The sequence below is a fragment of the Janthinobacterium sp. GW821-FHT03A03 genome (assembly GCF_059421435.1).
Genome location: NZ_JBWKUZ010000006.1, coordinates 65714 through 176793 on the forward strand (window position 1 = coordinate 65714; position 111080 = coordinate 176793).

Annotated in this window: 107 protein-coding genes and 1 pseudogene (2 of these 108 running past the window's edge); 50 read left to right on the forward strand and 58 right to left on the reverse strand. The window is 64.7% G+C overall.

Features of this window, described 5'->3' with window-relative positions; translation table 11 throughout:
- Together AC07VI_RS14085 and hemC are read right to left on the reverse strand one after the other, a co-directional pair.
- On the reverse strand, positions 1–64 hold the beginning of the coding sequence (locus tag AC07VI_RS14085) for a uroporphyrinogen-III synthase (RefSeq protein ID WP_086147589.1). It extends 719 nt beyond the left edge of the window; only the first 64 of its 783 coding nucleotides appear in the window; its start codon is at positions 62–64; its stop codon lies beyond the left edge, outside the window.
- Complete coding sequence (gene hemC / locus AC07VI_RS14090) at positions 57–1052, reverse strand: hydroxymethylbilane synthase (protein WP_413465903.1); 996 nt, start codon at positions 1050–1052, stop codon at positions 57–59. Before hemC ends, AC07VI_RS14085 begins: the two co-directional genes overlap by 8 nt.
- A gap of 251 nt (positions 1053–1303) precedes the next feature.
- On the opposite strand from hemC, the gene ppc reads away from it, so the two are divergent.
- From ppc to AC07VI_RS14105, 3 genes are all read left to right on the forward strand, one after another.
- Positions 1304–4144, forward strand: a complete 2841-nt coding sequence (gene ppc, locus AC07VI_RS14095) for a phosphoenolpyruvate carboxylase (protein WP_086147557.1) — start codon at positions 1304–1306, stop codon at positions 4142–4144.
- 178 nt (positions 4145–4322) lie between these two features.
- Positions 4323–6083: a PAS domain-containing sensor histidine kinase gene (locus tag AC07VI_RS14100; RefSeq protein WP_193068920.1), complete on the forward strand. Its 1761-nt coding sequence runs from the start codon at positions 4323–4325 to the stop codon at positions 6081–6083.
- Between the two features lie 92 nt (positions 6084–6175).
- The gene (locus tag AC07VI_RS14105; RefSeq protein ID WP_157792497.1) at positions 6176–7315 is read left to right on the forward strand and encodes an HAF repeat-containing protein; all 1140 of its coding nucleotides are present in this window, start codon (positions 6176–6178) and stop codon (positions 7313–7315) included.
- 63 nt (positions 7316–7378) lie between these two features.
- Here the strand turns inward: AC07VI_RS14105 and rpoD are convergent, their stop codons facing one another.
- Complete coding sequence (gene rpoD / locus AC07VI_RS14110) at positions 7379–9931, reverse strand: RNA polymerase sigma factor RpoD (RefSeq protein ID WP_086147554.1); 2553 nt, start codon at positions 9929–9931, stop codon at positions 7379–7381.
- A gap of 579 nt (positions 9932–10510) precedes the next feature.
- Between rpoD and AC07VI_RS14115 the strand changes: the two genes are divergently transcribed.
- The 3 genes from AC07VI_RS14115 to AC07VI_RS14125 are packed head-to-tail and all read left to right on the forward strand — an operon-like array spanning position 10511 to position 12104.
- Positions 10511–11017, forward strand: coding sequence for a ProQ/FINO family protein (locus AC07VI_RS14115; RefSeq protein ID WP_086147553.1), 507 nt, complete (start codon positions 10511–10513; stop codon positions 11015–11017).
- A gap of 9 nt (positions 11018–11026) precedes the next feature.
- Entirely contained in the window at positions 11027–11668 is a 642-nt protein-coding gene (locus tag AC07VI_RS14120) for a 3'-5' exonuclease (protein ID WP_086147552.1), read from the forward strand.
- A 13-nt stretch (positions 11669–11681) separates the two neighbouring features.
- Positions 11682–12104 (forward strand): SMI1/KNR4 family protein, encoded by a 423-nt coding sequence (locus tag AC07VI_RS14125; protein ID WP_086147551.1) that lies wholly within the window; start codon positions 11682–11684, stop codon positions 12102–12104.
- Here AC07VI_RS14125 and AC07VI_RS14130 read toward each other — a convergent pair.
- Complete coding sequence (locus AC07VI_RS14130; RefSeq protein ID WP_099420881.1) at positions 12101–13534, reverse strand: aminotransferase-like domain-containing protein; 1434 nt, start codon at positions 13532–13534, stop codon at positions 12101–12103. The genes AC07VI_RS14125 and AC07VI_RS14130 overlap by 4 nt on opposite strands.
- Before the next feature lie 152 nt (positions 13535–13686).
- Here AC07VI_RS14130 and AC07VI_RS14135 point away from each other — a divergent pair, with 152 nt between their 5' ends.
- Together AC07VI_RS14135 and AC07VI_RS14140 are read left to right on the forward strand one after the other, a co-directional pair.
- Positions 13687–14412: a c-type cytochrome gene (locus AC07VI_RS14135; protein WP_099375134.1), complete on the forward strand. Its 726-nt coding sequence runs from the start codon at positions 13687–13689 to the stop codon at positions 14410–14412.
- A complete protein-coding gene (locus tag AC07VI_RS14140; protein WP_492993271.1) occupies positions 14409–15683 on the forward strand; it encodes a c-type cytochrome in 1275 nt (424 codons plus the stop codon). Before AC07VI_RS14135 ends, AC07VI_RS14140 begins: the two co-directional genes overlap by 4 nt.
- Positions 15684–15837: 154 nt before the next feature.
- Here the strand turns inward: AC07VI_RS14140 and AC07VI_RS14145 are convergent, their stop codons facing one another.
- Positions 15838–16473, reverse strand: a complete 636-nt coding sequence (locus AC07VI_RS14145) for a class I SAM-dependent rRNA methyltransferase (RefSeq protein ID WP_086147547.1) — start codon at positions 16471–16473, stop codon at positions 15838–15840.
- Positions 16474–16661: 188 nt separating this feature from the next.
- Here AC07VI_RS14145 and AC07VI_RS14150 point away from each other — a divergent pair, with 188 nt between their 5' ends.
- On the forward strand, positions 16662–17450 hold the full coding sequence (locus AC07VI_RS14150; RefSeq protein ID WP_086147546.1) for a head GIN domain-containing protein: 789 nt from the start codon (positions 16662–16664) through the stop codon (positions 17448–17450).
- Here the strand turns inward: AC07VI_RS14150 and AC07VI_RS14155 are convergent.
- Together AC07VI_RS14155 and AC07VI_RS14160 are read right to left on the reverse strand one after the other, a co-directional pair.
- Positions 17447–18331: a dihydrodipicolinate synthase family protein gene (locus tag AC07VI_RS14155; RefSeq protein WP_086147545.1), complete on the reverse strand. Its 885-nt coding sequence runs from the start codon at positions 18329–18331 to the stop codon at positions 17447–17449. The two genes, AC07VI_RS14150 and AC07VI_RS14155, sit on opposite strands and share 4 nt — an antisense overlap.
- A gap of 35 nt (positions 18332–18366) precedes the next feature.
- Entirely contained in the window at positions 18367–19182 is an 816-nt protein-coding gene (locus AC07VI_RS14160) for an aldolase (protein WP_086147544.1), read from the reverse strand.
- Between the two features lie 141 nt (positions 19183–19323).
- Here AC07VI_RS14160 and AC07VI_RS14165 point away from each other — a divergent pair, with 141 nt between their 5' ends.
- Positions 19324–19872 carry a helix-turn-helix domain-containing protein gene (locus AC07VI_RS14165; RefSeq protein ID WP_086147543.1) on the forward strand — a complete coding sequence of 183 codons (549 nt, stop codon included), beginning with the start codon at positions 19324–19326 and terminating at the stop codon, positions 19870–19872.
- Between the two features lie 63 nt (positions 19873–19935).
- On the opposite strand, the gene AC07VI_RS14170 is transcribed toward AC07VI_RS14165, so the two are convergent.
- Together AC07VI_RS14170 and purU are read right to left on the reverse strand one after the other, a co-directional pair.
- The gene (locus AC07VI_RS14170; RefSeq protein ID WP_076570317.1) at positions 19936–20478 is read right to left on the reverse strand and encodes a YaeQ family protein; all 543 of its coding nucleotides are present in this window, start codon (positions 20476–20478) and stop codon (positions 19936–19938) included.
- Between the two features lie 50 nt (positions 20479–20528).
- Entirely contained in the window at positions 20529–21410 is an 882-nt protein-coding gene (gene purU / locus AC07VI_RS14175; protein WP_086147587.1) for a formyltetrahydrofolate deformylase, read from the reverse strand.
- Positions 21411–21754: 344 nt separating this feature from the next.
- Between purU and AC07VI_RS14180 the strand changes: the two genes are divergently transcribed.
- From AC07VI_RS14180 to AC07VI_RS14190, 3 genes are all read left to right on the forward strand, one after another.
- Complete coding sequence (locus AC07VI_RS14180; RefSeq protein ID WP_086147542.1) at positions 21755–22255, forward strand: phasin family protein; 501 nt, start codon at positions 21755–21757, stop codon at positions 22253–22255.
- A gap of 48 nt (positions 22256–22303) precedes the next feature.
- The gene (locus AC07VI_RS14185) at positions 22304–22696 is read left to right on the forward strand and encodes a KGG domain-containing protein (RefSeq protein WP_099375138.1); all 393 of its coding nucleotides are present in this window, start codon (positions 22304–22306) and stop codon (positions 22694–22696) included.
- 232 nt (positions 22697–22928) lie between these two features.
- Positions 22929–23441: a YgjP-like metallopeptidase domain-containing protein gene (locus AC07VI_RS14190; RefSeq protein ID WP_086147540.1), complete on the forward strand. Its 513-nt coding sequence runs from the start codon at positions 22929–22931 to the stop codon at positions 23439–23441.
- A 102-nt stretch (positions 23442–23543) separates the two neighbouring features.
- Here AC07VI_RS14190 and AC07VI_RS14195 read toward each other — a convergent pair whose 3' ends face one another.
- From AC07VI_RS14195 to AC07VI_RS14250, 12 genes are all read right to left on the reverse strand, one after another.
- Positions 23544–24140, reverse strand: coding sequence for a PEP-CTERM sorting domain-containing protein (locus tag AC07VI_RS14195; RefSeq protein ID WP_086147539.1), 597 nt, complete (start codon positions 24138–24140; stop codon positions 23544–23546).
- 308 nt (positions 24141–24448) lie between these two features.
- Positions 24449–24994 (reverse strand): LOG family protein, encoded by a 546-nt coding sequence (locus AC07VI_RS14200; RefSeq protein ID WP_172404858.1) that lies wholly within the window; start codon positions 24992–24994, stop codon positions 24449–24451.
- Positions 24995–25005: 11 nt separating this feature from the next.
- On the reverse strand, positions 25006–25779 hold the full coding sequence (locus AC07VI_RS14205) for a tetratricopeptide repeat protein (RefSeq protein ID WP_086147537.1): 774 nt from the start codon (positions 25777–25779) through the stop codon (positions 25006–25008).
- A gap of 65 nt (positions 25780–25844) precedes the next feature.
- Positions 25845–26516 (reverse strand): TetR/AcrR family transcriptional regulator, encoded by a 672-nt coding sequence (locus AC07VI_RS14210; protein ID WP_086147536.1) that lies wholly within the window; start codon positions 26514–26516, stop codon positions 25845–25847.
- A 139-nt stretch (positions 26517–26655) separates the two neighbouring features.
- Positions 26656–27237, reverse strand: a complete 582-nt coding sequence (locus AC07VI_RS14215; RefSeq protein ID WP_086147586.1) for a phasin family protein — start codon at positions 27235–27237, stop codon at positions 26656–26658.
- A 128-nt stretch (positions 27238–27365) separates the two neighbouring features.
- Positions 27366–30995 (reverse strand): EAL domain-containing protein, encoded by a 3630-nt coding sequence (locus tag AC07VI_RS14220; RefSeq protein WP_086147535.1) that lies wholly within the window; start codon positions 30993–30995, stop codon positions 27366–27368.
- 301 nt (positions 30996–31296) lie between these two features.
- Positions 31297–32256, reverse strand: coding sequence for an alpha/beta fold hydrolase (locus AC07VI_RS14225; RefSeq protein WP_086147534.1), 960 nt, complete (start codon positions 32254–32256; stop codon positions 31297–31299).
- Complete coding sequence (locus AC07VI_RS14230) at positions 32253–33890, reverse strand: GMC family oxidoreductase (protein WP_492993264.1); 1638 nt, start codon at positions 33888–33890, stop codon at positions 32253–32255. Before AC07VI_RS14230 ends, AC07VI_RS14225 begins: the two co-directional genes overlap by 4 nt.
- A 7-nt stretch (positions 33891–33897) precedes the next feature.
- On the reverse strand, positions 33898–34425 hold the full coding sequence (locus AC07VI_RS14235; RefSeq protein WP_193068919.1) for a hypothetical protein: 528 nt from the start codon (positions 34423–34425) through the stop codon (positions 33898–33900).
- A gap of 71 nt (positions 34426–34496) precedes the next feature.
- Positions 34497–35702, reverse strand: a complete 1206-nt coding sequence (locus tag AC07VI_RS14240) for an MFS transporter (RefSeq protein WP_226936210.1) — start codon at positions 35700–35702, stop codon at positions 34497–34499.
- Between the two features lie 91 nt (positions 35703–35793).
- Positions 35794–36696, reverse strand: a complete 903-nt coding sequence (locus AC07VI_RS14245; RefSeq protein WP_086148481.1) for a LysR substrate-binding domain-containing protein — start codon at positions 36694–36696, stop codon at positions 35794–35796.
- Complete coding sequence (locus AC07VI_RS14250) at positions 36693–37466, reverse strand: RNA methyltransferase (protein ID WP_492993259.1); 774 nt, start codon at positions 37464–37466, stop codon at positions 36693–36695. The genes AC07VI_RS14245 and AC07VI_RS14250 overlap by 4 nt, the downstream gene beginning before the upstream one ends.
- 195 nt (positions 37467–37661) lie before the next feature.
- Between AC07VI_RS14250 and AC07VI_RS14255 the strand changes: the two genes are divergently transcribed.
- Positions 37662–38444, forward strand: a complete 783-nt coding sequence (locus AC07VI_RS14255; RefSeq protein WP_086148483.1) for an inositol monophosphatase family protein — start codon at positions 37662–37664, stop codon at positions 38442–38444.
- Positions 38445–38496: 52 nt separating this feature from the next.
- On the opposite strand, the gene AC07VI_RS14260 is transcribed toward AC07VI_RS14255, so the two are convergent.
- From AC07VI_RS14260 to AC07VI_RS14275, 4 genes and pseudogenes are all read right to left on the reverse strand, one after another.
- The gene (locus tag AC07VI_RS14260; protein ID WP_086148484.1) at positions 38497–38655 is read right to left on the reverse strand and encodes a XapX domain-containing protein; all 159 of its coding nucleotides are present in this window, start codon (positions 38653–38655) and stop codon (positions 38497–38499) included.
- A complete protein-coding gene (locus AC07VI_RS14265; protein WP_086148485.1) occupies positions 38652–38846 on the reverse strand; it encodes a DUF1427 family protein in 195 nt (64 codons plus the stop codon). Before AC07VI_RS14265 ends, AC07VI_RS14260 begins: the two co-directional genes overlap by 4 nt.
- A 14-nt stretch (positions 38847–38860) precedes the next feature.
- Positions 38861–40711, reverse strand: a complete 1851-nt coding sequence (locus AC07VI_RS14270; protein ID WP_492993257.1) for an amidohydrolase — start codon at positions 40709–40711, stop codon at positions 38861–38863.
- A 70-nt stretch (positions 40712–40781) separates the two neighbouring features.
- Positions 40782–41434 (reverse strand): annotated as a pseudogene (locus AC07VI_RS14275) (hydrolase).
- A 216-nt stretch (positions 41435–41650) separates the two neighbouring features.
- Here AC07VI_RS14275 and AC07VI_RS14280 point away from each other — a divergent pair.
- Complete coding sequence (locus AC07VI_RS14280; protein ID WP_492993255.1) at positions 41651–41899, forward strand: hypothetical protein; 249 nt, start codon at positions 41651–41653, stop codon at positions 41897–41899.
- A gap of 85 nt (positions 41900–41984) precedes the next feature.
- Here AC07VI_RS14280 and AC07VI_RS14285 read toward each other — a convergent pair whose 3' ends face one another.
- Complete coding sequence (locus AC07VI_RS14285) at positions 41985–43703, reverse strand: methyl-accepting chemotaxis protein (protein ID WP_492993253.1); 1719 nt, start codon at positions 43701–43703, stop codon at positions 41985–41987.
- A 288-nt stretch (positions 43704–43991) separates the two neighbouring features.
- On the opposite strand from AC07VI_RS14285, the gene AC07VI_RS14290 reads away from it, so the two are divergent.
- From AC07VI_RS14290 to AC07VI_RS14315, 6 genes are all read left to right on the forward strand, one after another.
- Entirely contained in the window at positions 43992–45362 is a 1371-nt protein-coding gene (locus AC07VI_RS14290; protein WP_099375144.1) for a DEAD/DEAH box helicase, read from the forward strand.
- A gap of 238 nt (positions 45363–45600) precedes the next feature.
- Positions 45601–46383, forward strand: coding sequence for a 2-oxo-tetronate isomerase (otnI, locus tag AC07VI_RS14295; protein WP_086147686.1), 783 nt, complete (start codon positions 45601–45603; stop codon positions 46381–46383).
- A gap of 111 nt (positions 46384–46494) precedes the next feature.
- Complete coding sequence (locus AC07VI_RS14300) at positions 46495–47316, forward strand: hypothetical protein (protein ID WP_086147685.1); 822 nt, start codon at positions 46495–46497, stop codon at positions 47314–47316.
- On the forward strand, positions 47274–47735 hold the full coding sequence (locus tag AC07VI_RS14305; protein ID WP_086147684.1) for a hypothetical protein: 462 nt from the start codon (positions 47274–47276) through the stop codon (positions 47733–47735). The genes AC07VI_RS14300 and AC07VI_RS14305 overlap by 43 nt, the downstream gene beginning before the upstream one ends.
- 80 nt (positions 47736–47815) lie before the next feature.
- A complete protein-coding gene (locus AC07VI_RS14310) occupies positions 47816–48235 on the forward strand; it encodes a VOC family protein (RefSeq protein WP_086147683.1) in 420 nt (139 codons plus the stop codon).
- Positions 48236–48343: 108 nt separating this feature from the next.
- Entirely contained in the window at positions 48344–48715 is a 372-nt protein-coding gene (locus AC07VI_RS14315) for a TraR/DksA family transcriptional regulator (protein WP_086147682.1), read from the forward strand.
- A gap of 201 nt (positions 48716–48916) precedes the next feature.
- Here the strand turns inward: AC07VI_RS14315 and phbB are convergent, their stop codons facing one another.
- On the reverse strand, positions 48917–49663 hold the full coding sequence (phbB, locus tag AC07VI_RS14320; RefSeq protein ID WP_099420732.1) for an acetoacetyl-CoA reductase: 747 nt from the start codon (positions 49661–49663) through the stop codon (positions 48917–48919).
- A 229-nt stretch (positions 49664–49892) separates the two neighbouring features.
- Between phbB and AC07VI_RS14325 the strand changes: the two genes are divergently transcribed.
- Positions 49893–50210, forward strand: coding sequence for a hypothetical protein (locus AC07VI_RS14325; RefSeq protein ID WP_086147680.1), 318 nt, complete (start codon positions 49893–49895; stop codon positions 50208–50210).
- An 86-nt stretch (positions 50211–50296) separates the two neighbouring features.
- The gene (locus AC07VI_RS14330) at positions 50297–51163 is read left to right on the forward strand and encodes a universal stress protein (protein ID WP_086147679.1); all 867 of its coding nucleotides are present in this window, start codon (positions 50297–50299) and stop codon (positions 51161–51163) included.
- 21 nt (positions 51164–51184) lie between these two features.
- On the opposite strand, the gene AC07VI_RS14335 is transcribed toward AC07VI_RS14330, so the two are convergent.
- From AC07VI_RS14335 to AC07VI_RS14370, 8 genes are all read right to left on the reverse strand, one after another.
- Positions 51185–51544 carry a hypothetical protein gene (locus tag AC07VI_RS14335; RefSeq protein ID WP_086147678.1) on the reverse strand — a complete coding sequence of 120 codons (360 nt, stop codon included), beginning with the start codon at positions 51542–51544 and terminating at the stop codon, positions 51185–51187.
- Positions 51545–51741: 197 nt separating this feature from the next.
- Positions 51742–52308, reverse strand: a complete 567-nt coding sequence (locus tag AC07VI_RS14340) for a glycine zipper domain-containing protein (protein ID WP_086147677.1) — start codon at positions 52306–52308, stop codon at positions 51742–51744.
- Positions 52309–52417: 109 nt separating this feature from the next.
- Positions 52418–53161 (reverse strand): amino acid ABC transporter ATP-binding protein, encoded by a 744-nt coding sequence (locus AC07VI_RS14345; RefSeq protein WP_086147676.1) that lies wholly within the window; start codon positions 53159–53161, stop codon positions 52418–52420.
- Positions 53158–53850, reverse strand: coding sequence for an amino acid ABC transporter permease (locus AC07VI_RS14350; protein ID WP_099375147.1), 693 nt, complete (start codon positions 53848–53850; stop codon positions 53158–53160). Before AC07VI_RS14350 ends, AC07VI_RS14345 begins: the two co-directional genes overlap by 4 nt.
- The gene (locus AC07VI_RS14355; RefSeq protein ID WP_492993247.1) at positions 53850–54527 is read right to left on the reverse strand and encodes an amino acid ABC transporter permease; all 678 of its coding nucleotides are present in this window, start codon (positions 54525–54527) and stop codon (positions 53850–53852) included. The genes AC07VI_RS14350 and AC07VI_RS14355 overlap by 1 nt, the downstream gene beginning before the upstream one ends.
- A gap of 20 nt (positions 54528–54547) precedes the next feature.
- The gene (locus AC07VI_RS14360; RefSeq protein WP_099420731.1) at positions 54548–55378 is read right to left on the reverse strand and encodes a transporter substrate-binding domain-containing protein; all 831 of its coding nucleotides are present in this window, start codon (positions 55376–55378) and stop codon (positions 54548–54550) included.
- 107 nt (positions 55379–55485) lie between these two features.
- Entirely contained in the window at positions 55486–56358 is an 873-nt protein-coding gene (locus AC07VI_RS14365; RefSeq protein ID WP_099420730.1) for a M90 family metallopeptidase, read from the reverse strand.
- A 327-nt stretch (positions 56359–56685) separates the two neighbouring features.
- Positions 56686–57186, reverse strand: coding sequence for a winged helix-turn-helix domain-containing protein (locus AC07VI_RS14370; protein WP_223278908.1), 501 nt, complete (start codon positions 57184–57186; stop codon positions 56686–56688).
- A 452-nt stretch (positions 57187–57638) separates the two neighbouring features.
- Between AC07VI_RS14370 and AC07VI_RS14375 the strand changes: the two genes are divergently transcribed.
- From AC07VI_RS14375 to AC07VI_RS14410, 8 genes are all read left to right on the forward strand, one after another.
- A complete protein-coding gene (locus tag AC07VI_RS14375) occupies positions 57639–57866 on the forward strand; it encodes a hypothetical protein (protein WP_086147670.1) in 228 nt (75 codons plus the stop codon).
- Between the two features lie 415 nt (positions 57867–58281).
- Positions 58282–59283 carry an ABC transporter substrate-binding protein gene (locus tag AC07VI_RS14380; RefSeq protein ID WP_492993244.1) on the forward strand — a complete coding sequence of 334 codons (1002 nt, stop codon included), beginning with the start codon at positions 58282–58284 and terminating at the stop codon, positions 59281–59283.
- A gap of 15 nt (positions 59284–59298) precedes the next feature.
- Positions 59299–60120 carry an ABC transporter permease gene (locus AC07VI_RS14385; RefSeq protein ID WP_086147668.1) on the forward strand — a complete coding sequence of 274 codons (822 nt, stop codon included), beginning with the start codon at positions 59299–59301 and terminating at the stop codon, positions 60118–60120.
- 11 nt (positions 60121–60131) lie between these two features.
- The gene (locus tag AC07VI_RS14390) at positions 60132–60923 is read left to right on the forward strand and encodes an ABC transporter ATP-binding protein (protein WP_076570415.1); all 792 of its coding nucleotides are present in this window, start codon (positions 60132–60134) and stop codon (positions 60921–60923) included.
- 214 nt (positions 60924–61137) lie between these two features.
- Positions 61138–63033 carry a sensor histidine kinase gene (locus tag AC07VI_RS14395; RefSeq protein ID WP_492993241.1) on the forward strand — a complete coding sequence of 632 codons (1896 nt, stop codon included), beginning with the start codon at positions 61138–61140 and terminating at the stop codon, positions 63031–63033.
- Positions 63033–64379: a sigma-54-dependent transcriptional regulator gene (locus AC07VI_RS14400; RefSeq protein ID WP_034758888.1), complete on the forward strand. Its 1347-nt coding sequence runs from the start codon at positions 63033–63035 to the stop codon at positions 64377–64379. Before AC07VI_RS14395 ends, AC07VI_RS14400 begins: the two co-directional genes overlap by 1 nt.
- Before the next feature lie 105 nt (positions 64380–64484).
- A complete protein-coding gene (locus AC07VI_RS14405; protein ID WP_099420728.1) occupies positions 64485–64775 on the forward strand; it encodes a hypothetical protein in 291 nt (96 codons plus the stop codon).
- 63 nt (positions 64776–64838) lie between these two features.
- On the forward strand, positions 64839–65525 hold the full coding sequence (locus tag AC07VI_RS14410; protein WP_143450697.1) for a hypothetical protein: 687 nt from the start codon (positions 64839–64841) through the stop codon (positions 65523–65525).
- Positions 65526–65572: 47 nt separating this feature from the next.
- Here AC07VI_RS14410 and pbpC read toward each other — a convergent pair whose 3' ends face one another.
- Together pbpC and AC07VI_RS14420 are read right to left on the reverse strand one after the other, a co-directional pair.
- Positions 65573–67657: a penicillin-binding protein 1C gene (gene pbpC, locus AC07VI_RS14415; RefSeq protein ID WP_099375208.1), complete on the reverse strand. Its 2085-nt coding sequence runs from the start codon at positions 67655–67657 to the stop codon at positions 65573–65575.
- Positions 67658–67674: 17 nt separating this feature from the next.
- Positions 67675–73419, reverse strand: coding sequence for an alpha-2-macroglobulin family protein (locus tag AC07VI_RS14420; protein ID WP_492993238.1), 5745 nt, complete (start codon positions 73417–73419; stop codon positions 67675–67677).
- 471 nt (positions 73420–73890) lie between these two features.
- On the opposite strand from AC07VI_RS14420, the gene AC07VI_RS14425 reads away from it, so the two are divergent.
- Positions 73891–74919, forward strand: a complete 1029-nt coding sequence (locus AC07VI_RS14425; RefSeq protein WP_086147663.1) for an OmpA family protein — start codon at positions 73891–73893, stop codon at positions 74917–74919.
- A gap of 70 nt (positions 74920–74989) precedes the next feature.
- A complete protein-coding gene (locus AC07VI_RS14430) occupies positions 74990–75937 on the forward strand; it encodes a YihY/virulence factor BrkB family protein (protein ID WP_086147662.1) in 948 nt (315 codons plus the stop codon).
- 61 nt (positions 75938–75998) lie between these two features.
- On the opposite strand, the gene AC07VI_RS14435 is transcribed toward AC07VI_RS14430, so the two are convergent.
- The 3 genes from AC07VI_RS14435 to AC07VI_RS14445 form a co-directional block, all read right to left on the reverse strand.
- Positions 75999–77192 carry an AI-2E family transporter gene (locus AC07VI_RS14435; protein ID WP_492993235.1) on the reverse strand — a complete coding sequence of 398 codons (1194 nt, stop codon included), beginning with the start codon at positions 77190–77192 and terminating at the stop codon, positions 75999–76001.
- A gap of 72 nt (positions 77193–77264) precedes the next feature.
- Complete coding sequence (locus AC07VI_RS14440) at positions 77265–77576, reverse strand: BON domain-containing protein (RefSeq protein WP_046682432.1); 312 nt, start codon at positions 77574–77576, stop codon at positions 77265–77267.
- Between the two features lie 81 nt (positions 77577–77657).
- A complete protein-coding gene (locus AC07VI_RS14445) occupies positions 77658–78212 on the reverse strand; it encodes a hypothetical protein (RefSeq protein ID WP_086147661.1) in 555 nt (184 codons plus the stop codon).
- Between the two features lie 265 nt (positions 78213–78477).
- Here AC07VI_RS14445 and AC07VI_RS14450 point away from each other — a divergent pair, with 265 nt between their 5' ends.
- The 3 genes from AC07VI_RS14450 to AC07VI_RS14460 are packed head-to-tail and all read left to right on the forward strand — an operon-like array spanning position 78478 to position 79483.
- Complete coding sequence (locus AC07VI_RS14450; protein ID WP_086147660.1) at positions 78478–78924, forward strand: outer membrane lipoprotein; 447 nt, start codon at positions 78478–78480, stop codon at positions 78922–78924.
- Positions 78925–78983: 59 nt separating this feature from the next.
- The gene (locus tag AC07VI_RS14455) at positions 78984–79136 is read left to right on the forward strand and encodes a DUF3309 family protein (RefSeq protein WP_010396415.1); all 153 of its coding nucleotides are present in this window, start codon (positions 78984–78986) and stop codon (positions 79134–79136) included.
- A 44-nt stretch (positions 79137–79180) separates the two neighbouring features.
- The gene (locus AC07VI_RS14460) at positions 79181–79483 is read left to right on the forward strand and encodes a hypothetical protein (protein ID WP_492993232.1); all 303 of its coding nucleotides are present in this window, start codon (positions 79181–79183) and stop codon (positions 79481–79483) included.
- A gap of 168 nt (positions 79484–79651) precedes the next feature.
- Here AC07VI_RS14460 and AC07VI_RS14465 read toward each other — a convergent pair whose 3' ends face one another.
- The 7 genes from AC07VI_RS14465 to AC07VI_RS14495 all read right to left on the reverse strand — a co-directional run bounded on the left by AC07VI_RS14465 (position 79652) and on the right by AC07VI_RS14495 (position 84073).
- The gene (locus AC07VI_RS14465) at positions 79652–80806 is read right to left on the reverse strand and encodes a patatin-like phospholipase family protein (RefSeq protein ID WP_086147659.1); all 1155 of its coding nucleotides are present in this window, start codon (positions 80804–80806) and stop codon (positions 79652–79654) included.
- Between the two features lie 141 nt (positions 80807–80947).
- The gene (locus AC07VI_RS14470; RefSeq protein ID WP_086147658.1) at positions 80948–81286 is read right to left on the reverse strand and encodes a hypothetical protein; all 339 of its coding nucleotides are present in this window, start codon (positions 81284–81286) and stop codon (positions 80948–80950) included.
- Between the two features lie 74 nt (positions 81287–81360).
- Complete coding sequence (locus AC07VI_RS14475; RefSeq protein ID WP_099375153.1) at positions 81361–81747, reverse strand: phage holin family protein; 387 nt, start codon at positions 81745–81747, stop codon at positions 81361–81363.
- Positions 81748–81764: 17 nt separating this feature from the next.
- Positions 81765–82067, reverse strand: a complete 303-nt coding sequence (locus AC07VI_RS14480; protein ID WP_070224914.1) for an ElaB/YgaM/YqjD family protein — start codon at positions 82065–82067, stop codon at positions 81765–81767.
- 60 nt (positions 82068–82127) lie between these two features.
- Complete coding sequence (locus AC07VI_RS14485; protein WP_492993230.1) at positions 82128–82664, reverse strand: ferritin-like domain-containing protein; 537 nt, start codon at positions 82662–82664, stop codon at positions 82128–82130.
- Between the two features lie 107 nt (positions 82665–82771).
- Positions 82772–83671: an OmpA family protein gene (locus AC07VI_RS14490; protein WP_086147656.1), complete on the reverse strand. Its 900-nt coding sequence runs from the start codon at positions 83669–83671 to the stop codon at positions 82772–82774.
- A gap of 27 nt (positions 83672–83698) precedes the next feature.
- Entirely contained in the window at positions 83699–84073 is a 375-nt protein-coding gene (locus tag AC07VI_RS14495; RefSeq protein ID WP_413465904.1) for a DUF4398 domain-containing protein, read from the reverse strand.
- Positions 84074–84355: 282 nt separating this feature from the next.
- Here AC07VI_RS14495 and AC07VI_RS14500 point away from each other — a divergent pair, with 282 nt between their 5' ends.
- Positions 84356–86395: an AsmA family protein gene (locus AC07VI_RS14500; protein WP_099375154.1), complete on the forward strand. Its 2040-nt coding sequence runs from the start codon at positions 84356–84358 to the stop codon at positions 86393–86395.
- A gap of 183 nt (positions 86396–86578) precedes the next feature.
- Positions 86579–86797, forward strand: a complete 219-nt coding sequence (locus AC07VI_RS14505; protein WP_086145783.1) for an osmotically-inducible lipoprotein OsmB — start codon at positions 86579–86581, stop codon at positions 86795–86797.
- A gap of 96 nt (positions 86798–86893) precedes the next feature.
- Here the strand turns inward: AC07VI_RS14505 and AC07VI_RS14510 are convergent, their stop codons facing one another.
- Positions 86894–87658: a Crp/Fnr family transcriptional regulator gene (locus AC07VI_RS14510; protein ID WP_086145784.1), complete on the reverse strand. Its 765-nt coding sequence runs from the start codon at positions 87656–87658 to the stop codon at positions 86894–86896.
- A gap of 200 nt (positions 87659–87858) precedes the next feature.
- Here AC07VI_RS14510 and AC07VI_RS14515 point away from each other — a divergent pair, with 200 nt between their 5' ends.
- From AC07VI_RS14515 to AC07VI_RS14530, 4 genes are all read left to right on the forward strand, one after another.
- On the forward strand, positions 87859–88539 hold the full coding sequence (locus tag AC07VI_RS14515) for an outer membrane lipoprotein (protein ID WP_099420438.1): 681 nt from the start codon (positions 87859–87861) through the stop codon (positions 88537–88539).
- Positions 88540–88706: 167 nt separating this feature from the next.
- Complete coding sequence (locus AC07VI_RS14520) at positions 88707–88979, forward strand: hypothetical protein (protein WP_086145786.1); 273 nt, start codon at positions 88707–88709, stop codon at positions 88977–88979.
- 187 nt (positions 88980–89166) lie between these two features.
- The gene (locus tag AC07VI_RS14525) at positions 89167–89313 is read left to right on the forward strand and encodes a lmo0937 family membrane protein (RefSeq protein ID WP_121670992.1); all 147 of its coding nucleotides are present in this window, start codon (positions 89167–89169) and stop codon (positions 89311–89313) included.
- Positions 89314–89455: 142 nt separating this feature from the next.
- Positions 89456–90136, forward strand: a complete 681-nt coding sequence (locus tag AC07VI_RS14530; RefSeq protein ID WP_086145787.1) for a YiaD family glycine zipper/OmpA-like lipoprotein — start codon at positions 89456–89458, stop codon at positions 90134–90136.
- Positions 90137–90302: 166 nt separating this feature from the next.
- Here AC07VI_RS14530 and AC07VI_RS14535 read toward each other — a convergent pair whose 3' ends face one another.
- Positions 90303–90845 (reverse strand): GNAT family N-acetyltransferase, encoded by a 543-nt coding sequence (locus AC07VI_RS14535; protein ID WP_494808804.1) that lies wholly within the window; start codon positions 90843–90845, stop codon positions 90303–90305.
- A gap of 385 nt (positions 90846–91230) precedes the next feature.
- Entirely contained in the window at positions 91231–94059 is a 2829-nt protein-coding gene (locus tag AC07VI_RS14540; protein ID WP_086145789.1) for a M16 family metallopeptidase, read from the reverse strand.
- A 277-nt stretch (positions 94060–94336) separates the two neighbouring features.
- Here AC07VI_RS14540 and AC07VI_RS14545 point away from each other — a divergent pair, with 277 nt between their 5' ends.
- From AC07VI_RS14545 to AC07VI_RS14555, 3 genes are all read left to right on the forward strand, one after another.
- Positions 94337–94615, forward strand: coding sequence for a hypothetical protein (locus AC07VI_RS14545; RefSeq protein WP_086145790.1), 279 nt, complete (start codon positions 94337–94339; stop codon positions 94613–94615).
- A gap of 82 nt (positions 94616–94697) precedes the next feature.
- Positions 94698–96245, forward strand: a complete 1548-nt coding sequence (locus tag AC07VI_RS14550) for a TerC family protein (RefSeq protein ID WP_086145791.1) — start codon at positions 94698–94700, stop codon at positions 96243–96245.
- Positions 96246–96312: 67 nt separating this feature from the next.
- A complete protein-coding gene (locus AC07VI_RS14555; protein ID WP_492993223.1) occupies positions 96313–96891 on the forward strand; it encodes a DUF3617 domain-containing protein in 579 nt (192 codons plus the stop codon).
- On the opposite strand, the gene AC07VI_RS14560 is transcribed toward AC07VI_RS14555, so the two are convergent.
- Positions 96879–97952, reverse strand: a complete 1074-nt coding sequence (locus AC07VI_RS14560) for a porin (protein WP_319017216.1) — start codon at positions 97950–97952, stop codon at positions 96879–96881. The two genes, AC07VI_RS14555 and AC07VI_RS14560, sit on opposite strands and share 13 nt — an antisense overlap.
- 355 nt (positions 97953–98307) lie before the next feature.
- Between AC07VI_RS14560 and AC07VI_RS14565 the strand changes: the two genes are divergently transcribed.
- The 3 genes from AC07VI_RS14565 to AC07VI_RS14575 are packed head-to-tail and all read left to right on the forward strand — an operon-like array spanning position 98308 to position 102250.
- Positions 98308–100419: a site-specific recombinase gene (locus AC07VI_RS14565; RefSeq protein WP_086145850.1), complete on the forward strand. Its 2112-nt coding sequence runs from the start codon at positions 98308–98310 to the stop codon at positions 100417–100419.
- Positions 100416–101807, forward strand: a complete 1392-nt coding sequence (gene cls / locus AC07VI_RS14570) for a cardiolipin synthase (RefSeq protein WP_086145793.1) — start codon at positions 100416–100418, stop codon at positions 101805–101807. The genes AC07VI_RS14565 and cls overlap by 4 nt, the downstream gene beginning before the upstream one ends.
- Positions 101808–101821: 14 nt before the next feature.
- Entirely contained in the window at positions 101822–102250 is a 429-nt protein-coding gene (locus tag AC07VI_RS14575; RefSeq protein ID WP_086145794.1) for a hypothetical protein, read from the forward strand.
- 1 nt (position 102251) lies between these two features.
- On the opposite strand, the gene AC07VI_RS14580 is transcribed toward AC07VI_RS14575, so the two are convergent.
- The 3 genes from AC07VI_RS14580 to AC07VI_RS14590 are packed head-to-tail and all read right to left on the reverse strand — an operon-like array spanning position 102252 to position 104728.
- On the reverse strand, positions 102252–103070 hold the full coding sequence (locus AC07VI_RS14580; protein ID WP_099420434.1) for a metallophosphoesterase family protein: 819 nt from the start codon (positions 103068–103070) through the stop codon (positions 102252–102254).
- Between the two features lie 3 nt (positions 103071–103073).
- Entirely contained in the window at positions 103074–103982 is a 909-nt protein-coding gene (locus tag AC07VI_RS14585; protein WP_099375210.1) for a diacylglycerol/lipid kinase family protein, read from the reverse strand.
- 11 nt (positions 103983–103993) lie between these two features.
- Positions 103994–104728 carry a phosphatase PAP2 family protein gene (locus AC07VI_RS14590; RefSeq protein ID WP_086145852.1) on the reverse strand — a complete coding sequence of 245 codons (735 nt, stop codon included), beginning with the start codon at positions 104726–104728 and terminating at the stop codon, positions 103994–103996.
- A 164-nt stretch (positions 104729–104892) separates the two neighbouring features.
- Here AC07VI_RS14590 and AC07VI_RS14595 point away from each other — a divergent pair, with 164 nt between their 5' ends.
- Positions 104893–105117 carry a hypothetical protein gene (locus AC07VI_RS14595; RefSeq protein WP_010396348.1) on the forward strand — a complete coding sequence of 75 codons (225 nt, stop codon included), beginning with the start codon at positions 104893–104895 and terminating at the stop codon, positions 105115–105117.
- 107 nt (positions 105118–105224) lie between these two features.
- Here the strand turns inward: AC07VI_RS14595 and AC07VI_RS14600 are convergent, their stop codons facing one another.
- The 4 genes from AC07VI_RS14600 to AC07VI_RS14615 form a co-directional block, all read right to left on the reverse strand.
- On the reverse strand, positions 105225–106313 hold the full coding sequence (locus AC07VI_RS14600; RefSeq protein ID WP_086145796.1) for an AI-2E family transporter: 1089 nt from the start codon (positions 106311–106313) through the stop codon (positions 105225–105227).
- An 89-nt stretch (positions 106314–106402) separates the two neighbouring features.
- Positions 106403–107593, reverse strand: coding sequence for a DUF1501 domain-containing protein (locus AC07VI_RS14605; protein ID WP_099375159.1), 1191 nt, complete (start codon positions 107591–107593; stop codon positions 106403–106405).
- Positions 107594–107613: 20 nt separating this feature from the next.
- Positions 107614–109158: a DUF1800 domain-containing protein gene (locus tag AC07VI_RS14610; RefSeq protein ID WP_086145798.1), complete on the reverse strand. Its 1545-nt coding sequence runs from the start codon at positions 109156–109158 to the stop codon at positions 107614–107616.
- Positions 109159–109257: 99 nt separating this feature from the next.
- A complete protein-coding gene (locus tag AC07VI_RS14615) occupies positions 109258–110160 on the reverse strand; it encodes a LysR family transcriptional regulator (RefSeq protein ID WP_086145799.1) in 903 nt (300 codons plus the stop codon).
- Positions 110161–110255: 95 nt separating this feature from the next.
- Here AC07VI_RS14615 and AC07VI_RS14620 point away from each other — a divergent pair, with 95 nt between their 5' ends.
- Positions 110256–111080 carry the 5' portion of a zinc-binding alcohol dehydrogenase family protein gene (locus AC07VI_RS14620; RefSeq protein ID WP_492993218.1) on the forward strand. 192 nt of this gene lie beyond the right edge of the window, so the window shows 825 of its 1017 coding nt (coding positions 1–825); its start codon is at positions 110256–110258; its stop codon lies off the right edge, out of view.

The window sequence follows — 111080 nt, forward strand, 5'->3', positions numbered from 1 at the left end:
CGATCCGGGCGGCCAGCGGCCCCGCTTGCGCCGCGGGCCGCGTGATCACCACGCTGTCAGGCATGCGGCGCCAGGCCTTCATGGTTGTCGGGGGTAACGGCGCAGGAGGCGAGGATGCCGGCAGCGTCCTGTCCGCGCAGCAACTCGGCCACCTGCTCGCCCAGCAGTTCCGGCGCAGCGGCGGGGCCACTGACATCGGCGCTGGCCATGCGCGCGCCGTCCGGCGTGGCGACCATGGCGCGCAAGCGCATGCTGTCGCCCTCGACCGTGGCAAACGCGGCCAGCGGAATCTGGCAGCTGCCGCCGAAAATCTTCGATACCTTGCGCTCGGCCGTGACGGCTTGCGCCGTGGCCAGGTGGTTCAGCGGCGCCAGCACGGCCTCCAGGTCGACGCCGTCCGCGCGCGCGGCGCGGATCTCGATGGCCATGGCGCCCTGGCCGGCGGCCGGCAGGCTGTCTTCCGGCGCCAGCACGGCGCGGATGCGCGACGCCAGACCCAGGCGCTTCAGGCCGGCGGCGGCCAGGATGATGGCCGCGTAGTCGCCACGGTCGAGCTTGCCCAAGCGCGTGTCGAGGTTGCCGCGCAGGGGCAAAATCGTCAGGTGCGGATAGCGCGCGGCGATCAGCGACTGGCGGCGCAGGCTGCTCGTGCCGACGACGGCGCCGTGCGGCAGCTCGGCCAGGCTGGCGTAATCGTTCGAGACAAACGCGTCGCGCGGGTCTTCGCGTTCGAGGATGGCGGCCAGGGTAAAGCCCTGCGGCAACTCCATCGGCACGTCCTTGAGCGAATGCACGGCCAGGTCGGCGCGGCCTTCGTCCATCGCCACTTCCAGCTCCTTGACGAACAGGCCCTTGCCGCCTACCTTGGACAGGGCGCGGTCGAGAATCTGGTCGCCGCGTGTGGTCATGCCGAGAATTTCAACGCTACACTGCGGATAGAGTGCCGCCAGGCGCGCGCGCACATGTTCAGCTTGCCACATGGCAAGACGGCTCTCGCGCGTGGCGATCACCAGCCGGGAAGGAATATTCTGGGTCAATTCGGATGCTTTCAAAACAAGGCTCTTTCGCTATCGTAGTCGTTATCGTTAACCGTTATCGTTGCCATTTCGCCGACGCGATATCTAAATGTATCGAAATGACGCCCATCGTCGCTATAATCGTTATCCCTTTGCCTATACGGCCAAGTCAGGCTAGCGTCCATGTTGAAGACCACAAATTTTATCATGCGCCCCCTCCCCTCTGCGGCTAAAAGCCCGGTGCGATCCTCTTTCCCTTGCTTTTACACCTACTTTGGTTCTTTATTATGCTCAATGACGCAGTAGCACCAGAAACAGCCTCCCCGGCCAGCCCCGACAAGGACGCGCCGCTGAAAGAAGACATCCGCCTGCTGGGCCGCCTGCTGGGCGACGTGCTGCGCGAACAGGAAGGCGATGCCGTCTTTCATGTGGTGGAAACCATACGCCAGACTTCCGTGCGCTTCCGCCGCGAAGCGGACGCGGACGCGGCGCTGGAACTGGACGCCATGCTGAAGGACCTGAGCCGCGAACAGACGATCTCCGTCGTGCGCGCCTTTTCCTATTTTTCGCACCTGGCCAATATTGCGGAAGATCAACACCACATCCGCCGCCGCCGCGCCCACCTGCTGGCCGGTTCCCCGGCGCAAAAGGGCAGCGTCAGCTTCGCCCTGAAAAAGCTGCGCGCCGCCGGCGTGCCGCGCGCCACCGTCGACACCTTCTTCCGGGACGCGCTGATCGCGCCCGTGCTGACGGCCCACCCGACGGAAGTGCAGCGCAAGAGCATCCTCGACGCCGAGCACGACATCGCCCGCCTGCTGGCCGAGCGCGACCTGCCCCTGACGCCGAAGGAACGCCTGGCCAACATGCAGCTGCTGCGCTCGCGCGTCGCCACCCTGTGGCAGACGCGCATGCTGCGCTACTCGAAGCTGACGGTGGCCGACGAAATCGAAAACGCCCTGTCCTATTACCGCATCACCTTCCTGCGCGAACTGCCGGGCCTGTATGACGACATCGAGGACGACATCGCCGCCGAATACCCGAACGGCGACGGCACGATCGAGCCCATCCACGCCGCCTACGTGCAGATGGGCAGCTGGATCGGCGGCGACCGCGACGGCAACCCCAACGTCAACGCGGGCACCATGCAGCACGCGCTGGCGCGCCACGCCACCACCATCCTCGACTTTTACCTCGACGAAGTGCACGCGCTGGGCGCGGAACTGTCCGTCTCGACCCTGATGGTGGGCGTGAGCGCGGAACTGCAGGCGCTGGCCGACCAGTCGCCGGACGCCTCGCCGCACCGCAGCGACGAACCGTACCGCCGCGCCCTGATCGGCATCTATGCGCGCCTGGCCGCCACGGCCCGCGCCCTGGGCGCCACGAATATCCTGCGCAAGGAAGTGGGCGCGGCCGCCGCCTATCCGGACGCGGCCGCGTTTGTCGCCGACCTGCGCACCATCGTCGCCTCGCTCGAAGCGCACCACGGCGCCGCCCTCGCGCGCCCGCGCCTGGCCACCCTGGCGCGGGCGGCCGACATCTTCGGCTTCCACCTGGCCTCGCTCGACATGCGCCAGACTTCCGACGTGCACGAGCGCGTGCTGGCCGACCTGTTCGCCCAAAGCGGCGTGGCCGCCGATTACGCGGCCCTGTCCGAGGAAGACAAGCAGGCGCTGCTGCTGAGCGAACTGGCCCAGCCGCGCTTGCTGTACTCGCCCTACATCAGCTACGCCGCGGAAACGGATTCCGAACTGGCGATTTTGCGCGCGGCGCGCGACATCCGCCAGCGCTACGGCGCGCGCGCGATCCGCAACTACATCATCTCGCACACGGAAACCGTGTCCGACCTGCTGGAAGTGTTGCTGCTGCAAAAGGAAACAGGCTTGCTGCGCACCGACTGGCAAGCTGGCGACAGCAGCTGCGAGCTGATGGTCATTCCCCTGTTCGAGACGATACCCGACCTACAGCGCGCGGCCGGCATCATGAGCCAGCTCATGGCCTTGCCTTTGGTCAAACAATTGATCGCCAAGCAGGGACAGTTGCAGGAAGTCATGCTCGGCTATTCCGATTCGAACAAGGATGGCGGCTTCCTCACCTCGAACTGGGAACTGTACAAGGCGGAACTGGCGCTGGTGTCCGACTTCCGGAAAGCCGGCGTCAAGCTGCGCCTGTTCCACGGCCGCGGCGGCACGGTGGGCCGTGGCGGCGGCCCCAGCTACGAAGCCATCCTGGCCCAGCCGCCGGGCACCGTCAACGGCCAGATCCGCCTGACGGAACAGGGCGAAATCATCGCCTCGAAGTTTTCCAACGCGGAAATCGGCCGGCGCAACCTGGAATTGCTGGTGGCCGCCACCCTGGAAGCGAGCCTGGCGCCGCAGGAAGCGAACCCGGCCCGCAACAGCCAGCTGGCGCAGTTCGAAGCGGTGATGGCGCAACTGTCGGACCTGGCCTACCGCTCCTACCGCCACCTCGTGTATGAAACGCCGGGTTTTACCGAGTACTTCTTCTCGGCCACGCCGATTGCGGAAATCGCCGAGCTGAACCTCGGTTCGCGGCCCGCCTCGCGCAAGGCCAACCAGCGCATCGAAGACTTGCGCGCCATCCCCTGGGGCTTTTCCTGGGGCCAGTGCCGCTTGCTGCTGCCGGGCTGGTTCGGCTTCGGCAGCGCCATCGACGCCTGGATCAACGATGGCGAGCCCGCGTCGAAAGATGACAGGATCGCCACCCTGCGCGCCATGCATGCCGAATGGCCGTTCTTCGCCACCCTGCTGTCGAACATGGACATGGTGCTGGCCAAGACGGACCTGGCCATCGCCTCGCGCTACGCGGAACTGGTGGCGGACCACGATTTGCGCGAACGCATCTACAAGCGCATCACGGAAGAGCATGGCAACACCCTGCGCTGCCTGGAATTGATCACCGGCAACACGGAACGCCTGGCCGGCAACCCGCTGCTGGCCCGCTCTATCCAGAACCGCTTCGCCTACCTCGATCCGCTGAACCACTTGCAGGTGGAGTTAATCAAGCGCAACCGCGCCCTGTCGGCGGCAAGCCGGATCGACGAGCGCGTCCACCGCGGCATCCAGCTGTCGATCAACGGCGTGGCGGCCGGCCTGCGCAACACGGGCTGATCGCGCGACGCCGCCATGGGCAGGCAGGGGCCGGCGCCGCGAGGGCCGGCCCTTTTTGCTTTCCAAATGGAAAAATATTCTCAATAAAGCAACATTTGGTATTACACTAGCGTCGGATACTTTCCCCACTCCGGCGCCACGCGCACCGCAGCGGTCCACCATGACGCGAGGGGCGCGGATGAGTAAATGGTCGATTGAAACCTTGAGTGCGGCATGCGCCTGCCTCGTCCTCGTCATGCTGGGCTGGCTGGCAGGCGTGGCCTGGAAGGAACTCGACTTCTGGGAGCATGTCTGGCTGACGCTGCTGCTGGCGGCGTCCGCCGGCACGGCCATGTGGCTGATGCACAAGCTGCGCGCCCACTTCGCCAGCACGCGCAAGCAGCTCGACGCCAGCACCATGCGCTACCGCGACCTGAGCGAGGCGGCGCAGGACGGCATGTGGCAAACGGATGCGCAAGGCACGATATTGCATCTGAACCAGCGCCTGTGCGACATGCTGGGCACGCGGGCGGAAGACCTGCTGGGCCACAAGATGAGCGAATTCTACGACGAGGCGACCTTGCGGCGCCTGTGCCCGCTGATGCGCGCGCAGGAACGCAGCTGCATGGGTGAACTGCAGTATTGGCACAGCGACGGCACGGAGCGCTGGGCCATGATCAGCGGACGCTGCCTGTACGACCAGCAGGGCATGCTGACGGGCGCCCTCGTGCTGGCCAGCGACATCACCGAACAGAAACGGGCCGAACACGCGCTGAGCATCGCCCATGCGGAGCTGGAAAGCCGCGTGGCCCTGCGCACGGCCCAGTTGCTCGATGTCAATCTCCAGCTGTCCGCCGAAATCGCCATGCGCGCGCAAACGGAAGCGGCCCTGGCGCGCAGCGAAGAGCGGCTGCAGGACATCATTTCCATGATGCCCCTGTCGCTGTTCCTGAAAGATGCCGATTCGCACATGCTGCTGATGAACCAGGCCTGCGAGCAGCAATGGGGCGTACGGTTCCAGGATATCGCCGAGGGACGCGACGTGCAGCACTTTCCCCCGGACCAGACCCAGGGATTCCACGCGGCGGACCAGGAAGCGTTTGCCAGCCGCCAGGTGGTGATCCGCGAGGAATTGGTGTGGAATGCGCAGCTGCAGGAAAACCGCCTGCTGCAGACGCATAAAAAACCCATCTTCGACGCGCAAGGCCTGCCGCAGATGATCATCGCCATGGGCATCGACATCACGGAAAGCAAGCGCAACGAAGAAAACCTGGAGCGCACCCTGGCCCAGCTGCGCGAACTGAGCGACCACCAGCAGACCATCAAGGAAGAAGAACGCCGGCGCATCGCGCTCGACATCCATGACGACCTGGGCCAGAACCTGATGGTGCTGCGCATCGATGTGTCGCTGCTGCACGCGCGCACGGCCGCCTCCCACCCGCGCCTGCACCGCCACGCCGCGCGCGTGCTCGAGACCATCGACGCCACCATCCGCTCCGTGCGCGCCATCATCAATGACTTGCATCCGAGCACACTGGAACTGGGCCTGGGACCGGCCGCCGAATGGCTGATACGGCAAATGGAAAGCCGCGGCAGCATCCGCTACCGGCTCAAGATCAGCAGCGAGGCGCCCGACCTGGGCCTGGACCAGCGCCAGACGTCGGCCATCTTCCGCGTGCTGCAGGAATCGCTGTCGAACATCGTGCGCCACGCCCAGGCCAGCGAAGTGGACGTGGCGCTGGCGCAGGATGCGCAAGCCATCGAGCTGCGCATCAGCGACAACGGCATCGGCATGCAGCCGGGCGACGACGGCAAGCAGGCCGCTTTCGGCCTGAAGAGCATACGCGAGCGCGTCCACGCGCTGGGCGGCGAACTGCGCATCGACAGCCAGGCGGGCCGGGGCACGGCGCTGGCCATCCATTTGCCGCAGGCCAGGGAAAGCGTGGCGGAACGATCATGATGAAACACAAATATTACTAAAAATAGTAGTAATTTATGTATGCATGGGCGGGAGAAAAAAGTATAGTGAGTTTTTTCTTTGAGGAAACTATCATGCCGCCACGGTTTTGCTGCGTCTCCGCCCCACTGCTCGGCCTGCTCCTGCTGGCCGCCATCCCCAGCGCCAGCGCCGCCATCCATGCCGAACACGGCTTCGGCGAAAAGGATGGCAATGGCAGCATCGCTTCGGACCTGAACCCGGCCGGACTGGTGGCCGGCATCATCCTCGAGGAAGAGGGTCGGCGCCGCGCCGTGACCTACCAGCACGGCCGCATCCGCGAGCTGGGCACCCTGGGCGGCGATGAAGGTTTCACCAAGGCCATCAATATGCATGGCGTGGTAGTGGGTTCGGCGCAGACGGCCAGCGGCGCCTGGCACGCCTTCCGCTACGACGCGGCGGGCGGCATGCGCGACCTGGGCACCCTGGGCGGCAGCAGCAGCTACGCCACGGCCATCACGCGCGGCGGCCAGGTGGCCGGCTATGCCGACACCAGCGGCGGCGATTTCCACGCCTTTGTGACGAAAGCCGACCACAGCCTGCAGGACCTGGGCACCCTGGGCGGCGCCAGCAGCTATGCCAGCGGCTTGAACAGCCATGGCGTGGCGGTGGGTACGGCCCAGCGCGGCGATGGCTACCGCCGCGCCTTCGTCTACCGTCCCGGCACGGGCATGCAGGAAATCGGCACCCTGCCAGGCGGACGCATCAGCTCGGCCACCGCCATCAACGACGCGGGCCTGGTCGTGGGCGCCTCGGAAACGGAGAAGCGCCGCTGGCACGCGTTTGCCTGGGACGGCAAGCGCATGCTCGACCTGGGCGCCATGATCGGCCAGGGCGACAGCTACGCCACGGCCGTCAACGCGGCCGGCCACGTCGTCGGCAGCGTCAGCATCAACGGCTTTGAACCGATGACCTTTGTCTACAAGGACGGCGTGATGACGGTGCGCCGCCGCGACGACGGCCTGTACCTGACCAACAAGATCACGGATGCCGGCCTGGTGGTGGGCGCCGTCTACACGGGGCATAAATTCCAGGCCTTCGCCGTGCCGTCGCAGGCGTCGCCGGCGCCGCCGCGCCGCAACCCGCTGGACTGGCTGCTCCTGAGCGTCATCGCCGCCGCCTGCGGCGCGGCCCTGTTCCGCGCGCGCCGCCAGCTGAGCGCCGGCCTGCTGGGCCAGCGCCGGCATTTGCTGTAAATCAACACCGGCAGGGACGAAAAAAAAGAGGCTTGCGCCTCTTTTTTGTTTCTTGCCGTACGCTTAGTTTTGCGTGAGGAAAGTTTTGAGTTTGTCCGAACGCGAAGGCTGGCGCAGCTTGCTCATGGCTTTCGCCTCGATCTGGCGGATGCGCTCGCGCGTCACGTCGAACTGCTTGCCCACTTCTTCCAGGGTGTGGTCGTTCGACATTTCCACGCCATAACGCATGCGCAGCACTTTTGCTTCGCGCGGCGTCAGGGAATCGAGCACTTCCTTGATCACGTTGCGCATCGACGCGTGCAGCGCGGCGTCCAGCGGCGCCAGCGTCGTGTTGTCCTCGATGAAGTCGCCCAGCTGTGAATCGCCGTCCTCGCCCATCGGCGTTTCCATGGAAATCGGCTCTTTCGCGATCTTCATGATCTCGCGCACCTTGTTCTCCGGCATTTCCATCTTGACGGCCAGGGTCGCCAGGTCCGGCTCGCTACCCGTTTCCTGCATGATCTGGCGCGAGATACGGTTCATCTTGTTGATCGTTTCGATCATGTGCACCGGCACGCGGATGGTGCGCGCCATGTCGGCGATGGAACGCGTGATGGCCTGGCGTATCCACCAGGTGGCGTAGGTCGAGAACTTGTAGCCGCGGCGGTATTCGAATTTATCGACGGCCTTCAGCAGGCCAATGTTGCCCTCCTGGATCAGGTCGAGGAATTGCAGGCCGCGGTTGATGTATTTCTTGGCGATCGAAATGACCAGGCGCAAGTTGGCCACCGTCATTTCGCGTTTCGCGTGACGCGCGCGCTTTTCGCCGGCCGCCATCTGCTTGTTGATCTTGCGCAAGTCCGCCAGCGGCAAGGCCACGCGCGCCTGCAGGTCGATCATCTTCTTTTGCAGTTCCTTGACGGCAGGCACGTTGCGGCTGAGGATGGCGCTGTACGGATACTTGCAATCGACTTCGCGGTCGACCCATTCCAGGTCGCATTCATTGCCCGGGAACACCTTGATGAAGTGGGCGCGCGGCATGCCGCATTTGTTCACGCACAGTTCCAGCACGGCGCGCTCGATGTGGCGCACTTCTTCCATCTGGCCGCGCAGGGTGTCGCACAGCTTTTCCACAACCTTGGCCGTGAAGCGGATGCCCAGCAATTCCTGCGAAATGGCTTCCTGCGCCTTGATGTAGGCTTTCGAGTTGTAGCCGTCTGGCGCCTTGCGCATCTTGTCGTACTGCGTGGAAATGACGTTGAATTTCTCCAACGCATTCTTTTTCAGCTGGGCCAATTGTTCGCTGGAGAAACCGGCCGCGCCGCCATTGGCGTCGCCGTCTTCTTCCTCGGCTTCTTCTTCCTCTTCCTCGTCGTCACCGCTGGCGGCGGCGGGCGCGGCGGCAGCGGCAGGCGCCGGGGCATTGCTTTCGTTCAAGTCGACAAAGCCGTCGACCACTTCATCGACCTTGATTTCGTCGCGCGCGATCTTTTGCGACAGCGCAACGATTTCGCCGATGGTGGTGGGGCAGGCGGAAATGGCCTGGATCATGTCCTTCAGGCCGCCTTCGATGCGCTTGGCGATCTCGATCTCGCCTTCGCGCGTCAGCAGCGCCACGGCGCCCATTTCACGCATGTACATGCGCACGGGGTCGGTGGTGCGGCCGAAGTCGGAGTCGACCGTCGACAGGGCGGTGGCGGCAGCCGCTTCCACTTCGTCGTCGCTGGTGACGGTGGCGACATTGTCCGTCAGCAACAGGCTTTCCGCGTCAGGGGCGCGCTCGTAGACGGCGATGCCCATGTCGTTGAAGGTGGCGATGATGCCTTCGATGGCTTCCGGATCGATGATGTTTTCCGGCAATTGGTCATTGATCTCGGCATAGGTGAGGAAACCGCGTTCCTTGCCCATGTTGATCAGGCCCGTGATCTGCTTGCGGCGGCGTTCCAGGTCCGCTGCCGATGCTTCCGGATCGCCCAGCGCGTCCGCCAGGCCGCCCTTGGCCTTGCGGTCGCGCGCTTTCGACACGGCCTTCAGTTCGGCCCGTTCGACGGCGTTCAACGCTGCCACTTCATCGTTTTCCGGCGTGAATTCGCTCGGCTTGCGGCCGCGGCGGCCAGGCACCTTGACGGTCGGCAAGAAGTAATTCGACGTGTCGATGGCGGCCAGGGCGTCCGCGTCCGTGGTCTTGCTGACCACCTGCGCACCGGAAATAATGGTCACGGGCGCCGCTTCGGGCTTGGCGCGCACGACTTTCGAGCGGGCTGCCGTCACCACCTTGTTCGTGGCGGCGCTTTCGCTGACCTTGCGCGGCGCGGCCGCGGCCTTGGTGCCAGGGGCGACCTTCACGCTTGGCGTCTTGGCCGGTGCAGCGTCGGCCACCTCGGCTACTTCGGCAACGGCGTCGACAGCCGCCACTGGCGCTTCGACAGCCGTCTCGGCCGGCGGCACGGCCGCCAGGCGCGAACGGCTTTTCTTCACCACGGTGACGACGGTGGGCGCCGTCGTGACGGTGGCTTCCGGATTCGCTTGCGCATTATCGATGAAGTAAGATAAAGTCGTTTTGGGTACGGCAAGGGGTGCCGCGGCTGGGCGTGGCGCCTTGGCGGACAACGTTAAAGTTTTTGGCGTATTCTTCATGAGATATCTCTTAATGCGAGACCAGATGGTGTCGGCGCGAAGTGAATGATTCCACCTAAGCCTGCGAAACCGGACTCGATGGAGCGTATTGTTGCGGCTGCCGTCAAGGGCAGCGGCGCCTGTCTATCGGGACGTTCATAGCCCGCGCATCCGGCAACAGGAGCGCGGGGCCGAACGGCGCGGCCGAAACCGGATCAGATAAATAAGCGATGTACATTGCGGAATGAAAAAAAGCCCGTACCAGAACGGGCTTGAATCTATTGTTGTTCAGTGAAGACACAGCGGAGAGCAAGATTATGCACGAAGGCCAGTTATCTGGATAATTGATAAACGGAATATCCGGTATCAAAGATATCAATAATCAGGGCCCTGCACCGCACTGCTCCTATCCCCTGCACACCTGAGCCAGACCATCAAACCTGGGGTCCAGTCATCAGCGCAAGCCGACATTATACACATTTCCCGCATTTCGCGCTGTGTCCGCTGTAGCGCGGGCCCGCCCATCTCCGCTCAAGTTGCCAAAAAAGACAATGCACTTGCCTGTGGCGCGTGCTATGCTCCCCTTTTATAGCCCAACCAATGATGTCGATGACCAGCTCCACGCCAGACCAGCAAGCCACCACTCCTGACACGCCAGTCGATGCAGCCCCAGCGGCGGCACCTGCCGCAGCCGCACCGGCGCCCGCCGGCCTGACCGCGCGCGCCCTGCTGAAGCAGTTCCAGGAGCAATTCCCGCCATTCCGCGATTGCCTGCCCTTGTCCATCGGTATCGACAAGCAGATCCTGGCCCGCCTGCCGGACCTGGACCGCAAGCTGATGCGCACGGCGCTGGGCATCCACACGGGTTCGCTGCGCTACCTGCGCGTGATGGAAAAAGCCAAGGTACGCTACGACCTCGACGGCACAGCCGGCGCGGAAGTGACGCAAACCCACCGCGACCACGCCACGCAAGTGCTGCAGCAGCGCTTCAAGAAGGAAGCCGAGCGCAAGAAGGCCGAGCGCGACGCGGCCGCCGCCGAAGAAGCGAACCGTTTGCGCCTGGAAAAACTGAATCAGCTGACCGCGAAATTCTCGCGCAAGGGCTGATCCGGTTTCATGGATACTGCTGCCGCGCCGCCACTGCCGCCCTACCAGGGCATCGCCCTCGACCACGTCAGGCTGGTGCGCACCAGTGACGAAGCCAGGGCGGCCATGGCCGCCCTGCTGGCGGCCGACGCCATCGGCTTCGACACGGAATCGAAGCCGACGTTCGTCAAGGGCGAATCGTCCACGGGTCCGCATCTGATCCAGCTGGCCACCGACGACATCGCCTACCTGTTCCAGGTGGGCGCCACGCCGCCCCTGGCCGAACTCAAAGCCATCCTCGAATCGACCACCACCCTGAAGGTGGGCTTCGGCCTGTCCGACGACGTCAAGCGCCTGCGCAACAAGCTGGGCATTGCTCCAGCGCAAGTGCTGGACCTGTCCGTCGCCCTGCGCGGCGGCCAGCGCAACGACCTGGGCGCCAAGACGGCCGTGGCCAAGTTCTTCGGCCTGCACCTGCAGAAGTCGAAAAAGATCTCCACCACCAACTGGGCCACCTCGCGCCTGACGGAAAAGCAGATCCTGTACGCGGCCGACGATGCGCAAGTGGCCCTGCGCGTGTACCGCCGCTGGATCGCCGACGGCGGCAAGGTGGCGCCGCAAAAAGCCCCACGGGCCAGCACGCCGCCGGCCACGCCGCCCGCACCCGCCTGAGCCGTCCCGCAGCATGAGCAAGAGCAAGTCCATCGGCACCACGCCCGACGCGATCGCCGCCGCCGAACAGGCGCTGGGGCGAGCGCTGCCCGCTTCCTACGTGCAATGGTTATTGGTGAACAATGGCCGCGCGCTGGGCGCCTTGTGCGTGTTTCCCGTCTACGACGCGGCCAATGCGCGCAAGACGTGGGAATCGATAGAACGCCATTACCGCACAGACTGGCAAGAGTGGCTGGAGAATATGGATGGCGGCGATGCCGCCGCCCTGCTGCCGTTTGCCCAGTTCGGCACGGGCGACTACTATTGTTTTGATTATGCGCAAACGGGAGCGGCCGGTGAAGCGGTGGTCGTGCTGTGGTCGCACGAAACAGGCGCCACCACGGCAGTGGCGCCCGACTTTGCCGCCTTTCTCGCCCTGCCCGGCCGTCCCGGCTAGCCTTCCTCCCCCTGCAGCGCCAGTTGCTGCGCCGCCAGCCGCCCCAGCGCGGCGATGGCCGCTTCCAGCTGCGCGCTCCACGGGTGGCCGTAATTGAGGCGGATGCAGTGGCGAAACGCGCGCGTGGCGGAAAAGATGGGCCCGGGCGCGATGCTGATGCCGGCCGCCAGCGCGCTGCGGTGCAAGGCCAGCGCATCGACGCCCACGGGCATCTCGACCCAGACGAAATAGCCGCCCTGCGGCCGCGTCACCCGCGTGCCGGGCGGAAAATGCACGGCGATCGCCTGCAGCATGGTGTTTTGCTGCGCCGCCAGGGTCAGCCGAAGCTGGCGCAAATGGCGGTCATAGCCGCCGTGCGCCAGGTAATCGGCCAGCGCCATCTGCAGCGGTATCGGCGCCGACAGGCTGGTGGTCAGTTTCAAACGCTCGACCTGGCGCGCATGGCGGCCCGCCACGGCCCAGCCCAGGCGGAAACCGGGCGCCAGGGTCTTCGAGAACGAGCTGCAATGCATGACGAGACCGGCGCTGTCATGGCTTTTCGTCAAGCCGGGGCGCTGCTTGCCAAAGTACAGCTCGCCATACACGTCATCCTCGATCAGGGGCACGTCATGGCGCGCCAGCAAGTCGACCAGGGCGCGCTTCTTTTCCGGCGACATCAGGCTGCCCAGCGGGTTCTGGAAATTCGTCATCAGCCAGCAGGCTCTGGGCCGGTGGCGTTGCAGCAACTCTTCCAGCGCCGCCAGGTCGACGCCGTCACGGGGGCTGGTGGCGATCTCGACGGCCTTGAGTTCCAGCCGCTCCAGCGCCTGCAGGCAGGCATAGAAGCTGGGCGACTCGATCAGCACCGTGTCGCCGGGCCGCGTGACGGCTTGCAGGCACAGGTTCAGCGCTTCCAGCGCGCCATTCGTGATGACGATGTCCTCGCTGGAGACAAGCACGCCGTCGAGCTGGTAACGCAGCGCGATCTGGCGGCGCAATTCCGCGTTGCCCAGGGATAAATCGGTGACCGTGCTCCACGGGTCGAGACGGCGCATGCTGGCCGACACGGCCCGCGCCAGCTTTTCCATCGGAAACAGGTGCGGGCTGGGAAAGGCCGAGCCGAAGGGCACGATGTCGCGCGCGCCGACAGCGCCCAGCACCTCGAACACCAGGTCGCTGACGTCGACGGTGGTGCTGGCGTCGAGCGGGCGCGAGCTGTCCGGCTCGGGCGCCAGCGCGGCCCGCTGCGGCGCCACGTAATAGCCGGAGCGGGGGCGCGAGACGATCATGCCGCGCGCTTCGAGCAGGTAATACGCCTGGAACACGGTCGACGGGCTCACGCCGCGCCGCGCATGCTGCTGGCGCACGGAGGGCAACTTATCACCAGGCAACAACAGCTGCGTGCTGATCATGGCGGCGACTTCTTCCGCCAATTCCTCATATCGTTTCAACCTTGCTCCTCAAACTGATCCGTAGTTTTATTGCAAAACTGATCCTGTCACAGTGACAGCACGCAGTATATGCTAGGGTAACAACATCCGGGCAGCAACACCGGGACATCATATCGACCGACGAGACAGGTTATTTTCCCATGCAACTTTCCATGTTACTGCATTCCCCTCCCGTGCTGCTGGCCCTGGCTTTCGCCTGGCCCGGCATGGCGCTGGCCGCGCCGGCCACGCTGCCAGCCGGCCACGACAGCCTGGAACAGCGCATCAAGGCATGCACGGCCTGCCATGCGCAAAAGGAACGCCACGACGCCTTCTTCCCCCGCATCGCCGGCAAACCTTCGGGCTACCTGTACAACCAGCTGCTGAACTTTCGCGAGGGACGGCGCCAGTATCCGATGATGAACTACATGGTCGAACACTTGCCGGACGATTATCTGCGCGAAATTGCCGAGTATTTTGCGGCGCAGCACCCTGCCCCGCCGCCGGCCCAGCCCAGCGGCGCCGGCGCGACGGCCCTGGCGCGCGGCAGGCAGCTGGTGCTGCAGGGCGATGGCGCGAAAAAAATCCCCGCCTGCATCGCCTGCCATGGCCAGCAGCTGGGCGGCGTGGCGCCCGCCATCCCCGGCTTGCTGGGCTTGCCGCGCGACTACATCAACGCCCAGCTGGGCGCCTGGAAGAACGGCATCCGCCGCGCCCACGCCCCCGACTGCATGGCGCAAGTGGCGCAGCGCCTGTCCGACGCGGACGTGGGCGCCGTCTCGGCCTGGCTGGGCACGCAGGTGGCCGGCGCCGACGCGCGCCCCGCCAGCGGCATCACCGCGCCCTTGCCGCTGCACTGCGGCGGCGTGCCGGGCTCTGCCGCGCAGGTGGCGCCATGAAAAAATGGATGATCGCGGCCGGCCTCGTGCTGATCGCCGGCGGCAGCGCCAAGCTCCTGCTGTGGCCCGATGACGACATCGGCCCGCCCCCGGCCGCCAGCGCCCTGAGCCAGGAACAGCTGGTGGCGCGCGGCGCCTACCTGGCCAAGGCGGGCGACTGCATGGCCTGCCACACGACACGGGGCGGCGTGCCCTACGCGGGCGGACGGGCCTTGCAGACGCCGTTCGGCAAGGTGCTCTCGCCCAACATCACGGCCGACAGGGAAACGGGCATCGGCAGCTGGACGGCCGACGATTTCTGGCGCGCCATCCACAACGGCAAGTCGAAGGACGGCCGCCTGCTGTATCCGGCCTTTCCGTACACCAATTACACCAAGGTGCAGCGCGAGGACAGCGACGCCCTGTACGCGTATTTCCAGCGCGTGCCGCCGCACCGGCAGGCGAACGCGCCGCACGCGCTGCGCTTTCCCTACAACCAGCAGATCGCCCTGGCTGCCTGGCGCGCCCTGTATTTCAAGCCGGGCGTATACCAGCCCCTGACGACGCAAAGCATGGAATGGAACCGCGGCGCCTACCTGGTGCAGGGCCTGGGCCATTGCAGCGCCTGCCATAGCAGCCGCAGCACCCTGGGCGGCAGCGACGACGGCCTGTCGGGCGGCCTGATCCCCGTGCTGGGCTGGTACGCGCCGTCGCTGACGTCGGACGCGGAAGCGGGCCTGGGCGACTGGGACACGGCGCATATCGTGGAATTGCTGCAAACGGGCGTCTCGCCGCGCGCCACCGTCTTCGGCCCCATGGCCGAGGTGGTGCGGCAAAGCCTGCAGCACATGGACAGCGGCGACGTGCGGGCCATGGCCGTCTACCTGAAAAGCCTGCCCGCCCCGGCCCGGGCCGCGCCGCGCGCGCCGCGCGACACGTCGGAGCAAGCCAGGCAGCACCTGGCGCTGGGCGCGAAACTGTACGAGGCGCACTGCGCAAGCTGCCACCGCGACGACGGCAAGGGCGTGCCGCCCGGCTACCCGCCGCTGGCCGGCAACCGCGCGCTGACGACGGACTCGGCCGTGAACGCCATCCGCCTCGTGCTCAACGGCGGCTTTGCGCCGGGAACACAAGGCAACCCGCGCCCCTACGGCATGCCGCCGTTCGGCCCCGTGATGGACGACCGCGAAGTGGCGGCCGTGGTGACGTATCTGCGGGCTTCGTGGGGCAATGATGCGCCGGCCGTGTCGGCGCTGGAGGTAAACAAGTACCGCAGCGTGCCGCTGGAGTAGCGCGCCTGAAAAACGTCCATGGCGGCGTTGCATCTCCTTGCCGTACTATTCGTACTGTCTGCGTCGATGCGCCTAGCCCTGAACGTTTTGCAGACGTGCATATGAAATAAAAAAAGCCGGCTCGCGCCGGCTTTTTCATAAATCACAGCAATTCTCAGCGAAACTTGCTCTTGTGCCCCGTTTTGAGGTCCAGCGCATAGCGCACGCCGTTGTCCGTCAGCATGACTTCATCGGGCGGTTCCTCGCCGGCCAGGGCGCCGTCGATCAGGGGCAAGCCTTCGCCCTTGCGCATCAGCTCGTCGCAGCGCTCGTAGACGTTGACGCAGCCCGTGGACGCCATCAGCGATTGCACGATGGCCACTTTCCACGCGTCGACGCCGCCGGCGTTGAATTCGCAGATCAGATAGCCATGCACGCCGCCAAACAGCTGCACCACCAGGCCCGGCAAGCCCTCGTCCTCGCCCTTGATCAGGGTCAACAGCTGGTTCTCGCCCGCTTTCTTGATGGCCGGCAGTTTTTTCTCGATGGCGGCCTTGACGCGGCGCTTGATCAGCGCGTGGTCGACCGGTTCGTCTTCCTTGAAGCTCCAGATGCGCGCGCGGATCTGCGACTTCGAATTGTAGGCGGCGCGGGCGATGAATTGCTTCGACGAACTCTGCACGATGGCCGTCGAGCCGGGCTTCATTTTTTCCTGCGGCTTGCCTTCGACTTTTTCAATCGCGGACGCGTAAATCCACGATTGGCCCAGCAAGCTCTTTTCCTTGCCCTGTTTGATGGTGATGATCAGCATGTAAGTCCAGTAGTGTGAGCGGCGCATGCCGCTCGTCGTATATCCAATACCCGCATGATACCTCATGCCATCCTGTCGCATCCTCCTGCATTCTATGCCGCTGCCGGCGCAGTCTGTCGCAGCGCGGTACGCAGGCGCGGCCCGCTGGCATACCATGCCAGCATACTAATTCCACACAGGGAGCAAGAATGACACACGCCTTTTTCCATCCCCGCCAACGCCGCCACGCCGGCGCCGCCCTGCTGCTGGCCGCCTGCGCCCTGGCCATGCCCGCCGCGCCGGCCCTGGCTTCGCCGCTCGACTGGATTGCCGGCAACAGCATCCAGGGCAGCGGCAAGCTGCAGAAGCAGACGCGCGAGGTGGGCAGCTTCCATGGCGTGGCACTGAACGTGCCGGGCACGGTCGAATTGCGTATCGGCAACACGGACAGCGTCACCATCGAGGCTGACGACAACATCCTGCCGCTGATCGACACGGCCGTGGAAAACGGCACCCTGCGCATCCGCCCCGCCAGGCGCAACACGAATTTCCGCCAGAGCAGCCTGACCATCGTCATCCAGGCGCGCCAGGTGGAACGCGTCAGCGTGGGCGGCTCGGGCAACATCACGGCGACGGGCTTGCGCGCGGAAAAGCTGCGTTTCGACGTGGGCGGTTCCGGCTCCATCGATGCGCGCGACCTCGACAGCCGCGCGGTGGCCGTGGCCATCGGCGGCAGCGGCAACTTCAAGGCCAGCGGCAAGACGGAACAGCTGACGGCCTCGATCGGCGGCTCGGGCAATATCCAGGCCGGCCGCCTGGCCGCGCGCGAGGTGCAGGTCAGCATAGGCGGCTCGGGCGAGGCGCAGGTATGGGCCAAGGATAACCTCAACATCAGCATCGGCGGCTCGGGCGAAGTGAGCTACTACGGCGACCCGCGCGTCAGCCGCAGCATGCAGCGCTCAAGCAGCATCCGCCGCCTGGGCGCCGCGCCAAATTAAGCAGCCAGGCCGGCCAGCACGGCGGCCAGTTCCCGCGTGGCCGCCTCGCCCAGCGGCTGCAGCGGCGCGCGCGGCGTGCCCGCGTCAAAACCCTGCAGCGCCAGGCCCGCCTTGACGGTGGGCGGCAAGCCCCCTTTCATCAGGCATTGCAGCAACGGCAATTGCTGGAAGAACAGTTCGCGCGCCCGCGCCAGGTCGCCCGCCTGCACAGCCGCGTACAGGGCCAGCGGCAAGCCCGCATGCAGATTCGGCGCGGCCGTGCACCAGCCGCGGGCGCCGGCCGCCAGCGCGGCGAAGGCCAGGGTATTGCTGCCGTTGTAGAACGGCAATTCTCCGCCGCTCAGCTGGGCCAGCCGGTGCATGCGCTGGATGTCGCCCGTGCTTTCCTTGACCATCGTCACGTTCGGCACCTCGCGCCAGATGCGCACGATCAGCTCGGGCGACATATCGATGCCGCTGGTGGCCGGGTTGTTGTAGAGCATGACGGGGATGCCGACGGCGTCGCCGATGCGCGCCACGTGGCGCGCGATCTCTTCCTCGCTCAATTTCCAGTACGACACGGGCAAGACCATCACCGCGTCGGCGCCCTCCTTTTCCGCGTGGCGGGCGCGGCGCATGGCGCCGGCCGTCGTCAGGTCGGAAATGCCCACCACCGTGGGCACGCGCCTGGCCACGGCGGCCAGCGAGGCAGACGCGACGGCGTCCCATTCCCCGTCCTGCAGATAGGCGCTCTCGCCCGTGCTGCCCAGCGGGGCAATGCTGTGCACGCCGCCGGCGATGAGGCGGTCGATCAGCTGCCGCAGGCGCGGCAGGTCGACGCCGCCATCGGCCGCGAAGGGGGTGACGGGGTAGGCAATGATGCCGTGAAATGGTGTCTGCATGATGTTGTTTCCCTTATTTAATGAATGTGTGCGGTTCAGGCCAGGCAGTCGGCGTGCCGGCGCAGCGCGCGCCGGGCGTAGTAGGCGAAGGTCACCGTGTCGCGCCGGGCCGTGGAAATCCAGTCGTGCGCCTCGCGCGCCAGCGCCGGCGGCAAGGGCTGGATCTTGCCGGCCGCCATGGCCAGCAATTGCAGGCGGGCGGCCCGCTCGATCAGCAGCGCCAGCATGCACGCCTCTTCCACCGTGCGCCCCACCACCAGCTGGCCATGGTGGGCCAGCAGGATGGCGCGCTTGTCGCCCAGGGCGGCAGCGATGATCTCGCCCTCTTCGTTGCCTACCGGCACGCCCGGCCACGACGGCAGGAAGGCGCAGTCGTCGAACAGGGGGCAGGTATCCATGTGCGACACCAGCAGCGGCTGCTCCAGCATCGACAGCGCGGCCACGTGCGTGGGATGCGTGTGGATGATGCAGGCCACGTCGGGACGCTGGCGGTAGATCCAGCTGTGGAAACGGTTGGCCGGGTTGGGTATGCCCTCGCCGTGCAGCACGCGCAGGTCGTGGTCGACCTCGAGCAGGTTGCCGGCCGTGATCTCGTCGAAGCCCAGGCCCAGCCGCTGCGTGTAAAACGTGTTGTCCTGCGCGCCGCGGCAGCTGATCTGCCCGGCCAGGCCCGCATCGTGGCCGCCGTCGAACAGGATGCGGCAGGACAGGGCCAGGGTTTGCAGCGCCGACCACGGGCTGTCCTGCGTGACGCTGGCCAGGCGCCGCTCGGCGATGGCCACCAGTTCGTCTTTCGACAAGGCCAGGCTGGCGCCCGGCGCTGCCGCTTCATAGGGAGTATTGTGCTGCATCGTCTTTCCTTCACTCATGCTTGCCACGCTTCCCGGCATGCACGGCAGTGGCCGTGCAACCCAATCCGAGGAAACTGAGTGTATTTTAGGACACTTTGTGTCATGAGGTACAATAGTTTTTTTAAATCGAACGATGCAACCATGGCCATGCGTCTGAAACTGCTGAGAAAACACAAGGGCTGGACCCTGGAACAGCTGGCGGAAAAGAGCGGCTTGACGAAGAGTTACCTGTCCAAGGTGGAGCGGGGCCTGAGCGTGCCCTCGATCGCCGTGGCGCTGAAACTGTCGCACGCCATGCAGGTGGACGTGGAGCAGCTGTTCAGCGACAGCCACCGGCAGGCGGCCGTGACCATCACGCGCGCGGGCGATCCGGGCGGCGCGGGCGCGATGCCGCCGCTGCCGCATTTCGCCAGCATCGCGGCCGGCGTGGCGCCGAAGAAAATGCTGCCCTTCATGGTGTATCCGGCGCCCGATTTCGCCGCCTCCGCCTTCAAGGAACATGCGGGCGAGGAATTCCTGTTCGTGCACCAGGGCACGGTGGAAATCGAATTCCCCCAGGAAACCGTGCAGCTGCACGCGGGCGACTCCGTGTATTTCAACGCCCTGATTCCGCACCGCACGCGCAGCATCGGCGCGCAGCAGGCGCAGCTGCTGGTGATCGTCAGCAACGACGAGGACGCGGCCCGATAAAGCGGCGCCGCAATGCAAAAAGCCCGGAGCGATCCGGGCTTTTTGCGTTTCAGACAGTCAGGATCAGCGCGCCGGCTTCACCGGTTCGCGGTCGATCAGCACCGTGTTGACGCTGTCCGTCAGCCAGATCTGGCCATCCTGGATCGTGCATTGCAGCTGCATGGTGCGCTGCGCCAGCTTGCTCATCTCTTGCGCCGCGTCGGACGGCAGATTGATGACGGTCAAGTTCTTCGCCCGTTCCAGCTTGTTGGCGATCTGCTTCCACCAGATGTGGCTGGTCGCGCCATAGCTGTAGACGATCACCTGCTCCGAACGGCCGCACGCCTTCAGGATGCGTTTTTCGTCGGGCTGGCCCACTTCGATCCACAGCTCGATGGCGCCCGTCAGGTCTTTCTGCCACAGGTCGGGCTCTTCCGTGTCGAACAGGCCCTTGGTGAAGGTCAGCGCCTCGTTGGCATGGATGGCGAACGCCAGCAGGCGCACCATCATGCGCTCATCCGTTTCGGACGGGTGGCGCGCCAGGGTCAGCGCGTGATCCTGGTAGTAATTGCGGTCCATGTCGGCGATCTGCAGATCGGCTTTGAAAATTGTTGCTTTAAGGGCCATCGTATTTCTGTCTCGGTAATCAATCAGGTAAGTAAATGCTGCCCGCCAATTTAGCGGAAGACGACGGTCTTGTCGCCATTTTTCAGGATGCGGCGCTCGACGAACCATTTCACGGCCCGCGCCAGCACCACGCATTCGACGTCGCGGCCGATGGCCGTCAGGGTCTCGGCGTCCATCGCATGGTCGACGCGCTCGACATCCTGCTCGATGATCGGGCCTTCGTCCAGGTCGCCCGTGACGAAATGGGCCGTCGCGCCGATCAGCTTGACGCCGCGGTGGTGCGCCTGCGCATACGGTTTGGCGCCCTTGAAGCTGGGCAGGAAGGAATGGTGGATATTGATGGCGCGGCCGTCGAGCGCCTGGCACAGGCCCGGCGACAGGATCTGCATGTAGCGCGCCAGCACGACGAGGTCGATCTTGTGCGTGTCCATCAGCTCGATGATCTTCGCTTCCTGCGCCAGCTTGGCCGCTTCCGGCGCGCCGGTGGCCAGCGGCAGGTGGTGGAAGGGAATATTGTAGCTGGCCGCCAGCTGGTAGAACTCCATGTGGTTCGACACGATGGCGGGAATTTCCACGTTCAGCAAGCCGCTCTTGTAGCGGAACAGCAAATCGTTGAGGCAATGGCCGATCTTCGACACCATCAGCATGACGCGCGGCTTGACGCGCGCATCGTGCAGCTGGCCATGGAAGGGGCCATTCAACTGCATGCCTTGCGACAGGTCGGCGAAGTCGGCGCGCAGCTGGGCGTCGCTGACGGCGCCGTCTTCCAGCGCGAAGTGCACGCGCATGAAGAAGAGCTGGGATTCCTGGTCGCCGAACTGGGCCGAATCGAGGATGTTGCAGCCATGGTCGGCCAGGAAGCCGGAAACACGGTGCACGATGCCGCGCTGGTCCAGGCAGGACAGGGTCAGGATGTATTCGGGATGCGTCATGGTCGCGAAATAAGACAAAAAAGTGGGCTATGCTCGGCTCAGCCACGCGCGCCGGCCATCGGCTGCGCTGCCGCGAGCCGGCTATTGTCGCACGCCGGGGCCCGTCAACCCGCATTTTCCACGCCAGGGCCCCGGCCGCCGCTGGCGGCGGGCTACATGAAGGTTTCTTGATCTGCCGCAAAGGCATCACGTTTTGCGGGCCTCCACCGGCCATTCCCCCCCTAAACCGGCATCGGGCGCGGAACCTGGCGCGCCGTCCGGCGTCTATCTCTTTGCTTGTTTCAGCACACGCCGCATCCGGTGCACCGGATGTTTCCCGGACCAGATTTTCATTGAGGTAGAACATGTTCACAAATAGCATCAGCCCCGCCCTGAAGTCCCACCTGGAAGCCCAGCTCAATTTCGCCACCGAACTATCGCGCAAGATGTTCGATACGGCGCAGAAAATGAGCGAGCTCCATCTGCAGCTGGCGCAAGACCTGTTCCAGGAATGGAGCAATGCCGGCCAACAACTGCTGTGCGCGCGCGACACGGGCGAGTTCATGTCGACGGCGGCGGCCCAGCTGCAGCCGGGCGGCGAGAAGCTGCGCCAGTACCAGCAGCAGCTCGGCAATCTCGTCGCGCATGCCAATGTCGAGATGAACCGCACTGCCGAGACGCACATCCCCGAAGCGAGCCGCACGGCCGTGGCCTTTGCCGACGAAGTGGTGCGCAAGACGGCCGAGGAAACGGAAAAAGCCACGCAGCGCCAGCGCGAAATGATCGAAAAAATGCATGCCGCCGGCCACCGCGACGGCGCTGGCGGCAGCCGCGATACCGGCAGGCAATCCGAGCAGGCGCATTGAGCACCGGCATTGACCACTTGACCCCCACTCGACCGCAAGGAGAACGACATGGCTAGCAATCAAGGTAACGAACAAGGCAAGGGCGCTGGCAGCAGCCAGAAAGCAGCCGAGTCCGGCAGCACGAAAGGCACGAGCAAGCGCGGTTTCGCCGCCATGAACGAGGAACAGCAGCGCGAGATCGCCAGCAAGGGCGGTCAGGCCGCCCATCAAAAGGGCACGGCGCATGAATTCGACTCGGAAGAAGCCCGGCGCGCCGGACAAAAAGGGGGCGAAGCCGTCAGCCGCAACCGTGAACACATGGCTGAAATCGGCCGCAAGGGCGGCGAAAGCCGGCAATCGGCCCAGCGCGCCAATGAAAACCGCAGCAGCACGGCGGCGCGCGGCAGCGAGCAGTCCAAGACGAGCCGGCAAGGCGGCAAGGGCGAGGATGACAAGGGCTGAGTGCGGCTCGCGCGGGTCCGCCAGGCTGGACTGAGCCTGGCCTGGCGGGCGGCGGCCGGCACTGGCGCGGTGCGCGCCTGCCGCGCACGGAAGGACGGCTGCAACACGGCTGCAGCACGATGGCAACGGCGCAGCGCGGCGTCATGTACTGGCCTCGGATCGCGGCATGGCGCCACGCGGGGCGCGGCGGTATGGTACATTCTCGCCTCGACCGATTCCCCGCCCCTCCCGCATGCAGCCATCCCTGAAATACCTGAGCGCCTATTCCGAACAAACCCAGGCGCAAGTGCGGCAGCTGATCGCGCAGGACAAGCTGGCGGAAGTGTTGCAGAAACGCTATCCGGTCGCGCATGAGGTGCGCAACGACAAGGCGCTGTACCAGTACGTGCAAGAACTGAAGAACGAATTCCTGCGCAATGCCGAGCCCATCAACAAGGTGGCGTTCGACAGCAAGATCCACGTGATCCAGCATGCGCTGGGCTTGCACACGTCGATTTCACGCGTGCAGGGCGGCAAGCTCAAGGCCAAGCACGAGATCCGCGTGGCCACCATGTTCAAGGAAGTGCCGCTGGAATTCCTGCGCATGATCGCCGTGCATGAACTGGCGCACGTGAAGGAAAAACAGCATGACAAGGCTTTCTACAAGCTGTGCACCTACATGGAGCCGCAGTACCACCAGTACGAATTCGACGTGCGGCTCTACCTGACCCAGCTTGACCTGTCGGGCCGGCGCCTGTGGTCGTAAGGGCCGGCGCCGGCACGCAGCAAAAAGCCGCCTGCTGAAACAGGCGGCTTTTGCTTTTTGACGACGCCTGGCGCGCCGGCGTGGCCGGCGACTGGCTCAGGCTCAGGCGGCGTTCTTGCGGCGCAGCATGAAGCCCATCAGGCCCAAACCGCCCAGCAGCATGCCATAAGTGGCCGGTTCCGGCACGGCGCTCACGCTGGCGGCGATATTATCGACCTGGAAAGTATGGAAGGCGCCCTCTTTCCACGAGGCCGACAGCAGGTTATCGAAGCCCGTGAACGTGTAATTGCTGAAAGTATGGCTGCCGTTGAGGCTGAAGGTCTGCGTCACCGTGCCGCCGCCCACCTGGTGGCCGACGAAGGTCACGTCGTAGGAGCCGGGAAAGCTGACGAAATCGGCCAGGCTGATGGTGCTCAGCGAAAATGCCGCGCCGTCCGTGCGCTTCAGGGTCGTCGTCGTCAGGGCCGCCGCGCCCAGTCCAGCCGAGCCGGCGTAGGCAAAACTGCCTTGATGGGCAGAGCTCAGCAGCCCCAGGAAGCTGCTGTTGAAGTCGTAGCCGCTTTCCGAGTACGACGTAAACACGGAGCCGAAGATGCCCGGCTGTTCCAGCGCATCGAAGCTGATGGTGGTGCTTTGTGCCTGGGCGCCACCGGCGGCGGCAAGAATGGCGGCAACAGCGGTCGCGCGCAAGAGGGTCATAGATTTCAAAATAGCATCCTTTCAAGATGATGAAGTAGCGAGGTCGTGGCAACTTGAGACATGCCGGCATCGCGGGGGGCGGCGCCATGCGCCCAGCGGCGATCCGACATGCCTGTCTTGTGAACCAGGCAAGTAGACCACAGACTTACATAAAAAGCATCGTCATTTTCAAAAGAACATGCATCGAAGGAAATATTATGGACATATTTTTATTAATCAATTTATTGAGATTGATCAATTTTCCCGTACGGAAATAAAAAAGCCATGCACCGCCGTGCATGGCTCCCGATGAGGTTCCATACGGAAATTTATGGCATGCATTCCTTCAGGCGCTGCACCAGCGCGGCAGGGTCGGCATCGGCATTCAGGTAAGCCGCGTGTTGCGGCCGGATGAAACCCTGCTCCTTGCCATTTTGCACAAATTCCAGCAAGCCATCATAGAAGCGGTCGACATTGAGCAGGCCGATGGGCTTGGCATGCAGGCCCAGCTGGGCCCAGGTCAGCATTTCGAACAGCTCTTCCAGGGTGCCGTAGCCGCCGGGCATGGCGATGAAGGCGTCGGACAGGCTGGCCATCATGGCCTTGCGCTCGTGCATGTCCTTGACGATGAACTGGCGCGTCAAGCCCATGTGTCCCACTTCGCGCTCGACCAGCTGGGTCGGAATCACGCCCGTCACCTCGCCGCCCAGGCGCAGCACTTCATCGGCGATGACGCCCATCAGGCCGACCTTGCCGCCGCCGTACACCAACGAAATATTTTCTGATACCAATACGCGCGCCAGCGCGCGCGCCGCCTCCGCATAGTCGGCAGAGACGCCCGCATTGGCGCCGCAGTACACACATAAAGCCTTGATCACGGTGTTCCTTACTCTTTCAGTTCATCAATCGCCGCCTCGACCTCGAGGCGCTCCTTGGCGTCCAACGCCACGCACTGGGCCGCCTTTTCATACAGGGCCAGCGCTTCCGCCAGCTTTTTCTTTCCATCAAGCATGTTCAACGCGCGCGCATATTCGCTGTGGGCCAGGGCCGAATACGGCGTCAGCGCCAGCGCCGTCTTGAAATGCTGGTAGCCGTCGTCCTTGTTGGCGCCGTAGCTAAGGCTGCCGATCATGGCGCCCACCTTGTCGATAATTTCCGTATGATAAATCCCAAACGCGATATGCGCTTCCGCATGCATGGGCGCCAGGGTCATCGTACGGTCCAGGCTGTTGCGCACGCGCGCGCCCATGCCCTGGGCCAGCGCCTTGACGACGGAGGTGCCCAGGGCATAGCGGCCCAGGCTGTAAGCATGCCAGTAATAGCCGGCCGGGTTGTCCGGCTGTTCGCTCTGCTGGCGTTCGCAGCGCTCGGCCACTTCCTCGTACATGTCGAGCTTCTGGCTGTCATTGACTTCCAGGTGCGTGGCGTAGATGCAGGTGGCCTTGTGCGCCACCGCATAGCCGGGCACGCCGATGGCCAGGCCCAGCTTCACGGCCCGCTCGAAGTCCCCGGCGTGAAAGGCCAGCCAGGCCTGCACCAGCGCCGCTTGCCGGGGAAACGCTTCGACGTCGCCCGCATGCAGGCGCGGCCAGGCCGCTTCCAGGCTTTGCGGGGTGTGGACATAGGCGTCGTCCGGATAGGGAAATTGTTTCCAGGCCATACCATGTCTCCTGTTTTAAGGTCATGCCCACGCACCCGGCGGCGCTGCCGCGCCGGGCACGGCCGTCAGTCGCTCTTGAGTTTAGTCACATACTCTTCCGACAACTTACGAAATAACAAATGCGTTTCATTGCGCAGATACGGCCCGATCAGCGACAGCACCTGGTAGCAGCCGCGCGCCAGCGCATCAGCCATCGATTGCTGCTCGCTGTACTTGCGCGGATTGCGCACATATTCGTACGACAGCCAGTAGGTGGCGACCACCACCATGTTCGTCGCCATGGCGCCGATTTCCATGTCCGACGCCTCCAAAGACTGTTCGCTGCGCAAGTCTTCGCACAGCTGCGTGGCCACCTTGATCTTGTGCGCCAGGATCAGCTTGAAGTGCAGTTCCAGCTTGCGGTTGCGCGACAGCAAATCGTTGAGGTCGCGGTAAAAGAAGCGGTAGCGCCAGATCAGCTCGAACATCAGGTGCAGGTACAGCCAGACGTCCTCGATATTCGAGCGGCGCCCGTCCGGCACGGTCAGGATGCGTTCGATTTCCGCCTCGAACTGGACGAAGATCGAGTTGACGATATCGTCCTTGTTGCGAAAGTGGTAGTACAGGTTCCCCGGCGAGATATTCATCTCTTCCGCGATCACGGTGGTCGTGATATTCGGCTCACCAAACTCGTTGAACAGGCGCAGCGACAATTCCAGGATGCGTTCGCGGGTACGGCGTGGTGCTTTTTGTAGCATGGCGGGCAATCTCTCTTTGTTCTGCCTCAAGCATACCACCTAAGATAGCTGCAATGAAACACTGCGCCCCGGGGCGCCGGCGAAAAGGGCGGGCAAAAAAAAGCCTGCGCAAGCAGGCTGGGGGAGCGCTGGGGCCGGCTCAGGCCGGCGGTGCTTTTTTCTTCGCCGCCGGCCTGGCGGCAGGCTTGGCCGCCCGCTTGGCCGGCGCCCTGGCGCCAGCCGTTTTCGGCGCCGCGGCCGGTGCCGCTTTTGGCGCCGCCTTCACGGCGGGCCTGGCCGCGGCCTTCGGCCTGGCTGCCGGTTTGGCTGCCGGCTTGGCCGCTGGCGCCGTCTTGCCGGACAAGGCCGCCACTTGCAGGCTCAAGGCGTCGATCTTGGCGTGCAGCGCGGCGATGTCGTTCTGCATGGGCACGCCGATGGTGGCCAGCGCGCGCGAGACGCGCTCTTCAAACACCTGCTCCAGCCGGTCCCAGGATCCGCTGGCCTGCTTGCCGACGCCGTCGGCCAGCTTGCTGACGCTGTCGCTGACGCCCGACACCTTGTCTTCGGCGCGTTTCTGGAATTCCGTGCCTTCCTTCACCAGCTTCGAGAAGACGCGGCCGCCCTCTTCCTGCGCCTTGGCGAACGCGCCCAGGCCAGCCTGCCAGATCTGCTGCGCGGACGAGCGCACGGCGCTCGCCAGCTCCTTGTCGTCCGCCAGTTCCTTCAGTTTCTTGACCATCGTCAACTCCCTTCATGTGCAAGGCCATGTCTGTCATGGATGCCTTTTATTCTAGTGAGCAAAACTAGAGACGGGCGTCTAATCCGACAGGAATCCCGCATGCACGGTGCGCCAGCGCACACGGCGGCCTAGGCGGCCGCCTTGACGGGGCCGTGCAGCAAGCCATGCAGGCGGAAGCCTTCGCGGATGTTCTCGCGCAGCACGGCGCCCTTCCACGGCTTGGTGTAGAAGCGGTCGACGGCGCCGCGGTTGATGGCCGCCATGATGGGCGTCAGGTCGGCAAAGGCCGACAGCATGATGCGGAAGGTGTCGGGGCACAGGTGCTTGACGCGCTCCATGAATTCCGTCCCGCTCATGAGCGGCATGCACTGGTCGCACAGGATCACCTGCACCTTGTGCCGCGCCAGGATGTCGAAACCCTCGGCGGCCGTCTGCGCCGTCAGGATGCGGTAGCCGTCCTGCGCTAGGAAGTCGCTGAGCACGTCGAGCATGAAGACATCGTCGTCGACGATCAGCAGGGTTTGCTGCTCTTCGCTGCCCGCGTCCTGCGGCGCCTGCAGCAGCTTGCCGCCCATCAACATCTGCTCGAACTCTTCCTGCGGCACGGGGCGGCTGAAATAATAGCCCTGCATCTCGTCGCAGCCGTGGCGGCGCAGGTAGGCCAGCTGCGCGTCTTTTTCCACGCCCTCGGCGATCACCTGCAGCTTCATGCTGTGCGCCATGCTGATGATGGCCAGCACGATGGCCGCGTCATCGGGATTGCTCGTCACTTCGCGCACGAAGGCGATGTCGATCTTCAGCTTGTCGATGGGGAAGCGCTTCAGGTAAGCCAGGCTGGAATAGCCGGTGCCGAAATCGTCGATGGAAATCTGGATGCCCAGCGCCTTGAGATTGCGCAATACGGAAATGGTTTCCTCGGCATTCGACATCAGCGAGCTTTCCGTCAGCTCCAGTTCCAGCAGGTCGGGCGCGATGTCGTACTTGCGGATGGCCTTGAGCACTTCCTCTTCCAGGCCGCCGACAAAGAACTGGATGCCCGACACGTTGACGGACAGGTGCACGGGACCGATGCTGCTGGCGCCCCACTCGCTGATCTTCTTGCACGCCTCGTCGAGCACCCAGTTGCCGACCCGCACGATCAGGCCCGTTTCTTCCAGCAGGGGGATGAACAGGGCCGGCGACACCATGCCGTGGCCGGGGCGGCGCCAGCGTATCAGCGCCTCGGCGCCGCTGATGCGGCCCGAGATGATATTCACCTTGGGCTGGAAGAACAGCACGAATTCCTCGTTCTCGATGGCGCGCCGCAGGGCGTTTTCCATGTCCAGGCGGGCCATCGACTGCGCATTCATCTCCGCCGTGAAAAAGCGGAAGGCGTCGCGCCCCGCTTCCTTGGCGCGGTACATGGCCGTGTCGGCGTACTGGATCAGGGTGTCGGCGTCGACGCCGTCGTCGGGATACACGGAAATGCCGATGCTGACCGTCACCGTCACCTCGTGGCCCTGCAGGTCGAAGGGCTTGCGCATCGCTTCGCGGATCTTGTCGACCACGCCCACGGAGTGCTGGGCGCCTTCGGGCAGCACCAGGATGGCGGCGAATTCGTCGCCGCCGAAGCGGCCGATGGTGTCGCGCACGCGCAGGCAGTCGACGAGGCGGCTGGAAAACTGGCGCAGCAGGTCGTCGCCGATGGTGTGGCCCAGGGTGTCATTGACGTTCTTGAAACGGTCCAGGTCCATGAACAGCACGGCCACGGCCCACTGGTGTTCGGCCGCCTGGGCCAGCGAATGGGTCAGCGAGGCATAGAACTGGCTGCGGTTCGGCAAGCCAGTCAGGGTGTCGAAATGGGCCAGCTTCATCAGGCGCTGCTCGGCATCCTTGCGCTCGGTGATGTCGCGCGCCACGGCCACCAGGATCCAGCTCTGGCCCGAGCGCAGGGTGCGCCGCTGCACTTCCACCGACAGCGGCGAGCCATCCTTGCGCTGCAGCTGCAATTCCGTCATCGGCCCGCCCTGGTCGCCGGCCAGCAGCTTGTTGTACAGCGCTTCCAGCTGGGTCTCGCCCTCGTGCGCGCGGCCCGGCCCCACGCGCAGGAAATCCTCGCGCTCAAAGCCCAGCATGCGGCAAGCCGTCTGGTTGACGTCGACAAAGCACATGCCGGCGCGGTCGACGAGGAAAATCGCATCGGCCGTGGCGTCCATCGCCAGGCGGAAGCGGCGCAAGTCTTCATCGAGGCGGATGCGCGCCGCCATGTCCAGGGTCAGCTGCTCGTGATGGCGCTTGATTTCATCGTACAGCAGCAGGTTGTCGTAGGCGACGGCGATCTGCGCGGCCACCGTGGCGGCGACGCGCTCGTCGACTTCGGAAAACTCGTTCGCGCCCAGCTTGTCGACCAGGTACAGCCAGCCGTGGCTGCGCTCGCGCGAGGCGATGGCCACGCCGAGGAAGGAATGGACGGGCGGGTGCGTGTCGGGCAGGCCCAGCGCGGCCGGATCGCCCTTCAGTCCATTCACGCGGTAGGGCTGGCGCTGCTCCAGCAAGCGGTTCAGGATGCCCGTGCGCGGCGCGCTGGCGATGCGTTCCAGGTTGCTCTCGGCGCCGCACGAGGAAAAATAGCTGAGTTTGTCGGCGTCCGGCTCCAGCACGCCGATGCACGCGTATTTCGACACGCAGATATTCTGCGCCACCTTGCAGCCCGCCTCGATCAGCGCGCGCGGGTCGCGCTCGGCGCCCAGTTCGATGCCCAGTTCGATCAGGGCCGTCAGGCGCAGGCTGACCGCCTGCAGGCTGGCCAGCGAGCGGGACAGGCGCTCCGTCATGATGGCCAGGTCTTCCGGCACGGCCGCCTGGCCGTCGCCCTGCCCGGCCAGCTGCGAAATCTTCTGGCTCGACGACTCCAGTTCATCGAGGTAGCCGCTGACCTGGTGGTCGATGCCCGTCAGCTTGCTGCCAGCCTGTCCGGGAACGCCGTCCGGCCGGCCGGGCACCCTGGCCACGGGCGGCATCAGCCCCAGCGCCTCGTTGACCGTGCGCACGATGACGTCGGGGTCGGACGGCTTGGGCAGCACCCAGCGCACGCCGCACGCCTGCGCCAGCAGGATCGCTTCCTGTTCGCGGTAGGTGGCCGTATAAAAAATGATGGGCACGTCGGCCAGCGCGGGGTCCTCGTGCACGCGCGTGACGAATTCATAGCCGTCCATGTTCGGCATGAGGATGTCGGAAATGATCAGGTCCGGGCGCTCCGTGCGCATCAGTTCCAGCGCATCGGCGCCGTTCGCCGCCTCCATCAGGCGGTGGCCGCCGTAGCCCAGCAAGGCGGTGAGGAATTCGCGGTTCAGTACATGGTCATCGACGATGAGTATGCTGGCTATGTCGTTTTTAACTGGCGTCGACGGCGCCCCGGGTAAAAAAGACTCCAGCTCCGCGACAAACAGGTCGGGCTCGATCGGTTTGCCGATATAGCCATTGAAACCGGCTTCGAGCAGGCGTTCGCGGTCGCCCACCATGGCCAGCGCCGTCACGGCCAGGGCCGGGATCTTGCGCAGCAGCGGATCCTTTTTCAGTTCGGCCACCACGCCATAGCCATCGAGCTTGGGCAAGTGCACATCGCAGATGATCAGGTCGGGCACCTCGCTGCGCGCCATGCGCACGCCCTCTTCGCCGTCATAGGCGGCCAGCGGCGTATAGCCGAAGGCACGTAGCAGATACACCATCAATTCCATATTGGTGGCGTTATCTTCGATAATCAGGATTCGTGCGGACAATTAGCACCCCCAATAAAAACTGCATTGACCCATTTTCCGCCTGCGCTCATCTTCCGCTTGCGCGTGTAACATAATAATCCTACAACATTCTGCCATACATCCCGGTAAATATCTCGCCGGCGCCTGTCGGCGGCATGGCCAGACGGGCTCAGGAATGGGTTTCCCGCTGCCGCCTGCCTGACGTTAGCTTAATACAGTACGCCCATGGAAAACAGCATTTTCTACCCCTGGCATTGTTAAAAGGAGGCAACAGCAGAGTTAAAACAGACAGTCTTGCCATGCAGATAAAACACAACAGGATTCAGACAAAGGGAGGTGCAAACGCAGGCCGGGCGACTTCGCTCTTGATAGTGATTTCTTCCAGCACCAGGCGCAGCACGCGCGCATCGCTGGCCAGCGCCACATGGCCGATGCCACCGAAGGCGAGATTGCGCGCCCCTGGCAGCTGCGCGGACGCTTGCGGCGCGACGATATTGTCGTGATGCGAATAGATCGAGGTGATCAGGGCGCGCGCTGCCGGCGTCTCGCTGGCGGCCAGCTGCGCCAGCCAGCCGCTGGGCGCATCGTCGATGCGGCGCATCTGCCGCGCATTCGCGCCCGCCGCCAGCTTGGCCAGCGCCGTGCCGTGGTGCGGCGTGCCGATGGTGATGATGCGCGCCACGCGGGCCGCGCCGTAGTGGCGCAGCCAGGCGCGCGCCACCAGGCCGCCCATGCTGTGGGCGACAAGAATCACGCGGTCGCTGCCCGCGCGGGCGCACAGCCGGGCGACGGCTTGCTCGACCTGCGGCACGAACTCTTCGATGTCGGCGCCTATCGGTTCCAGGTCGATGCCGTCGTGCGCGATGCCGGCCCGCGCCAGCATCCGGCTCAGCTTTGTCCAGTAGCCGCGGTTGCACACATAGCCATGCACCAGCAGCACGGGCAGGCCCCGCCCTGGCACGGCTGCGCCACTCTCCGCCAGGCGCGGACGCAGCATGCCCCACGACGACGTCCACAGGGTGGCGCGCAGCTCGCCCAGGAACAGGCGCGCGGCGCCGATGGCGCCCAGCTGGTGCTCCGGCGGCACGGGGCTGCCCAGGCGCCGGCTCTGCCAGAAATTGCGCGCCACGATCAGCGCGCGCACGGCCAGCAGCATGGCCGCTCCCAGCAGCAGGGCCATGGCGGGCGAGTCCACGCCCCACGCCTGCCTGGCCAGGTACGCCAGCCCCAGCACGGCCAGCACCTGCAGCAGCATCAGCCACTTGAGGATGCGCGCGATCATGCGGCGGCGGCAGGCTCGGGCACGGGCGCAGGCTTGCCCGTCAGCTGCCGCGCCAGGCCGCTGGCCAGGCGCGCCGCCAGCGCGTAAATGCTCAACTGCGGATTGGCGCCGATCGAGGTGGGGAACAGCGAGCCGTCGTGCACGGACAGGTTGCGCACGCCGTGGTAGCGGCCGTCGGCCCCCGTCACGCCCAGGCGCGCATCGTCCGACATGGCGCAGCCGCCCATCACGTGGGCCGAGACCACGCGCGCCCGCAGCGCCTGCATCGGCAGCGCGCCGATGGCCTGCTTCGCCTGCGTCCAGCCCGTGTAGTGGCTGGCCAGCTCGTGCACGGGATACACGCTGCGCGCGCCGGCGGCGAACTGGATTTCCGCCATCGACAGCAGCGCGCGCCGCACGCCATCCCAGATGAACGGCGTGAGCGGATAGTCGAGCACGGGCGCGCCGAAGCTGTCGATGGAGACCGTGCCGCCGGCCGCCTCGTGGTGGAAGCCGTCGCGCAGCAGCGCCAGCAGGGCGTGCGCATGGGGGAAGTCGCGCATGGTGCGCGCGTGCTCGTCGCCGAAGCCGCCCATGGTGGTGGCCATCAGCAGCGGGTGCAGGGGCGGCGCTTCGAGCTTGTAGCCGATGGGGCCGTCGATGGGCGCCACGTGCAGGAAATGGTCGGAATAAATCGTCTGCGGCGCACCCGCGTAGGCGTCGACGCGCTGTTCGAACAGGCCCGCCGACACCACCGTCGGATGCAAAAAGGTGCGCCGCCCCAGCAAGCCGTGCGGATCGGGCGCCTGCGAGCGCAGCAGCAGCGCCGGCGAGTTGATGGCGCCGCCGGCCAGCACAAAATGTTTCGCGCGCAGCGTCAGGCGCACGCCCGTGGGCGCCTGCCCGGCAGCGTCCAGCGCAGTGACCTGCAGGCTGTCGATGCGCTCGCCCTTGATAGTAAAGCGCTCGGCGCGCGCATGCGTAAGCAAGCCCGCCCCCAGCGCCAGCGCCGACGGGATCGTCGTCACCAGCATCGACTGCTTGGCGTTCGTCGGGCAGCCCATGCCGCAGTAGCCGAGGTTCCAGCAGCCGTTCACGTTGCGCCGGATGGCGGCCGTGGGGATGCCCAGCGCCGTGGCGCCACGGCGCAATAAATCGTTGTTTTCATTGGGCGGCGCGGCCCAGTCGCTCACGTGCAGGCGATGCTCCATCATGGCGAACCACGGCGCCATGGCGTCCACCGAATAGCCGGACAAGCCAAAATGCCCGCGCCAGTATTCCAGGGTGCCGGGCGGCGTGCGGAAGCTCGAGGTCCAGTTGACGGTGGTCGAGCCGCCCACGGTGCGCCCCTGCAGGATGTTGATGGCCTTGTCGCGCGTCTTGCGCGCGGCCGATTCCTGGTACAGCGCGGGATAGGCCTGCGCCTCGCGCATCTTGAAGTCCTTCGAGGACTTCAGGCCACCCTCCTCGACGAGCAGCACTTTCAGGCCTGCCAGTGCGAGGATTTCCGCCGTCACGCCGCCGCCGGCGCCGCTGCCGATGACGACCACGTCCGCCTCCAGGGTGCGGCCGGCGGCCAGGGTGCTGGCGTCGGTGACGTTCCAGCCGGCGGCAAGGCCCGCGGCGATGGGATCAGGAATCGGAGATGTGCTCATGGTGGCCTTATGCGCTCAGTTCGGGCAGCGGCCCCGGATAGCCGATGGCGGCCCAGTGGGCGGCATCGGCGTACCAGGCGCCGAGAATCAAATCGTGCAGGGCCAGGTAGGCCGTCTGCAGGGTGGCCAGGCGGTGCGTGCGCCAGGATTGCAGGAAAGCGGCCACCTGGGCCGGATCGGCTTCGGGCCAGCCATCTTTTACGCCGGCGACGAAACGCCGCGCGGGTGCCAGCGCCAGCAAGCCAAACAGATCCTGCACCTCCTGCTGCGCCGCCAGGGGCAAGCCGTGGATGGCCGTGTCCACGCCGGCGATGGCGCCGTCGAGGGCCGCCGCCCGCGCGCCCGCTTCCTGCGGCAGCGCGCTGCCCAGCATGGCCGGCACGATGGCCGCCAGCGCCGCGCGCGCCTCGCCATCGAGCGCGAAGCGGCCAGGCGGCGCCGGTCCCCGCACGGCGCGGTAGGCGGCGCCGCCGGCCGCCAGCGCACAGGCGCCGATGAGTCCCAGTGTCAGAAACGATCTGCGTCGCATTCCCATGTCTCCCCTTGTCTTGTACCGCCTTTGCAAGCCAGTGTACGCCAAAGGCGCTGCGCTTCCGCGCGCAAAAACTAGAGCGGGCCGTCTAGTTTGCGCGACTGTAACCACAGCGCCGGCATGGCCAGCAGCGCCGCCAGCGCGCCGCCGATGGCGATGCCGGGCAGGCCAAACGCGACGATCAGCATGCCGCCCAGCGCCCCGCCGGCCGCCGTGCCCGCATTGAAGGCGGCAATATTCAAGCCCGCCGCCACGGCGTCGCTGCCCGGGCAATGCCGTTGCGCCAGGGCGAGCTGCCGCACGGTCGACAGCGTCACGAGGGCAAAGAACAGCAAGCCCAGGCTGCCGCACAGGGCCAGCAGGGCCAGGGGCTGCGCGCGCAGCAGATAAAACCCCAGCAGGTTGAGCGCCAGCGCGGCCAGCGCCAGCATGGTGAAACGCAGGGCGTGGGGGCGGTCCGCGCACCAGCCGCCCAGCAGGTTGCCGCCGATGGCGCACGCGCCAAAGCACAGCATGGCGGCACTGAGCCAGTCCGCATCGAGCCCGCCCAGCTGCAGCAGGAAGGGCGAGACATACGTGAAAAAGCTGAAGGTGGCCACGCTGACCAGCGCCGCCACGCCGGCCGCCAGCAGCAAGGCGGGCTGCAGGATGGCGCGCAGGCTGGCCAGGGCCGACGCGGCGGGCGCAGAGGGGCGCGCGCGCGGCATGGCGGACAGCAGGCCGGCGCCGCCGCACACGCCCAGCGCGCCGATGGCGGCAAACACCCAGCGCCACGACGACACGGCGCCCAGCCACGTCCCCAGCGGCACGCCGCCGGCCAGCGCCAGGGTCAGGCCCAGCCAGACGATGGAGAGCGCCCTGCCAGCGCGCGACGGGTCGACGAGGCCGCTGGCCGCGTGCGAGGCGACGGCCATGAACACGCCGTGCGCGAGGCCGACGGCGAAGCGCGCGCCCAGCAAGGCGCCCAGCGTCGGCGCGACGGCCATGGCCATGCTGCCGGCCGCCAGCACGAACATCGTGGCGGCCAGCAGCCGGCGCGGCGACTGGCGCGCCAGCAGGGCCGTCAGCACGGGCGCGCCGATGGCCGCCCCCAGCGCATACGCGGCGATGGCGCCGCCGGCCGCCGCCACGCTGGCGTGCAGCTCGCGCGCCATGGGAGTCAGCAGGCCGGCGGCGATGAATTCGCACAAGCCGAAGGCAAAGCTGCACAGGGAGAGCAGGTAAATGGAGGATGGCAGCGCGGCGGACGGCAGCACTGTGCGCGAGGACATGGTGGACATGGCAGTTCCTGACAATCAAAAACGCCATGCTGCCCCCCGGGCCACCATCTGTAAAATATCTTATTTATATTGAAACAAGACTTTCAAAGTCTCATTCGGCGACGGACAGGCGCAACTGCGCCAGCAGCCGCTCGCGCACGGGAGACGCGCGCTGCGGGTCCCATGCCATGTACAGGTCGAGCTGGCGCAGCGCCTCGGGTGCGCCGCTAGCCAGCGGCAGCATGACGACGCCGGGGGGCAGGCACGCGGCCAGGCTGGCCGGCAGCAGGGCCACGCCGAAGCCGGCCGCCACCAGGCCCAGCACCGTTTGCAATCGGCGCGCCTGCTGCGCCACGTGCGGCACGAAGCCCGCATGCAGGCACAGGCTGGCCAGCTGGTCGTGGAAACCCTGGCCCAGCTCGCGCGGCGAGGCGACGAAATCGTCACCGGCCAGCTCAAGCAGGTCCACCCGCGCCAGCCCCGCGCAGCGGTGGTCCGACGGCAGCGCAATCACGATGTCTTCGCCCGACAGGCGCTCGAGGCGCAGGCCCGGCGTGCTGCGCCCCGGCGCGCGCAGCAGGGCGATATCGACCTGCCCCGCTTCCAGCCACTCGACCTGCTGCTGCGTCGACGCCTCGCGCAAGGTAAATTGCACGGCCGGCGAGGCGGCGCGGAAGGCGCGCAAGGCGTTCAATACGTGGGCATACGGCGTGACGTGGATGAAACTGAGACGCAGATGGCCTTCGATGCCCTGCGCCACGCGGCGCGTGGCGGCCACGCCCTCTTCCAGGCTGGCCAGCACCTGGCGCGCCGTGGCGAGGAAAGCATCGCCCGCAGGCGTCAGGCTGACCTTGCGGTTCGTGCGCTCGAATACGGGATAGCCGAGCGCTTCTTCCAGCCGCAGGATCGCCTGCGACAGCGGCGGCTGCGCCATGTGCAGCCGTTCGGCCGCGCGCCGGAAGTTCAGTTCCTCGGCGACGGCGATGAACTGGCGCAGCAGCCGCGTCTCGATCATGGGCCTTTTTTGGCGACCGCCAGGATATGCCGCGCGATGCCGCGCAGGATGTTGACTTCTTCCGTTTCCAGCCCCGTGCGCGAAAACAGGCGCTTTAAACGGGGCATCAGCTTTTTCGGATTGTCGGCGTCGAGGAAGTCGATGGCCACCAGCGCCTGTTCCAGGTGCGCATACATGCCGTCGACCTGCGCCAGGCTGGCCGCGTCGCCATGGAAACCGACGGGGCTGGCCGCCCGGGCCTCGTCCGACGCATCGAGGGCCGCCACGCGGCACTCATAGGCGACCACCTGCGCCGCCTGCGACAGGTTCAGCGAGGAATACGCGGGATTGGCGGGGATATTGATCAGCACATTGCACTGCTCGACGATCTCGTTGGGCAAGCCGAAGCGCTCGTTGCCGAAGATGACGGCCGCGTGCAGGTCCGTGCCGGCGGCCAGCTGGCCGGCGATGGCGCGCGGGGCGGTGACGGGCGGCGAGAATTCGCGCAGCCGGGCCGACACGGCCGCCGCGTAGTTGCAGCCTTCGAGCGCCTCGGCAATGGAGCCGACGATGCGCGCGCCGAACAAAATATCCTGCGCGCCGCTGGCAAAGGCCACCGCTTCCGCATCCGTCAGGGCATCGGGAAAACGGGGGTTGACCAGCACCAGATCGGAAAAACCCATCGTTTTCATGGCGCGCGCGACAGCGCCAATGTTGCCAGAGCGACTAGTTTCGACAAGAATAAATCGCAGGCGTGTGAAAAGAGACGTGTTGATTTCGGGCAGATTCATTTAAAATAGCGCTATTGCGCGGTATCGATACAGGAAATTTCGGGAAACGGAGCCACAAAACGCTGACTCCAGGCCGGGATTTTAACCACTTCGGCACCGCTCCGCTCTTTAATTCATTCTTGCACTCCATCGTACCGGCGCCGAAAGGCGACGCTGGGCGGTCGCGTGCTTTTAACGGAAGCTCACATGCACCCAATGCTCAATACGGCGATCAAAGCCGCCCGCCGCGGCGCCGCCGTCATCAATCGCGCCTCTTTCGACCTCGACCGCGTCGTCGTCACGGAAAAACAACACAACGATTTCGTCACCGACGTCGACCAGGCGGCCGAACAAGCCATCATCGAGGTGCTGTCCAAAGCCTACCCGGACCATGCGTTCCTGGCCGAGGAATCGGGAGCTTCCGCCAACTCGCACGACGAGAATGAATATCAGTGGATCATCGACCCGATCGATGGCACCACCAACTTTATCCACGGTTTCCCCCAATACTGCATCTCGATCGCCCTCGCGCATCGCGGCGTCGTCACGCAAGCCGTCATCTACGATCCGGTCCGCAACGACCTGTTCACGGCCACCAAGGGCGCCGGCGCCTACCTGAACGAAAAACGCATCCGCGTCACCAAGCTCGATCGCATCGCGAACGCCCTGCTGGGCACGGGCTACGTGGCCGGCAGCGCCCGCGCGCTGGACGAATACCTGAAGATGTACGCGATCATGGGCGAACGCAGCCAGGGCGTGCGCCGCGCCGGTTCGGCCGCGCTGGACCTGGCCTACGTCGCTTGCGGCCGTCTGGACGGCTTCTACGAAAAAGGCCTGAAACCCTGGGATATCGCCGCCGGCGCCCTGATGATCACGGAATCGGGCGGCATCGTCGGTGAATTCAACGGCGAATCGGAGTATCTGTACAAGGGCGACGTCATCGCCGCCAGCCCGAAGATCTTTGGCCAGATGATTACCCTGCTCACGCCATTCGCTTGATGTAGCGCAAGCAGTACCCACGAAAAACCGGCCCTGGCCGGTTTTTTCGCATTCAGGAGCCCAGCTTCCCCGCCACGACGAAACCCAGGGTCATGGCCACCACCATCGCCGCGCCCGTGGGCGTGGGCGGCGTGGGCGACGGCAGGTCGAACCAGCGGCACACCGCCCCCACCAGCAATCCCAGCACGGCGCCGGCCAGCATGACGTTCATGGCGCCTCCCCGTGCCGCCGCGCGCGGCGCTCAAGGTACAGTCCCGTGAGCCAGTAGCCGCAACTGGTCAAAAATACCAGCAGCGCGGCGCCGAGCACGGGCGGCGCCGGCACGGGAATGCGCGCCAGCTGGCACACGAAGCCCACGACAAAGGCCAGCAGCAGGCCCAGGATGACTTTCTTGCAGCGCATGATCCTCTCCTCTTTCAGAAAGCGAAACAGCTGCAACCGAGCGTGCCCCAGAAACCGGAAAAGTCACTGATCGGCACGGCCGACTTGCGCGCCCGGTCGTGCGCATGCGCATGCACGCCGCAGGCGCCCGCGCACTGGTGCGGCAGCATGGCTTGCGCCGGTCTGGCTGCCGGCCGGTAATGGCCGGGCACCGTGCGCATGGGCGACCACTCGGGCAGCACGGGAATCGGTGGCGGCGCCAGCGCCGTGAATTCCCCCTGGCCGTAGACGATTTTTCCACCCACCATGGTCAGCACGGACTCGATGGACTTGATCGCCTCTTCCGGCACGGCAAAGTAATCGGCCGACAGCACGCTCAAATCGGCCAGCATGCCCTCGCGGATGCGCCCCTTCTTGCCCTGCTCGCTGGAGAACCAGGCGGTGCCGGCCGTCCACAGTTCCAGCGCCGTGTCGCGCGACAATCTGCCTGCCGCATCCGTCAGGGCCAGGCCGCCCACGGTGCGCCCGGAAACGAGCCAGTACAGCGCCGTCCACGGGTTGTAGCTGGCGACCCTGGTGGCGTCCGTGCCGCCGCCCACGGGCACGCCCGCGTCGAGCATGCGCTGCACGGGCGGCGTGGCCTTGGCCGCCTGCGCGCCGTAGCGCTCGACAAAGTATTCGCCCTGGAACGCCATGCGGTGCTGGATGGCCAGGCCGCCGCCCAGCGCTTTCACGCGGTCGATATTTTTCGGGCTGATGGTTTCCGCGTGGTCGAACAGCCAGTGCAGGCCGCCGAACGGCGTGTCGCGGTTGACCTTTTCAAACACGTCGAGCATGCGGCCGATCGATTCGTCATAGGTGGCGTGCAGGCGGAACGGCCAGCGCTGCTCGACCAGGTGGCGCACGACCTTTTCCAGCTCGTCTTCCATGCCGGCCGCCAGCTCGGGGCGCGGTTCGAGGAAATCCTCGAAGTCGGCGGCGGAAAACACCAGCATTTCGCCGGCGCCGTTGTGGCGGTAAAAATCGGTGCCGTCACCCGGTTGCAGCATGCCCGTCCACTTCTGGAAGTCCTGCAGTTCCGCGCCCTTGTTTTGCGTGAACAGGTTGTAGGCGATGCGTATCGTCAACTGCTCCTGTTGCGCCAGCTCATCGACGACGGCGTAATCCTCGGGATAATTCTGGAAGCCGCCGCCCGCGTCGATGGCGCTGGTGACGCCAAGCCGGTTCAGTTCGCGCATGAACTGGCGCGTGGAGTTCACTTGCAGTTCCAGCGGCAGCTTCGGGCCTTTCGCCAGCGTGGCATACAGGATCATGGCGTTCGGCCGGGCGATCAGCAAACCGGTCGGGTTGCCGGCCGCGTCGCGCACGATCTCGCCGCCCGGCGGGTTCGGCGTGTTCTTGTCGTAGCCGACGGCGCGCAGGGCGGCGCGGTTCAGCAGGGCGCGGTCGTACAGGTGCAGGATGAAGACGGGGGTGTCGGGCGCGGCCGCGTTGATTTCATCGAGGGTCGGCATGCGCTTTTCCGCGAACTGGAATTCCGTCCAGCCGCCGACGACGCGCACCCATTGCGGGTTCGGCGTGCGCAGGGCCTGCTCCTTGAGCATGCGCAAGGCGTCGGCCAGCGAGGGCACGCCTTCCCAGCGCAGCTCCAGGTTGTAGTTCAAGCCGCCCCGGATCAGGTGCAGGTGCGAGTCGTTCAGGCCGGGAATCACCGTGCGGCCGGCCAGGTCGATCAGCTGCGTGGCGGGGCCGCGATGGCGCATCACGTCTTCCATGTCGCCGACGGCGAGGAACTTGCCATCGGCGATGGCGACGGCGGACGCCAGCGGCTGCGTCCTGTCGACCGTGTGGAAACGGCCATTGAGTAAAATCGTGCTTGCGTGCATGGGAACTCCCGGTTCAGGTGAAGGGTACGGCCCCGCCGGCGGGCGGCGGTGGCGCAATATCAATGCAAAATCAATGGCCTTCGCTGGCGTTGAACATGGATTTGGCGTAGACCAAGCCCAGGCCATAGCCGCCGCCGTGCGCCACGGCCGTCGCCACCGTTTCTTGTAGGTCTCGCCGCGGGCCCAGTCGCGCTGCAGCTCCAGCAGGTACTGCACGGAGGTCATCGGCTGCGCGCCCGCCTGTATCATGCGCTGCATGGCCATTGCATGGGCTTCGTCCGAGACGTCGCCGCTGGCGTCGGCGATCACGTACACCTCGAAGCCCTGCGCCAGCGCCGACAGGGCCGGCCCGACGATGCAGACGGAGGTCCACAGGCCGGCCAGCACGATCTTGCCCTTGCCGTAACCATTGACCTTGTCGGCGATGCGCGCGTCTTCCCAGGTGTTCATGGTCGTGCGGTCGATCGGCGCCTGGTCCGGAAAGACGGACTGGATTTCGTCGAAGATGGGGCCGGAGAAGGACTTGGCCGCCACCGTCGTCAAAATCGTCGGCACCTTGAATTGCGCCGCCGCCTTGGCCACCAGCGCCGCGTTGTTGCGCAGCAGGGCCAGGTCGATGGAGCGGGTGGCGAACGCCATCTGCGACTGGTGGTCGATCATGATCAGGGTATGATCGTCAGGGGTCAGCAGTTTTTGGGCGGCGTGGGCGGTGGCGATAGGCATGATGTTTTCCTTAGTGAAAATAATTGAATATGAAAAAAGCGTTCTCTGTACGGCGATCCTGCTCCTGCCCTTGCGTCACGCAGTGCGTGCCGGGCCAGTGCTGTGCAGTATGGAGGAGCCGCCCTGAAAAGAAAAACGGAAAGAATAGCAAGCTATATTCGATTTTTTCGATAATCAACATGGCGCGCGCAGGCGCGGCCGACACAAGGAGAAAACATGGGATATGAATTCAGGATCACGGCCAGCCTGACGCCAGGCCAGCGCCAGCACGTCACGCAGCTGCTCGAAGCACGGGCGGCGCGCGCGCCCGGCGCCGCCATGCCGGAGACGGATATCCGGCTGACGGAGGCCGGCCTGTATATCTGCCAGAACCTGCGCCCGGACCCGTGGCACGGACTGGCGCCGCTGCGCGCCTACCTGGACGCCGAGGGCGTGAGCTGGGCCGTCGACGAGGTCGACGACTAGGCCAGGCTGGCGGGGCGAGGCAGCCGGGGCGGCAAGTTGTGGCCCGCGAACCAGCGTCGCGGCCGCCAGGCAAGGCCGGCGCGGGCTAGAACTCTTCCCATTCGTCCTTCCTGGCGTGGCGCTGGCTGTCGCCTGCCTGCGCGGCGCGCGGCGCCGTCACCCTGGCAGGCGCCGCCTTGGCCGCGGGGCGGGCGGCCAGGCGCGTGACGGGGCGCGCTTGCTTGCGGCGCGGTGCCGGCGGCGCGGCGTCCACCTGCGCCGTCCTGAACACGGCCACCGCATCGGCCAGGCGCGCGGCCTGCTCCTGCATGGATTCCGCCGCCGCGGCCGCCTCTTCCACCAGCGCCGCGTTTTGCTGGGTCACCTGGTCCATTTCGGTGATCGCCTGGTTGACTTGCTCGATGCCGGCCCGCTGCTCGTCGCTGGCCGACGAGATCTGCCCGACGATGCTGCTGACCTTGTGCACGCTGTCGACGATTTCGCGCATGGTGTGGCCCGCCTCGTCGACCAGGCGCGCGCCGCTCTCCACCTGCGCCACCGAGTCGTTGATGAGGGCCTTGATTTCCTTCGCTGCGCCAGCCGAACGTTGCGCCAGGTTGCGCACTTCCGTGGCGACGACGGCAAAGCCGCGCCCCTGTTCGCCCGCCCGGGCCGCTTCCACGGCCGCATTCAGGGCCAGGATATTCGTCTGGAAGGCGATGCCGTCGATCACGCCGATGATGTCGACGATCTTGCGCGACGAGTCGTTGATCGAGCCCATGGTGTCGACCACCTGCGCCACCACCGCGCCGCCCTTGCCCGCCACGGCGGAGGCCGAGGCGGCCAGGCCGTTGGCTTCATGGGCATTCTGCGCGTTCTGCTGTACCGTGCTGGTCAGCTCCTCCATCGACGAAGCCGTCTCTTCCAGCGAACTGGCCTGCTGCTCCGTGCGCGCCGACAGGTCGATATTGCCCGAGGCGATCTGGCGCGACGCCGTGGCGATGGCTTGCGTGCCGCCGCGCACTTCCGTGACGATGCGCAGCAGGCTGGCCGTCATGTCCTTCAATGCCTGCATCAGCTCGCCCGTCTCATCCTTCGAACGCACTTCCACCTGCACCGTCAGGTCGCCCTGCGCCACCTGCCTGGCCACGCCGATGGCCGAGCGCAGCGGCACGCTGATGTTGCGCGCCAGCCACCAGGCGATGCTGGCGGCCAGGAGCAGCGCCACCGCGCCGCCGCCCAGCAAGGTCCAGTGCGTGCGCGCCTGCAGGGCCGCCGCTTCCGAGCGCTGCGCCAGCAACACCGTTTCCGCCTGGCCGATCTCGCCCAGCAGGGCCCGCATGGCATCCATGCCCTGCTTGCCCCTGCCCTCTTTTTCCAGCGCCAGCACGGGTTCGATGGCCGCCGTGCCCTGCGCCACGGCGCGCCGCAGGGCGATCACGGGTTCGAGCGCGCCGGCCAGCCAGGCTTGCTTGGCGGCATCGAGCTTCGCCAGGCGCTCCTGCTGGGCCGGGTTGTCGCTGGTCAGGGCGCGCGCCTTCTCCAGGTGCGCGCCGAACGCGGCCTGGCCCGCCTTGTACGGTTCCAGCGACGTCTCCGCGCCCGTGATCACATAGCCGCGCTGGCCCGTTTCCATATTGATCAGGCTTTCCAGCATGGCGCTGTTTTCGGCCAGTACCTGGTAGGTGTGGGTGTTGATGGCGTTGGCATCGGCCAGCCGCGACACATTCAGCGTGGCGACGGTGACCAGGGCGGCCAGCAACAGGACGATGGTGGCAAAACCGCCATACAGGCGGGTGGCGATGCGAAGATCGGCAATACGCATGATAGTCCTCCGGGGGTGAACACCCCGGCGCCGCGGCGAGTCCCGCGGATGGAGTGCTACAGGGAATCATAATGAATAACGCCATGAAATGGCGCGCCCCAGCCATATTTCTTTTACCTGTGGCATTGCATACTTTAAACAAACTCGGCGGTTTTTTGCCATGCTGTTATACTTCGCGTGTGCGGCACATATGACCAGTCCCCTTGCCGCTGTCTTTCGACCCCTAATCTGATTGCCTGCGACTGGCGCCCCACGATGGCGACAGGCCGATCTCACAATAAAGTTACCATGTCCTTTTCCTCCCTCGGATTGTCCGACGCTATCGTACGTGCCGTTACCGAACACGGCTACACCGTGCCGACCCCGATCCAGTCACAGGCGATTCCCGCCGTGCTCGCTGGCGGCGACTTGCTGGCCGGCGCACAAACCGGTACCGGCAAGACGGCCGGCTTTACCCTGCCCGTGCTGCACCGCCTGTCCACGGACGCGAATGGCGCTGCCATCACCAGCAACACCTCGACGCGCCCCATCCGCGCCCTGATCCTGGCGCCGACGCGCGAACTCGCCGCCCAGGTCGAGGAAAGCGTGCGCGCCTACAGCAAGTACACCAAGCTGAACTCGGCCGTGATCTTCGGCGGCGTCGGCATCAACCCGCAAATCAAGCAGCTCAAGCACGGCGTCGACATCCTCGTCGCCACGCCGGGCCGTTTGCTCGACCACATGGGCCAGGGCACCGTCGACCTGTCGAAGGTGGAAATCCTGATCCTCGACGAAGCCGACCGCATGCTCGACATGGGTTTCATCCGCGACATCAAGAAAGTGCTGGCCGTGCTGCCGCCGAAACGCCAGAACCTGCTGTTCTCGGCCACGTTCTCGGAAGAGATCAAGGCCCTGGCCGACGGCTTGCTGAACAAGCCGGCCATGATCGAAGTGGCGCGCCGCAATTCGACCGTGGAAGTGATCAAGCAAAAGATCCATCCCGTCGACCGCGACAAGAAGCATCCGATGCTGTCCTACCTGATCAAGTCGAACAACTGGACGCAAGTGCTGGTGTTTACGCGCACCAAGCATGGCGCCAATAAACTGGTCGAGCAGCTGGGGGCGGACGGCATCGGCGCCCTGGCCATCCACGGCAACAAGAGCCAGTCGGCGCGCACGCGCGCGCTGTCGGAATTTAAGGACGGCACCCTGCAAGTGCTGGTCGCCACCGACATCGCCGCGCGCGGCATCGACATCGACCAGTTGCCGCACGTCGTCAACTACGACTTGCCGAACATTCCGGAAGACTATGTGCACCGTATCGGCCGCACGGGCCGCGCCGGCGCCAAGGGCGAAGCCGTGTCGCTGGTCTGCGTGGATGAGCACGAAATGTTGAAAGACATCGAAAAACTGATCAAGCAAACCCTGCCGCGCGAAGTCATCGCCGGCTTCGAACCGGACCTGAACGCCCGCGCCCAGCCTGTGCAATTGCGCAGCGGCACCGGCGGCCACCGCAACAACAGCCGCGCGCCAGCCGGCGCCGTGGTGCGCGTGAAAACGGGCGGCGGCGGCGCCAAGCCACGCAGCGCCGGCCCGTCGGGCGGCGGTGGCGGCGGCAACCGTTCCGGCAATGCGCCGCGTTCGGCGGCCAACCACCGCTCCGGCGGCCGCGGCCGCTAATACACGGCTGCAAACCTACTGCGCGGGGCGCTATCGATTCTCCGTTGCGCGCCGTACTTTAGTACGGCTGTGCTACTCGAACCGATATCACTCCCGCTCGCTACGGTTTTCAGCCATGTATTGAAAGTGTCACGACAAAACCGTTCCAGGACTTGCTTCTGGAACGGTTTTTTCATGCACGCCACTGATTGGCAATTTGGGCTAGGATAGTGTCCATCTTCCTCACCTGCGTGCCGCCATGCCGAACTTCGCTGCCAACCTCAGCATGATGTTTACCGAACTGCCCTTCCTGGACCGCTTTGCCGCCGCCAGGGAGGCCGGTTTCGATGCCGTCGAGTTCCTGTTTCCGTATGCCGTCGAGGCGCGGCAGATCGCCATGCGGCTGGAACGCCACCATCTGCAGCTGGCCGTGTTCAACCTGCCGCCCGGCGACTGGGAGCACGGCGAGCGGGGCATCGCCTGCGATCCGCGCCGGGGCGAGGAATTCCGCGCCAGCGTGCAGCTGGCGCTCAACTACGCGCTGGCGCTGGGCGCGAAGCAGCTGCACTGCATGTCGGGCATCGTGCCGGCCGGCATGAGCCTGGAGCGGGCGCGGCAAAGCCTGATCGGCAACCTGCAATATGCGGCCGACGCCTGCCGTCCGCACGGCATCAACGTGCTGATCGAGCCGATCAACCGCTACGACATGCCCGGTTACTTTCTGAACCATAGCCAGCAGGCGGCCGATATCATCGCCGATTGCCAGCGCGGCAATGTCTTCCTGCAATATGATATTTATCATATGCAGCGCATGGAAGGTGAACTGAGCAACACCATCCGCACCCTGCTGTCCCTGATCCGCCATATCCAGATCGCCGACACGCCGGGCCGCCATGAACCGGGCACGGGCGAGATCAACTACCGCCACCTGTTCAGGCTGCTGGACCAGGTCGGCTACGCGGGCTGGGTCGGCTGCGAATACCGGCCCGGCAGCGACACCGTCGCGGGACTGGGCTGGCGCGAGCAGTTGACGACGGGCTAGACGCCGCATTTTTACGGCCCTGATCGCCGCCCGCTTGCGCCCGCACAAGGCGGGCCGCGCCGGCCGGCAGCACAATACCTTTCCATACAGAATTTCCTGTCGAGAGGTGCCGTGTCCGCCCTGCCCGCCCGCCATCGCCGTGCCCTGTGCCTCTGCCTGGCCGTGCTGCTGTGCGCCTGCGCCAGCCCGCGCACGGACCTGGCGCAAGTGCGCGCCCTGGCCGCCGGCGGCACGGCCCTGAACGCCTTCAGCGAGCTGTCGCAGCGCCACGTGGACAGCTACCAGCGCACGCGTCCCTACCTGTCGCCCGCCGAAGATGCGCGCGAGCGCGCGCTCGATGCGCAGCGGCGCGCCGCCCAGGCCGACGTGGCCCGCGTGGCGCAGGCCGTGCGCCTGTACCTGCAGGCGCTGGGACGCCTGGCGCAGGCCGAGGCCTACGACGTGCAGCCCGAACTGGCCGGCGCCGGCGCGGCCATCCGCGCCTGGCCCGGCAGCGGCATCGACGACCGCCATGTCAGCGCCTACACCGTGCTGCTGCAGCAGCTGGCCCGGCTGGCCGGGGCGGCCAGCCAGCAGGCGCAGCTGGCGCAGGTGCTGCACGACGGCGACGCGCCCCTGCAAACCCTGCTGGCCGCGCTCGACAGCCTGCTGGCGCTGTACGACAAGAGCGGCGACAACGAACGCGACGTGGTGCTCGGCCTGCTCGAGGTGGAAATTGCATATGCGGACACGCCGCAGCAGCGCCTGCTGGCCGTGCTGGCGAAAAGCATGCAGCAAAGCAAGAGTGAAGAATACCGGCTGGCCGGCCTGCGCCATACCTTGACGCGCCAGCACCTGGCGGACCTGGCGCGCGAGCATGCGCGCCTGGCCGCCGCAGCCACGGAGGCAAGATGGACGGATCACCAGGCAGCGAACGCCGCGAAGCGGCCCTGAGCAGCGCCATGCGCGTGGAGCAACTGGCCGACAGCCTGTCGCAGGCGGCCGTCACCCTGCATGGCGCCGTCATGCGCGCCATCCGCAAGCGCGCCAGCCAGGGAGAAAACGGCATCAGCCTGAGCCAGGCGCACGCCGTCTTCGCGCTGGAAGTGGCCCTGCGCCAGCAAGCCAACCAGCTGTATGCCGATGCCGCCGGGCATACGGTAGTGGGCCTGGACACGGCGCAGCGCCAGCTCAGCGGCCTGCTCGACACGGTGCGCCTAAGCATCGCCCGCAACGACGACGTGCGCCAGTGGATCAGCCTGGCCACGAGTTTATTGCACCTGGGCAGCTCCGTGCTGGCAGGCAGCCCCGAGCGTATCCTCGCCAGCGTGGGCAAGGTGCGTGAGCGGCTGCAAGAGATGGCGCAGGACTGATTGAAATCGGCCGGCGAGCGCCTATACTGGGACGTCCCCGCATGGCAATCACGCCTGCGGGACGACCAGAGGAGGCCAATATGCGTATCGAACCGTATTTGCAATTCAATGGCAATTGCGCGCAAGCGATGGAATACTACCGCCAGCACCTGCATGGCACGGACCTGTGCCTGATGCCGTACCGGGGCTCGCCAGGCCAGGAGCAAGTCAAGGAAGACTGGTACGACAAGATCATGCACGGTTCCGTGCAACTGGGTCCCACCATGCTGATGGGCTCGGACGGCGGCTGCAGCGAGGATGGCGCCAGGGGCATGAGCGGCTGCTCGGTCTGCCTGACCGTGGATACGCCGGAAGAGGCGGAACGGGCGTTCGACGCGCTGGCGCGTGACGGCAACATCCAGATGCCGCTGGCCGAAACGTTCTGGGCCAAGCGCTTCGGCATGCTGAAAGACCAGTTCGGCGTTGCCTGGATGGTCAACTGCCTGAAAGAACCAGCATAGAACGGCCCTTGCCTGCCTGCGCCGCGTCAAACGCGGCGCAGGCAGTAGCGCAAGCAGAACCGCCCATACTGGACTACCATAGAGGGGAGACGCCTATCGGGGACAGCCATGAACGGATTGCCGCAAGACCAGCTGCAGCGCCTGCGCGGCGAGCTGGAGCAGCGCAAGCAGGCGCTGCAGGAACAGATCGACAGCGAAGCGGCCGAAGCGGATGCGCGCGCCTCGCTGCTCAATGAAATCGAAGCCTCGCCGGCCGACAACGCCAGCGTGCGCACCTTGAACGCCCTCGTCAGCGAAGCGGCCGAGCACAACCTGGCGCAGCTGGCCATCATCAAGCATGCGCTGGCCAAGTTTGCCGACGGCAGCTACGGCCTGTGCGACAACTGCGGCGAAGCCATCGGCCTGTCGCGCCTGAACGCCCGCCCCGAAGCGCGGCTGTGCATCGATTGCCAGACGCGGCTGGAAAAGGCGCAGCGCTAGGCCGGCAAGCGGCGCGGCCACGCAGCCGTCCGCGCCGTCACGCCATGACAAAGGGCAAGGCATCGCTGCCCTGCCCCCTGCTTTCCAGCCTTGCTGCCTGTTATCGTCCCCCGCCAGCATCGTGCGCGCCGGCTGGGTGGACGGGTCTCCTCTACTGCCATTGCCCTGCCGCAAGCTGCGCGCTTGCCTGACTCAGCTTGCTTAACTCATGTGCTGGCCGCCATTGATGGCAATGTTCGCACCCGTCACGAACGCCGCCTCGTCGGACGCCAGGTAAGCCACCAGCGCCGCCACCTCGTCCGGCTCGCCCAGGCGGCCCAGGGGGATTTGCGGCAGGATCTTCGTTTCCAGGATATCGGCCGGCACGGCCGTCACCATCTGCGTGCGCAGGTAGCCGGGCGAGACCGTGTTGACGGTGATGCCGTGGCGCGCCACTTCCAGCGCCAGCGCCTTGCTGAAGCCATGCACGCCCGCCTTGGCGGCCGCGTAGTTGCACTGGCCAAACGCACCCTTCTGGCCGTTCACGGACGAGATATTGATGATGCGGCCCCAGCGCTGTTGCAGCATCGGTTCGAGCACCTGCTTGCTCATGTTGAACAGGCTGTCGAGATTGGTGCGCATGACCTCGGACCAGTGCGGCAGCTCCATCTTGCGCATGCTCTGGTCGCGCGTGATGCCGGCGTTGTTGACCAGCACGTCGACGTGACCGAACTGCGCCAGCACCTTGCCGACGGCCTCGCTGCACGCGGCGAAATCGGCCACGTCGACGGCCAGCGCCTGGAAATGGTAATGCTGCTCGCGCTGCCCGTCGAGCCACTGCTGCACGCGCGGATTGCCCGGCGTATGCGCGGCCACGACGATCAGCCCCGCATCGTGCAAACGCCGGCACAGGGCCGTGCCCAGCCCGCCCATGCCGCCCGTCACCAGCGCCACCTTCTGTTCCTTCATTGCCGTCTCCCCTCTTGTTGTGGTTGTTCTGCGTGGGATCAAGTGTAGGTGGCGCTTTTAGCGACGGCATTGCGCCAGATCAAAGGCTGAGCCTGCATATGCACGCGTTCGTCTGCGCTGTGTCCATACGATAAAAATTATCAAAATCATACTTTTCAAGGAGGTGATGGCAGCTCGGCGGGCAAGGCAGCTAATCCTTACCTGATGGCATGATTCAAAGGAGAACGCGATGGAAATCCAGGACGATACGGAAGCATTGAGGGACTTGTTCAACGAGATCAATCCCGGCATGAGCGACGTGGAATCGCTGCATCAGGCGGAACTCGATCCACAGCATGCGCTGGCCCTGATGGCCAACCCGAAAGCGGCGCTGAAAGCCATGGGCATCCCCGTCAGCGATGCCTCGCAAGTGCAGGTGACCATGAAGAACCGCGCCGACCGCGCCATGCTGGAGGTGGCGCAAAGGGCGGCGCAATTGCGGCGCATCATCGTCATCGTGATTCATTACCGCAACTGTGACGCCGACATCATCATCGCCATGAACTGACGCAGCAGGCGCCGGCCGCAGTCGTGCGCGGCCGGCGCCCCGGACTGTGCCAGAATGGGTCTTACTGCATAGCGAGAGGCCAGGCCATGACGTATAAAACCGTATTGCTCCACATCGACGACAGCGCGGGACGCGCCGCCCGCATCGAAGCGGCCGCCAGCATCGCCCAGGCTTGCGGCGGCCACCTGACGGGCGTGGCCCTGACGGGCGTGTCGCGGCTGCTGTACCAGAACCAGCCCGACCTCGATGCCGATCCGAACCTGGCGCTGCACCTCAATTTCCTGCGCGAACGGGCCACGCGCTCCCTCGCCGGTTTCGAGCAACAGGTGCGCGCGGCCGGCGTCGCCTCGTTCGAGCAGCGCGTCGTCGACGACGAGGCGGCGGGCGGCATCAGCGTGCTGGCCCGCTATGCGGACCTGGTGGTCATCAGCCAATACAATGCCAAGGATAAATCGCCGTCCGTGATGCGCGATTTTCCCGCCTATGTGCTGCTGCACTCGGGCCGCCCCGTGCTGATCGTGCCGTATGCGCCGCCGCTGCCCCTGCTGGCGCCGCCGGCGGCCGCGCGCAATGTGCTCATTTCATGGAATGCCAGCAAGGAAGCGAGCCGCGCCGTGAGCGCCGCCCTGCCGCTGCTGCAGCGCGCCGGGCAAGTCCACGTCGCCATCTTTGACGCCCAGGTGCATGCGGCCGAGCACGGTGAACAGCCGGGCGCGGAACTGCTGCACTACCTGGCGCGCCACGGCGTGGCGGCGCGCGTGCACCTGCTCGATGGCGGCGGCGTGCGGCGCGGCGACATCGGCGAAGCGCTGCTGTCGCAGGCGGCCGACCTGTCGGCCGATTTGCTGGTGATGGGGGCGTATGGCCATTCGCGCCTGCGCGAAACCATCCTGGGCGGCGTCACGCGCACGATTCTGCAGAGCATGACGATTCCCGTGCTGATGGCGCACTAGGCAGTGGGAAAGACGGCAAGGCTAGCCGCCCTGCCAGGGCTGGCTGCGGATCTTCGCCACCTGGCGCTGCGCCAGCCACTGCCACAGCTGCAGCGCGGCGTCCTGTGGCAGGGCGGACATGTGGCGCGGGCTGGCCAGGGCGATTTCGCAATCGCGGTCCGACCATTCCTCGAAAGTGACTTCGCCTCCGCTAGCGACCTCGACCTGATACATCAGGCCGTCATCGTAACCAAAACGCAACACGACGGCGGCCGGACCGCCGTCCGGCGTGACGACGGGGCTGCGGTACACCTCAGCCAGCGCATCGGCCAGCTGTGCCGGCGAGGGCGCGCAGATGTCGCGCCCGTCGGCCCGTGTCAGAATGAACCATGCCTGTGTCATGACGCGCCCTCCTATCCATACTCGTTAGCATGCGAGGCAAGTACTGCGGGCAGTCACCTGGGTCCATCTCACTGCGGGCGCACGGAAACTATCCCTGTCGGCATTGTTTTAGCAATCACTACCAATACTAACAAGAATAATACCTAAATTTCGTGCTGCGCGGCATTTATGCCAAGGCTGACGATATCGCCGCCACATCAGGCCACCAGCACGGGGATGCTGAGCGGGTCGAAATCATGCCAGTCGCCATTGACGATCGTGCCTTCCGCTTCCTCGATATGCTCGGCGCCCAGCCGGTGCAGCGCCTCGAGCGCCCGTTCGCGCTCGTCGAGGCCGCCCAGCGCCACGGCGATCAGCATGCCCGGATGCCGGGGCTGGCGGCGGTTTTCGCCATTCCCGTCGCCATGGCCTTCCGGCTCGCCCGCTTCCTTCATCTTGTTGAAACTGTAGAGCGAGCCCACATGCGCGCCCACCAGCGCGCCGACGACGGGACCGAGCGGCCCCGTGGCCAGCGCGGTGGCCGCGCCGATGCCCGCGCCGACGGCGGCCCCGACCGCCACGCCCTCCACCACGCCCACGGGCGTCTCCCTGGCGCCGGGCGACACGTCGCGGTCGCCGCCGAGCGCATGCAGATCGTGCTGGCCCGGCTGGTTGACAAAGAAGGCGCTGATGCGGCTATCGGGAAAGCCCGCCTGGTTCAGGGCGGCGCGCGCGGCGTCGACCTGTTCCTGCAACTGAAAATGACCTGCAATGATGCGTGACATGATGCTGTCCTCCTGGTCGGCTGCTGGCGCACCGCGCGCCACTTGTCACGATAGCGTGCGCCGGACGCCGGCGAAATACCGTTCGCTTGCGCACACAGCCGCGCAATCGTCAGGCGGGAAGGCCCAGCGGGCTGCGGATATCGGCCAGGAATTGCCGCGCGCGCGCATGTTGCGGACGCGCAAAAAACTCGTCCGGCGTGGCCCGCTCCAGCACTTGCCCGTGGTCCATGAACCAGACGCGGTCCGCCACCTCGCGCGCAAAACCCATCTCGTGCGTCACGCACACCATGGTCATGCCGTCACGCGCCAGGTCGCGCATCACTTGCAGCACCTCGCCCACCATTTCCGGGTCCAGCGCGCTCGTCGGTTCATCGAACAGCATCAGCGGCGGCTGCATGGCCAGCGCGCGGGCAATCGCCACGCGCTGCTGCTGGCCGCCGGACAGGTCCGCCGGCCTGGCGCCGGCCTTGTGCGCCAGGCCCACCCTTTCCAGCAGAACCAGTGCGCGCGCCTCGGCTTCCTTGCGGCCCAGGCCGCGCAAGCGCTGCGGCGCCAGCGTGCAATTAGCCAGCACGGACAAATGGGGAAACAGGTTGAATTGCTGGAAGACAAAGCCGATATGCGAGCGCAAGGCATTCACGTCCAGACCCGGCGCGTGGATATCCTGGCCGGCCACCGCGATGCGGCCTGAAGCGATCGGCTCCAGGCGGTTGATGGTGCGGATCAGGGTCGACTTGCCGGAGCCGGACGGGCCGCACACGACCAGCACCTCGCCCCTGGCCACGTGTTCATTGATCTCGCGCAAGGCGTGATACTCGCCATAGTATTTGTTGACGTTGTCAAAGGTAATCATGCTGCCGCTTTCAGGAGACGCGCCTGGCGCCGCTCGAGCCAGAAGGCGGCGCGCGACAGGCTGAAACATAAAACAAAATACGTCATGCCCAGCAGGAAATACACTTGCACGGGCTTGGTCAGCACGAGGCCGTTCACTTGCGAAGCGATGAACGACACTTCGGCCAGGCCGATGATGGTGCCGAGCGAGGTTTCCTTGATGGTCGAGACGAACTGGTTCACCAGCGAGGGCAGCATGTGGCGCAGCGCCTGCGGCAGCACCACCGCGCGCAGGCTGTCCAGGTAAGTGAGGCCCAGCGAGCGGGCCGCCTCCACCTGTCCCTTGGGCACGGCTTGCACGCCGGCGCGCACGATTTCCGCCAGATACATGCCGTCGAAGAGGACGAGGGCGGCCAGCATGGTGCCGAACTGCCCGCTTTCATGCCCGGTGATGCTGGGCAGGAAGAAATACGCCCAGAAGATGACGAGCAACAAAGGAATGCCGCGCACCACATGGATCAGCACCGTCACGGGCCAGCGCAGGGCGCGCCACGGGCTGATGCGGGCCAGGCCCAGCAGCAGACCCACGGGCAGGCTCAGCACCAGCGCCAGGCTGGCCAGCACGAGCGTCAGCGCCAGGCCGCCCAGCGGCCCCTCGGGATAGCGTCCGACGAGGAAATACAGCCAGTAGTCGTGGATCAGTTCCAGCATCAGGCCACCTTCCTTTGCAGCGAGGCCGCCAGGCCGGACAGCATCAGCGAGACGGCCAGGTAGGCCGCGCTGGCGAAGACGAAGGCCTCCACGCTGCGGAACGAGGCCGCTTCCACGCGCTGCGTCTGGTACATCAGCTCGGCCACGCCGATGACGGTGGCGATGCTGGTGTTTTGCCACAGGGTCAGGGTTTGCGACAGCAGCGGCGGCGCCGCCAGCCGCAGCGCCTGCGGCACGATGCACAGGCGCATGGTGGCGAGAAAACTCAGGCCCAGCGCCCGGCCCGCCTCGAATTGCTGGGCGGGAATGGCGCGGATGCCGCTGCGGATGTCTTCGGCCATGTAGGCGGCCGTGTACAGGGTCAGGGCCGTGACGGCGCTGACGGCTTCGATATTGCCGGCGTACAAGCGCTCCTTCCACGCATCGGGCAGCAGTTCGGGCGCGCCGAAATACCAGAACAGGAAGTGCGCCAGCAACGGTACGTTGCGGATCTGCTCGACATACGCCATGCCCAGCCCATTGAGCAGGCGCGACGGGGCCAGCCGCAGCATGGCCACGCCGCAGGCCAGCGGCAGGGACAGGAGCAAGGTGATGCCCATCAGTTGCAAGGACAGCAGCAGGCCGGCGGCGAGCCAGTCGCGGTAATCGCCGGACAGCAAAAAGTGCAGATCAAACATGCGGAAGCGTCAGGCAAGGTTCAGGCGTCGATCTTGTCCGATTCAATCTTGAAGTTCCGTTTTTGAAATTTCACGTTGCTCGTCGGGCCATACCATTTGAAGAACAGTTTTTCCGCTTCGCCCGATTTTTCCAGCCCGCGCAGCACCTGGTCGACGGCCGTTTTCACGCCCTTCTCGCCCTTGCGGATGCCGAAGGCAAACACTTCCTGGCTGATGTTTTGCGGCAGCACAATATAGTCTTTTTGCGCGGCGCCCAGCTTGGCGTAGTTGTTGAGCAGGGACACTTCATCGTCGACATAGCCGACCCCCTTGCCCTGCTGCAAGCCCAAATACGCCTGGCCCGCCGTCTCGAACGTCACCACGTCCACGCCGGGCACGGCCTTGCGGAGATTCGGTTCCTGCGTGCCGCCCTTGACGGTCAACACTTTTTTGCCGGCCAGTCCCGCAATGCTGGTGATGTTGCTGCTTTTCTTGACCAGCACGCGCTGGCCCGTGTAAAACGTGGACAGCGAGAAGTCGACGAGCGCCTCGCGTTCCTTGTTGTGCGTCAAGGACGCCGTCAGGATGTCGACGCGGCCCTGCTGCAATTCGGGAATGCGGGCGGCCACGGCCAGCTGCCTGATCACCGGCTTGACGCCCAGGCCCTGGGCGATGGCGCGGCACAGGTCCACTTCATAGCCGACCAGCTGGCGCGACCGGGCGTCGATGAAACTGTTCGGCTCGTCCGTGCCCAGGGTGCCGCAGACCAGCTCGCCCTTCGCCTTGACGGCGGCCAGCTGGTCCGCTTGCGCTACCTGGGTGAAGGCGATGGAAGTGAAAAGAAGCGCGGCGAAATGAAGACGGGTCTGCATGGGATTCCTCTGGTGGATTACGAATGCCGCCATTAGACCGCAGCGTCCTTATTTCCAAAAAGGAATCTTTTCAGCCTTGCTTATGAGTAAATCATGTAAGTCCCCGCCTAGCAGTGCGGCGCGTAGCTGGGAAACGGCGAGACCATGTGCTCCGGCTCCACGGGCGGCGCCATCCAGTCGCGCGGGTCGACCTTGTAGTACTTGAGAAACTCCTCGTACAGTTCCGCGTGGTGCTCGGCCATCTGGTACGGCTTTTCAAAGAAGGTTTCCGTGGCCACGGCGAAGAATTCGGCGGGATTGGTGGCGCCGTAGTGGTCCATCACGCTTTGCTGCCGGTACATGGCGTCGTGGCGCAGGTTGTCGAAGTCGCGCGACAGCACGGTAGCCCAGCTGCGGTAGCTCGACACCGTGGGCAGGTAGGGCGCGCCATTCGCGGCGCCCGATTCGCTGTCGAGCTGGTGGGCGAATTCATGCAGCACCACATTGTGGCCGTCGCTCCAGTCGGCCGCGCCGCGCTGCACGTGGTCCCAGGCCAGCACGACGCGGCCATCGCCCCAGGATTCGCCCAATAAACCGTTGGCCGATGGCGTGACGACGCCGCCCGGCCCCACTTCATCGCGCGTGACAATGAATTCCGTGGGATACACGAGGATGGTGTCGAGCTCGGGATACACCTGGGTCTGGCGATTGAGCAGCAGCAAACACGCCTGGCCGGCGATGGTGTAGCGCATCTCGTCCGTGATCTCCAGGCCGCCGCAGCCGACGAATTTCTTCTGGTACAGGAATTGCACGACGAGACGGCGCAATTGCTCCTGCAGGGGCGCCGGCATGTGGCGGTAGACGGGAATATTCTGTTCCAGCACGGCCAGCCCTGCGGGCGGCAAGGGCCTGGCCAGCGCCCGCTTCAAGCGCCAGCGGGGCAGCCACAGTGACAGGGCGATGGCGGCCGTGACGAGGGCGATCCACAGCAGCGGGTTCATGCGGCGGCCCGATGCAGGATAACGTAGCAGGAAAATAATACGGCGGCGTAGGCAGGCAAGGACAAGCTCCTTCAGGTGAAGCCGCGCGTCGCGCGGCGGCAGTCCAGCCCACATGGGGTTGATTAACATCTTTTCAATCCGCCAAGATCAAAGGGCTGGCTCGAACGCCAAAAGCCGGGTCGCAACCCGGCTTTCATTCTTTCATTACAACGTTACAACGCCTGTCAAAACCGTAGCGAGCGGCGATGAGTTGTGGCCAAGAAGCGCAACCGTACTCCAGTACGGTGAGCATCGCAGGCCGCACGCCGCGCGAGGTTTGGTCAGGCGTTATTCTGCAGATTTTTGCTGCGGCGCACCGAACAGGGCGGCCACCAGCGGATCGCGCGTCACGGGACCGCGGTTGACGCGGATGGCGTAATGCGTGTCGTCGGCCAGGATGTGGAAGTGGCGGCCGCTGCCTGCCATGCTTTGCTCGCGCAGGCCGGGACGGTCCTTGCGCGGCGGCGCGCCTTCGCGTTTCGGCTGGACGATGGCGGCCAGGAAGGCGCGCACGCGCTCAGGGTCCGGCGTCAGCTGGTACACTGCCTTGCCCAGATAGGTGGCCGTGCCTTCGATATAGCGTGCCAGTTCGATCACGCCCGCTTCGCGCAGGTCGCGGATGTATTTGCGGGCGCCCGACGGCGAAAACTTGAGGAACCAGGCGATTTCATCAGCCAGCATCTCGTGCAGCGACAGTTCGCCGATCAGCTTTTGCATGTTTTCGATGCGGCGCAGGGTGGCCGACGTCGAACGCACGCGCTCGATCGGGGCCATGGAAATGGGATTCATGCGTTCCGGGGGAATGGGTGCTACTCGTTCGACCATTTGCGAGCCTTTTTCGGGGCTACGAAGTTCCTGGTGCGCTGCCTTTAATTCGCTCTTCACGTGAGACTGAGTCATTGCATGCATTTGAATACTCCTTTTTAACGATTGCCGGTAGCCCGGATTGTTAAGTTCTTGGCAATTTTTATGCCAGAAAGCCACAAATCCTGGGCGTCTGACCACAGAATGCCATCGTGTGCCCCCTCAGTCTGTGCGTTAACGAACATTAGGAACAAGAAAGTGAAAAATATTTCCTTGGTGAATTATTTCTCTGGTACATGTAAATCTGTCCCCAAGGTGAAGTGGCGAACAGAAGCGCCAGCATTCTTGCAATAAATTTAAGCTTCGCGCATGGCGCAAGCGCATCCGCCGGCGCCGCCCGCATCGTGATAATCTTGATACTCTGCAAAGGAACCGTCATGAACCTGCCTTCCCTGCTGGCCGCCGCGGCCCTGCTCACCTTGTCCGCCTGTAAAAAACCCGCCGAACCGCCGCTGCCTGAAACGGCGCCCAATCCCGCGTCCGCCCCGCAAGTCATGCCCGCCCCGGCCATGCCGGAAGCCGGTCCTGGCCACGTGACGCCGCCCGCGCCGCTGACGGACCCGGCCACCGCGCCGGCGTTGCCGCCGGCCACGGCGCCGAAATAAGGCCGCCGGTCGGCCATTGATCAGGCGCCCGCGCGGCGCCGTCCCTACTCCACGGGGGAGTTACGCGTTGCCAGTCGGTTTGCAACGCGTTTTTTTACGATTGGAGTCGGCCGCGCCATTTAGGTTCATCCGCGCGCGCCAAAACTGCCTGCCCGCGCCGCCAGCACCGGCCCCTCCCGCCCCGGCGCCAGTGCGGTAATCCGCACGCCATTTACCGCCGGCGTGCGGAAAAGCGGAATGTCAGTATTTCCGCTTTTCAATAGATTCAAATTAAACCTTTATAAACAATCACTTGCCATAAACGATAAAATGCGCTCCACTGGCACGGAAGATGCTTTTATATTTTCATAGCCGCCGCCAGAGCGGCAGCCTGACCCACCATATAAAACCATCTACCTTTTTTGGAGACAACAGCATGGCAAGCACCTTCCGCATCGCGTCCTTCCTCAACACCAAGGCCCTGGCCGTCGCCGTCGCGCTGGCCGCGCAATTCCCGCTGGCCGTCCACGCGGCCGATACCGTTCGCCTGGGCAACCTGAAATTCGCCCATTACGGCGCCGTCGCCTACATGAAGGAAATCGCGCCGAAATACGACCTGAAGATCGAAGAGCGCATCTTCGCCAAGGGCCTCGACATCGTGCCGGCCATGATCGCCGGCGAAGTCGACGTGTCGGCCAGCGCGCTGGAAGCGGCCATCACCGGCCGCGCCACGGGCTTGCCCGTCTACCTGGTGGGCGGTTTCGCCAAGGGCGGCGTGCAGATCGTCGGCCGTGCCGACCTGAACATCAAGGGCATCGCCGACCTGAAAGGCAAGAAGGTCGGCGTCACACGCGGCGGTCCGCAGGAAATCCTGCTGTTTGCCGAATTGTCGAAGGCCAAGCTGACCTGGTCGGACAAGCCGGGCAAGGACGTGCAGATCCTGTACATGGGCTACCCGGACCTGAACCAGGCGCTCTTGACCCGCGACATCGACGCCATGAGCCAGTCCGAGCCGTACTCGACCCAGGCGATCCACAAGAAATACGGTTCGGCCATCCTCAAGCCCTATGACACACCGCTGGGCGAGCCCGTGCGCGCCCTCGTGATGACGGAAAAGATGTACAAGGAAAAGCCGGCCGTGGCCCAGCGCTTCATGGATTGCTTCGTCGCCGCCACCCGCGCCTTCCTGGCCGACCCGAAACTGGCGGAAAAATACGTGCGCGAATCGATGTTCAAGAACCAGATCACGAGCGAGGATTACCGCGACGCCATCGACAACGCCATCTTCACGGAAGACATCACCCAGAACCACGTGCAGCTGACCACCGACTACATGGTGAAGTTCGGCGTGGGCCGCATGGCCAAACCGCCTGCCGCCAAGGACTGGGTCAAGCTGGACCTGCTGGAAAAAGCCAAGAAGTCCTACGCACCTCGCTAATCTGAAAGTATTACGATGAATATACAAATGATGAAACGCTTCGCGCACGGCGCCGCCGTGCCCGCAGCCGCATTGCTTCTTTGGCAAGCGCTGTCCACGTTTGGCTGGATCAATCCGCAAATCCTGCCTTCGCCCGTGGCCGTGCTGGTGAAATGGTATGAATACCTGATCCCCATGCAAGCCTACACGCCCGAAGCGGGCAACTACCTGGTGTGGATGTTCTCCGGCGAGCTGCCGCACGACGCCTGGGCCAGCCTGTCGCGCGTGCTGGGCGGCTTTGCCATCGGCGCCGGCCTGGCCTTGCCGCTGGGCTTGCTGATGGGCACCAACAAGACCGTCTATAAACTGTTCGACCCGCTGGTGCAGGTGCTGCGCCCGATTCCGCCCATCGCCTACATTCCGCTGGCCATCCTGTGGTTCGGCCTGGGCAACCCGCCCGCCTTCTTCCTGATCAGCATCGGTTCCTTCTTCCCCGTACTGATGAATACCATCGCCGGCGTGCGCCAGGTCGACGGCATTTATATCCGCGCCGCGCGCAACCTGGGCGCCAGCCAGATGACCATGTTCCGCCGCGTCATCCTGCCGGCCGCCACGCCCTACATCCTGGCCGGCGCGCGCATCGGCATGGGCACGGCCTTCATCGTCGTGATCGTGGCGGAGATGATTGCCGTCAACAGCGGCCTCGGTTTCCGCATCCTCGAAGCGCGCGAGTATTTTTGGTCTGACAAGATTATCGCCGGCATGTTTACCATCGGCCTGTTCGGCCTGGCCATCGATATCGCCATGAATGCCCTGAATAATCATCTGCTGCAGTGGCACCGCGGCCTGGAACACTGAGAGGAACGGCCATGACCACCATCAGCATCAAAGCAGTCAATAAAATCTTCACCACGGGCGGCGCCGACGTCATCGCCCTGAAGGACATCAACCTGGAAATCGCCAGCGGCGAGTTCATCTGCCTGCTGGGGCCGTCCGGCTGCGGCAAGTCGACCCTGCTCAACGCCATCGCCGGCTTTTCGCAGCCGACGTCGGGCCAGATCCTGGCCGGCGGCAAGCTGATCACCGACCCCGGTCCGGACCGCGGCATGGTGTTCCAGGAATACGCGCTATTCCCCTGGATGACCATCGAGAGCAATATCGCTTTCGGCCTGGAAATCGCCGGCAAGACGCCGGCCGAAATCAAGGAAAGGGTCGACATGCTGCTGAGCATGCTGGGCTTGACGGAATTCCGTACCCGCTACCCGAAAGACTTGTCCGGCGGCATGCGCCAGCGCGTGGCGATCGCCCGCGTGCTGGCCCTCGATTCACCGATCATGCTGATGGACGAGCCATTCGGCGCGCTGGACGCCTTGACGCGGCGCAACTTGCAGGATGAATTGCTGAAAATCTGGAAAGTCTTCGGCACCACCATCGTGTTCGTCACGCACTCGATCGAAGAATCGATCTACCTGGCCGACCGCACCATCGTCATGACCTACCGTCCCGGCACCATCAAGCGCGACGTGGCCATCGAACTGCCCCGCCCGCGCGACCCGAGCGACCCCGAGTTCAACCGCCTCAAGCGCATGCTGGGCGAGATGGTGATGGAAGAGCAGCAGCGTCATCACAATGCCGAGACCATGGCAAGTACGGCAGATTAGTCGTCGTGCGGCCAAACCAGAAAGCAAGTGCCGGGGTCGGGCCTTAAGGTCCGACCCCAGTCCTCGACTTGCGGGTTTCAGCTTCGGTTTTGTCAGACACTGCAACTTTGCATGTCAGTCGTAAATCAGGATTCGCCCATTCGGGTGAATCCCACCGTACACTACAATTCCTTCTTTGCGGCACACGCAAGCTTAACCAAATAGACGGAGCACCATGGCATTCGGCAAATGGCCCCTGAGACAGCTGCTTGCCCCCCTGCTGGCCGTGGGCTCGCTGGTCGTGCTGACGTGGGCCTCGTATGCCTGGGTCAAGCAGCGCCAGCTCGATGAATTGCACCGCACCCTCGATTCGCGCGCGGAACTGTACGCGGCGTCCATCGGCGGCGCCCTGAACAAATACGAATTCCTGCCCCTGGCCGTGGCCCAGAGCGATGCCGTGGCGCAACTGCTGGAGCAGCCCAGCGCCGGCAGGGTGACGCAGATCAATGCCTACCTGGTCGACATGAACCGCCGCGCGGGCGCCTTTGCCGTCTACGTGCTCGACGACAAGGGCACGACCCTGGCGTCGAGCAACTGGCAGGACCGCAGCTCCTACGTGGGCGTCAACTACGGCTTCCGCCCGTATTTCAAGAATTCCATCGCGGGCGGCATCGGCCGCTTCTACGGCATCGGCTTTTCCACCTTCGAGGCCGGCTATTTCATTTCCCAGCCCGTGCAGCGCGATGGCCGCATCCTCGGCGTCGTCGCCGCCAAGGTCAACCTGGACTGGATCGAGCAATCGTGGCGCACGCCGGGCGCGGGCGAGCAGATCTGGGTCAAGGATGCGAATGGCGTGATCATCCTGGCCACCACGCCCGCCTTCAAGTTCAAGACCCTGGCCCCGCTGTCGGCGGAAGCGAAGAGCGACATCAGCGCACAACGCCAGTTCCTGCAGGAAAATCTGCCCATCCTGCCGCACAAGGTGCGGCGCCAGTTCGCCGACGGCGCCAGCCTGATGACCCTGGAGCGCCCGCAGGCTGGCGATGCGCCGGCCCTGTCCGGCAGCGCCGACAAGGTGGACTATCTGGCCGTGAACCGCGCCTTGGGGCCCCTGCAATGGCAGATCACGGTGCTGGCCGAACTCGACCAGGTGGAAGAGGCGGCGCGCAACGCGGCCATCGCCGCGGCGCTGGGCTGGGCCTTGCTGCTGCTGGCCCTGATGTATGCGCGCCAGCGCCGGCGCCGCATCGCCGACAAGCTCAACGCCCAGCAAACGCTGGCGCGCGCCTATGAACAGCTGGAAATCAAGGTCGAGCAACGCACGGCCGACCTGGTCCACGCGAATGGCCGCCTGCAGGCCGAGGTGGCCGAGCGCGAGCGGGCTGAGCAGACCCTGCGCTATGCCCAGGCGGAACTGGTGCAAAGCGGCAAGCTGGCCGCCATCGGCCAGATGGCGGCCGGCGTCACGCACGAGCTGAACCAGCCGCTGGCCGCCCTGCAGACGTTTTCCGACAACGCCAAGGTGTTTTTGGCGCGCGGCCGGATCGACGATGCGCTCGACAATCTGTCCACGATTTCCGACCTCGTCAAGCGCCTCGGCTACGTGACATCGCAATTGAAAGGCTTTGCGCGGCGCAGCGACGACGCCCGCAAGCCCGTCAGCGTGCGCCAGGCATTTGCGCAGACCATGCTGCAGATCCGCACGCGCAAGGGTTCGCAGCGCCTGATCCTGCATGAAAGCTGGCCCGAGGACGACATCATCGTGCTGTGCAACGCCATCGGCCTGGAACAGGTGTTTACCAACCTGATCACGAATGCCATGGATGCCGTGCCGGAAGGCGAACCCGTGCAGATCTGGTTCCAGATACGCCGCGAAGCCACCCTCGCCGTCATCCATATCACCGATAATGGCCCCGGCATCCCCCTGGCCTCGCTCGACAAGATCTTCGACCCCTTCTATACCACCAAGGAACACGGGCTGGGCCTGGGATTGTCGATCAGCGCCGGCATCCTGCGCGCGGCCGGCAGCGCGCTGGCCGTGCGCAACCGCAGCGCGCAGGAAGGGGGCGGCGCACAATTTACCATCACCCTGAGCTGCGACCCGGGGGATAGAGACGAAGGAAATATCTGATGCACGAGAATAATTTTGAAGGCATGCAAGTGCTGCTGGTGGAAGACGATGCCGTCGTGCGCAAGGGCGCGCGGCAATCGCTGGAACTGGCGGGCCTGCAAGTGACGGCCGTCGCCACGGCCGAGGAAGCGCTGCCCTACCTGGTGCCCGAATTTGCCGGCATTTTATTGAGCGATATCAAGCTGCCCGGCATGGACGGCTTGAAACTGCTCGATATCGCCGTGGCACAGGACGCCAGCCTGCCCGTCATCCTCGTCACGGGCCATGGCGACGTGTCGATGGCCGTGGGCGCCATGCGCCGCGGCGCCTACGATTTCATCGAAAAACCGTTTTCCGCCGACCTGCTGGTGGAAGTGTGCCGCCGCGCCCTGGATAAACGCCACCTGGTGCTGGAAAACATGAACTTGCGCCGCCAGCTCGAACAGCGGGTTGGCATCGAGGCGCGCATCGTGGGCCGCAGCGCCGCCATGGCCAAGGTGCGCCAGCTGGTGCTGAACCTGGCGCCGAAGTCGGCCGACATCATCATCCTCGGCGAAACGGGCACCGGCAAGGAACTCATCGCCCGCTGCCTGCACGACTTCAGCGAGCGGCGCGACCACCCTTTCGTGGCCATCAATTGCGGCGCCCTGCCCGAATCGATCTTCGAATCGGAACTGTTCGGCCACGAGGAAGGCGCGTTTACGGGCGCGCAGCGCCAGCGCATCGGCAAGATCGAGTACGCGAACGGCGGCACGCTGTTCCTCGACGAAATCGAAAGCATGCCGCTGGCCCTGCAGGTGAAACTGCTGCGCGTGCTGCAGGAGCGGCAAGTCGAGCGGCTCGGTTCCAACAAATTGATATCCGTCAATTTCCGCGTGATCGCCGCCGCCAAGGAAGACCTCAATGTGCTGGCCGAACAAGGAAAATTCCGGCCCGACCTGTATTACCGCCTGAACGTGGCCAGCCTCACGCTGCCCGCGCTGCGCAACCGGCGCGAGGATATCCCCCTGCTGTTCGAATTTTTCGTGCTGCAGGCGGCGCTGCGCTACGGCCAGCCGGCCGCCCTCGTCAGCGGCGAACTGATCGCGTCCCTGATGGCGCAGCGCTGGGCCGGCAATGTGCGCGAGCTGCACAACGTGGCCGACCGCTTCGTGCTGGGCCTGCTCGACGACACGCTCAGTCCGGCCGGCTGCCGCGAGGCATCCTTGGCCGAACAGGTCGACACCTTCGAAATTTCCATCATCGAGGAAGCCTTGCGCCGCCACAATGGCAACGTCATCGATGCGGCCGCCAGCCTGAATATCCCGAAGAAAACCCTGTACGACAAGCTCAAGCGCTTTGACATCTCGACGGAGCAATTCCGTTGATCTGAAGCAAATGGCCGACACGGCCATGCGGCGGCGTCCTACCCGTGCGGGCGGTATCGTGTGTGAGAATGCAAGCTCAACCTCACTTCTGCACAGGACACCGCCATGAAAACCGCCGCTCTCTTGCTGGCCGCCACCCTGATGACCGTCGGCGGCGCCTGGGTCCAAGCCCAGTCGACGACGAATGTGAACCAGACGGGCAACCACACCAACAATGCCAGGGATCCGGGCCAGCAATCGGACCAGTCCGACAAGCTCGACAACAAAGGCAGGCTGATCCACGACGCCAAGCCCGCCAGGACGCGCACGGACAAGCGCACGCGGCGCGGCAAGCCGACGGCGCCACCAGCGTCCACACCCGCTGTGCCGAGCATCCCCGTCGCCCCTGCGAAATAGGATCAGCGCTGCGCCACATTGCTCCAAGGCACGCTATCATCACGCCTTTACAAGATAGCCGGGATGACAATGAAAGCAGCATGGCAAGTGTTGGTGGCGGCAGGCGTATTGGCGGCCGCGGGCGTACAGGCGGCGCCGACGGTGGGCGAGTGCATGGAATTGACGACGGGCGTCAAGTTCAGCAAGAACAATGGCGACGCGCAAGTGAACGTCGAGGAAGTCTTCGAAGGCAAGAAACTCAAGGGTATCCAGCTGATCCTCGACGGCGGCGTCTTGCTGGCCACGTCCTACCAGGACATCCGCGACGGCCAGGTATTCCTGACGGGCACGGTCCATTACAACGAAGACGGCACCGTGCGCAGCAAGAACGTCTACGCGCCGCAGTCCGCCATCCCCGCCAAAATGCGCCCTGGCCAGGAAGTGCGCGTGCAGTTCACGGACACGCAAACGAGCACCCACTACCCGCTGGCGGGCCTGTCCGACAAGATCACCACCTCCACGCGCACGGACAAGCGCGATTTCTCGATCACCTTCCTGGGCTGGGAGCGCCTGGAACTGGGCGGGCGCCGCTTCCCCGACGCCTGCAAGTTCGAACTGCATGACGTCGGTGGCAAGAGCCGTGGCAAAAGCGGCGAATACGTGTGGTACGCGCAAGGTTTCGGCGTGATCATGACGGACAAGATTGACCAGGATGGCGACGTGCAGCCCGCGTACCGCATTGCGCTGACGAAGATCATCAGCGCGCCGTAAACACTTTTTGGCAGGCCTGGGTTGCCCAAGGGAACAAGCCACACCGCCTAGTTCAGCTGCGCCAGCGCATTCCCCCGCACCTGGAACGCCACCCGCGCCACCGTCTTGCCCGCGTCATCGACGAGGGCCAGCGCGTGCCTGCCGGGCACGGGGCGCCAGCTGATGCTCTCCGCCGCGCCGCCCAGGTCCTTGCCGTCGAGCACCCAGCGCAAATCGCGGCTGCCCTGCGCCTGGAAGAACACGCGCTGCAGCGCGGGCGGGATGTCGGGGTCGATGGCGAGGATGCTGTCCTCGGCCGGATAGACGATGGCGGGCGGCTTCACCGTGTCGCCCACGACGGCAATGACGGGGCTTTCCGTGCCCGCGATAAACCATTCGCGGCGCGGCGCTTCCAGCGCGGGCTGGTACGCCACCATTTGCTGCAGCACGCCGGGCGGCGCTTTCGGCGCATGGCTGGGCACGTTCTTGTGCAGGTAGTCCATCACGTCGCGCCACACGGGCGCGGCGCCCGTCACGCCCGACACGTCCCACATGGGCTTGCCGTCGAAATTGCCCACCCACACGCCCACCGTGTAGCGCGCCGAGTAGCCCATGCACCAGTTGTCGCGCATGTCCTTGCTCGTGCCCGTCTTGACGGCGCTCCAGAAATTCGTCCCCAGCTCGTTGCGCAAGCCAAAGGTCATGCTGCGCGCGGCGCGGTCGGCCAGGATATCGCCAACGATGAAGGCGGCGCCCGCCTCCATCACGCGGCGCCTGTCCTTGCCCGCCTGCCCCGGCTGCAGGCTGGCAGTGCTGTACAGCCCGCCATTGGCCAGCGCGCGGTAGGCGTTGGCCAGTTCCAGCAGGGTCACTTCCGACGAGCCCAGGGCCAGCGAGGGACCGTAGTATTCGGCCGGCTCCGTCAGGCTGGACAGGCCCACGTCCTTCAGGCGGTTATAAAAACCGTCCTGCCCCGTCAGCAGCACCGTGCGCACGGCGGGAATGTTGAGCGAACTGGCCAGGCTGGTGCGGGCGCTGACGTAGCCCTTGAAATTGCGGTCGTAGTTTTGCGGCGCATACATGCCCGACGCCGTGGCGACGTCCAGCGGCGAGTCGTCCATGACGGAGGCGGCCGTCATCAGGCGGCGCTCGATGGCCAGTTCATATAAAAACGGTTTCAAGGTGGAACCGGCCTGGCGCAGGGCCGTCACGCCATCGACGTGGCTGCCGCCCGCATTGCCGACATACGCCAGGATGTCGCCGCTGCGGTTATCCAACACGATGATGGCGCCGTCGTTGACATTGCGCTCGCGCAAAGAGCCCAGCTGCTGGCGCAGGTTTTCCTGCGCGAAGCGCTGCAGCGCACCGTCGAGCGTGCTGGCGACCTGGGCGCCCGGCTGTTTCAGCAGCTGCTGCGCCACCTGCGGCGCGGGGGCCAGGTCCGCGTACAGGGCCGTGCGCTGCAGGGCCGTCTGCACGCGCTGGCCGATCAGCTGGCAGCTGCTGTCCATGCGCCATTCTTTTGCCAGCGCGCAGGCGCGCCGCGTGACGGCGGCCGGCGGCGCATTCGGCGCGCGCACGAGGCTGGCCAGGATGATGCCGTCCGTCTGGTTCAGGCCCGATGGCGCCTTGCCGAACAGGCTGTAGGAGGCGGAGGCGATGCCCTGCAGCTCGCCGCGGAACGACACGAGGTTCAAGTACGCTTCGAAAATCTGCGCCTTGCTCCAGCTGTCCTCGATGGCTTGGGCGGCGCGCATCTGGTCCCATTTCTGGCGCAGGCTGCGTCCGCCCGAGGATGCCTGCAAATCCGCGTCCAGCTGGCCCGCCAGCTGCATGGTGATGGTCGAGGCGCCCCGGGGTTTCCTGGAAAACAGATTGTCCCAGGCGGCTGTGGCCAGCGCGGACACATCCACGCCGCCATGGCGCATGAAGCGCTGGTCTTCCGCCAGCAGCACGGCCTGCTGCACGGCCGGTGAAATATCGGCCAGCGGCACCCACGGCAAGCGCCGCACTTTCATGTCCACGCGCAACGATTGCAGGGGCGCGCCGCCACGGTCGAGCAACTGCGCTTCCGAACTGCGGTAGGCGGCCTGCACCTGGGCCGGCGTCAATATCGCTTCAGCGAAGACCGGGCCGGCCAGCATGCAGCCCATGATCAAGATCAAGTTCTTCACTGCCCCACCTTCACATGCGCATTCGGCGACTCGCCAAACATCTCGGGCGAATACATGGCTTCGATGCGCGTGGCCGGCAGGCTGAAGTCACCCGCATTGTTCAGGCGCACCGTGTATTCCACGCTCCAGTTGCCCTTCGGCACGTAGGCGTAGTAGGCGCGGAAGGCGTCAAACGCGCGCTCCTCGAACGTGGGCCAGACCCAGCCCGTGGATTTCTCGCCGGCCGTCAGCAGCTGCGAATCGCGGCCCAGGCCATTGCCCAGCACCGTGGCGCTGGCCGGGATCGGGTCGTCGACCACCACCCAGCTCATGTCCGCCTGCGCCGACAAGTCCAGGCGCACGCGGTAGACGTCGCCGCGCGACCAGGCGCCGGCCGTCTTTTGTTCCACGGGCGTCACGGTTTTCCTGATTGTGTAGCCGCTGGAGACGGGCGCCTTGAGCGGGATGGCCGCCAGGCTTTGCACGGTGGCCCAGGGCTTGCCCGTGCCGCTGTGCGCCAGGCCCAGGGTGTCCGTGCCCTTCGGCCACGCCTGCAGCACGGGGCCGACCTTCGCCGCGCCATTCCACACGAGCGCCTGCGTATCGCCGCCCAGTTTCACCGCGCTGGCGCCCGTCACGGGCGTCGATTCGAATGTGGCCGAGAATTTGGCGATGGCCAGGGTGCCCCAGGCGTTGGCCACCGTCGTATCCCAGCGGCCCTTCTTCTGGCGGCCCATGCTGCCGCGCACCAGGCGGCCGATGTCGTCCTTCCACGCCGGATTGTCCATCACGGCCAGCAGCAGGCGGTTGGCGTTGACGTCGCCGGACACCATCAGCCACCACCAGTTGTCCTTGCGCTCGGTGGAAAAGCCCATGGTCGTGCCCTGAAAATTCAGGCGCGAACGCAGAATCTGCTGCGCCTCGGCCTGCAAGGCATCGCGGCGCGCCAGGCCAGGCGTGCGCTGCAGCAACAGACTCCAGTCGATGACGGCCGAGGTCGGCCACAGGTTCGGGCTGATGCTGATGCTCTCCAGCGCGTCGGGCGGCACCTTGCCAGAACGCGACAGCGCTTCCAGCGCGGCCAGCTTGCGCACGGCCAGGTCGGTCGTGGGCAGCGCGGAATGGCGCACGATCTTGCCCTGCACGAAGGCCGTCAGGGCTGCTTCCATGCGGTTCTTCGTCTGTTCCGGAATCGCGTAGCCCGCTTCCCTGGTGGCCGACAGCACGTAGGCCGTCAGGCTGTCGCTGCCCTGCTCCATGATGGGGAAATATTTCAGCAAGCCGTCGCTGTCCAGGTAGGCGGGCAGGCGGGCGGCCAGCCGGTTCCACGCGTCCTGGTCTTGCAGGGCGATGGCCTTCGACGTGTTTTGCTCGAAGCAGGTGTACGGATAGGCGGCCATATACTCGCGCACGCCGGGCAGCTCGCCGCCCAGCCTGGCGACAAAGCTGGTCTGGATGCCGCCCCGGCCCGGCAAGGCGCCGGCCGGCATCTGCACGGACATATTGACGGGCTTGTCGATCTGCAGCAAGGTGGCCTGGTACGTGCGCACGGGCGTGGCCTGGCCCACCTTTTGCGTGATCTTGAGTTTATCGGTGTGGCCGCCCGCTTTCGCGCTGATCTCCCACACGAGACTTGCCGCGCCGAGCGGCACCTGGTAATCCCAGCCCGTCTCGCGCGCTTCGCCCGCCGCCAGGGTCAAGCTCTGGCGCGGCAGCGCCTTGCCGGCCGCGCTGGCATTGAGTTCCACGCTCAGGGGCGCTGCCGAGGTGTTACGCACCGTAAAGCCCGCGCGCAGCTGGTCGCCTTCGCGCACGAGGGTCGGCAAGCCCGACATCAAAATCAGGTCTTGCGAGCTGCGGATGTCCGTGCTGCCCGTGCCGAACAATTCCTGGCCCGCGCTGGCGATGGCGACGATGCGAAAGCCCGTCAAGGAATCGTTGAGCGGCACTTGCACCGTCGCTTCGCCCTTGGCGTCGAGCTTGACGGTGCCCTTCCAGAACAGCAGGGTGTCGAACAGTTCGCGGCTGGCGCCCTTGCCGCCGCCACCGCCGGCCGGAAACGCCTTGCGGCCGAAGTGGCGCTTGCCGATCACCTGCATCTGCGCCGTCGCCGTTTCCACCTGCAGGCTGCGCTGCGCCATCATGGTGTCGAGCAACTTCCAGCTATCGTTGGGCATCAGCTCCAATAAACCCGTGTCGACGGCCGCCAGCGCCACTTCGGCGCCGGCCGGCAGCGGTTTGCCGTCGGCGCGGCGCACGCGCACGGAGACCTCCGCCTTGTCGCGCGTCTTATATACTTCCTTGTCGGACACCACCATGACGTTCAGCTCATGCGCCTGCCACCCCACGTTCAGCGGCGCGATGCCCATCTTGTAGGCCGGCTTGCCCAGGTCCACCAGCGCCGTCGGCTGCACGCCATCGACCCTGCCCCGCACGACAAACACGGACACATACACGTTCGGCGCATAGTTCGGTTTGACGGGGATATTGACCACCGGTTCCCGGCCATTGAGCTGGCGCACATAGGTGTCGAGGATGCCTTCGCGCTCGACCGTGATCAGGGCCGTGCCCGAGCGGAACGGCATGCGCACCTGCAAGCTCGCTTCCTGGCCCGGTTCATAGCGTTTCTTTTCCGGCAACACGTCGATGCGGTCATTATCGCTGGCGTTGAACCACCAGTCGCCGCTGCCGGCCACCCAGGTTTCGCGGTTGGCGACGGCCGCGTTGCCGGACCCATCCTGCGTGCGGGCGCGCAGAATCAGATTGCCGCTGGCGGGCGCCTTCACGTCGCAGATCAACAGGCCCTTGTTGTCCGTCTTGCCCGAGCACGCAGGGCCCAGCTTGACCACTTCGCTGCTGTTTTCATATGCATAAAAGCCGCCGATCAGGCGCCGGCGGTGCGAATAACTGTTGCGCTGGAAGAAGTCGACGGCCACGGCGGCATTTGCCACGGGCTTGCCATTGGTGCCCAGCACGGCCACCGTGAACTTGAAGGCATCCTTGCTCAAGGCCCAGGCGTCAGGCTTGATGCCGATCACATAGTTCGACGGCCACAGCGGTACTCTTGCAGCGATGGAAGCCGTCTCGCCATTTGCATCCTGGAAAGCCATTTCCGCCACCAGGTCGCGCGGCACGGACAGCTGCGGCAGCTGGTCGATGACGATGCGCGCGCCGCCCGCCTTGTCCAGGGTCAAGCTTTGCGTGCGCGCGGCAGCCGCGCCGGCGCCGGAGGGGCCGCCACGGCCCTCGTCCTGCCACTCGCCTTCATCGTCGTCGTAGCCCGTGCCCTGTTTGACGAGACCTTCCTTCACGTCGCCATTGCTGAAGCTATAGTCGGGATAATCGGCAAACGTCACGCTCTTGTCCTGCAGCACCGTGCGCAGCTTGACGGGCGCGTTGGTGGCGGCGCCGCCGGCCAGATAAGTGATTTGCGCGTCGAGGGCCAGCTGCTTTGCCTGCACGGCGGGCGCTTTCGGCCCCTGCAGCACGGCTTTCATGGTCGGCACGCGGAACGCTTCCACGCGGAAACTGCCGGACGGGCGGCCCGCCATGGTGACGCTGTATTCGCCCTGCTTGGCGTCAGCGGGAATGAGCCAGTCGTTTTCCGCCGTGCCGCCGGCGGACCAGCGCAGCGGCAATTGATAGTTCTGGTCGCTGCCCTGGTGCGTGATGACGACGGAGGTGGCGCTGCCGGGGCCGTTGTTCCTGTCGACCAGACTCATGCCTTCGGCCGTGTGCTTGCGAATAAAGTGCTTCATGTGCACGGTTTCGCCGGCGCGCAGCAGGGTGCGGTCGAAAACGGTGGCCAGCAGGGTGTTGTCGGCGCGCGTGTCGTCCGTGGGCAAGTTAAAACGCCAGGCTTCGATGCCGCCCACCCAGTCCGACAGCGTAAACGTCATGTCGCCGCCGCTGCGCGCACTGATAAAGTAGCGGCCATTGTTCTTGCAGCTGGAATTGGCCAGCTCGCCGGGAATGTGGGCCACGCCGTCCGCGCCCGTGGCGCCTTGCCACAGCAGCTTGCCGGCGCAGTCGCGCACGGCCACTTGCGCTTTCGCAACAGGCGCGCCCTTGTCCAGCGAGGTGACCCACACGAGCGACGATTGCGCGCCATGCTTGAAGTGGGCCGCCAGGTTCGTCACCAGCGCGGCCGTGCGGATGTACGCCGTCGTCGGTTTGCCCAGCAGCACCTTGCCGAGGATGGGGCTGGCCAGCTCGACCACATAAAAGCCCGGTTTCGGCAAAGGGATGCCGATCACTTCAAAGGTTTTCTTGCCGTCAGGACGGGGCAGGCTGAGCGGGCGCGCGCCGGTGGCGCCGGCCAGCACGGATTTGCTCATGTTGCCCGCATACTGGGCGTATGGCTGCCAGTACTCTCCGCCGTCGCCATTGCCGGCCAGGCGCTGCATCCACTCGATGATGAATTTGTCGTCATTGTCGGGCACGCGCAAGGTGGCGCCCGTGGCGGCAGCCGAGGCTTGCGCGACTTCCTTGCCCGACAGCACCGGCTCGATATTGCGCACGGTGACGGGCAGCAAGCCGTCGCCCTTGGCTTCGATGATGCCGAACGGGGCCGGGAACTTCAGCAGCGGCGGCTGTTCGCCCGTGTGCACCGTCATGGGGAAGCGCGCCTGGTTGAGCAGGGCGCGGCCCGCGTCGTCCTTCAAGCCCGGCGGCAAGCTCAGCACAAAACTGGCCTGTACGGGAAACGGCCCCTTGAAGGTGGCATCCTGCAAGAATTCCGCTTTTTCTTCCTCTTTCGAGATGCTCGGCGCATACGTCTTGCCGCCGCCCTTCAGGGTCATGGCGCGCACCAGCGACGCCTTCACGGGCGCGGAAAACTGCACGCGCATGGGCAGGAAAGGGATGCACTGCTCCTTGGGGTTGCTGCGTTCGCAGCTGAACCTGGCCGTGAAATCGGGCCGCGTGCGGTAATGCAGGCTTTGCGCCTTGCCCGTGGCGATGCCGCTGGCGGCGGCGATGCCCTCGCCCCACACCAGCGACACCTTGGCGTTGGCGGGGAAGCTGCGCTTGCATTGCAGCACGGTCACGGGCAGCGGCGGCGCGCCCTTGCTGGCGACGGGCATGCCCACCTTCCACAGGCCGCCGCGCGCCTTGAAGTAGACAGTCAGGTAGCGGTCGAGAAAGTTCTTGCGCAAGGTCAATACCTGCTCCAGTTCCTTGCCTTTGAGCAAACGGACGGGAATCTTTTCATTGATGCCATCGGCGCGGCAATACGCGTTCGCCGCCACGCTGGCCTCGTTGGGCACGGCGTCCAGGCCCAGCACGAAAATCTGGTTTTCATCGATGTAGGGCTGGCCGTCATACGGCACGGCGTCGACGATGGCCGGCCCGCCCGTGGAAAACCGGTAGGAAGTACTTCCCTGCAAGGCCAGGCCCGCCAGGTCCTTGAGTCCCGGCTTCAGGGTAAAGCTGCAGGCCACGCCGGCCGGCAAGTCGCGCTCGAAATCAAAGTTCCAGTTGCGCTCGTCGGCCCAGCGCCCGGACCCCGCCACGACGGCAGGCTCGGCCTTGCCGCAATCGATGGCGAACGGCGCGGGCAAGCCCATGTCGCCGAACGGCACCATCGGCGTGGCGAACTGGGCCCGCGCCTGGCGCACGGCCTTGACGGTGCCGCTGGGCGAAAACAGGGCCACGCCGCTGTCGGCCCAGGCCGGCATGGCGCTGCCCAGCGACAACATCAGGCAGAGCGCGCCCAAATGGCCGGGCACGGAAAATGGGAACACGGGGATAGCCTTAGACACGGGTAACTCCTTGAGAAAAAGTGGCGGAGCCGGCTGCGGCGCAAGAAAGTTGCCCATGGGAATCCAGAGTAAGCAACAGAACGCGGCAGGAATACAACACTAATGTAATATTAGTTATCAAGCTCATCATTGTTGCTAATATACAGTGGCAAGCCCGTAACAAGTCGTACGATTGCCCCTCGCAATGACACCCGTCATTGGCTGTTACCGCAATTTTTTTGCGAGGCGGATGCGTTTTTTTCAATACCAAAGTATTCGTCGTAAATCTGCAACACCATTGATATACCACAATACTTTGTGCGCTAACGCACGGACCGCTTGAACCTGCAACCGTATTCTCTAGTCCAACAGCAGTGCATTTATCGCAAGAAAGCGCACCTGGAATCGTCGTCTATCTCTAGCAATAGCATGTCTGGCAGTTGTCGCATTGATGCAGTAGAGACAATCTCTTATCAACGTTGGGAGTTACTTGTGAATAATCTAAAAAAAATCGCCGTTGCCGCCGCAGTCCTGTGCTCCGCCCTCGGCGCACAGGCCCAGGAAATCAATCCCTCCTGGTACATTCAACCTAGCATCAACGCACTCAAGCCAGACTCGGACTTCGCCACGGATAAAACCGGCTATGGCGCAGGCTTGCGTTTCGGTAAGCCCGTTTCCCAGGACTGGGATATCCAGCTGGGCACCACGTATGCCCGCTCCAAGGACGGCGGCCAGCGCTACCAGCAAAATACGCTGGGCGTAGACGGCCTGTACATGTTCTCGCGCAAGGCCTTCCGCCCCTTCCTGCTGGTTGGCGCCGGCATGCAGCGCGACAAGGACACCAGCTTCGCCTTCGGTGAACGCTCGAAGAGCTCGCCATACGCCAGCGTCGGCCTGGGCTTCCAGTCCACCATCACCGATCAGCTGTCGTTCCAGGCCGACGTACGCAATGTGCATGGCTTCCTGCGCGGCAACACCTTCGACCCGAGCAGCAAATCGAACAACTACTACGTCACCGTGGGCCTGAACTTCGCGTTCGACAAACCGCCTGCACCGCCGCCGCCACCGCCACCGCCGCCAGCGCGCGAGGAAGTCGTCGTGGTCGTGCCGCCGCCACCACCGCCACCGCCGCCAGCCCGCTTTGAGAAAGTGACGATGTCGGCGACGGAACTGTTCGCGTTCGACAGCGCCAAGCTGGGTCCGACACAGACCAAGCTCGACGAAATCGCCCGCGTGCTCAACGCATCGCCGGACGTCAACAACGTCGTCATCAGCGGTTATGCCGACCGCATCGGTTCGCCCAAGTACAACCTGAAACTGTCGCAGCAGCGCGCTGATGCAGTCAAGGAATACCTGGTCGCCCACGGTGTGGCCGCCAACCGCCTGACGGCCGAAGGCAAGGGCTCCACCAATCCTGTCGTCACATGCAATAACAAGAAACGTGCCGACCTGATCAAGTGCCTGGAACCTAACCGCCGCGTTGAAGTGGAACAGATCACCATCGAACGCCGCGTGCAGTAAGCTCGACAGTGGTACGCCACTTGTGAATAAAAAAAGGGGCTAAGGCCCCTTTTTTGCATTGAAAGCCACCATGAATTTCTCTACCCGCTATCCCAGACTGTCCGGCCTGGCGCCGTTCGGCAAGCAGATGCGCAAGGTCGTCGTCTGTTCCGTCACCGAATGGCTGGAACACCGCGCCTCGAGCAAGGGCGCCGCCCTCGCCTATTACACGCTGTTTTCCATCGCCCCCATCCTCGTGCTGGTGATCGCCATCGCCGGCTTTTTCTATGGCCCGGCCGCCGCGCGCGGCGAACTGATGGGGCAGCTGCAAGGCTTGCTGGGCACGCAGGGCGCCGAAGCCATCCAGCTGGTGCTGGCCGGCGCGAAGAACCATGAACAGGGCCGCATCGCCACCCTCATCGCCAGCGCCCTGCTGCTGTTTGGCGCGACCAGCGTGTTTGCCGAGCTGAAAGCCAGTCTCGATGAAATCTGGCAAGTGCCGCCGCTGAAGGAAGCGGGCGCCTGGGACATGCTGCGCACGCGCTTGCTGTCCTTCGGCCTGGTGCTGGTGCTGGCCTTCCTGCTGATGGTGTCGCTGGTGGTCAACGCGGCCATGGCCATCCTCGCCAACTTCTGGGAAGGCGTGTGGAAAGACACGGCCCTGCTGTTTACTGCCCTGTCGAACCTGATCGGCTTTGCCGTCATCGCCTGCCTGTTCGCCGTCATCTATAAAATGCTGCCGCGCGTGCGCCTGTCCTGGCGCGACGTGCTGATCGGCGCCCTGGGCACGGCGTTCATGTTTTCTCTCGGTAAATATGCGATCGGCGTGTACATCGGCAACAGCGGCGTGGCCAGCAGCTATGGCGCGGCCGGTTCGCTGGTGGCCCTGCTGCTGTGGGTGTATTACTCAGCGCAAATCTTCTTCCTGGGCGCCGAATTCACGCGCCAGTTCGCCCTGCAGCTGGGCAGCATGAAGGATATGCCAAAGACGGAAGACGGCGACGTGCAGGTGAAGATACTGAAACGCCACCAGTCGTAAAGCGGCATTCCAGATACAACAACGGCGCCCGCGGGCGCCGTTGTTCTTGCGCTGCCGCAAACTATTCGCCCAGCAGCTCGGCCACCACTTCCATGCCCTGCACGCGCTCGGCCACCACCTTCACGATGACGATGATGGGCACGCCCAGCAGCAAGCCCCAGACGCCCCACAGCCAGCCCCAGAACAGCAGGCTGATGAAGACGGCCGTGGGATTCATGCGGGCGATGCGTCCCGTCATCCAGGTGGTGACAAAGGTGCCGACCAGGGTGGCGATGGCCATCGACGTGCCCGTCACCAGCAAGACCATTTCCAGCGATTCGAACTGCAGGAAGGCCACCAGCCCCGTGGCGATGGTGATGAGCAGGGGACCGAAGTAGGGCATGATGTGCAGCAAGCCGGCCACGATGGCCCAGGCGCCCGCGTTTTCCAGGCCGATCACGCGCAGGGCGATCCACATCAGCAGCGCCAGCAAGCCGTTCGTGACGAGCAGCATGAACATATAGTTCTGGATCGAGGTATTGATGTCTTCCAGGATGTGCACGGTGACCTTCTTGCGGCTCAGCGACGGTCCCGTCAGCTTGACGAGCTTGCGCTTGAAGGTGTCGCCCGACAGCAGCAGGAAGAACACGAGGAAGATGACCATGGTGGCCTGGCTGATGAAGCCCACGAGGCCCAGCGAACCGGCCCAGACCCAGTCCATGATCTTGAAGTTGGGCGCCTCGGCGGCGGCGCGGCGGTTGTTGCGGCGCGCTTCGGCGCCGGCGGCCACTTGCTCGATTTCATTGGCCACGGCCTGCATTTTCTGGAAGGTGCTGTTCTTGCCTCCCGTATTGGCGGCGATCAGCCGCGACAGCTTGTGCGTGGCGGCCGGCAGCTCTTCCACGATGGATTCGAATTCGCCCTGCACGCGCTCGACGACGACGAGGGAGCCGAACAGGATCAGGGCCGTGACGGCCGTGGTGCCGATGGCGCGCGGCAGGCGCAGCTTTTCCAGCCAGGCGACGACGGGATTGAGCGTATAGGCGATGAATATGCCGAACAGGACGGGAATGAGGAATTTCTGTGCCCACTGCAGCGCATAGATGAAGCTGACGGTGGCGATGATGCCCAGGGCCATGCCGCGCGCATGGACATGCAGCGGCAGGCGCAAGGATGCGTCCGGCAGCTCCACGGGCGCGCCGGGAGGAAGCCCGGCAGGCTCGGTGGAGGCAGCCGCCATCGGCTCGGGCGGGGTATCTGTAGGCTGGATAGACATGCGATTCCCGCGACGGTCGGTGGTGGACCGCAGCGCCAGCCGTGGGGCTGGCCGCTGCGGCAGGTCATGCCATTACTTGACGCGGATGTCGTTTTTCACCGACTTCACGCCCTTCACGCCACGGGCGACTTCGCCCGCTTTGGCGGCGTCCGACGGCTGGGCAACGAAGCCGCTCAGCTGTACCACGCCCTTGAAGGTTTCAACGTTGATTTCCGTCGATTTCAGGGTCGGCTCATTGAAGATGCTGGCCTTGACTTTCGTCGTGATGGCCGCGTCGTCGATGTACTCGCCCGTGCCTTCCTTGGTTGGGGTCGAAGCGCAGCCTGCAACGGCGAACAGGGAAGCGACGAAAAGGCCGGTAGCGATAGATTTGGTGAATTTCATGGTTTTTTCCTTAGGAGTGGTCAATCAATGTGCTCACAGTGAGCTTCTTATACCAGTGTGGTGACTGCGTGCCGGATGGCCTCAGTAGCCAAACTGGGTTTTTGCAGCCTTGATACAGTCATCTTTGGCTGCGCCGGCTAATGCATCGCATTTTTCTGCTGCGACCTTGTACTCGGCTTTTCTCTTTGCTTCACGCGCATCGCTGCGCGCTTCGATGACTTTCTTGTCCGCCTTGGCGTCGGCCAGGGCCGCCACCTTGGTGGACTTGGCCAGCTTGACGCAGACATCCTTGTCATTGCCCGTCAGCGCATTGCAGCGGGCCAGGTCAACGTCGTAATTGGCATCGGCAATCTTGATGCGCGCCTTGGTGTAGGCACGCAGGGTATTTGTGTATTGCGCTTGAGCAACTGCTTCATCGTAGGCGCGCACGGCCTTCGCTTCGGCAATGCAGACATCCTTCGGGTTGCCCGTGATCTTGTCGCATTCCGCGTGGGCCTGCTTGTAATTCAAGGCAGCCTGCTCGTTTGCCGCCTTGTAGGCCGCCTTTGCCTCTGGCGTGGCGGCGGCTGCCTGGCCGCCCCATGCGGCGCAAGCCAGGCTGACGACGATGGCGGTGAAGAGCTTGTTCTTGTTCATGTATTTCTCCCTGGTCGTGACAAGCATGTCTGCTTGGCATGACTACCGTTTTACGTGGATCGCCTCCGTTCTTCTGTACGCTGCCGTACACAAGCAATTTATTTTGAATCAAGCAGGCAAGTGGGGAGAAATAACAACGTTTGTGCAGAAATCCGGCCGTGCAACGGCGGGAGCGGCAGCAAATAAGTACGTGCGGCAGCGTACAGACCGGGGACAGGGGCGTGACTAAGATGGCACTACACCCTCACCTCGTCAGGAGAATAAAATGAAAACCAACGCCACCTTGGCCGCACTGATGCTCGCCGCCACCGCTGTTCTGAGCGGTTGCGCCACCGGCCCTACCCAGTCACAACAGTATTACCCCGCCAACCAGCCTGAATCGGCCATGTACGGCACTGTCGATTCCATCCAGATCGTGCAGGGCGGCGCTCAAACCAGCGGCGCCGGCGCCGTGGTCGGCGGCATCGCCGGCGCCCTGCTGGGCAATACCATCGGCTCGGGCAGCGGCCGCACGGCCGCCACCGTGGCCGGCGCCGTCGCCGGCGGCGTCGTCGGCAACCAGGTGGAAGGCCGCAGGCAGCAAGCCCAGGCCTACCAGATCAGCGTGCGCCTGGACAATGGCGAATACCGCACCGTGGTGCAGGACAACGCCAACGATTTGCGCCCGGGTAACCGCGTGCGCGTCGTCGACGGCCGCGTCTACCGCTATTAATCCGCTGGCCAGGCTTGCCCGCAAGCCTGCGCCGGACCATGCACCAACAAGGAGATACCATGGGCACCATCATTCTGATCATCTTGATCCTGGCCCTGGTCGGCGTCCTGCCTACCTGGCCGCATAGCCGCAACTGGGGTTACGGTCCCAGCGGCATCGCCGGCCTGGTCGTAGTGATACTGATCCTGCTATTACTGACGGGCAGGTTGTAAAAAAAGGCGCTGCGGCGCCTTTTTTATTTCAAGGAGGAAATATCATGACTACCCACAACACCCTATTGGCCGTCCTGTTCGCCTGCAGCGTGGCGCCGCTGGCGCTGGCCCAGACGGCCACGCCGCAGCCGGGCGACCCGCAACGCTGGTACCAGGAAGACAGCACGCCGCAAGCCCAGCTGCGCACCCTGCGCAAGGAAATCAGCGCCGCCCTGGCCGAAGCCAAGAAAGCTTGTCGTCTGGAACCGTCCGCCGCGCGCGCCAGCTGCCTGAAGGAAGCGCAGGACACCTACCGTCAAGACATGGCAAACGCGGAAAAACTGCGTGTAGCGGCGCATCCGCAGTGATATGCCGTGCTGTTGCGACGCTAAACAAAATTGCAACACCTGACAAAACCGTCGCGAGCGGAACGGAGAGGTGGCTAAGAAGCGCAACCGTACTCTGCACGGGGGCGCCGAGCCGGTGAGCATCGCAGGCCGCCTATACCGACGCGCGGCAGGTTTTGACAGGCGTCACTAAGCGGCGTCGCGTTCGTAGGGCGGCAATTCATGCACCACGAGCGGCGTGTCTTCCGTGACGAAGGCCAGCCAGCCGGCCGCCTTGATCGCGCGCAAGGCATCCTGGTAGCCCTGCTCCCAGCGCCACTCGATGGAGCCCCTGGAAAAATTGATGTCCTTGGCCGCCATGTGCCAGTCGCGCCCCGCATACGGCAGGCGCACGATATGCATGGTGCTGTCGCAGCCCAGCGCCGCCAGTTCTTCGGCCTGGCGGTGGCTGTGCGCGTCCTCGGGCAGGCGGGCGTACAGTTCGCGCAGCTTGTGCTGCAAGGTATGCGTGTTGACGTAATCCTCGATGTGGCGTTTCGAGCGCGAGGCGAAGGTGACGTCCTTTTGCCGCGTCTGCACTTCATCGAGCGTCGTCGGCTCCGGCCCTTGCGAACTCCACAGGTCCACCATGAAGACGAGGGTATCGACGTGGGGCGTGTCGTCGAGCACGGTTTCGAGCGGGGTGTTCGAATACAGGCCGCCATCCCAATATAAATCGCCATCGACGCGCACGCCGGCAAAGCCGGGCGGCAAGGCGCCGCTGGCGCGGATGTGGTCCGCCGTCAGCGGCTGCTGGTGGCTGTCGAAACTGATGAGGCTGCCGCATTTGACGCGCAGGGCGTTGACTGTCAGGCGCATGCCGCCGGGCTGGTTCAGGTAATCGAAATCGACCAGTTCCTCCAGCGTGCCGGCCAGCTCGCTCGTATCGTAGAAGCTGGCCTCTTCCGGCTTGACGGCGATTCCGGCGGGAAACAGGCTGAAGGTGCGCGGCTTGAAAAAGCCGGGCACGCCGCGCAGCACGGTATCGAGCGTGGCCAGCCAGATGTTCGAGCGGCGCTGCTGGTCCGACACCAGGTTCATGTCGATACTGTCGCGGTGCGCCACGCGCTGCCAGAACTGTTTCAGGCGCACCAGCCGGTCCTCGTGCTTGTTGCCGGCCAAAATGGCGGCATTGATGGCGCCGATCGAGGTACCCACCACCCAGTCGGGCGCCAAGCCGTGTTCGTGCAAGGCGTGGTAGACGCCGGCCTGGTAGGCGCCCAGCGCGCCGCCGCCCTGCAGCACCAGCACGATGCGCAGGCGCGAGGGATTTAACTGATTGATCGGTGTCTTCGCATTCGTCATCAAGGTGGCCCTCTGTGCGCCGCGCGGACTGCGGCGTGAATCATTGTAAGGGATTGTGCGCGCTTGCGCCTTCCCGTGCCGGACCTTGCGTATGGGCAAAAAAAAACGCCGTCGATGACGGCGTTCCTGTGCGGCTGGCGTTCAGCGCTTGCGGCGCAGCCAGCTGGCGGCGAAGGCGGCCACGGCCACGAGCACCAGGGCCGGCTTGACCAGCCTCTTGCGGCCGATGAAGGACAGCGCCGTCAGCACGTAGGGCATGGCGCCTTGCAGGCGCATGCCGCCCGGCGCCAGCAGGGATTCGACGCGGTGGCCGGCAAAGCCGACGGCCGTCTCGACCACGCCCTGCAGCAGCGACTCCGGACGCAGGGCATAGCCGACGTTGGCGCGCGCATGCACGATGCCCACGCGATACATCTCGCCCTGGGCGATCAGCAGGCGTTTGCGGGCGGCTTGCGCCGCCAGTTTGTCGTTTTCCGACATGAATTCTCCTCGTAAGGCAGGCTGGACATGGCGAGCCCGCGCCGGCACAGGTCCGGGTGGCACCCGCCGGCAGCTTACATCAGCATGTCGCGGTCGGCCTTCAGTTCGGCCATGGTGGCCGGCATGGAGAGCTTTCCTTGACGCAGCATCGCGCGCGCATACATGACCAGGCCGATGGCCAGCAGTATGAACACGACCGTCATGATCGCCAGGATCTTCCAGCCCAGGCTATCCCAGGCCAGGAAAACGATCAGCACGCTGCCGTAAGCGATGGCAAACAAGCCTGCCACCGTCGCCAGCGCGAAAATGACAATCAGCTGCAACACATGATTGCGCACTTCCGACAGTTCGATGGTGGCCAGTTCCAGCCGCGACAACATCAGTCCGACGGCGTTTTTGGCCAGGCCGGCAAGCGAGCCGATCAATCCCGGCCCCTGGTGAGACGAAGCAGACTTGTCCATATCGCTCCTGAATGGGATTACTTGCGGCCCAGGATGAAGCCGACCAGCACGCCGACGCCAGCGGCGACGGCCACCGTGCGCCAAGGGTTTTCCTTGACATAGCCGTCCGCCTGGGAGGCGAGCTGCTTGGTGGCGACGATGGCCGATGCCTGCGCTTCGTGCGCCTTGGCCAGGGCGGCGTCCAGGGTTTTCATGCCCTTGATGCGCACCTCATCGGCCTTTTCGCCCGTCAGGGCGGCAGCGGCGCTGAACAGGGCCTGCGCATCCTTGACCAGGGTCTTGACGTCGTTATTGACGGTGGTGATATTATTTTCCAACATGGTTTAGCTCCTTAGCTATGAATGAATATTTAGTTACTATACCAACTTTACTCTAAAACACTATTCCATCAGATCGCGCATATCATCGGCGTGCTCTTCCTCGACAGCCATGATCTTGATCAATAAATGACGTGTCGTCGGGTCGCTGTCGCCCACTTTGACGATCATCTGGCGGTACGATTCGATCGCCACGCGCTCGGCGATCAGATTGGTACGCACCATGCTTTGCACGTCCTCGGAGTCATCATACTCGGCATGGCTGCGGGCGAGCAATGTTGCAGGATTAAAATCTGGCTTGCCGTTCAACTGCACGATGCGCTCGGCCAGCCAGTCCGCATGTTCCTGTTCCTGCTGCGCGTGCTCCAGGAACTCGGCCTTGATGGTGCCATTGTCGCGTCCGCTCACGGTGTAGTAATGGCGCTTATAGCGCGCAATACACACGAGTTCCGTGGCCAGCGCCCCATTCAACAAGGTAATCAATTCCTCGCGATTACCCTGGTAGCCGGCCGTGACGGCGCCGTCGTCCAGGTTTTTGGCGGCGGCGCGGATGGCGGCCGTATCGATGCCAGCTGGAATCTCAACAGATGTTGGTGTCATGATGCGTCCTTTCAAGTATTGCATGGGTATCCACCGGCCACACTTCGGCCGGTGCTGCCTACTAACAAATCAAACGCCAGGCAAAAAACGTAGTTTGGCCTGGGGCTTTAACGGCGGGCGGGAATGGCCGTGTTGTCTTCCGACAGCACGATTTCCACCCGGCGATTCAGCTGGCGGTTTGCCGCCGTATCGTTGCCGGCCGCCGGATAGGCGGCGCCATAGCCTTTCGTGGCGATGCGGTCGCGGCTGATGCCCTGCTCCAGCAGCGCATTGCGCACGGATTCGGCGCGGCGCTGCGACAGTTCCAGGTTGTGCGACGAGCCGCCCGTGCTGTCCGTGAAGCCTTCGATCAATACCGTGCGCTGCGGATTGTTTTTCAGCACATCGGCCAGCTTGCGCGCCGTATTCGCGCCATCGGCCGTCAGGTTGGCCTTGTCCGTGCCAAACAGCACGTCGCCCAAGGTGATCACCATGCCGCGCTCCGTTTTCTTGGCGGCCAGGTCGGCCAGCTGCGCTTCGAGGCCGGCGGCGCGCGCCTGCGCATCGCGCGCCGATGCTTCTGCCATTTGCGCCTGGGCCTTGGCCGCTTCCGCATCCGCTTGCGCCGCCTGGGCGCGGGCCGTGGCCTGGTCCGCCTGCTGCGTGCGCGCGTCGAGGCGCAACTGGTCGCGCTGCTTGCCCGCGTTGGCGATATCGGCTTCCGCGGCTTTCTGCTTGGCTACTTCTTGTGCGGTGGCAATTTTTTGCTTGGCCAGGTAGGCCAGCTTGTCAACTTTCTCGCTGTCATCCTGGCGCGTGGCCGCCGCGTTGGCCGCTTCCAGCGCGGCGCTCGCTTCGCGCAATTCGCGTGGCGCATAGGTCGATACCATCGGGTTCGATTGCGCCGCCATGTAGTCGCCGCGGGTCTGGTCGAGCAGGCTGGTGGCGGTCGGTGCGGAACTGCAGGCGGCAACCAGGGCGGCCATGGCCAGCAGGCCGGGAATGGTGGTGTAGGTAGCTTTTTTCATGATGGAATCCTGTTCTTATTGTTTGGTTTATTGTTTCGGGGCTTGCTGGTTGGCACGGTCGAGTTCTTCGCGCATGACGCGGATGTTCTCGTTGATTTCATCGGCGGCGCTGGTGGCCTTGGCCGAATTGGCCTTGCTTTGCGCCAGCTTGGCGTCCGCTTGCGCCTGGTCGGCCAGGTCGCGCGCCGTCTTGTAGTCGCGGTCTTTCAGCGCCTGGTTGGCCATGCGCATTTTTTCGCGGGCCGAACGCATTTCATCGGGCGCCAGGTCGGCGGCGCCGGCGCTGGCGGCGTTATCGACGGCGGCGCGCGACACGGCCACGTCGGCCGTGGCCGGCGTTTTCAGGCTGGAGCAGCCCGTCATCAGGACAACGGCGGTGAGACAGGCGGCCAGAGCGGTCATGGGGCTGTTGATGGAATCTCGGTTTGTCATTTTTTTTCTCCTAGAGAATGTGAGTGATGTGTAACAGGTGGAACGAATCGGGAACGGCGTTTGATGTATGACGTTATAGGCTCCGGCTCCCCGCATATCCGTTCGGTGCCGCACATAGAGTAGGAAATCGACAATACTTGCATCGGCAACGTGCGCCAGCGCACGCGCCGGACGGTAAACGCGAGAAACGAACCCGGCCGTGGAGCGATTCCTGTAGCATCGTAAATACTTGTCCAGAAAGAATCGTCTCCCATGCAACTGTCACGCCGCCAGAAAATCGCCCTCGCCGGCACCGCCATCCTCGTCGCCCTGCCCGTCGCGGCCGTCGTGACCCTGCTCCATACCGACTGGAACCGCGCCAAGCCCTGGCTCAATGCGCGCGCCAGCGAAGCGCTGGGGCGGCCCTTCTCCATCGACGGCGACCTGTCGCTGACGTGGCAGCAGCCAGGCAGTGCAGCCGCGGAAAAAACCTGGCGCGACTATTTGCCCTGGCCCCACCTGCAAGCGAAGGACGTGCGCCTGGGCAACCCGAGCGCCATGACGGGCACGCTAGAGCAGGCACAGCTGGCTACCGTCAGCCAGCTGGCCTTCTCGCTCAATCCGCTGGCCCTGCTGAACAAGAAGATCGTCATCCCCGAATTGCGTTTTGATACGCCGCAAGTGCGCTTGCTGCGCAGCAAGGACGGCAAGAACAACTGGACCTTCGACAAGCAGGACCAGCCATCGCCGTGGCAGCTGGAACTGCAAAGCGTGGTCTTCAGCAAGGGCAGCGTGACCCTGGACGACGGCGTCACCAAAACGGCGATGCGCGCCGAGGTCGACACCATCGCCGGCGATGCGCGCTACGGCATCGCCTGGACCCTGTCCGGCACCTACCGCGGCGAAAGCGTCCAGGGCGGCGGCAAGGCGGGCGGCGTGCTGTCGCTGCAGCGCCAGGGCACGCCCTTCCCCATCCAGGCCGACATGCGCGCGGGCGGCAGCAGCGTGGCCATCGAAGGCACGCTGACGCGCCCCACGGACCTGGCCGCGCTCGACGTGCGCCTGAAGCTGTCCGGCCCCAGCATGGCCCGGCTGTATCCGCTGACGGGCGTGCTGCTGCCGGAAACGCCGCACTTCAGCACGGAAGGCCATTTGACGGGCACGCTGGCGCCGCGCGGCGGCGAATGGGTCTATGACAAGTTCAGCGGCAGGGTCGGTTCCAGCGACGTCGCAGGCAAGCTGGCCTTTTCCGCCAGCACGCCGCGCAAGCGCCTGACGGGCGACGTCCACTCGCGCCTGCTGCAATTTTCCGACCTCGGCCCGCTGGTGGGCGCCGATTCCAGCGCCAGCAAGAAAGAGCGCGGCGTGCCGTCCACGCAGCCGGCCGGCCGCGTGCTGCCGGTGGAAACGTTCAGGACGGAACGCTGGACCAGCCTGGACGCGGACGTGCGCTACACGGCCGATAAAATCACGCGCGACGCCGAATTACCGATCAGCAAGCTCGATACGCACGTGGTGCTGACGGACGGCGTGCTGTCCTTGACACCGCTCAACTTCAATGTGGCGGGCGGCACCCTGACCTCGCAGATCAAGCTCGACGGCAGCGGCAAGGTCATCGCCAACGGCATCGCCGCCGAACTCAAGGCCAGCGCCCGCCATCTGCACATCCAGCAGCTGTTTCCCCGCCTGCCGGCCCTGCAGGCCAGCGTGGGCGAAATCAATGGCGACGCCTCGCTGTCAGCCACGGGCAATTCCGTCGCCACCTTGCTGGGCAGCTCGAACGGCGAAGTGCGCGCGCTGATCAACCGGGGCAGCATCAGCAAGCTGCTGCTGGAAGAAATGGGCTTGAATATCGGCAGCGTCGTGCTGGCCAAGCTGGCCGGCGACAAGCAGGTCAGGCTCAACTGCATGGCCGCCGATTTCGTCGTCACCAAGGGCTTGATGCGCACGCGCCAGTTCATCGTCGACACGGACGACGCCGTCCTGAACATCGACGGCACGGTGAACCTGGGCAATGAACGGCTGGACCTGACCCTGCAGCCGGACAGCAAGGGCTTGCGCATCTTCTCGCTGCGCTCGCCCCTGTATGTGCACGGCACCTTCAGCCAGCCCGACGTGAGCGTCGACAAGGGCGTGCTGGCCCTGCGCGCCGGCGGCGCCCTGGCGCTGGCCGTGGTGGCGCCCGTGGCGGCGCTGCTGCCGCTGGTCAACACCGGCCCCGGCAACGACAGCGAATGCACCGCGCTGCTGGCCCGCGCGCGCGCGCAGCCGGTGGCGCCGAAACCGGGCAAGACGCCGCGCAAAAGCCGCTGATGGGTGCGGCAGCTGGGCGCTTTTACAATTGTTACACCCCTATGTGCGTTGCCGAACAGACCCTGCCTTGCCACAATTCTATTCTGTGATCGTGCCTGAAACACCCGAGACGTGGCGATACGAACGACCTTCCCGCGCATACCATGCCGGCGCCACGAGGTCCGAATTCATAGGAGATTTATCATGCAAACCATCAAAAAACTCGCCGCCACCGCTTCCGTCGCCACCTTGCTGCTGAGCCTGACCGCCTGCGCCAACATGTCCAACCAGGATAAAAACACGGCCATCGGCGCCGGTGTCGGCGCCGTTGCCGGCTCCGTGCTGACGGGCGGCAGCGCCGTCGGCGCAGTCGGCGGCGCCGCCGTCGGCGGCGTGATCGGCAACCAGGTCAAGCCGAAGTAACCGGCCGGCGGAAAAGCGGGGCGGGCGCGCAGGCGCCTGCCCCGCTTTTTTGCGTCCGGCTGCCGTTGCCGCTATTGAAAAATTACTCTCAAGAAATTAGACGAAGACGTTGGCCATGCCGATGGGGCCGGCATCCTTGACCAGTTCGTAGCAGCGGCAGGACACGGCTTCCAGGCCCGCCGAATCGAGGATCTCGATGTTGCCGCGACTGTAGCTGATGAGTTTTTGCTGTTGCAGCGCACTGGCCGCCTTGGTCACGCCGACCCGCCGCACGCCCAGCGTATGGGCGAGGAATTCGTGGGTCAGGTGGAATTTTTCCGACTGCAGGCGGTCGCGCGTGATCAGCAGCGAACGGGCCAGGCGCGCTTCGAGCACGTGAAAGCGGCTGCACACGGCAATCTGGATGGCTTGCGCCAGCAGGGTGTCGGTGTAGCGGTACAGCAGGCGCTGCAGGGAATCGAGGCGGACGAATTCGGCGCAGAAGTCGGCCCGCGCGATGCGGCTGGCCGTGCCGGAACGTTGCACCACGGCACGCACTTGCGCCAGGTCATGCCCGAGCGCGACGGAGGCGCCCAGCACGCCTTCGCGGCCGACGGAACCCACCTCGAGCGTCATGCGGCCTTCCGCCACGGCCAGCAGCGAAATCAGGCAGTCGCCGGGAAAATAGATGTAGTCGATGGCCTGGCCAGGTTCGTACAGCACGTCGCCCACCTCGACCGTGACGGTGTGGAACAGCGCCGACAGGTGCCGCAGGTCAGGCTCGGGCAGGCTGGCCAGCAAGCGGTTGCTGGCGGCAGGCGTGCTCAAGCCGGTACGGCCCGTGTCGCGGGACAGGTTCAAGCTGGCGGTCATTGATGGCATTGCCTTTTCCTGGTCGTCGTTACAACTCGACATAATTTTTACCTAGCGTACGGCGCGGCACCGGTCCTGTATGTACGGTGACGCACGGAAGCGCGGGACGCGGCGCAGCACACTGACTGCACCGGCTTGCGATACCGGCCTGGCCAGCCCGAACACACGCAGTACCGGATTCATTATTTTAAAAAACCAAGGAGCATTCCATGACTACCACCACCAAATCCCTCCACCCGCTGGTCCTGGCCGCCGCCGTCGCCGTCCTGCTGTTCTGCGGCGTCGGCACGGCCGCCCTGATGGGCTGGCTGCCCGCCTCGCAGGGCGACACGCAGCCGCTGCCGGCGAGCACCTCGGCCGAACAGATGGCCAGCCTGCAGGCGAACCAGCCGAACCAGGCGGCCGCCATGCAGCCGCTGGCGGCCCTGCCGCAGCAGGCGCAGCAGCCACAGCCCATGCAGCAGCCCGCTCCCGCGCGCCAGCCACAGCCACAGCCACAGCCACAGCCACAGCCACAGCCACAGCAATATGCTGCCGCGCCGGCGCCGCAGGTGTGCAGCAACTGCGGCGTGATCGAAGCCATCCATGAAGTCAATACGCGCGCCGAAGGCAGCGGCGTCGGCGCGGCCGGCGGGGCCGTCGTCGGCGGCTTGCTGGGCAACCAGGTCGGCGGCGGCCACGGCAGGCAGCTGGCCACCGTGCTGGGCGCCGTTGGCGGCGCCGTGGCCGGCAACCAGATCGAGGGCAGCGTGCGCGCCACGCGCAGCTACAACATCGTCGTGCGCCTCGATAACGGCAAGACGCGCACCGTGCACCAGAGCGCCGCGCCGAACTGGCGCCAGGGCGACCGCGTGCGCGTCGTCAACGGCGGCTTGCGCGCGCTCGGTTAAGCGTGGCACGGCGGCCTTGCCGCCAGCGCAAGTTGCAAAACAAACACACGCCCGGCCCGTCCGGGCGTTTTCTTTTTGACAATGTTCGTTGGCGTACAGATGAGTTGGCCATGACGCGAGATGATGCACTCAGGAAATCTCAACCGTGCTCACTTCAAGGAGATGCGATGAATCACGACAAGACAGGCAGCAACAGGATCTGGCTGGGTTTTATCGGCGGCGGCATGCTCGCTACCGCGCTGGGCTTTTGCGCGCTGGACCTGGCGCCCGCGGCCGGCAGCGCGCCCGTGTTCGGCGTCATGCTGCTGCTCACCGGCGGCATGCTCAGCTGCCTGGCGGGCGCCGTCGGCATGGCCGGCATGCTGGCCTGGCTGCCGGGCATGGATGCCGGCCCGGCGCTGGCGCGCGACAGCGGCGCGGCAAATAAGCTGGCTAAATAAGGCTTGTGTACGGCAGCGTACAGATAGTTTCAGAAACAAAGTAGACAATAAGTCATGGCATCAACGTTGCGCGATATGCAGGGCAACGCGAATGACAAAACAACGATGGCAGCGCCGCCCGCTACCTGCTTGCAAGCCGGAAACAGGCCCGCGCCGCCATCCACACACTACTCACGGAGGACACATCATGCTCTACACAATCGCAGTAGTACTCATCATTCTTTGGCTGCTGGGCCTGGTAACATCCTATACCATCGGCGGCTTCATTCACATCCTGCTCGTCGTGGCCGTGATCATGATCCTGTTGCGCCTGATTAGCGGACGCGGGCTCTAGCCCGCAAGCGTCAGCACAGGCCGGGCGGTGCACGTGCAAACGGGCGCCGCCTTTTTGCGTGCGCTGGCAAGCCGGCCCATTTTGCAGTAACGTGTGCGGGTAGTTCTGGGTAGGTCCCAATAACAAAACAAGGAGAAAATCCATGAAAGCATTCAAAAACGGCGCTGGCGCCAAATCCCTGATCGGCATGCTGGTCCTCGCGCTGGCCGCCACCGGCTGCGCGGATATGTCCGCAACGCAACGCGGCACGGCCACGGGCGCGGGCATCGGCGCGGGCCTGGGCGCCCTGATCGGCGGCACCACCGGCGGCGGCAGCAGCGGCCGCACGGCCGGCGGCGCCCTGCTGGGCGCGGCCGCGGGTGCCGTGGTCGGCAATATCTGGTCGAACCGCATGGAAAACCAGAAGCGCGCGATGGAGCAAGCCACGCAAGGCACGGGCGTGCAAGTGTCGCAAACGGCCGACAACCGCCTGAAAATGGAAATCCCCAGCGATATTTCCTTCGACACCAACCGCGCCGACATCAAGGGCAACTTCCGCCCCATCCTCGACCGCTTTGCCGCCACCCTGAATGAAAACCCGAACACCACGGTCAGCATCATCGGCCACACGGACAGCACGGGCAGCGATTCCATCAATGAACCGCTGTCGGTGGAACGCGCGGCCCACACGCGCGACTACCTGTCCATGCGCGGCGTCTCGCCCACCCGCGTTGTCACGGAAGGCCGCGGCGCCCGCGAGCCGATCGCCTCGAACGCGGATGCATCGGGACGCGCACGCAATCGCCGCGTGGAAATCTATGTAGCGGAATTGGCGCCACGCTAAACTTCCGCCAAGATGAACTGACACCATGCGGTTCAGGGCCGGGCTCTGTATCCGACAGAACCCGGCCCTTGTCATTTGGGCGTGACGCCGCCTTGATGCGCGGGACATGGACGCCTGCGGAGGCGGAGAAGTCCCGTCCGGGCCCGGCGCCCGTCTGGCCGGCAGTTTACCTGCAGCGGGCGTACAGCAGGGATTGTCTGGGTTCCTCGGCAAGATTTGGCAGGACCAAGTGTCGCGCAAGCTTTCCTTCAAGCACAAACCCGGCCTTTTCCAGGGTGCGCGCCGAGGCACGATTTTCTGTATCACAGCTTGCCTGGACGCGAAAACAGTGCGGCAGCGCCAGCGCGGCCTCGCTCACGGCATGGACGGCCTCGGACATGAAACCGGCGCCCCAATCCTTGCGTTGCAAAACGTATCCGATATCGATCATGTGATCATGCAAGCTGGCTTCCAGCATGCCGATAGCCTGGTCCTCCTTGCCCTGACGGGCCAGGACGTAGGGACGGCTACGCCCGCTATCCCATTCCTGTATGCAATATGCAATAAAGGCTTCCGTGTCGGCGATGGCGCGGTGCGGCCGCCAGACCATATAGCGGACGACGTCAGTATCTTGAGCATACGCATCAAAAATAACGGCGCTGTCGGATGTGCGCGGCTTGCGCAAGGTGAGCCTTGGCGTGCGCAATACCTCTGGCAGAGACAGTAACATTGACAATCCTCGGTACGGTTCAGTAATTTGTAAAAAAATCAACAGCATGGATGTGCGTCAGCCGTGGGGCACAGCGCCTGCGGGGCCGCGGCCAGTTCTGCGGGCGATCGCCGCGAGGCGATCACTGCGCGCATTTTTTTGCCGGGAGGTGCGTTTGGCAAGCTTATCCGCCATGTATTGACAGCGCGCGGATGCAGGACCATGCAGGGAGATCATTTCGCCTCCGCGGCGTGGCGTTCCAGGGAGGCCACCAGGACAGTCTTCGACGAAGCCTGCCCTCTCGCCATCGACAGCGGCCGGCCCGTGCTGGCATTGCCCCCGGCAAGCTGGCGTCCAGCTTGCCGGGGGCATGCGGAGTGCCGGCTATTTCTTCATGCGCGGCGCTTTACCTGGCCGTGCCCGCCTTGGCGCCGCCTTCCTTGGCCACCTTGGCAAAATCGCCCGCCGTCACCACCGACACGGCCGCTGGCTTCAGGTGCTCGCGCAAGGCCTGGTTCACTTGCGCCAGGGTCAGGGCGGATACCTTCGCTTCCAGGTCCTTGTCATAGGCCATGGTGCGCTCTTCGGCAAGGTAGCCGGCCAGTTCGCGCGCCAGGCCGCTGTCCTGCGTGCGGCCCACTTCCTGCGATTGCAGCCAGCCCTTCTTCGCTTCGGCCAGTTCCTCCTGCGTGAAGCCGTCGGCCAGCGCCTTGGCGATTTCCTCGCGCAGGGCCGCTTCCACCTTGACGGTGTTTTGCGGCGCGCTGATGGCGTAGGCCATCCAGTAGCCGGCCGGCTCGCGCGACGGCACGGACACTTGCGAGCCGACGCCGTACGACAGGCCTTCCTTCTGGCGGATGCGGTCGGCCAGGCGGCTGCGCAAGGCGCCGCCGCCGAGCATGTGGTTGGCCATCAGCAAGGCCGGATAGCTGGCGGCGTCATCCTTGAGGGGAATCGGCTGGATGGCGAACAGCACGCTGTTGGCCTTGTCCGGTGTTTCCAGCGTGACTTTCTCGCCACTGACGGGCTTGACGGCGTCGGGAATGCGCACATACGGCTGCTGCGCCTTCCAGCTGCCGTACAGGCTGGCCACTTGCGCCTTCAGCGCGGCCGGGTCGAAGTCGCCCACGGCGGCAAAGGTGGCGTTCGACGCGCCATAGTAGGCGCCATGGAAGGCTTTCACATCGGAAACCTTGATGGCTTTCCATTGCGCCAGCTCGGCCGGCAGGGTGGCCACGTGGCGCACATGGCCTTCCGGCGTGGCGTCGAGCAGGCGGCGGAAGGCGTTCACGGCCAGCGGCTGCGGCTCAGGCAATTCCTGCTCGGCGCGGCCCACGCGCTCGCGCTGCAATTCCAGGAATTCCGTCTCGTTCAGGGCCGGCTTTTGCAGCACTTGCGCCAGCAGGTCCATGGCGGCCGGCAAGTTCTCGCGCTTGCCCGTCAGCATGGCGGTCACGCCTTCGGCGCCGCCCGAGATGGCCACTTGCATGCCCAGCTGGTCGAACTTGTCCTTCACTTCCTGGCGCGACAGTTTATCCGTGCCGCGCGACAGCAGATTGGCCGTGTAGCTGCCCACTTGCCCCTTGCCGCGCAGACTGTCTTCGCTGCCGATCTGCAATTTCAACACGACGCTAACGTTGCCGCCCTTGGTTTTCTTCGGCAGCAAGGCGCCTTTCAAGCCGTTCGGCAAGGTGAAGCGCTGGGTGCGCGCCTCGATATTGTCCGGGCTCGGGTCGAACGCTTCGCCCTGCGCCACGACGGCGCGGCCCGTGTAGCCGGCCAGCTGCGGCGCCACGTCGGCGTAGGCCGGCACGACGGTGCGGTCCGGCGCATCGGTGGGGATGAAACGGCCCAGGGTGCGGTTCGAGCTCTTCAGGTATTTCTCGGCCGCCGCCTGCACCTGCGCCGTCGTCAGCTTGTCGAGCTGGTCGCGCTGCAGGAAGAACAGGCGCCAGTCGCCGGCCGCCAGCGACTCCGTCAGGGCGATCGTCATGCGCGCCGTGTTCGAGGTGATCAGTTCCACCTGCTTGTTCAGCTGTTGCTTGACGCGCGCCACTTCCGCATCCGTGATCGGCTGCGATTTCAGCTCTTCCAGCACTTTCAGCATGGCCGCTTGCGCCGCGTCCAGGTTGCCATCGACGGGCACGAGCGCGCCGAACAGGTTGTAGCCCGGTTCCAGGTTGCTCACCGAGTTGTATTCGATCTTGCTGGCCAGCTTGGTTTCCACCAGCGCCTTGTGCAGGCGGCCGGCGGGCGCGTCCGTCAGCACATGGCCGAGCACCTCGATGGCGACGGCGTCCGGGTTGCCGGACGGCGCCACGTGGTAGCCGGCGCCGACGAACTGCGTGCCGCCGCTGCGGCGCACCGTCACGGCGCGTTCGCCATCCTGCACGGGTTCAGCCGTATAAGTCGGTTCGATCACGCGCGTCGGTTTCGGGATCTTGCCGAACAAATCATTGATCTGCTTCAAGACCTTGGCTTCATCGAAGCGGCCCGCCACCATCAGCACGGCATTATCAGGCTGATAATATTTATGATAAAACGCGCGCAGGCGGGGAATGTTGACCTGCTCGATGTCGGAACGGGCGCCGATGGTCGACTTGCCGTAGTTGTGCCAGTCATAGGCGATGGCCTGGATGCGTTCGCTGGTTACGCCGATCGGGTCGCTCTCGCCCATCTCGAACTCGTTGCGCACGACCGTCATCTCGCCCTTCTGCGTCTTCGGGTTCCACAGGTCGTTCTGGTCGATGGCCGCGTTGACCATGCGGTCCGCTTCCATCGCCAGCATCTGGCGCAGGTTGTCGTCGTTGGCGGGGAAGGTGGCGTAGTAATTGGTGCGGTCGTACCAGGTGGTGCCGTTGAACTGCGCGCCCGTCGAGTTCAGGATCTCGACCGGGGTTTTCGTGCCCTTCCTGACGCCGAAGTTGGCGCTGGGCTTGAACAGCAGGTGCTCGAGCAAGTGGGCCATGCCCGTTTCGCCATAGTTTTCATGGCGCGAGCCGACCAGGTAGACGATGTTGGTGGTGAGCGTAGGCTTGCTGGCGTCCGGGAACAGCAGCACGCGCAAGCCGTTGGCCAGCCGGTATTCGGTAATGCCTTCGACGGAGGTGACTTTGACGGCGGCGGCGAGCTTGCCGGTTTTCTGGGTCGGGGCCGCTTCCACGGGGGTGGCGGCGAATGCCAGCGAAGGCGACAGGATGCCGGCGGCAAGCAGGAGGGCAGTAATTGGTTTCAAGGCGGATTCCTGGTAACACTACGTTTAAAGATGCGCAAGCGCAATACGATACGGGCGCAAAAATTGCCATGGACCCGCGCTGCGTCTTCGCCGCCCAGGGAAATGATTGCTCTCGCAATTTACGGCATACTTATCAGTTACGCAAGTACCTGTCGTGGAGCGGTTATATGCGCGTGTTATACTCCACGGTTCCAGAACTATCTGCCTGTATATGAGACGAGCTCTCGTCCTGCTCTGCCTTTTTGTTTTCATCGCTTTGCCCCAGGCGTTTGCCAGCATGGCCTACGCCAGCCCTTCCCCATTCCAGCAAGCAATTGCGGCCGGCGTCTTCGCCACGCCCGCCTCCGACATGCATGGCCACGACGCCAGCGCCCATGCGGGCCTGCCCGGCGACAGCTGCGCCTTGGAAGAGTGCGACAACGACCCCGTCACGCCGTACCCGAACCCGCGCCTGGAGGCGCCGTTTTGCGCCATCATTTGGCAAGCGGGACCGGGCGCACTTGCCGAAGCGGACGTGCGGACGGCCACCCGGCCGCCGCGCGTCCGCCACGGATAGCGCCGCACGCATCGCATTCAGGCCTGGGGCAGGTTGCCTCTAGGCAAGCTTTATTTTGATTTAACTTTACAAGGTTACACACATGGAATGGTTATTTGACCCGACAATCTGGGTCGGCCTGCTGACGCTGGTCGTACTGGAAATCGTACTGGGTATCGACAACCTGATCTTCATCGCCATCCTGGCCGAAAAGCTGCCGCCGCACCAGCGCGACAAGGCGCGCGTGCTGGGCCTGACGCTGGCCCTCGTCATGCGCCTGGGCCTGTTGTCGCTGATTTCCTGGCTGGTCACCCTGACCACGCCCTTGTTTGCCATCTGGACCTTCTCGTTCTCGGGGCGGGACCTGATCCTGCTCGTCGGCGGCCTGTTCCTGCTGTTCAAGGCCACCACCGAGCTGCACGAACGCCTCGAAGGCGTCACGCACGCCCAGACGGGCCCGAAAGTCTACGCCGGCTTCGGCCTGGTGGTGGCGCAGATCGTCGTGCTCGACGCCGTCTTCTCGCTCGACGCCGTCATCACGGCCGTCGGCATGGTGGAAAACCTGTACGTGATGATGGCCGCCGTCGTCATTTCCATCGTCGTCATGATGCTGGCCTCGAAAGTGCTGACGCGCTTCGTCAACGCCCACCCCACCGTCGTCGTGCTGTGCCTGAGCTTTTTACTGATGATCGGCCTGTCCCTGGTGGCCGAAGGCCTCGGCTTCCACATCCCGAAAGGTTATCTGTACGCGGCCATCGGCTTCTCCATCGTCATCGAGTTCTTCAACCAGCTGGCGCGCCGCAACATCCTCAAGCTGCAGTCGAACGCCCCGCTGCGCGACCGCACGGCGCAAGCCGTATTGAGCCTGCTGGGCGGGCGCAAGGGCCGCGAGGCGGCCGAGGAGCACGAAGTCAAGGAGCTGCCCGACGTCTCCGCCTTCGGCGTGGAAGAGCGCAACATGGTCAGCGGCGTGCTGACCCTGGCCGAACGCTCGATCCGCTCCGTCATGACGCCGCGCGGCGACGTCTCGTGGGTGAACCTGAACGACAGCAGCGAAAAGATGCTCAAATTGCTGCGCGATACGCCGCACAGCATGATTCCTGTGTGCAATGACGACCTCGACAACGTGGTCGGCATCGCCCGCAGCAAGGACCTGATCGAGGATCTCGTCTCGCACGGCAAAATCGACCCGGCCAGCATGCGCGAAGCCATCGTCGTGCCGGAAGCGGCCGGCGTGCTGAAAGCCATGGAAACCCTGAAACGCTCGCGCGGCCAGCTGGTCCTGGTGGTCGACGAGTTCGGCACGGTGCAGGGCGTGCTCACGCCGATCGACATCCTCGAAGCCATCGCCGGCGAATTCCCCGACGAGGACGAGCAGCCCGACGTGGAAGTGCTGGGCCCCGGCCACTGGCGCATCGACGGCGCCACGGACCTGCATTACCTGGAGCAGGTGTTCGAGACGGCATCGCTCGTCAGCGAAGACGGCGAGTACAACTCGCTGGCCGGCTTCCTGCTGGCGCACTTTGAAAACATGCCGGCCGTGGGCGAAGTGCTGGAACTTGGCGATCTGCGCTATGAAATCGTCGAGGCCGACGAGCGCCGCATCGCCTGCGTGGACGTGCGCCGCATCGAGCCCGATCACAGTTTGTAACACAATGGCAAGCGTGCCGCGCTTGCCATGCCGTATGCTGGGGTCTGCCTTTTCCGGAGACGCCAAGATGAAATCACCCCTGCTACGCCTGACCCTGCTCGCTTGCGCCGCCTTGGGCGCCCAGGCCGGCGCCCAGGCCGCCACGCCGTCGACCACCATCAAGCCCGGCCTGTGGCAAGTCGACAGCAAGATGGCCTCGCCCGACGCCGCCACCGACAACGCCATGTCCATGGTGTTGCAGCAACTGGGCAACCTTCCCCCCGATCAACGCAAGCAGCTCGAAAGCATGGCCGCCAGCCGCGGCATGGCCATGCCCAGCGTGGGCGCCGACGGCGCCGTGCGCGTGACGGCCTGCGTGACGCCGGAGATGGCCGCGCGCAAGCAGATTCCCACGGGCCAGCCCGGCGATTGCACCTCAAGGAACAAGGACATCGCCGGTGGCATGCAAGTGTCGTTCAGCTGCGCGAACCCGAAATCGAGCGGCGAAGGCAAGGTGATATTTACGGGCGACCAGGCTTTCAGCATGCAGCTGGCGGTGACGACCAGCGCGCGCGGCGCGCCGGAACAGGTGAATGTGACGAGCAACGGCAAATGGCTGGGGGCAAGCTGCCCTGCCCCATCCGCCGCGGCCGGTCAGAAACCGTGACGGAAGCCCAGGTTGAATGCCGCATCGCCGCGTCCGGCGTCGCTGGCGTTGCCCACCGTGTAGCGGGCGCCGTTCTTGTTGTGGATTTTCGCGTAGGACGCATAGAAATCGCTGCGCCTTGACAGCGAATACGTGAGGCCGACGGCCACCTGCGTGGCGTCGCGGTTGGCCAGGTCGCGGTCATCCTTGTGCACCCAGGACGCCAGCAGCTTGAAGCCGCCCGCGGGCACGGACACGCCCAGCAGGGTGTCGCGGCTGTCCGAGGACGACATCGACAGGGCCAGCGAACTGTAGGCATTGCTGGGGTCCCACGGCGAACTGCCATAGCCCTTGTTGACGCCCACGGCGGCAAAGGCGGTGGCCACTTTCAGGTCGACATTCGCCGCGATCAGGGTGTTGCGGGAAGACATGTCGATGGCGGGCAAGGTGCCGGAAGCGAGGATGAAATTGTTCTTGCGCTGGTGCGACACGCTGACATTCACGGCGCCGGCCGAATAGCCGAGGGTGGCGCCATATGCGCGGTTGTTGGCGCTGCTGTAGGGCGACTCGCCGAAACTGTAGATGGCGCTGGCCGTCACGCCGCGCAAGGCGGGCGTCACATATTTGACGGTATTGTCGTAGCGTTTCACGCTGTAGCCGGCCAGGTTGCCGGCGCTGCCGGCCATGCCGCCCTTGAACGGGTCGGCCACGTCGGTAAGGGCCAGGTATTGCAGGTTGTACTGGCGGCCCAGGGTCAGCGCGCCCAGGCGGCTGTCCAGGCCCACGTAGGCCTGGCGGCCGAACAGGCGCCCGTCTTCCGACTGGCCCGTGTCGTTCTGGATGCCCGCTTCCAGCGTAAACACGGCGGAGACGTCGTTGCCCAGCGCTTCGCGGCCCTGCACGCCCAGGCGCGAGCCGGACGCGACGCCGCCCGAGACCCTGGTGGCGGCGCAATTGGCGGCACAGCCCCGTTCGGCCACGATGCCCGCATCGAGCACGCCATACACGGCAATGTTACTGGATGCGGCGCTGCCCGCGCCATCGGCGGCCTGGGCCGCTGCGCCCAGCGCGAGTGGCCCCATCCCTATCACAGCAAGCGCAAAATACGAGGTCTTCATGATAAATATCTCGGTAACGTGAGTTGAAACTGCCGGGTATTGATCAGGACATGCGCTCGGTGTCTGATCTTAGTGTTACCTTATCCTCGCTTTTTGTCCAGCAATCTGTGCGTTGTACAACAGAAACTTCAGCTTAGCCCTGGGAAAAGAGTCGGATACTGACAACACGCAAGGGTGAGCATGATCCATGGCAATTGCTGCACAATAAGGTCAAAAACAGGCCCTGCCGTGAAGCAATGTTCGGTGGCGAACGTTGCTGGATTTGACGCAGGCAGTACACTACTGGTTTTACCGACAGCGGCTCGCCCGTTTTTTCTGCATGCTAGCTATCCTCGAACGCATAGACCCCAACTCCAGCAATATCGACTTGCTGGTGGAATTGTTCAACTCTCTGCGTCCCAAGCGCCCCCACGACAGCGCTACCGCGATCGCCAACGTGCGCACCCTGCGCCAGCTTCTCAAAGGTAATCCCGCCCAGGCCCGCGCCCTGCACGAATACGTGCTGCGCGTGCTGGCCGCGCGCCGCCACGCCAGCCTGTACACGGACATCGGCGTGCTGTCGAACAGCGGCTTTTTCACCGAATTGAAACGCCGCATCGCCTACCGCATGCTGCCGCCCGCCCTCGGCGACGAATACCTGAACGACGCACTCGACCAGGTGCTGTACCTGAAGACCGATTATTTGTGGATCAGCAACGTGCCCGCCACGGACTGGCTGGAGCTGTTCGACGTGCTCACCAGCGACGATATCGAACTGGCCGTCGGCGACGGTAATATCATGCTGCCCGGCATGCTCGACGCCATCCGCACGCTGTCCTACCGCGTCTGCGCCATGGGCCTGGAGCCGGAACTGACGCGTTTCCACAGCGAAATTGAAGTATTCCAGTCGCCGTTCATGGTGCAGAACACGGAAGTAAACGCCTACCTGGACGCCTACACGAATTTGCTGCAAGGCGACATCGAGCATATCGAGGACGCGCGCCATTTGCTGGTGATGCTGGACCAGTGCGACGCCGTCATCGCCAAGATCCGCAAGAAGGCCCTGTACCAGGGCACCAGCATTCCCCTCACCTATCTGCTGGTGGCGCTGGCGCAGAGCATCGACCGCCTGCGCAAGCTGCTGTTCCTCGTCGACACGAGCGGCGAGCTGCCGGCCTCGGGCAACGTGGACATCGACGCCATCACGGTGGACGCCACGCAGGACTTGCTGCACCCGCAACCGGTCAGCCGCCGCCGCGCGGGCGCCGTGGGACTGGCGCTGGAACTGATACGCGCGCACAACCATAAGTACAAGGTCAGCGACCTGTTCTCCGACAATATCAACTTGCTGGCGCGCAATGTGACGGAAAACGCCAGCCGCACGGGCGAGCACTACATCGCGGAAAACCGCCGCGAGATGGGCGCCATGTTCCTCTCGTCGGCGGGCGCGGGCATCATCATCGGCTTCATGGCCCTGTTCAAGATATTGATGTCGTATTTGCGCTCGGCGCCGCTGGTCGAAGCGTTCATGTTCAGCATGAATTACTCGATCGGCTTCATGTTCATCCATTTGCTGCACTTCACGGTGGCCACCAAGCAGCCGGCCATGACGGCCTCGCGCATCGCCGCCGGCCTGCACAGCAAGGATGGCCGGAATATCGACCTCGACAGCATGGCCGAACTGATCAACAAGGTCTTCCGCACGCAAAACATGGCCGTGCTGGGCAACCTGGCCACGGCCATCCCCACGGCATGGCTGATCGCGCTCGGCTACAAGGCGATCACGGGGCACAACCTGGTGACGCCGGAAAAGGCCATGCACTTGCTGCACGACATAGACCCCATCGGCAGCCCCGCCATCTTTTACGCCATGATCGCCGGCGTGTGCCTGTTCGTGGCCGGCCTGATTTCCGGCTACTACGACAACCAGGCCCTGTACACGCGCTGGGCGCAGCGCATCGCGCAATTGCGCGGCCTGGGCCGCGTCATCGGCCAGGATCGCTTGCAGCGGCTGGGCCTGTACCTGGAAAACAACCTGGGCGGCCTGATGGGGAACTTCTATTTCGGCATCCTGCTCGGTTCCATCGGCACCCTGGGCTTTTTGATCGGCTTGCCGATTGATATACGTCACATCACCTTCTCGGCCGCCAACTTTGCGACAGCGCTGGTGGGACTCGATCACAATATGAGCTGGCAGCTGGCCGTCAAGTCGCTGTCGGGCATCTTCGCCATCGGCACGGCCAACCTGCTGGTCAGCTTCGGCCTGGCCCTGTGGGTGGCCCTGCGCTCGCGCCAGGTGCGCTTCAAGCACGGCATGCAATTGCTGAAGATCCTGGGCAAGCGCTTCCTGCGCTCGCCCATCGTCTTCTTCTTCGGCTCGAAAAACCCGCCGCCACTGGCACTGGCCGATGACTCGGCAAACCTGTCACCCACGACCAAGGCTCAAAAATGACCGCTCGGCGCTTGCAACCCTGCCTCACCGCCCTCCTGCTGTGCTGGACCCTGGCTGCATGCGCCGCGTTGCCAAACGTTAAGAATCTCAATACCACTTTGGCCCCCGTGGCCAAGCCCAAGGTGATCACGGGCAAGGGCGCCGTGCTGGACGTCAACAGCCGGGCCGCCCTGCTCAACAAGCGCTGGGCCAGGTCCGGCATGGACTTGAAGACCCAGGCCGCGCTGGAAGAGGCGGCCACGGGCGTGCCTTTGATCAAGGGCAACAAGGTGACCCTGCTGTTTGACGGCCCGCAAACCATGGCCGCCATGTTCCAGGCCATCAGCGAAGCGAAGACCAGCATCAACCTGGAAACCTATATCTTCGACCAGGACCCGCTGGGCCTGAAATTTGCCGACATGCTGATCGAAAAGCAGCAAGCGGGCGTGACGGTCAACGTCATCTACGACAGCGTGGGCACCATCGGCGTGCCGCAGGCGTTCTTCGAGCGCATGCGCGCGGCCGGCGTGCACCTGGTGGCCTTCAACCCCGTCAACCCCGCCAAGCTCAAGGGCGACGACTGGAAGATCAACAACCGCGACCACCGCAAGGTGCTGATCGTCGACGGCAAGACGGCGTTTACGGGCGGCATTAATATCAGCGATACCTACGCGAAAAGCTCGCTGTTCCGCTCCAGGAACAAGTCCGCCGACAAGAGCGACGTAGGCTGGCGCGATACCCACGTGAAAGTGGAAGGCCCGGCCGTGGCCGCCTTCCAGTGGCTGTTCATCCGCACCTGGGCCCAGCAGGACCAGGCCGACTTGCCGGACGCCAATTATTTCCCCGTGCTGTCCGAAGTGGGCGACAAGCTGGTGCGCGTCGTGGCCAGCGAGCCGGACGGCGGCTTTGAAATCTACAAGGCCTACATCCTGGCCATCCAGGAGGCAAAAAAATCGATCCACATCACGTCCGCCTATTTCGTGCCCGACCAGCAGACGGTCGACGCGCTGGTGGCGGCCGCCAAGCGGGGCGTGGACGTGACCGTGGTGCTGCCCGGCGTATCCGACAGCGGCCTCGTGTTCCATGCGGGACACGCGCTGTACGACCAGCTACTGGCCGGCGGCATCCGCATCTTTCATTTGAAACTGGCCGTGCTGCACGCCAAGACGGCCGTCATCGACGGCGCCTGGTCGACCGTGGGCTCGACCAACATCGACATGCGCAGCTTTTTGCATAACAGCGAGCTGAACGTGATCGTGCTGGGCGACAGCTTCGGGCGCGAAATGGAAAACGCCTTCCAGGAAGACTTGCGCGATTCGCAAGAAATTACCAAGGCGAAATGGGAAACGCGGCCGATTTCCGACCGCATGAAGGAATGGGCGGCCCGTTTCATGAATTACTGGCTGTAAGCGGAGCGGTCCCGATGCGTTTGCTGAAATGGCTGTGCTGCCTCTCGCTGGCGCTGGGCTTGCTGCTCGGCGCCAGCGTGGCCGTCTCGGCCTGGAGCATCATCCACCGCGCCGGCACCGCACCCGTCGTCAGTGCCTCCGGCAAGTACAAGATCGAATCGGTCTCGGCGGCCGGCATCTTCACGCTGTTCGAGAAGGGGTATGTGCGCCTGACCGACATCGCCCACCCCGGACACGTGTACCGTTCGCCGATCGTGTTTGACGGCAGCATCGATTTTTCCCATCTGGACGAGACGGACGATGGCCTGATCTTCATGGGGCCGTTCTTTTTCGATACCCGGAAAAAGCGCTTTGTCACGGACGATCCCGCTGTCAAGCAAGTGTGGATGAGCTTTTTCACCAGCAATGTGCCATGCGACCTGTGGTCCCAGGCACGCCCTTAGCCTACAACGGCCGCAAGCTGGCCCACACCCCGCCCTGGCGCGCGAACGCTTCCGTGCTGACCTTTTCAAAGTCGCCCTTCCCGTCACTCCAGCTGTAGCGCTCGACCCGGATGCAGCTGTCCTCGATGCGGATGACATTGAACGAGTTCGACTCGCCCCGGCCCCGCGTGGACGTGGCCGTGCCCGCCTGCACCATCAGGGCCGCGTAGCCATCGATCTTGTAGCGCTCGGCCGTGTTGCCCGCCACGCTGGCATGCAGATGCCCGGCCAGCAATAAATCCACGCCGCATTCGGAAAACATCTGCAGCGCCAGCGGCGCGCGGTCCACCAGGTCATCCTCGTCGAAGTGCTCGGGCAAGTCAAATGGATGATGCGTGACGATGACGCGCGTCAAACCGGGCGGCAAGCGGCCCAGGCGTTCACGCAGGAAATCGATCTGCTCATGGCTGATGCGGCCATCCTTGAACGTCATCGAGCGGGCCGTATTGATGCCCAGCACGGCGATTTCCTCGTCCACGTATTCGGGCGACAAATCGTCCGTCACATGGCGCCGGTATTTCACCAGCGGCGTCAGGAAGCGGGAAAAAACGTTATACAAGGGCACGTCATGGTTGCCCGGCACGACGATCTGCGGCCCCGGCAAGCTGTCGAGGAATTGCCGCGCCTGCTGGAATTGCACGCTGCGGGCCCGCTGCGTGAGGTCGCCCGAGACCACCACCACGTCCGGCTCCAGGCGCTCGACCAGCGCGCGCAAGGGCGCCAGCAGGGCCGCATCGACCTTGCCAAAATGCAAATCGGACAAATGCACGAGGGTACGCATGGCCTACTCCTGGGCTGGCGCCGGCGCGGGAACGAGCACGTCCAGCGCGGCGGGACGGATGCGGTAGCGCAGCGGCGTATTCATGACGGTCACTTCGCCATCGGTGGCCACGCGCAGGCGGCGGTGGTGCGTGGCGATCTCCAGGTCGGTGGCCGTCAGCACGTCGAAGTCCTTGGCCTGCGACAACTTGCCGAACAGCGCATGCAGGGCCAGGCGCACGAGGCCCAGGCGGCCCGGACGCTGCGCCACGTACAGGCTCAGCTGGCCGCCATCGAGCCGTTCGCGCTCGCCGATATTCAAGCCTTCCATCAGGTATTCATTATTGCCGATGAAGACGAAGGGCGTGCGCCGCGCATGCACGGCGTCGTTGAGCTTCAGCTGCACGCCGAGAAAGGGATAGCGGCGCAAGGCGGCTACCAGCGCCCAGCTGAAGGCCAGCCACTTGCCCCGTCCCAGCCGGCGCTGCTGCTTTTCGCGGTCGCGCACGATGTCGGGATACAGGCCCAGGCTGGAATTGTTCAGGAAGATGCGGCCGTTGACTTCGCCCACGTCGACCTTCACGGGCACGCCCCGCGCCACGTTGGCAATCGCCGCCTCCAGCGTGAGGGGAATATTCAGATCCTTGGCGAAATGGTTCAAGGTACCCAGCGGCAAGACGCCAAACGCCGTGCCGCTGCCCACGACAACGGAAGCGACGGCGTTGATGGTGCCGTCACCGCCGCCGGCCACGACGATGGGCGCGCCATCGCGCAGGGCTTGCTGCGCCGTGGCGATCATCTCGGCCCCGCTTTGCGCCAGGGTGACGGCGGCGTCGAGGCCCACGGCCAGGAATTGCGCTTCGAGCTGCTGCGCCCAGTCCGGCGCGTAGCCGCAGCCGGCGCCCGCGTTGATGATGACGGCGATTTTGCTCAGGATCGTTCCCCTTATGTGGTTTGCCGGATATGCCGGCGGCGGCGCAGGGTCGACACGCCCGCGATGCAGATGGCCAGCCAGCCATAGCTTTCCGCCATGGCCGCCAGCACATCGCTCAGGTAATGCGCGCCCAGGTAGATGCGGCTGAAGCCGACGAGCGCCGCCATCAGGAATGCCCCCAGCGCGATGGCGATGCGCCGGCCCCAGGCGCCAGGCGCCGTCTGGCAAATCAGGTAGGCGGCCAGCAAGCCGTACAAGGCTGTCGACGTGGCCGTATGGCCACTGGGAAAGCTGTACGTGCTCAAGGCCGTCTGCAGGATGGGCTCGTCAAAGCTGGGCCGCGCGCGGACAAAAATGTACTTTAACAGCAGGTTCAAAAACATGACGCCCGGCATGGTGATGACCAGGGTAAACAGCCAGTAATTGGCGCCCTTGCGGTGCAGATACCAGCCCAGCAAGGTAGCCAGGGTGATGGCGCCGATCACGCCATGCAGGTGCGTAACGAGCAGCAGGCAGCTGGTAATCCACGGCACGGCATGCCGGTTGAACCACTGCGCCACCTGCAGGTCGATCACCGTAATCCGGGCCATGCCCATCACGGCTTCGGCGATCTCGTGGAAGACCACGATGGCCACCAGCATCAGCGCCACGCCGACCGTCATATGCAGGCCCAGTTCGCCTTCGGGCGACAGGCGCGCCTCGACGAAGCGGCGCAGTTTCAGGGTCCAGCCTGTGGTCATGCCCATGTCATTTTTCTCTTGCAAACTACTTGCTCCTCAAATCAGGCGTGATGATCAAAAAAACCACACCAGTAAAAAAATACTGTTTATTCATACAGTAGCTGTGTTTTCATACAGTAGTTATGCTATTCTGATGACTCGTTCAACACATCTCCCTCAAAGGAATTGTCATGGCAACATTGAATAGCGGTTTTGGCTCACGGTTCGGCCTGGAATACGCCCCAAGCTCTTTCCTCGTCCGCATGGGCAAGCGCGAAATCCTCGTCTGCCGCGACTTCCGCAAGCGCTACTACACCGTCAATCCCTTGATCGAGTGCGGTACGGGCATCGAGCCGGGCTATGTTGAAGTGCTGCTGATGCGCCGTTGGCTCCTCATTCTATCCAAGGCGCATTAAGAATGCCTTTAAAGCATGGTGCTTGCACCCTGTTCTAAAGTCAGCTCTGTCCGGCCACGCCGGGAGCGCGCCAGTACCGGCCAGCGGCAACGCTGGCCGACCCCTCATTACTGCGTGCGTTCCGGTGCGGCCGGGCTGGCAGGTGTTTTACCGTCAAACACATTCGCCTCGTACCACAGGGTCACGAACAGCACCATCACGACGGGGCCGATGAACAGGCCCACGAGGCCCAGCGTTTCCACGCCGCCCAGAATGCCGAACAGCACGGCCAGGAAGGGCAGGCGGGTGGCGTTGCCGATCATGCCTGGCCGCACGAAATGGTCGGCCACGAACAGCACCACGGTGCCCCAGGCGGCCACGCCGATGGCGGCGCCCACATTGCCCTGGAACACCAGCAAGGCGGCCGCGCACAGGTAAGCGAGCGGCGCGCCGAACGGGATGATGGCCAAAATACCAGTGGCGAACGCCCACAGGGCCGGTGACGGCAAGCCGGCAATCGCATAGGCGATGCCGATCAGCACGCCTTCGGCCAGGCCCACCAGCACCAGGCCGTTGACTGTGGCGCGGATGGCCGTGGGGATCTTTTGCGCATAGCGTCCCCACCGCTCGGGCCGCAAAAAATGGCTGCCGATGGCCGTGATCTGGCGCGTCAGCGCTTCGCCATCCTTGTAGAAGAAAAACAGGCATAAAAAGGCCAGGCCGAAGTCGACCAGGCGGTGGAAGACGTCGGCGCCGAGGACTTTCAGCATGTCGCGGGCGGAATGAAAGCCGCCCACGGCGCTGCCCGCAAAAAAGTGGCCAAGGCCATGGGGCTGGCTCAAGGTGGCTTGCCACCAGTCGCCGATGGCGCTGCCGGCCAGGGGAATGTGCGGCACCCAGTCCGGCACGGGCAAGCCGTCCGTATTCGCATGGACGACGAAGTTGGCCAGCACGGGCACTTCGCGCGCCGCCTGCGCCACGCCGAACAGCACGGGGATGATGAAGATGCAGGCGAACGCCAGGGTCAGCACGGCCGCCGCCACGATGGGGCGCTGGCCCAGCGCCGCGCGCACGCGCAGGTACAGGGGCCAGGTGGCCACGCACAGGATGCCGGCCCACACGAGCGGCAAAAAGAAACGCTGCATGACGAAGGCCGTCACGGCGATCAGGGCCAGGGAAAAGCCTGCGCTGACGATGTCGCGCTGGGTATCGTTCATGCCACTCCATTCGTGCCCGGCGCCATGGGCAGCCAGTATTCGCTATGCGCCACATGCGCAGGCGTAGCGTAACACGGCGATTCGCCGATTTACACGAGGCCCAGCTCCGCCGGTTTCACGCCGGCAAATACGTGGTCGAGTTGCGCCGGCGTCAAGCCGAAGGTGCGGCGCAGCAAGCCGCCCAGCACGGCCCGGTATTCGTTCAGCACGGGCATGTCGCGGTTCTGGAACAGGTTTGCCTGCGAAATCGCCACCTGCTCGCCCGCCACCTGCTTGCCCTTGATCCCGCCACCGAGCACCCAGAACACGCTGCCGTGGCCATGGTCCGTGCCGCGGTTGCCGTTTTCGCGGAAGGTGCGGCCAAATTCGCTGACGACGACGACCACGGTATGGCGCCAGGCGCCGCCCATTTCCTGCGAGAACGCGGCCAGCCCCCGTCCCAGCTCATCGAAGCGCCCGGCAAGATAGCCGCTGGCGCCGCCCTGCCCCACGTGCGTATCCCAGCCGCCCACGTCGACGAAACCGATGTTGTATTTGTCCTGCATCAAGCGGGCGATGCGCTGCGCCTCCAGTTCAAAACCCTTGGTACTGATGGCATTGCGGTTGGCCGCCTGCATTTCTCCCGTCAGTTCCCTGGCGACATCGTCGCGCACGACGAAGCCGGCGGCCACCTGCTGCTGCAAGGGCGTGCCCTTGTACATGGCGGCGATGACCTGGCTTTGACGCGCATCAATGCCGGACTTGCCCAGCGCGCGCAGCCCCATGTTCGGCACTTGCACGCCGCCCTGGAAGATCAGGGGCAGCTGGTCCGTGAAGGCGATGGCCGGGCTGGCCTTGCCGCTGTTTAAGGTCTGCACGAGGCGGTTCAAAAAGCCCGAGCGGAAGTCGCGCCGCCCGCCGATCTCCTGCCCCAGCTCGATGCTGTCCTGCGTCTCGAAATGGCTGCGCGTCAAATCCGTCGTGCCGGCAAACGGGACGAAGGCCGCCTCGCCGCCGTTGAACATGGGATAAATGCTGTCGCGCAAGGCGGGATGCAGGGCCCAGTCGCTGTTGAGCGCCAGCGCGCCGTTGTCCGCGCCCGGTTTCGCGATGGCGATATTCGGCCGCGATGCATAGTAAAAATCGCTGCCGATGGGCACCAGCAGGTTGTTCGCGTCATAGCCGCCGCGCAGGAAGACGAACAGCAGCTTCGCATCCGTGGCGGGCGCGGCCAGCAGGCTGCCCGCATGGGCGAGCAAGGGCGCGGCGGCCAGGGCTTTCAACAGGTCACGACGGTTCATGGCTATCCTCCGGTTTCAACTTAGCGGTGCATCATTTCTGGCGAAGACAGCAAAAAGGTGTTCCACTCCTGCGGCGAGCCAGCCTGCTCCAGGGCCTGGCGCGTGGCGGGACTCAACGTTGGCTGCAGCGACTGGTAATACAGGGCGCTGGCCAGCTGGGGGAACGCCGCTTTTTCCTGCGGCTGCGGGCCCTCCGTCCTGAACAGGCCGGCGCTGCCCGAGGCGATGGTGCGGGCGATATCGAAGCGCGTCGTCATCTGGCCGGGGCTGGCCCAGGAAGCGTCCGTCAGCGGATAGCCATCGGGCGTCTGGCGCCCGTACAGGGGCTGGCCCATGCGCGCGAGCCAGCTCAGCATGGGACCGGCGTTGAGGATGGGTTTGTCGTCGTAGCTGAGGCGCACGGCCGACACCACGTAATGCATGGGGTCCTTGAATTTCTTGCCCAGCGACTGCCTGAACTCGGGACTGCTGAACATGGTCTGCAGCACATCGGCGATCATGCCGTCGCTTTGCCGGAAGGTGGCCGCCATGCGCGCCACCAGCGCTTCGGGCGGATTGTCGCCGACGAAGTACTGGGCCAGCTTGCCGCTGATAAAGTGCGCGGTGGCGGGACTGCGGCTCAGGCGATCCAGCGCTTCATCGAGCTCGGCCAGGCCCCTGCCCTTCACGGTTTGCCCGAGGAATTGCTTGTCGCCGTAGTCGTGGCGGTTCGGATTGAACTCGAACAAGCCCCGGCGCACGTATTGCGATTGCAGCGCCGGCTTCACTTTCGGCGTGTCCGGCCCCAGGTTCACGCCTACGCCCGTCAGGATGCGCGCCAGTTCCTGCACGTCCTTCTGGCTGTAGCCGCCGTTCACGCCCAGGGTGTGCAATTCCATCAGCTCGCGCGCATAGTTTTCATTGATGCGGTTGGCCGCGTTGGCTTCATTGTCCAGGTAGCGCAGCATGGCCGGGTGGTGGACCGTGGCGCCCAGCAAGTCGCGAAATTTCCCCAAAACATGCGGGGCGATGGCGTTCGCCTCGTAATCGCCGACCATGGCGCGCAAGTTGTGCTTGCCCTGGTGCACGCTGAAATGGTTGAGCCAGAACCAGCTCAGTTGCTGCTGCAGCTGGTTCGGCGCATACACGTCGAGCAGCAGCGAGCGCGTGGCCGCCTCGCGCGCCAGGCGGTTCAGTTCCTGCTGATACTCCTTTTGCGCCTGCTGCTTCACCATGTCGTCCATCACGCCGGCCGACGCCTTGCGCTTTTGCTCCACGGACATGACGAGCTGGTCGAGCGGCACCTGGCTGATGGTCATGGCGTCGATCTGCGCCTGCACGGCGGGCGGCAAGGCTGATTTTCTTGGGTGCAACTGCGCCTGCAGCCAGGCGTTCCAGCCTTGCGCCTGCAGCTGGCGCACGCTGCCCGCGTTCACGCCCCAGCTGACCCGTGCCAGCATGGCAATGTCCTGCGCGGAACTGGCCGGCACGCGATGATCGGCCTGTACGGCGGGTTCCGTTGCGGCGCAGCCGGCCAGCAACAGCAGGGAAATCAGGGTGGTCGGCAATAATCGGTTGGGGGGCATGGCGATCCTTCAGGCGGTTTCAACCAGAATGCATGAGAGTACGCCCTCGTTGACCCGCGCATGATTGCCATTTGCAACGAGTTGTAAAGAAACATTACCTTATAGCAACTCCGCACACTTGTCGCGCAGGAAATCGCGCAGCTGCAGCACCAGCGGCGTCACCTGCGCCCGGTGCATGCACACGAGGTGCAAGGGCGTGGCCTCGCCCGCCACTTCGGGCAGCAAGGCCAGCAAGCGCCCGGCGGCCACGTCGCCGGCCACGTCGAGCCGCGATTTGTAGGCGATGCCCAGGCCGGCCACGGCCCAGCGCCGCACGAGGTCGGCGTCGTCGGCGCTGCGGTTGCCGCTGACGGAAATCGTCACCTGCTCGCGCTGGGGCAGGCGGTAAAAAGTCCAGCGGTCGTGCAAGCCGTCTTCCAGCGCGAAGCGCAGGCAATTGTGCTGCGGCAAGTCCCCCAGCGCCAGCAAGGTCCCATGCTCGTGCAGGTAGGCGGGCGAAGCCACCAGCACGCGGTCATTGGCGGGCGCGATCGGCATGGCGATCATGCTCGAATCATCCTGCAGGCCATAGCGGATGGCCACGTCGACTTGCTGGCGCACCATGTCGGCCACCCGGTCGCTGACGCTGAGCTGGTAATGCAGCTTCGGGTGGCGCGCCTGGAATTCGTCCAGCCAGCCCAGCATCAGGTTGCGGCCCAGGTCGGAGGGCATGGCAATTTTCAAGGTTCCGCCGAAACTGTCCTTGCCCGCCAGCAGTGCGTCGTGGCCCGCGCGCAGCAGGCGCAAGGCTTCGCGCGCGTGTTCCAGGTACTGCGCGCCTTCCGCCGTCAGGCTCAGCGAACGGGTCGTGCGGGCCAGCAGGCGCAAGCCCAGCTCCCCTTCCAGGCGCTTGACGGCGGCGCTGGCCAGCGCGGGCGAGATGCCGATCTCGCGCGCGGCCGCCGACAAACTGCCCCGGTCGGCCGTGCGCACAAATACCTGCAAGTCATCGAGTCGCAGCAATTTTCAACATTCCTTTGAAAGTGTTTCGGTACGCGCCCCCTTTTTCCAGGGCGACAATACGACCATCATACGGTATCCACTCAACGAGGAAGCACATGAAAGCCATCGCCTACCGCCACAGCCTGCCCATCACGGATGCCGACGCCCTGCTCGACATCGCCCTGCCCGTGCCCGTCGCCACGGGACGCGACCTGCTCGTCGCCGTCAAGGCCATCTCCGTCAACCCCGTCGACGCCAAGGTGCGCAGGAACCGCGCGCCGAAGGACGGCCAGCCCGAAGTGCTGGGCTGGGATGCGGCCGGCGTCGTCACCGCCGTCGGTCCCGACGTCACCCTGTTCCAGGTGGGAGACAAGGTCTGGTACGCGGGCGCCATCAACCGCCCCGGCAGCAACAGCGAATTTCAATTGGTCGACGAGCGCATCGTCGGTCACATGCCGGCCAGCCTGGACTTCGCCGCGGCCGCCGCCCTGCCGCTCACGGCGATTACGGCCTGGGAACTGCTGTTCGACCGCCTGCAGCTCAGCCGCGACAAGAGCCTGAGCGGCAAGTCGCTGCTGGTGATCGGCGCGGCCGGCGGCGTCGGTTCCGTGCTGGTGCAGCTGGCCCGGCAATTGACAGGCGTCACCATCATCGGCACGGCCTCGCGTCCCGAGACGGCGGCCTGGGTGCAGGAACTGGGCGCCCACCACGTGATCGACCACAGCCTGCCGCTGGCCGCCGAAATCACGCGCCTGGGCTTGCCACCCGTCGATTACGTGATCAGCCTGAACCAGACCGACAGGCATTTCGAGCAAATCGTCGAACTGATCGCGCCGCAGGGGAAATTTGCCCTGATCGACGATCCCGAGCACATCGACGTGCGCAAGTTCAAGGGCAAGAGCGTGTCCCTGCACTGGGAACTGATGTTTACCCGTTCGCTG

What these genes read in the sequence shown, in the direction of transcription:
- AC07VI_RS14365 (WP_099420730.1), bottom strand. Translation starts at nt 56,358, where the DNA reads ATGAACCCGCTGCTGTGGATCGCCCTCGTCACGGCCGCCATCGCCCTG.
- AC07VI_RS14215 (WP_086147586.1), bottom strand. Translation starts at nt 27,237, where the DNA reads ATGGTCAAGAAACTGAAGGAACTGGCGGACGACAAGGAGCTGGCGAGC.
- AC07VI_RS14515 (WP_099420438.1), top strand. Translation starts at nt 87,859, where the DNA reads ATGACTACCACCACCAAATCCCTCCACCCGCTGGTCCTGGCCGCCGCC.
- AC07VI_RS14375 (WP_086147670.1), top strand. Translation starts at nt 57,639, where the DNA reads ATGAACCTGCCTTCCCTGCTGGCCGCCGCGGCCCTGCTCACCTTGTCC.
- AC07VI_RS14230 (WP_492993264.1), bottom strand. Translation starts at nt 33,890, where the DNA reads ATGAGCACATCTCCGATTCCTGATCCCATCGCCGCGGGCCTTGCCGCC.
- AC07VI_RS14355 (WP_492993247.1), bottom strand. Translation starts at nt 54,527, where the DNA reads ATGTTTGATCTGCACTTTTTGCTGTCCGGCGATTACCGCGACTGGCTC.
- AC07VI_RS14455 (WP_010396415.1), top strand. Translation starts at nt 78,984, where the DNA reads ATGGGCACCATCATTCTGATCATCTTGATCCTGGCCCTGGTCGGCGTC.
- AC07VI_RS14435 (WP_492993235.1), bottom strand. Translation starts at nt 77,192, where the DNA reads ATGTCTATCCAGCCTACAGATACCCCGCCCGAGCCGATGGCGGCTGCC.
- AC07VI_RS14440 (WP_046682432.1), bottom strand. Translation starts at nt 77,576, where the DNA reads ATGAAATTCACCAAATCTATCGCTACCGGCCTTTTCGTCGCTTCCCTG.
- AC07VI_RS14250 (WP_492993259.1), bottom strand. Translation starts at nt 37,466, where the DNA reads ATGAATCTGCCCGAAATCAACACGTCTCTTTTCACACGCCTGCGATTT.
- AC07VI_RS14410 (WP_143450697.1), top strand. Translation starts at nt 64,839, where the DNA reads ATGACAATGAAAGCAGCATGGCAAGTGTTGGTGGCGGCAGGCGTATTG.
- AC07VI_RS14100 (WP_193068920.1), top strand. Translation starts at nt 4,323, where the DNA reads ATGAGTAAATGGTCGATTGAAACCTTGAGTGCGGCATGCGCCTGCCTC.
- AC07VI_RS14535 (WP_494808804.1), bottom strand. Translation starts at nt 90,845, where the DNA reads ATGTTACTGTCTCTGCCAGAGGTATTGCGCACGCCAAGGCTCACCTTG.
- AC07VI_RS14560 (WP_319017216.1), bottom strand. Translation starts at nt 97,952, where the DNA reads ATGGGGCCACTCGCGCTGGGCGCAGCGGCCCAGGCCGCCGATGGCGCG.
- AC07VI_RS14255 (WP_086148483.1), top strand. Translation starts at nt 37,662, where the DNA reads ATGCTCAATACGGCGATCAAAGCCGCCCGCCGCGGCGCCGCCGTCATC.
- AC07VI_RS14290 (WP_099375144.1), top strand. Translation starts at nt 43,992, where the DNA reads ATGTCCTTTTCCTCCCTCGGATTGTCCGACGCTATCGTACGTGCCGTT.
- AC07VI_RS14180 (WP_086147542.1), top strand. Translation starts at nt 21,755, where the DNA reads ATGTTCACAAATAGCATCAGCCCCGCCCTGAAGTCCCACCTGGAAGCC.
- AC07VI_RS14125 (WP_086147551.1), top strand. Translation starts at nt 11,682, where the DNA reads ATGAGCAAGAGCAAGTCCATCGGCACCACGCCCGACGCGATCGCCGCC.
- AC07VI_RS14335 (WP_086147678.1), bottom strand. Translation starts at nt 51,544, where the DNA reads ATGACACAGGCATGGTTCATTCTGACACGGGCCGACGGGCGCGACATC.
- AC07VI_RS14235 (WP_193068919.1), bottom strand. Translation starts at nt 34,425, where the DNA reads ATGGGAATGCGACGCAGATCGTTTCTGACACTGGGACTCATCGGCGCC.
- AC07VI_RS14545 (WP_086145790.1), top strand. Translation starts at nt 94,337, where the DNA reads ATGGCCTACGCCAGCCCTTCCCCATTCCAGCAAGCAATTGCGGCCGGC.
- AC07VI_RS14345 (WP_086147676.1), bottom strand. Translation starts at nt 53,161, where the DNA reads ATGATTACCTTTGACAACGTCAACAAATACTATGGCGAGTATCACGCC.
- AC07VI_RS14170 (WP_076570317.1), bottom strand. Translation starts at nt 20,478, where the DNA reads ATGGCCCTTAAAGCAACAATTTTCAAAGCCGATCTGCAGATCGCCGAC.
- AC07VI_RS14270 (WP_492993257.1), bottom strand. Translation starts at nt 40,711, where the DNA reads ATGCACGCAAGCACGATTTTACTCAATGGCCGTTTCCACACGGTCGAC.
- AC07VI_RS14470 (WP_086147658.1), bottom strand. Translation starts at nt 81,286, where the DNA reads ATGTCGGAAAACGACAAACTGGCGGCGCAAGCCGCCCGCAAACGCCTG.
- AC07VI_RS14350 (WP_099375147.1), bottom strand. Translation starts at nt 53,850, where the DNA reads ATGCTGGAACTGATCCACGACTACTGGCTGTATTTCCTCGTCGGACGC.
- AC07VI_RS14165 (WP_086147543.1), top strand. Translation starts at nt 19,324, where the DNA reads ATGGCCATGCGTCTGAAACTGCTGAGAAAACACAAGGGCTGGACCCTG.
- AC07VI_RS14150 (WP_086147546.1), top strand. Translation starts at nt 16,662, where the DNA reads ATGACACACGCCTTTTTCCATCCCCGCCAACGCCGCCACGCCGGCGCC.
- AC07VI_RS14310 (WP_086147683.1), top strand. Translation starts at nt 47,816, where the DNA reads ATGCGTATCGAACCGTATTTGCAATTCAATGGCAATTGCGCGCAAGCG.
- rpoD (WP_086147554.1), bottom strand. Translation starts at nt 9,931, where the DNA reads ATGAAGAATACGCCAAAAACTTTAACGTTGTCCGCCAAGGCGCCACGC.
- AC07VI_RS14195 (WP_086147539.1), bottom strand. Translation starts at nt 24,140, where the DNA reads ATGACCCTCTTGCGCGCGACCGCTGTTGCCGCCATTCTTGCCGCCGCC.
- AC07VI_RS14505 (WP_086145783.1), top strand. Translation starts at nt 86,579, where the DNA reads ATGCAAACCATCAAAAAACTCGCCGCCACCGCTTCCGTCGCCACCTTG.
- AC07VI_RS14240 (WP_226936210.1), bottom strand. Translation starts at nt 35,702, where the DNA reads ATGTCCACCATGTCCTCGCGCACAGTGCTGCCGTCCGCCGCGCTGCCA.
- AC07VI_RS14185 (WP_099375138.1), top strand. Translation starts at nt 22,304, where the DNA reads ATGGCTAGCAATCAAGGTAACGAACAAGGCAAGGGCGCTGGCAGCAGC.
- AC07VI_RS14575 (WP_086145794.1), top strand. Translation starts at nt 101,822, where the DNA reads ATGCGTTTGCTGAAATGGCTGTGCTGCCTCTCGCTGGCGCTGGGCTTG.
- AC07VI_RS14120 (WP_086147552.1), top strand. Translation starts at nt 11,027, where the DNA reads ATGGATACTGCTGCCGCGCCGCCACTGCCGCCCTACCAGGGCATCGCC.
- cls (WP_086145793.1), top strand. Translation starts at nt 100,416, where the DNA reads ATGACCGCTCGGCGCTTGCAACCCTGCCTCACCGCCCTCCTGCTGTGC.
- AC07VI_RS14155 (WP_086147545.1), bottom strand. Translation starts at nt 18,331, where the DNA reads ATGCAGACACCATTTCACGGCATCATTGCCTACCCCGTCACCCCCTTC.
- AC07VI_RS14325 (WP_086147680.1), top strand. Translation starts at nt 49,893, where the DNA reads ATGGAAATCCAGGACGATACGGAAGCATTGAGGGACTTGTTCAACGAG.
- AC07VI_RS14385 (WP_086147668.1), top strand. Translation starts at nt 59,299, where the DNA reads ATGAATATACAAATGATGAAACGCTTCGCGCACGGCGCCGCCGTGCCC.
- AC07VI_RS14530 (WP_086145787.1), top strand. Translation starts at nt 89,456, where the DNA reads ATGAAAGCATTCAAAAACGGCGCTGGCGCCAAATCCCTGATCGGCATG.
- AC07VI_RS14135 (WP_099375134.1), top strand. Translation starts at nt 13,687, where the DNA reads ATGTTACTGCATTCCCCTCCCGTGCTGCTGGCCCTGGCTTTCGCCTGG.
- AC07VI_RS14280 (WP_492993255.1), top strand. Translation starts at nt 41,651, where the DNA reads ATGGGATATGAATTCAGGATCACGGCCAGCCTGACGCCAGGCCAGCGC.
- otnI (WP_086147686.1), top strand. Translation starts at nt 45,601, where the DNA reads ATGCCGAACTTCGCTGCCAACCTCAGCATGATGTTTACCGAACTGCCC.
- AC07VI_RS14500 (WP_099375154.1), top strand. Translation starts at nt 84,356, where the DNA reads ATGCAACTGTCACGCCGCCAGAAAATCGCCCTCGCCGGCACCGCCATC.
- AC07VI_RS14205 (WP_086147537.1), bottom strand. Translation starts at nt 25,779, where the DNA reads ATGGCCTGGAAACAATTTCCCTATCCGGACGACGCCTATGTCCACACC.
- AC07VI_RS14450 (WP_086147660.1), top strand. Translation starts at nt 78,478, where the DNA reads ATGAAAACCAACGCCACCTTGGCCGCACTGATGCTCGCCGCCACCGCT.
- AC07VI_RS14160 (WP_086147544.1), bottom strand. Translation starts at nt 19,182, where the DNA reads ATGCAGCACAATACTCCCTATGAAGCGGCAGCGCCGGGCGCCAGCCTG.
- AC07VI_RS14190 (WP_086147540.1), top strand. Translation starts at nt 22,929, where the DNA reads ATGCAGCCATCCCTGAAATACCTGAGCGCCTATTCCGAACAAACCCAG.
- AC07VI_RS14485 (WP_492993230.1), bottom strand. Translation starts at nt 82,664, where the DNA reads ATGACACCAACATCTGTTGAGATTCCAGCTGGCATCGATACGGCCGCC.
- AC07VI_RS14145 (WP_086147547.1), bottom strand. Translation starts at nt 16,473, where the DNA reads ATGCTGATCATCACCATCAAACAGGGCAAGGAAAAGAGCTTGCTGGGC.
- AC07VI_RS14340 (WP_086147677.1), bottom strand. Translation starts at nt 52,308, where the DNA reads ATGTCACGCATCATTGCAGGTCATTTTCAGTTGCAGGAACAGGTCGAC.
- purU (WP_086147587.1), bottom strand. Translation starts at nt 21,410, where the DNA reads ATGACGCATCCCGAATACATCCTGACCCTGTCCTGCCTGGACCAGCGC.
- AC07VI_RS14225 (WP_086147534.1), bottom strand. Translation starts at nt 32,256, where the DNA reads ATGATCGCGCGCATCCTCAAGTGGCTGATGCTGCTGCAGGTGCTGGCC.
- AC07VI_RS14390 (WP_076570415.1), top strand. Translation starts at nt 60,132, where the DNA reads ATGACCACCATCAGCATCAAAGCAGTCAATAAAATCTTCACCACGGGC.
- AC07VI_RS14245 (WP_086148481.1), bottom strand. Translation starts at nt 36,696, where the DNA reads ATGATCGAGACGCGGCTGCTGCGCCAGTTCATCGCCGTCGCCGAGGAA.
- pbpC (WP_099375208.1), bottom strand. Translation starts at nt 67,657, where the DNA reads ATGGGCTGCATGCTGGCCGGCCCGGTCTTCGCTGAAGCGATATTGACG.
- AC07VI_RS14115 (WP_086147553.1), top strand. Translation starts at nt 10,511, where the DNA reads ATGATGTCGATGACCAGCTCCACGCCAGACCAGCAAGCCACCACTCCT.
- AC07VI_RS14550 (WP_086145791.1), top strand. Translation starts at nt 94,698, where the DNA reads ATGGAATGGTTATTTGACCCGACAATCTGGGTCGGCCTGCTGACGCTG.
- AC07VI_RS14395 (WP_492993241.1), top strand. Translation starts at nt 61,138, where the DNA reads ATGGCATTCGGCAAATGGCCCCTGAGACAGCTGCTTGCCCCCCTGCTG.
- AC07VI_RS14555 (WP_492993223.1), top strand. Translation starts at nt 96,313, where the DNA reads ATGAAATCACCCCTGCTACGCCTGACCCTGCTCGCTTGCGCCGCCTTG.
- AC07VI_RS14430 (WP_086147662.1), top strand. Translation starts at nt 74,990, where the DNA reads ATGAATTTCTCTACCCGCTATCCCAGACTGTCCGGCCTGGCGCCGTTC.
- AC07VI_RS14465 (WP_086147659.1), bottom strand. Translation starts at nt 80,806, where the DNA reads ATGACGAATGCGAAGACACCGATCAATCAGTTAAATCCCTCGCGCCTG.
- AC07VI_RS14520 (WP_086145786.1), top strand. Translation starts at nt 88,707, where the DNA reads ATGAATCACGACAAGACAGGCAGCAACAGGATCTGGCTGGGTTTTATC.
- AC07VI_RS14595 (WP_010396348.1), top strand. Translation starts at nt 104,893, where the DNA reads ATGGCAACATTGAATAGCGGTTTTGGCTCACGGTTCGGCCTGGAATAC.
- AC07VI_RS14495 (WP_413465904.1), bottom strand. Translation starts at nt 84,073, where the DNA reads ATGACCGCTCTGGCCGCCTGTCTCACCGCCGTTGTCCTGATGACGGGC.
- phbB (WP_099420732.1), bottom strand. Translation starts at nt 49,663, where the DNA reads ATGAAGGAACAGAAGGTGGCGCTGGTGACGGGCGGCATGGGCGGGCTG.
- AC07VI_RS14480 (WP_070224914.1), bottom strand. Translation starts at nt 82,067, where the DNA reads ATGTTGGAAAATAATATCACCACCGTCAATAACGACGTCAAGACCCTG.
- ppc (WP_086147557.1), top strand. Translation starts at nt 1,304, where the DNA reads ATGCTCAATGACGCAGTAGCACCAGAAACAGCCTCCCCGGCCAGCCCC.
- AC07VI_RS14360 (WP_099420731.1), bottom strand. Translation starts at nt 55,378, where the DNA reads ATGCAGACCCGTCTTCATTTCGCCGCGCTTCTTTTCACTTCCATCGCC.
- AC07VI_RS14580 (WP_099420434.1), bottom strand. Translation starts at nt 103,070, where the DNA reads ATGCGTACCCTCGTGCATTTGTCCGATTTGCATTTTGGCAAGGTCGAT.
- AC07VI_RS14510 (WP_086145784.1), bottom strand. Translation starts at nt 87,658, where the DNA reads ATGCCATCAATGACCGCCAGCTTGAACCTGTCCCGCGACACGGGCCGT.
- AC07VI_RS14460 (WP_492993232.1), top strand. Translation starts at nt 79,181, where the DNA reads ATGACTACCCACAACACCCTATTGGCCGTCCTGTTCGCCTGCAGCGTG.
- AC07VI_RS14490 (WP_086147656.1), bottom strand. Translation starts at nt 83,671, where the DNA reads ATGAAAAAAGCTACCTACACCACCATTCCCGGCCTGCTGGCCATGGCC.
- AC07VI_RS14285 (WP_492993253.1), bottom strand. Translation starts at nt 43,703, where the DNA reads ATGCGTATTGCCGATCTTCGCATCGCCACCCGCCTGTATGGCGGTTTT.
- AC07VI_RS14370 (WP_223278908.1), bottom strand. Translation starts at nt 57,186, where the DNA reads ATGAATCCCATTTCCATGGCCCCGATCGAGCGCGTGCGTTCGACGTCG.
- AC07VI_RS14330 (WP_086147679.1), top strand. Translation starts at nt 50,297, where the DNA reads ATGACGTATAAAACCGTATTGCTCCACATCGACGACAGCGCGGGACGC.
- AC07VI_RS14260 (WP_086148484.1), bottom strand. Translation starts at nt 38,655, where the DNA reads ATGAACGTCATGCTGGCCGGCGCCGTGCTGGGATTGCTGGTGGGGGCG.
- AC07VI_RS14600 (WP_086145796.1), bottom strand. Translation starts at nt 106,313, where the DNA reads ATGAACGATACCCAGCGCGACATCGTCAGCGCAGGCTTTTCCCTGGCC.
- AC07VI_RS14380 (WP_492993244.1), top strand. Translation starts at nt 58,282, where the DNA reads ATGGCAAGCACCTTCCGCATCGCGTCCTTCCTCAACACCAAGGCCCTG.
- AC07VI_RS14445 (WP_086147661.1), bottom strand. Translation starts at nt 78,212, where the DNA reads ATGAACAAGAACAAGCTCTTCACCGCCATCGTCGTCAGCCTGGCTTGC.
- AC07VI_RS14140 (WP_492993271.1), top strand. Translation starts at nt 14,409, where the DNA reads ATGAAAAAATGGATGATCGCGGCCGGCCTCGTGCTGATCGCCGGCGGC.
- AC07VI_RS14605 (WP_099375159.1), bottom strand. Translation starts at nt 107,593, where the DNA reads ATGAACCGTCGTGACCTGTTGAAAGCCCTGGCCGCCGCGCCCTTGCTC.
- AC07VI_RS14610 (WP_086145798.1), bottom strand. Translation starts at nt 109,158, where the DNA reads ATGCCCCCCAACCGATTATTGCCGACCACCCTGATTTCCCTGCTGTTG.
- AC07VI_RS14210 (WP_086147536.1), bottom strand. Translation starts at nt 26,516, where the DNA reads ATGCTACAAAAAGCACCACGCCGTACCCGCGAACGCATCCTGGAATTG.
- AC07VI_RS14105 (WP_157792497.1), top strand. Translation starts at nt 6,176, where the DNA reads ATGCCGCCACGGTTTTGCTGCGTCTCCGCCCCACTGCTCGGCCTGCTC.
- AC07VI_RS14525 (WP_121670992.1), top strand. Translation starts at nt 89,167, where the DNA reads ATGCTCTACACAATCGCAGTAGTACTCATCATTCTTTGGCTGCTGGGC.
- AC07VI_RS14590 (WP_086145852.1), bottom strand. Translation starts at nt 104,728, where the DNA reads ATGGGCATGACCACAGGCTGGACCCTGAAACTGCGCCGCTTCGTCGAG.
- AC07VI_RS14265 (WP_086148485.1), bottom strand. Translation starts at nt 38,846, where the DNA reads ATGCGCTGCAAGAAAGTCATCCTGGGCCTGCTGCTGGCCTTTGTCGTG.
- AC07VI_RS14475 (WP_099375153.1), bottom strand. Translation starts at nt 81,747, where the DNA reads ATGGACAAGTCTGCTTCGTCTCACCAGGGGCCGGGATTGATCGGCTCG.
- AC07VI_RS14565 (WP_086145850.1), top strand. Translation starts at nt 98,308, where the DNA reads ATGCTAGCTATCCTCGAACGCATAGACCCCAACTCCAGCAATATCGAC.
- AC07VI_RS14400 (WP_034758888.1), top strand. Translation starts at nt 63,033, where the DNA reads ATGCACGAGAATAATTTTGAAGGCATGCAAGTGCTGCTGGTGGAAGAC.
- AC07VI_RS14405 (WP_099420728.1), top strand. Translation starts at nt 64,485, where the DNA reads ATGAAAACCGCCGCTCTCTTGCTGGCCGCCACCCTGATGACCGTCGGC.
- AC07VI_RS14315 (WP_086147682.1), top strand. Translation starts at nt 48,344, where the DNA reads ATGAACGGATTGCCGCAAGACCAGCTGCAGCGCCTGCGCGGCGAGCTG.
- AC07VI_RS14305 (WP_086147684.1), top strand. Translation starts at nt 47,274, where the DNA reads ATGGACGGATCACCAGGCAGCGAACGCCGCGAAGCGGCCCTGAGCAGC.